This is a genomic window from Arthrobacter sp. B055-34, assembly GCF_059090425.1.
On record NZ_JBNHFQ010000002.1, the window covers coordinates 333,989 to 446,946 of the forward strand.

The 112,958-nt window shown below is 65.3% G+C and carries 106 protein-coding genes and 1 pseudogene (1 of these 107 cut by a window edge); 52 read left to right on the top strand and 55 right to left on the bottom strand.

Annotation, left to right across the window (positions count from 1 at the left end; translation table 11 throughout):
• Positions 1 to 197 precede the first annotated feature (197 nt).
• The 6 genes from AC5RWO_RS04755 (at position 198) to AC5RWO_RS04780 (ending at position 8,289) form a co-directional block, all read left to right on the top strand.
• Positions 198 to 962, top strand: a complete 765-nt coding sequence (locus AC5RWO_RS04755; protein WP_498729769.1) for an IclR family transcriptional regulator — start codon at positions 198 to 200, stop codon at positions 960 to 962.
• Positions 963 to 1,184: 222 nt separating this feature from the next.
• On the top strand, positions 1,185 to 1,679 hold the full coding sequence (locus AC5RWO_RS04760; protein ID WP_498636053.1) for a nucleoside deaminase: 495 nt from the start codon (positions 1,185 to 1,187) through the stop codon (positions 1,677 to 1,679).
• Between the two features lie 12 nt (positions 1,680 to 1,691).
• Positions 1,692 to 3,215, top strand: coding sequence for an NCS2 family permease (locus AC5RWO_RS04765; RefSeq protein WP_498729771.1), 1,524 nt, complete (start codon positions 1,692 to 1,694; stop codon positions 3,213 to 3,215).
• 59 nt (positions 3,216 to 3,274) lie between these two features.
• Positions 3,275 to 4,570, top strand: coding sequence for an XdhC family protein (locus tag AC5RWO_RS04770; protein ID WP_498729773.1), 1,296 nt, complete (start codon positions 3,275 to 3,277; stop codon positions 4,568 to 4,570).
• 25 nt (positions 4,571 to 4,595) lie between these two features.
• The gene (locus AC5RWO_RS04775; protein WP_498729774.1) at positions 4,596 to 5,468 is read left to right on the top strand and encodes an FAD binding domain-containing protein; all 873 of its coding nucleotides are present in this window, start codon (positions 4,596 to 4,598) and stop codon (positions 5,466 to 5,468) included.
• A 1-nt stretch (position 5,469) separates the two neighbouring features.
• Complete coding sequence (locus AC5RWO_RS04780) at positions 5,470 to 8,289, top strand: molybdopterin-dependent oxidoreductase (protein WP_498729775.1); 2,820 nt, start codon at positions 5,470 to 5,472, stop codon at positions 8,287 to 8,289.
• Between the two features lie 125 nt (positions 8,290 to 8,414).
• On the opposite strand, the gene AC5RWO_RS04785 is transcribed toward AC5RWO_RS04780, so the two are convergent.
• A complete protein-coding gene (locus AC5RWO_RS04785) occupies positions 8,415 to 9,392 on the bottom strand; it encodes a LysR family transcriptional regulator (RefSeq protein ID WP_498729777.1) in 978 nt (325 codons plus the stop codon).
• Positions 9,393 to 9,466: 74 nt separating this feature from the next.
• Between AC5RWO_RS04785 and AC5RWO_RS04790 the strand changes: the two genes are divergently transcribed.
• The 3 genes from AC5RWO_RS04790 (at position 9,467) to AC5RWO_RS04800 (ending at position 14,611) form a co-directional block, all read left to right on the top strand.
• Complete coding sequence (locus AC5RWO_RS04790; RefSeq protein ID WP_498729778.1) at positions 9,467 to 11,215, top strand: FAD-binding protein; 1,749 nt, start codon at positions 9,467 to 9,469, stop codon at positions 11,213 to 11,215.
• A 186-nt stretch (positions 11,216 to 11,401) separates the two neighbouring features.
• The gene (gene mdlC / locus AC5RWO_RS04795; protein ID WP_498729779.1) at positions 11,402 to 13,012 is read left to right on the top strand and encodes a benzoylformate decarboxylase; all 1,611 of its coding nucleotides are present in this window, start codon (positions 11,402 to 11,404) and stop codon (positions 13,010 to 13,012) included.
• Positions 13,013 to 13,432: 420 nt separating this feature from the next.
• Complete coding sequence (locus tag AC5RWO_RS04800; protein ID WP_498729781.1) at positions 13,433 to 14,611, top strand: DUF8462 domain-containing protein; 1,179 nt, start codon at positions 13,433 to 13,435, stop codon at positions 14,609 to 14,611.
• A gap of 415 nt (positions 14,612 to 15,026) precedes the next feature.
• Here AC5RWO_RS04800 and AC5RWO_RS04805 read toward each other — a convergent pair whose 3' ends face one another.
• The 11 genes from AC5RWO_RS04805 to AC5RWO_RS04855 all read right to left on the bottom strand — a co-directional run bounded on the left by AC5RWO_RS04805 (position 15,027) and on the right by AC5RWO_RS04855 (position 28,102).
• Complete coding sequence (locus AC5RWO_RS04805) at positions 15,027 to 17,894, bottom strand: FAD-binding and (Fe-S)-binding domain-containing protein (RefSeq protein WP_498729782.1); 2,868 nt, start codon at positions 17,892 to 17,894, stop codon at positions 15,027 to 15,029.
• 101 nt (positions 17,895 to 17,995) lie between these two features.
• The gene (locus tag AC5RWO_RS04810; protein ID WP_498729784.1) at positions 17,996 to 18,916 is read right to left on the bottom strand and encodes an alpha/beta hydrolase; all 921 of its coding nucleotides are present in this window, start codon (positions 18,914 to 18,916) and stop codon (positions 17,996 to 17,998) included.
• 102 nt (positions 18,917 to 19,018) lie between these two features.
• Positions 19,019 to 20,344, bottom strand: a complete 1,326-nt coding sequence (locus AC5RWO_RS04815; RefSeq protein ID WP_498729785.1) for an MmgE/PrpD family protein — start codon at positions 20,342 to 20,344, stop codon at positions 19,019 to 19,021.
• 116 nt (positions 20,345 to 20,460) lie between these two features.
• Entirely contained in the window at positions 20,461 to 21,288 is an 828-nt protein-coding gene (locus tag AC5RWO_RS04820; RefSeq protein WP_498729786.1) for a DUF6282 family protein, read from the bottom strand.
• Between the two features lies 1 nt (position 21,289).
• Positions 21,290 to 22,141, bottom strand: coding sequence for a carbon-nitrogen hydrolase family protein (locus AC5RWO_RS04825; RefSeq protein ID WP_498729788.1), 852 nt, complete (start codon positions 22,139 to 22,141; stop codon positions 21,290 to 21,292).
• On the bottom strand, positions 22,134 to 23,102 hold the full coding sequence (locus tag AC5RWO_RS04830; protein WP_498729789.1) for a glycine betaine ABC transporter substrate-binding protein: 969 nt from the start codon (positions 23,100 to 23,102) through the stop codon (positions 22,134 to 22,136). Before AC5RWO_RS04830 ends, AC5RWO_RS04825 begins: the two co-directional genes overlap by 8 nt.
• 37 nt (positions 23,103 to 23,139) lie before the next feature.
• Complete coding sequence (locus AC5RWO_RS04835; RefSeq protein WP_498729791.1) at positions 23,140 to 23,907, bottom strand: ABC transporter permease; 768 nt, start codon at positions 23,905 to 23,907, stop codon at positions 23,140 to 23,142.
• On the bottom strand, positions 23,904 to 24,902 hold the full coding sequence (locus AC5RWO_RS04840) for an ABC transporter ATP-binding protein (protein WP_498729793.1): 999 nt from the start codon (positions 24,900 to 24,902) through the stop codon (positions 23,904 to 23,906). The genes AC5RWO_RS04835 and AC5RWO_RS04840 overlap by 4 nt, the downstream gene beginning before the upstream one ends.
• Entirely contained in the window at positions 24,895 to 25,542 is a 648-nt protein-coding gene (locus tag AC5RWO_RS04845; RefSeq protein WP_498729794.1) for an ABC transporter permease, read from the bottom strand. Before AC5RWO_RS04845 ends, AC5RWO_RS04840 begins: the two co-directional genes overlap by 8 nt.
• Positions 25,539 to 26,381, bottom strand: a complete 843-nt coding sequence (locus tag AC5RWO_RS04850) for an IclR family transcriptional regulator (protein WP_498729795.1) — start codon at positions 26,379 to 26,381, stop codon at positions 25,539 to 25,541. Before AC5RWO_RS04850 ends, AC5RWO_RS04845 begins: the two co-directional genes overlap by 4 nt.
• Before the next feature lie 482 nt (positions 26,382 to 26,863).
• Positions 26,864 to 28,102, bottom strand: coding sequence for a heparan-alpha-glucosaminide N-acetyltransferase domain-containing protein (locus AC5RWO_RS04855; RefSeq protein WP_498729796.1), 1,239 nt, complete (start codon positions 28,100 to 28,102; stop codon positions 26,864 to 26,866).
• 385 nt (positions 28,103 to 28,487) lie between these two features.
• On the opposite strand from AC5RWO_RS04855, the gene ggt reads away from it, so the two are divergent.
• A complete protein-coding gene (gene ggt, locus AC5RWO_RS04860) occupies positions 28,488 to 30,314 on the top strand; it encodes a gamma-glutamyltransferase (RefSeq protein WP_498729798.1) in 1,827 nt (608 codons plus the stop codon).
• Between the two features lie 446 nt (positions 30,315 to 30,760).
• Here the strand turns inward: ggt and AC5RWO_RS04865 are convergent, their stop codons facing one another.
• The gene (locus AC5RWO_RS04865) at positions 30,761 to 31,684 is read right to left on the bottom strand and encodes a LysR family transcriptional regulator (RefSeq protein ID WP_498729799.1); all 924 of its coding nucleotides are present in this window, start codon (positions 31,682 to 31,684) and stop codon (positions 30,761 to 30,763) included.
• Positions 31,685 to 31,795: 111 nt separating this feature from the next.
• Between AC5RWO_RS04865 and AC5RWO_RS04870 the strand changes: the two genes are divergently transcribed.
• The 4 genes from AC5RWO_RS04870 (at position 31,796) to AC5RWO_RS04885 (ending at position 34,484) form a co-directional block, all read left to right on the top strand.
• On the top strand, positions 31,796 to 33,073 hold the full coding sequence (locus tag AC5RWO_RS04870; RefSeq protein WP_498729801.1) for an MFS transporter: 1,278 nt from the start codon (positions 31,796 to 31,798) through the stop codon (positions 33,071 to 33,073).
• Positions 33,074 to 33,084: 11 nt separating this feature from the next.
• A complete protein-coding gene (locus tag AC5RWO_RS04875) occupies positions 33,085 to 33,231 on the top strand; it encodes a hypothetical protein (protein WP_498729802.1) in 147 nt (48 codons plus the stop codon).
• A 5-nt stretch (positions 33,232 to 33,236) separates the two neighbouring features.
• Positions 33,237 to 33,827 (top strand): CGNR zinc finger domain-containing protein, encoded by a 591-nt coding sequence (locus AC5RWO_RS04880; RefSeq protein WP_498729804.1) that lies wholly within the window; start codon positions 33,237 to 33,239, stop codon positions 33,825 to 33,827.
• Positions 33,828 to 34,010: 183 nt separating this feature from the next.
• Entirely contained in the window at positions 34,011 to 34,484 is a 474-nt protein-coding gene (locus AC5RWO_RS04885; protein ID WP_498729805.1) for a hypothetical protein, read from the top strand.
• Here the strand turns inward: AC5RWO_RS04885 and AC5RWO_RS04890 are convergent.
• Positions 34,481 to 34,924 carry a QcrA and Rieske domain-containing protein gene (locus AC5RWO_RS04890; RefSeq protein ID WP_498729807.1) on the bottom strand — a complete coding sequence of 148 codons (444 nt, stop codon included), beginning with the start codon at positions 34,922 to 34,924 and terminating at the stop codon, positions 34,481 to 34,483. The genes AC5RWO_RS04885 and AC5RWO_RS04890 overlap by 4 nt on opposite strands.
• 178 nt (positions 34,925 to 35,102) lie before the next feature.
• On the opposite strand from AC5RWO_RS04890, the pseudogene AC5RWO_RS04895 reads away from it, so the two are divergent.
• A pseudogene (locus AC5RWO_RS04895) lies at positions 35,103 to 35,405 on the top strand (VOC family protein); the annotation flags it as partial.
• 15 nt (positions 35,406 to 35,420) lie between these two features.
• On the opposite strand, the gene AC5RWO_RS04900 reads toward AC5RWO_RS04895, so the two are convergent.
• The 5 genes from AC5RWO_RS04900 to uraD all read right to left on the bottom strand — a co-directional run bounded on the left by AC5RWO_RS04900 (position 35,421) and on the right by uraD (position 40,313).
• Complete coding sequence (locus AC5RWO_RS04900) at positions 35,421 to 36,773, bottom strand: 8-oxoguanine deaminase (RefSeq protein ID WP_498729808.1); 1,353 nt, start codon at positions 36,771 to 36,773, stop codon at positions 35,421 to 35,423.
• Positions 36,774 to 36,931: 158 nt separating this feature from the next.
• Positions 36,932 to 38,503: a nucleobase:cation symporter-2 family protein gene (locus tag AC5RWO_RS04905; protein ID WP_498729809.1), complete on the bottom strand. Its 1,572-nt coding sequence runs from the start codon at positions 38,501 to 38,503 to the stop codon at positions 36,932 to 36,934.
• Positions 38,504 to 38,569: 66 nt separating this feature from the next.
• A complete protein-coding gene (gene pucL / locus AC5RWO_RS04910; RefSeq protein WP_498729811.1) occupies positions 38,570 to 39,478 on the bottom strand; it encodes a factor-independent urate hydroxylase in 909 nt (302 codons plus the stop codon).
• A 2-nt stretch (positions 39,479 to 39,480) separates the two neighbouring features.
• Positions 39,481 to 39,822, bottom strand: coding sequence for a hydroxyisourate hydrolase (gene uraH / locus AC5RWO_RS04915; protein ID WP_498729812.1), 342 nt, complete (start codon positions 39,820 to 39,822; stop codon positions 39,481 to 39,483).
• On the bottom strand, positions 39,819 to 40,313 hold the full coding sequence (gene uraD, locus AC5RWO_RS04920) for a 2-oxo-4-hydroxy-4-carboxy-5-ureidoimidazoline decarboxylase (RefSeq protein WP_498729813.1): 495 nt from the start codon (positions 40,311 to 40,313) through the stop codon (positions 39,819 to 39,821). The genes uraH and uraD overlap by 4 nt, the downstream gene beginning before the upstream one ends.
• A gap of 595 nt (positions 40,314 to 40,908) precedes the next feature.
• Between uraD and AC5RWO_RS04925 the strand changes: the two genes are divergently transcribed.
• The gene (locus tag AC5RWO_RS04925; protein ID WP_498729814.1) at positions 40,909 to 41,088 is read left to right on the top strand and encodes a hypothetical protein; all 180 of its coding nucleotides are present in this window, start codon (positions 40,909 to 40,911) and stop codon (positions 41,086 to 41,088) included.
• Positions 41,089 to 41,178: 90 nt separating this feature from the next.
• Here the strand turns inward: AC5RWO_RS04925 and aceE are convergent, their stop codons facing one another.
• Positions 41,179 to 43,920 (bottom strand): pyruvate dehydrogenase (acetyl-transferring), homodimeric type, encoded by a 2,742-nt coding sequence (gene aceE, locus AC5RWO_RS04930; RefSeq protein WP_498729815.1) that lies wholly within the window; start codon positions 43,918 to 43,920, stop codon positions 41,179 to 41,181.
• A 151-nt stretch (positions 43,921 to 44,071) separates the two neighbouring features.
• Between aceE and AC5RWO_RS04935 the strand changes: the two genes are divergently transcribed.
• Complete coding sequence (locus AC5RWO_RS04935; protein WP_498729816.1) at positions 44,072 to 44,839, top strand: SDR family oxidoreductase; 768 nt, start codon at positions 44,072 to 44,074, stop codon at positions 44,837 to 44,839.
• A gap of 10 nt (positions 44,840 to 44,849) precedes the next feature.
• Positions 44,850 to 46,301 (top strand): pyruvate kinase, encoded by a 1,452-nt coding sequence (pyk, locus tag AC5RWO_RS04940; protein ID WP_498729818.1) that lies wholly within the window; start codon positions 44,850 to 44,852, stop codon positions 46,299 to 46,301.
• A 5-nt stretch (positions 46,302 to 46,306) separates the two neighbouring features.
• On the opposite strand, the gene AC5RWO_RS04945 is transcribed toward pyk, so the two are convergent.
• A complete protein-coding gene (locus AC5RWO_RS04945; protein ID WP_498729819.1) occupies positions 46,307 to 47,518 on the bottom strand; it encodes an MFS transporter in 1,212 nt (403 codons plus the stop codon).
• A gap of 94 nt (positions 47,519 to 47,612) precedes the next feature.
• On the opposite strand from AC5RWO_RS04945, the gene AC5RWO_RS04950 reads away from it, so the two are divergent.
• From AC5RWO_RS04950 to AC5RWO_RS04970, 5 genes are all read left to right on the top strand, one after another.
• Positions 47,613 to 48,728: a WD40/YVTN/BNR-like repeat-containing protein gene (locus tag AC5RWO_RS04950; RefSeq protein ID WP_498730097.1), complete on the top strand. Its 1,116-nt coding sequence runs from the start codon at positions 47,613 to 47,615 to the stop codon at positions 48,726 to 48,728.
• 3 nt (positions 48,729 to 48,731) lie between these two features.
• Complete coding sequence (locus AC5RWO_RS04955) at positions 48,732 to 49,031, top strand: MoaD/ThiS family protein (protein WP_498729821.1); 300 nt, start codon at positions 48,732 to 48,734, stop codon at positions 49,029 to 49,031.
• A gap of 65 nt (positions 49,032 to 49,096) precedes the next feature.
• Positions 49,097 to 49,312 (top strand): Rv3202a family protein, encoded by a 216-nt coding sequence (locus AC5RWO_RS04960; protein ID WP_498729822.1) that lies wholly within the window; start codon positions 49,097 to 49,099, stop codon positions 49,310 to 49,312.
• An 18-nt stretch (positions 49,313 to 49,330) separates the two neighbouring features.
• A complete protein-coding gene (locus AC5RWO_RS04965) occupies positions 49,331 to 50,125 on the top strand; it encodes an IclR family transcriptional regulator (protein WP_498729824.1) in 795 nt (264 codons plus the stop codon).
• A 47-nt stretch (positions 50,126 to 50,172) separates the two neighbouring features.
• The gene (locus AC5RWO_RS04970; RefSeq protein WP_498729826.1) at positions 50,173 to 50,916 is read left to right on the top strand and encodes a maleylpyruvate isomerase family mycothiol-dependent enzyme; all 744 of its coding nucleotides are present in this window, start codon (positions 50,173 to 50,175) and stop codon (positions 50,914 to 50,916) included.
• A gap of 13 nt (positions 50,917 to 50,929) precedes the next feature.
• Here the strand turns inward: AC5RWO_RS04970 and AC5RWO_RS04975 are convergent, their stop codons facing one another.
• The 4 genes from AC5RWO_RS04975 to AC5RWO_RS04990 all read right to left on the bottom strand — a co-directional run bounded on the left by AC5RWO_RS04975 (position 50,930) and on the right by AC5RWO_RS04990 (position 54,574).
• Entirely contained in the window at positions 50,930 to 52,435 is a 1,506-nt protein-coding gene (locus AC5RWO_RS04975) for an acyl-CoA synthetase (RefSeq protein ID WP_498729828.1), read from the bottom strand.
• 106 nt (positions 52,436 to 52,541) lie between these two features.
• Positions 52,542 to 53,201, bottom strand: coding sequence for a pentapeptide repeat-containing protein (locus tag AC5RWO_RS04980; protein WP_498729829.1), 660 nt, complete (start codon positions 53,199 to 53,201; stop codon positions 52,542 to 52,544).
• A gap of 59 nt (positions 53,202 to 53,260) precedes the next feature.
• Entirely contained in the window at positions 53,261 to 53,665 is a 405-nt protein-coding gene (locus AC5RWO_RS04985) for a hypothetical protein (RefSeq protein WP_498729831.1), read from the bottom strand.
• Between the two features lie 204 nt (positions 53,666 to 53,869).
• Entirely contained in the window at positions 53,870 to 54,574 is a 705-nt protein-coding gene (locus AC5RWO_RS04990; protein WP_498729833.1) for a transglycosylase family protein, read from the bottom strand.
• A 672-nt stretch (positions 54,575 to 55,246) separates the two neighbouring features.
• On the opposite strand from AC5RWO_RS04990, the gene epsC reads away from it, so the two are divergent.
• On the top strand, positions 55,247 to 55,834 hold the full coding sequence (gene epsC / locus AC5RWO_RS04995) for a serine O-acetyltransferase EpsC (protein ID WP_498729835.1): 588 nt from the start codon (positions 55,247 to 55,249) through the stop codon (positions 55,832 to 55,834).
• An 81-nt stretch (positions 55,835 to 55,915) separates the two neighbouring features.
• Here the strand turns inward: epsC and AC5RWO_RS05000 are convergent, their stop codons facing one another.
• On the bottom strand, positions 55,916 to 56,461 hold the full coding sequence (locus AC5RWO_RS05000) for a hypothetical protein (RefSeq protein WP_498729836.1): 546 nt from the start codon (positions 56,459 to 56,461) through the stop codon (positions 55,916 to 55,918).
• Positions 56,462 to 56,823: 362 nt separating this feature from the next.
• Between AC5RWO_RS05000 and AC5RWO_RS05005 the strand changes: the two genes are divergently transcribed.
• Complete coding sequence (locus AC5RWO_RS05005; RefSeq protein WP_498729838.1) at positions 56,824 to 57,321, top strand: GNAT family N-acetyltransferase; 498 nt, start codon at positions 56,824 to 56,826, stop codon at positions 57,319 to 57,321.
• A 3-nt stretch (positions 57,322 to 57,324) separates the two neighbouring features.
• On the opposite strand, the gene AC5RWO_RS05010 is transcribed toward AC5RWO_RS05005, so the two are convergent.
• Entirely contained in the window at positions 57,325 to 58,527 is a 1,203-nt protein-coding gene (locus AC5RWO_RS05010; RefSeq protein WP_498729840.1) for a hemolysin family protein, read from the bottom strand.
• Between the two features lie 183 nt (positions 58,528 to 58,710).
• On the opposite strand from AC5RWO_RS05010, the gene AC5RWO_RS05015 reads away from it, so the two are divergent.
• Both AC5RWO_RS05015 and AC5RWO_RS05020 read left to right on the top strand, forming a co-directional pair.
• Positions 58,711 to 60,207 carry a DUF4389 domain-containing protein gene (locus AC5RWO_RS05015; RefSeq protein ID WP_498729842.1) on the top strand — a complete coding sequence of 499 codons (1,497 nt, stop codon included), beginning with the start codon at positions 58,711 to 58,713 and terminating at the stop codon, positions 60,205 to 60,207.
• 92 nt (positions 60,208 to 60,299) lie between these two features.
• Positions 60,300 to 60,974: an endonuclease/exonuclease/phosphatase family protein gene (locus tag AC5RWO_RS05020; RefSeq protein ID WP_498729843.1), complete on the top strand. Its 675-nt coding sequence runs from the start codon at positions 60,300 to 60,302 to the stop codon at positions 60,972 to 60,974.
• Between the two features lie 65 nt (positions 60,975 to 61,039).
• Here the strand turns inward: AC5RWO_RS05020 and AC5RWO_RS05025 are convergent, their stop codons facing one another.
• Positions 61,040 to 62,023, bottom strand: coding sequence for a hypothetical protein (locus AC5RWO_RS05025; RefSeq protein ID WP_498729845.1), 984 nt, complete (start codon positions 62,021 to 62,023; stop codon positions 61,040 to 61,042).
• A 157-nt stretch (positions 62,024 to 62,180) separates the two neighbouring features.
• Here AC5RWO_RS05025 and AC5RWO_RS05030 point away from each other — a divergent pair, with 157 nt between their 5' ends.
• The 3 genes from AC5RWO_RS05030 to AC5RWO_RS05040 all read left to right on the top strand — a co-directional run bounded on the left by AC5RWO_RS05030 (position 62,181) and on the right by AC5RWO_RS05040 (position 64,246).
• Positions 62,181 to 62,666 (top strand): hypothetical protein, encoded by a 486-nt coding sequence (locus AC5RWO_RS05030; RefSeq protein ID WP_498729847.1) that lies wholly within the window; start codon positions 62,181 to 62,183, stop codon positions 62,664 to 62,666.
• Between the two features lie 108 nt (positions 62,667 to 62,774).
• Positions 62,775 to 63,239 carry an ABC transporter substrate-binding protein gene (locus AC5RWO_RS05035; RefSeq protein WP_498730099.1) on the top strand — a complete coding sequence of 155 codons (465 nt, stop codon included), beginning with the start codon at positions 62,775 to 62,777 and terminating at the stop codon, positions 63,237 to 63,239.
• A complete protein-coding gene (locus AC5RWO_RS05040; RefSeq protein WP_498729848.1) occupies positions 63,236 to 64,246 on the top strand; it encodes a cation diffusion facilitator family transporter in 1,011 nt (336 codons plus the stop codon). The genes AC5RWO_RS05035 and AC5RWO_RS05040 overlap by 4 nt, the downstream gene beginning before the upstream one ends.
• A 14-nt stretch (positions 64,247 to 64,260) precedes the next feature.
• Here AC5RWO_RS05040 and AC5RWO_RS05045 read toward each other — a convergent pair whose 3' ends face one another.
• Both AC5RWO_RS05045 and AC5RWO_RS05050 read right to left on the bottom strand, forming a co-directional pair.
• Positions 64,261 to 64,884, bottom strand: coding sequence for a GNAT family N-acetyltransferase (locus AC5RWO_RS05045; protein WP_498729850.1), 624 nt, complete (start codon positions 64,882 to 64,884; stop codon positions 64,261 to 64,263).
• Positions 64,885 to 64,936: 52 nt separating this feature from the next.
• On the bottom strand, positions 64,937 to 65,560 hold the full coding sequence (locus AC5RWO_RS05050; RefSeq protein WP_498729853.1) for a LysE/ArgO family amino acid transporter: 624 nt from the start codon (positions 65,558 to 65,560) through the stop codon (positions 64,937 to 64,939).
• A gap of 124 nt (positions 65,561 to 65,684) precedes the next feature.
• Here AC5RWO_RS05050 and AC5RWO_RS05055 point away from each other — a divergent pair, with 124 nt between their 5' ends.
• The 3 genes from AC5RWO_RS05055 (at position 65,685) to AC5RWO_RS05065 (ending at position 67,215) form a co-directional block, all read left to right on the top strand.
• The gene (locus AC5RWO_RS05055; protein WP_169995456.1) at positions 65,685 to 65,879 is read left to right on the top strand and encodes a DUF2795 domain-containing protein; all 195 of its coding nucleotides are present in this window, start codon (positions 65,685 to 65,687) and stop codon (positions 65,877 to 65,879) included.
• Positions 65,880 to 65,973: 94 nt separating this feature from the next.
• Complete coding sequence (locus tag AC5RWO_RS05060) at positions 65,974 to 66,618, top strand: LysE family translocator (RefSeq protein ID WP_498729855.1); 645 nt, start codon at positions 65,974 to 65,976, stop codon at positions 66,616 to 66,618.
• A gap of 135 nt (positions 66,619 to 66,753) precedes the next feature.
• On the top strand, positions 66,754 to 67,215 hold the full coding sequence (locus tag AC5RWO_RS05065; RefSeq protein ID WP_498729857.1) for a DUF3817 domain-containing protein: 462 nt from the start codon (positions 66,754 to 66,756) through the stop codon (positions 67,213 to 67,215).
• Between the two features lie 63 nt (positions 67,216 to 67,278).
• Here AC5RWO_RS05065 and AC5RWO_RS05070 read toward each other — a convergent pair whose 3' ends face one another.
• The 4 genes from AC5RWO_RS05070 to dnaB form a co-directional block, all read right to left on the bottom strand.
• Complete coding sequence (locus AC5RWO_RS05070) at positions 67,279 to 68,154, bottom strand: 2-hydroxy-3-oxopropionate reductase (protein ID WP_498729858.1); 876 nt, start codon at positions 68,152 to 68,154, stop codon at positions 67,279 to 67,281.
• Between the two features lie 62 nt (positions 68,155 to 68,216).
• Positions 68,217 to 68,738 carry a metallophosphoesterase family protein gene (locus tag AC5RWO_RS05075; protein ID WP_498729859.1) on the bottom strand — a complete coding sequence of 174 codons (522 nt, stop codon included), beginning with the start codon at positions 68,736 to 68,738 and terminating at the stop codon, positions 68,217 to 68,219.
• On the bottom strand, positions 68,738 to 69,214 hold the full coding sequence (locus AC5RWO_RS05080; RefSeq protein WP_074700472.1) for a TetR family transcriptional regulator: 477 nt from the start codon (positions 69,212 to 69,214) through the stop codon (positions 68,738 to 68,740). Before AC5RWO_RS05080 ends, AC5RWO_RS05075 begins: the two co-directional genes overlap by 1 nt.
• Positions 69,215 to 69,325: 111 nt before the next feature.
• Complete coding sequence (dnaB, locus tag AC5RWO_RS05085; protein ID WP_498730101.1) at positions 69,326 to 71,836, bottom strand: replicative DNA helicase; 2,511 nt, start codon at positions 71,834 to 71,836, stop codon at positions 69,326 to 69,328.
• A 702-nt stretch (positions 71,837 to 72,538) separates the two neighbouring features.
• Here dnaB and AC5RWO_RS05090 point away from each other — a divergent pair.
• Entirely contained in the window at positions 72,539 to 73,282 is a 744-nt protein-coding gene (locus AC5RWO_RS05090) for a hypothetical protein (RefSeq protein WP_498729860.1), read from the top strand.
• A 40-nt stretch (positions 73,283 to 73,322) separates the two neighbouring features.
• A complete protein-coding gene (locus AC5RWO_RS05095) occupies positions 73,323 to 73,760 on the top strand; it encodes a DUF1801 domain-containing protein (RefSeq protein WP_498729861.1) in 438 nt (145 codons plus the stop codon).
• Between the two features lie 80 nt (positions 73,761 to 73,840).
• Here AC5RWO_RS05095 and AC5RWO_RS05100 read toward each other — a convergent pair whose 3' ends face one another.
• The 14 genes from AC5RWO_RS05100 to AC5RWO_RS05165 form a co-directional block, all read right to left on the bottom strand.
• Positions 73,841 to 74,149 (bottom strand): hypothetical protein, encoded by a 309-nt coding sequence (locus tag AC5RWO_RS05100; RefSeq protein WP_498729862.1) that lies wholly within the window; start codon positions 74,147 to 74,149, stop codon positions 73,841 to 73,843.
• Between the two features lie 63 nt (positions 74,150 to 74,212).
• Positions 74,213 to 75,052 (bottom strand): PhzF family phenazine biosynthesis protein, encoded by an 840-nt coding sequence (locus AC5RWO_RS05105; RefSeq protein ID WP_498729865.1) that lies wholly within the window; start codon positions 75,050 to 75,052, stop codon positions 74,213 to 74,215.
• 79 nt (positions 75,053 to 75,131) lie between these two features.
• Positions 75,132 to 76,772: an alkaline phosphatase D family protein gene (locus tag AC5RWO_RS05110; protein WP_498729867.1), complete on the bottom strand. Its 1,641-nt coding sequence runs from the start codon at positions 76,770 to 76,772 to the stop codon at positions 75,132 to 75,134.
• Between the two features lie 185 nt (positions 76,773 to 76,957).
• Positions 76,958 to 77,407, bottom strand: coding sequence for a 50S ribosomal protein L9 (rplI, locus tag AC5RWO_RS05115; protein WP_074700463.1), 450 nt, complete (start codon positions 77,405 to 77,407; stop codon positions 76,958 to 76,960).
• A gap of 25 nt (positions 77,408 to 77,432) precedes the next feature.
• Positions 77,433 to 77,672, bottom strand: coding sequence for a 30S ribosomal protein S18 (rpsR, locus tag AC5RWO_RS05120; RefSeq protein WP_026543915.1), 240 nt, complete (start codon positions 77,670 to 77,672; stop codon positions 77,433 to 77,435).
• Between the two features lie 60 nt (positions 77,673 to 77,732).
• Positions 77,733 to 78,290, bottom strand: coding sequence for a single-stranded DNA-binding protein (locus AC5RWO_RS05125; protein ID WP_498729868.1), 558 nt, complete (start codon positions 78,288 to 78,290; stop codon positions 77,733 to 77,735).
• A 96-nt stretch (positions 78,291 to 78,386) separates the two neighbouring features.
• The gene (gene rpsF, locus AC5RWO_RS05130; protein ID WP_498729869.1) at positions 78,387 to 78,692 is read right to left on the bottom strand and encodes a 30S ribosomal protein S6; all 306 of its coding nucleotides are present in this window, start codon (positions 78,690 to 78,692) and stop codon (positions 78,387 to 78,389) included.
• A gap of 252 nt (positions 78,693 to 78,944) precedes the next feature.
• Positions 78,945 to 79,361, bottom strand: a complete 417-nt coding sequence (locus AC5RWO_RS05135) for a hypothetical protein (protein ID WP_498729870.1) — start codon at positions 79,359 to 79,361, stop codon at positions 78,945 to 78,947.
• Positions 79,362 to 79,460: 99 nt separating this feature from the next.
• Positions 79,461 to 80,204: a response regulator gene (locus AC5RWO_RS05140; protein WP_498729871.1), complete on the bottom strand. Its 744-nt coding sequence runs from the start codon at positions 80,202 to 80,204 to the stop codon at positions 79,461 to 79,463.
• Complete coding sequence (locus AC5RWO_RS05145; RefSeq protein ID WP_498729873.1) at positions 80,197 to 81,456, bottom strand: sensor histidine kinase; 1,260 nt, start codon at positions 81,454 to 81,456, stop codon at positions 80,197 to 80,199. Before AC5RWO_RS05145 ends, AC5RWO_RS05140 begins: the two co-directional genes overlap by 8 nt.
• Before the next feature lie 22 nt (positions 81,457 to 81,478).
• On the bottom strand, positions 81,479 to 82,324 hold the full coding sequence (locus AC5RWO_RS05150; RefSeq protein WP_498729874.1) for an ABC transporter permease: 846 nt from the start codon (positions 82,322 to 82,324) through the stop codon (positions 81,479 to 81,481).
• Positions 82,325 to 82,328: 4 nt separating this feature from the next.
• Positions 82,329 to 83,342 (bottom strand): ABC transporter ATP-binding protein, encoded by a 1,014-nt coding sequence (locus AC5RWO_RS05155; RefSeq protein WP_498729875.1) that lies wholly within the window; start codon positions 83,340 to 83,342, stop codon positions 82,329 to 82,331.
• Between the two features lie 178 nt (positions 83,343 to 83,520).
• Complete coding sequence (locus AC5RWO_RS05160; RefSeq protein WP_498729876.1) at positions 83,521 to 84,705, bottom strand: MFS transporter; 1,185 nt, start codon at positions 84,703 to 84,705, stop codon at positions 83,521 to 83,523.
• A complete protein-coding gene (locus tag AC5RWO_RS05165) occupies positions 84,702 to 86,384 on the bottom strand; it encodes an ABC-F family ATP-binding cassette domain-containing protein (protein WP_498635940.1) in 1,683 nt (560 codons plus the stop codon). The genes AC5RWO_RS05160 and AC5RWO_RS05165 overlap by 4 nt, the downstream gene beginning before the upstream one ends.
• Before the next feature lie 495 nt (positions 86,385 to 86,879).
• Here AC5RWO_RS05165 and AC5RWO_RS05170 point away from each other — a divergent pair, with 495 nt between their 5' ends.
• Complete coding sequence (locus AC5RWO_RS05170; protein WP_498729878.1) at positions 86,880 to 87,281, top strand: DUF7793 family protein; 402 nt, start codon at positions 86,880 to 86,882, stop codon at positions 87,279 to 87,281.
• A 40-nt stretch (positions 87,282 to 87,321) separates the two neighbouring features.
• Here AC5RWO_RS05170 and AC5RWO_RS05175 read toward each other — a convergent pair whose 3' ends face one another.
• Positions 87,322 to 90,165, bottom strand: a complete 2,844-nt coding sequence (locus tag AC5RWO_RS05175) for a helix-turn-helix transcriptional regulator (RefSeq protein WP_498729880.1) — start codon at positions 90,163 to 90,165, stop codon at positions 87,322 to 87,324.
• 69 nt (positions 90,166 to 90,234) lie between these two features.
• A complete protein-coding gene (locus AC5RWO_RS05180; RefSeq protein WP_498729881.1) occupies positions 90,235 to 91,062 on the bottom strand; it encodes a fumarylacetoacetate hydrolase family protein in 828 nt (275 codons plus the stop codon).
• 295 nt (positions 91,063 to 91,357) lie between these two features.
• Between AC5RWO_RS05180 and AC5RWO_RS05185 the strand changes: the two genes are divergently transcribed.
• Both AC5RWO_RS05185 and AC5RWO_RS05190 read left to right on the top strand, forming a co-directional pair.
• Positions 91,358 to 91,540 carry a hypothetical protein gene (locus tag AC5RWO_RS05185; protein ID WP_498729882.1) on the top strand — a complete coding sequence of 61 codons (183 nt, stop codon included), beginning with the start codon at positions 91,358 to 91,360 and terminating at the stop codon, positions 91,538 to 91,540.
• A 214-nt stretch (positions 91,541 to 91,754) separates the two neighbouring features.
• Positions 91,755 to 91,934, top strand: coding sequence for a hypothetical protein (locus AC5RWO_RS05190; protein WP_169995410.1), 180 nt, complete (start codon positions 91,755 to 91,757; stop codon positions 91,932 to 91,934).
• Positions 91,935 to 92,074: 140 nt separating this feature from the next.
• Here AC5RWO_RS05190 and AC5RWO_RS05195 read toward each other — a convergent pair whose 3' ends face one another.
• Entirely contained in the window at positions 92,075 to 92,734 is a 660-nt protein-coding gene (locus AC5RWO_RS05195; RefSeq protein WP_498729883.1) for a response regulator, read from the bottom strand.
• A complete protein-coding gene (locus AC5RWO_RS05200; protein ID WP_498729885.1) occupies positions 92,731 to 94,164 on the bottom strand; it encodes a sensor histidine kinase in 1,434 nt (477 codons plus the stop codon). Before AC5RWO_RS05200 ends, AC5RWO_RS05195 begins: the two co-directional genes overlap by 4 nt.
• Before the next feature lie 178 nt (positions 94,165 to 94,342).
• Between AC5RWO_RS05200 and AC5RWO_RS05205 the strand changes: the two genes are divergently transcribed.
• The 3 genes from AC5RWO_RS05205 to nagA all read left to right on the top strand — a co-directional run bounded on the left by AC5RWO_RS05205 (position 94,343) and on the right by nagA (position 97,433).
• Positions 94,343 to 95,443 carry an ABC transporter permease gene (locus AC5RWO_RS05205; RefSeq protein WP_498729886.1) on the top strand — a complete coding sequence of 367 codons (1,101 nt, stop codon included), beginning with the start codon at positions 94,343 to 94,345 and terminating at the stop codon, positions 95,441 to 95,443.
• Positions 95,444 to 95,491: 48 nt separating this feature from the next.
• The gene (locus tag AC5RWO_RS05210) at positions 95,492 to 96,184 is read left to right on the top strand and encodes an ABC transporter ATP-binding protein (protein WP_498729889.1); all 693 of its coding nucleotides are present in this window, start codon (positions 95,492 to 95,494) and stop codon (positions 96,182 to 96,184) included.
• 70 nt (positions 96,185 to 96,254) lie between these two features.
• Positions 96,255 to 97,433, top strand: a complete 1,179-nt coding sequence (gene nagA, locus AC5RWO_RS05215) for an N-acetylglucosamine-6-phosphate deacetylase (RefSeq protein WP_498729891.1) — start codon at positions 96,255 to 96,257, stop codon at positions 97,431 to 97,433.
• A 58-nt stretch (positions 97,434 to 97,491) separates the two neighbouring features.
• Here the strand turns inward: nagA and AC5RWO_RS05220 are convergent, their stop codons facing one another.
• Positions 97,492 to 98,937, bottom strand: coding sequence for a phytoene desaturase family protein (locus AC5RWO_RS05220; protein WP_498729892.1), 1,446 nt, complete (start codon positions 98,935 to 98,937; stop codon positions 97,492 to 97,494).
• A 23-nt stretch (positions 98,938 to 98,960) separates the two neighbouring features.
• Positions 98,961 to 100,418, bottom strand: coding sequence for a glycosyltransferase family 87 protein (locus AC5RWO_RS05225; protein ID WP_498729894.1), 1,458 nt, complete (start codon positions 100,416 to 100,418; stop codon positions 98,961 to 98,963).
• Positions 100,419 to 100,527: 109 nt separating this feature from the next.
• On the opposite strand from AC5RWO_RS05225, the gene AC5RWO_RS05230 reads away from it, so the two are divergent.
• Genes AC5RWO_RS05230 through AC5RWO_RS05255 form a run of 6 tightly spaced genes read left to right on the top strand, consistent with a single transcriptional unit; the run spans position 100,528 to position 107,432 of the window.
• Positions 100,528 to 101,751 carry a cytidylyltransferase domain-containing protein gene (locus AC5RWO_RS05230; protein ID WP_498729895.1) on the top strand — a complete coding sequence of 408 codons (1,224 nt, stop codon included), beginning with the start codon at positions 100,528 to 100,530 and terminating at the stop codon, positions 101,749 to 101,751.
• Entirely contained in the window at positions 101,751 to 102,665 is a 915-nt protein-coding gene (locus tag AC5RWO_RS05235) for an N-acetylneuraminate synthase family protein (RefSeq protein ID WP_498729896.1), read from the top strand. Before AC5RWO_RS05230 ends, AC5RWO_RS05235 begins: the two co-directional genes overlap by 1 nt.
• Positions 102,666 to 102,671: 6 nt before the next feature.
• Positions 102,672 to 103,643, top strand: coding sequence for a glycosyltransferase family 2 protein (locus AC5RWO_RS05240; RefSeq protein WP_498729897.1), 972 nt, complete (start codon positions 102,672 to 102,674; stop codon positions 103,641 to 103,643).
• Positions 103,640 to 105,088, top strand: a complete 1,449-nt coding sequence (locus AC5RWO_RS05245; protein WP_498729898.1) for a polysialyltransferase family glycosyltransferase — start codon at positions 103,640 to 103,642, stop codon at positions 105,086 to 105,088. Before AC5RWO_RS05240 ends, AC5RWO_RS05245 begins: the two co-directional genes overlap by 4 nt.
• Positions 105,089 to 105,096: 8 nt before the next feature.
• Positions 105,097 to 106,116 (top strand): hypothetical protein, encoded by a 1,020-nt coding sequence (locus AC5RWO_RS05250; RefSeq protein WP_498729899.1) that lies wholly within the window; start codon positions 105,097 to 105,099, stop codon positions 106,114 to 106,116.
• Positions 106,113 to 107,432 carry a DUF6716 putative glycosyltransferase gene (locus AC5RWO_RS05255; protein WP_498729900.1) on the top strand — a complete coding sequence of 440 codons (1,320 nt, stop codon included), beginning with the start codon at positions 106,113 to 106,115 and terminating at the stop codon, positions 107,430 to 107,432. Before AC5RWO_RS05250 ends, AC5RWO_RS05255 begins: the two co-directional genes overlap by 4 nt.
• Positions 107,433 to 107,509: 77 nt before the next feature.
• On the opposite strand, the gene AC5RWO_RS05260 is transcribed toward AC5RWO_RS05255, so the two are convergent.
• Positions 107,510 to 109,744: a catalase gene (locus AC5RWO_RS05260; protein WP_498729901.1), complete on the bottom strand. Its 2,235-nt coding sequence runs from the start codon at positions 109,742 to 109,744 to the stop codon at positions 107,510 to 107,512.
• A 143-nt stretch (positions 109,745 to 109,887) separates the two neighbouring features.
• Here AC5RWO_RS05260 and AC5RWO_RS05265 point away from each other — a divergent pair, with 143 nt between their 5' ends.
• The 5 genes from AC5RWO_RS05265 to AC5RWO_RS05285 form a co-directional block, all read left to right on the top strand.
• A complete protein-coding gene (locus tag AC5RWO_RS05265; RefSeq protein ID WP_498729902.1) occupies positions 109,888 to 110,892 on the top strand; it encodes a DNA topoisomerase IB in 1,005 nt (334 codons plus the stop codon).
• A 15-nt stretch (positions 110,893 to 110,907) separates the two neighbouring features.
• The gene (locus AC5RWO_RS05270; protein WP_498729903.1) at positions 110,908 to 111,300 is read left to right on the top strand and encodes a DUF1622 domain-containing protein; all 393 of its coding nucleotides are present in this window, start codon (positions 110,908 to 110,910) and stop codon (positions 111,298 to 111,300) included.
• Positions 111,301 to 111,343: 43 nt separating this feature from the next.
• Positions 111,344 to 111,769, top strand: coding sequence for a hypothetical protein (locus AC5RWO_RS05275; protein WP_498729904.1), 426 nt, complete (start codon positions 111,344 to 111,346; stop codon positions 111,767 to 111,769).
• An 81-nt stretch (positions 111,770 to 111,850) separates the two neighbouring features.
• Entirely contained in the window at positions 111,851 to 112,528 is a 678-nt protein-coding gene (locus AC5RWO_RS05280) for a DUF6766 family protein (protein WP_498729905.1), read from the top strand.
• A gap of 196 nt (positions 112,529 to 112,724) precedes the next feature.
• A protein-coding gene (locus AC5RWO_RS05285; protein ID WP_498729906.1) for an inositol-3-phosphate synthase crosses the window boundary here: on the top strand, positions 112,725 to 112,958 show its beginning. It continues 852 nt past the right edge of the window; the window shows 234 of its 1,086 coding nt (coding positions 1-234); its start codon is at positions 112,725 to 112,727; its stop codon lies off the right edge, out of view.

Consider the following 112,958-nt stretch of genomic DNA (forward strand, 5'->3'; position numbering starts at 1 on the left):
TGATTCTCCTCTGTTTCTGGGGCCGGACCGGCCTTAGTAGTTTCCGTATTATGGATATTATTATCTAAGAAGTGGAAATACAACCACCCCTGCAACATTTTCTTTCGACAGGCGGAAATTAATCAGCAGTTTGCGGTATGTTTGAGAGAGCAGTTCCACGAAGTGGATATTTTCAAGCAATGTGAGAGTGAGTTCCCATGGCAGAAAAAGCCAGCGGAGGCGTCCAGTCAGTCGAGAGGGCTTTCGAGCTGCTCGAGCTCATCACCAATGCCGGCGGCGAGGTCACCCTGAGTGAACTGTCGTCGTTCACTTCGCTGCCCCTGCCCACCATCCACCGGCTGCTGCGCACCCTGGTTTCGCTGGGCTACGTCCGGCAGCTCGCCAACCGGCGGTACTCGCTGGGCCCGCGGCTGATCCGCCTGGGCGAAGTGGCTAACAAGCAGCTTGGTTCGCTGGCGCGTCCGCACCTGAAGAACCTGGTTGAGACACTGGGCGAATCGGCGAACATGGCGGTACTGGACTCCGAGATGGTGGTCTACATCGCCCAGGTGCCATCGCCGCACTCCATGCGCATGTTCACCGAAGTCGGCCGCCGCGCCCACACGCACGACACCGGCGTCGGCAAGGCCATTCTCGCCCAGCTGGAAGACGACACCGTCCGCGACATCGTGACCCGCGCCGGGATGCCGACTCCCACGGAGATGAGCATTGGCAATATCTCCGACCTCATGCTGGAGCTGAAGAACATCCGCGAGCGCGGTTACTCCATTGATGAGCAGGAGCAGGAAATCGGCGTGCGCTGCTTCGCAATGGCCGTACCGGATGCCCCCACCCCCATGGCCATCTCCGTTTCGGGACCTGTTTCGCGTGTTGATGAGGCCTTTGCCAAGCGGGCGGTGCCCCTCCTGCAGAGTGCCGCGGAGCAGATCTCGGCGCAGCTGAACGCAGCCGCAGCGAGCTAAGTCTCCAGCACTTTTTCACATCCCAAAAAAGAAATTCCACAAAAGGTGTGGCCTTAGTCACTCGCAGCTGTTAGAGTTTGATTGCCAAAGGCGGGTTCCCATCTACGGGAGCTATCTACCGGGCGCTACTAACCTAAACAGCAATCGTCGAAGCTGAGGTCGCCGCCCGCGCCGTCTGGTGCCATGCCGTGGCCTGCTTCCCGATAACAGGGAGTCGCCACCATGAATACCACCACTATCTCCACCAGCCAATATCTGGCCAAGGCCGTCGAAATCGCCTCCAACAATGTCCGCAATGCCGGCGGGCCCTTCGGCGCCATCGTGGTTGCCGCGGACGGGCAGATTTTCGAGGGCGTCAACCGCGTCACCGCGAACAACGATCCCACAGCGCACGCCGAAGTCACGGCCATCCGCACCGCCTGCCAGGGCCTGGGCACGTTCGACCTGAGCGGAGCCGTGCTCTACTCCAGCTGCGAGCCCTGCCCGATGTGCCTGGCCTCCTCGCTCTGGGCACGGATCGACCGCGTGGTGTTTGCCGCGGACCGCCACGATGCTGCCCGTGCCGGGTTTGATGACGCCGTCTTCTACGACTACTTCGACACCCCGGTGGAGCGCCGGCTGATGCCCGTGGTCCGCGAGACCGGCGAACCAGGGGACACAGGGCATCTCGAACCCTTCAATATATGGAACAGTCTGGCGACTCGGATCGATTACTGAGGCGGTGCCGTCATGGCCATAATCCAGCCCCGTACGCGAACCCGTACCGACAATGCCCAGCAGGGCGCTCCCGGCACACCGGGCACTCCCCCGGCCGGCCTGCAACCCCGCGGACTCATCGACCGCTACTTCCAGATCACCGCGCGCGGCTCCAGCCTGGGGCGCGAATTCCGCGGCGGACTGGTCACCTTCTTCACGATGGCCTACATCGTGATCCTCAACCCCCTGATCCTCGGCGGCTTCGGCGCCGATTCCGCTCCCATGGACGTGGCCGGGAACTGGCTGCCGGCCGCGCAGGTCGGCGCCGTCACCGGCCTGACCGCCGGCGTGATGACCATCCTCTTCGGCCTGATCGCCAACTTGCCCTTCGGCCTCGCCGCCGGGCTCGGCATCAACTCCTTCCTCGCCGTCGCCGTCATCCAGGACGTGACCTGGCCCGAAGCCATGGGCTTGGTGGTGATCAACGGCGTCCTCATTGTCATCTTCGGCATGACCGGCGCCCGGACCGCGATCTTCCGGGCCATCCCCAAGGATCTGAAGGCCGCCATCACCGTGGGCATCGGCGTGTTCATTACCTTCATCGGATTTGTGGACTCCGGCTTTGTCCGCGCTACCGAGGGCGGCCCGCCCGTCCAGCTGGGCAACAACGGCTCAATCACCTCGGTGCCCACGCTGGTCTTCGTAGCCGGGCTGCTGATCATCGGCATCCTTGTGGCCCGCAAGGTCCAGGGCGGCATCCTGATCGGCATCGTCGCCACCACGGTTCTGGCCGCGGTCCTCGAAGCCACCCTGCAGCTGGGGCCGGCGTCCGACACCAATCCGGGCGGCTGGCATCTGAACACTCCGGTGCTCGCCGGCCAGATCTTCGCGGTACCGGACCTGACCCTGGTGGGAGAGTTCGACATCTTCGGCTCCTTCGCCCGGATCGGCGGACTGGCCGCCACCATGCTCGTCTTCACGCTGGTCTTCACCAACTTCTTCGACGCCATGGGTACCATGACCGGACTGGCCAAGAGCGCCGGGCTGGCGCACAAGGACGGCACCTTCCCTCGGCTGAAGTCGGCGTTCATCGTTGAGGGCATCGGCGCGGTGGCCGGCGGTGCCACCTCCGGTTCTTCCAACACGGTCTACGTCGATTCCGCCGCCGGCATCGGCGAGGGCGCCCGCACCGGGTTGGCCTCGGTGATCACCGGCGTGCTCTTCCTCGGCGCGATGTTCCTGACTCCGCTCACCAGCGTGGTGCCGATCGAGGTGGCGGCCTCCGCCCTCGTCGTCGTCGGTACGTTGATGAGCGCGCAGATCCGCGAGATCAACTTCAAGAAGTTCTCCGTGGGCATGCCCGCTTTCCTGACCATGATCACCATGCCGCTGACCTACTCGATTGCGAACGGCATCGGCGTGGGCTTCATCGTCTGGGTCCTGGTCAACTCGGCCAGCGGGCGCGCGAAGAAGATCCATCCGCTGATGTGGCTGGTGGCGGCTGGGTTCCTGGTGTATTTCGCCCGCGGCCCGATCAGCGACCTGCTCGGCGGATAACCGCTACGGCCGGTGCCGGCAAGCTCCGGCACCGGCCGCGGAATGAAAGGACTAGACCAATGCTGAATCTCGGTGCGGAGCTCGGCGCCTGGCTGGATGCGGCCGGGGACAACTATGCCGTGGCCACCGTCATTGCCGCCAGCGGTTCCGTTCCCTGTCCGGTCGGCACCTCCATGCTGGTCTCCGGCAGCGGCAGCGTGCTCGGCTCGCTCTCGGGCGGCTGCGTGGAGGGCGCCGTTGTCGCTGCTGCGCTGGACGTGATCGCGGACCAGCGGCCGCGGACGGAGAACTTCGGCTACAGTCCCGAGGACGCGTTCGCCGTCGGATTGACCTGCGGCGGCGAGCTGGACGTCCACCTCCAGCCGGTAAAAGCAACAACTAACGACGACGGCGGGGCGCGGCTGGGTGCCGTGCTCCCCCGGCTGGCGGCGTTCGGGCCTCTGGAGCCGCTGGCCGTGGTGCGGCGGATCGATGCCGGCGGCAACGGCGCGGTGCTCGTGCCCGGCCCGCAGCATTTCCTGCCCGGAGACCATGCGGACGGACTGGAGTCCCTGACCGGCTCCGCCGCTGCGGCCCGGTCTGCAGGCGTACAGCTCGCAGGGTTGCTCAGGCAGGGGGTCAGTGGGCTTCTGCGGATGTCGCCGTCGGAAACGGACTGCGGGGACGAACCGCCGGCGCTGCTGGTGGAGACCCGGCTGCCGCCGCCGCGGCTGCTGGTCTTCGGCGCCAACAATTTCAGCGAGGCCCTGCTGCCGGCCGCGAAACTGCTCGGCTACCGGGTGACGCTGTGCGACGCCCGGCCCGCCTTTACCCAGCAGCGGCGCTTCCGGGTAGCAGACGAGGTGGTCTGCGACTGGCCGCACCGGTATCTGGCCGGCGAGGCCGCGGCCGGCCGGACCGATGCCCGGACGGTGGTCTGCGTCCTCACGCACGATCCCAAGTTCGACATCCCACTGCTGCGCACGGCATTGGAGCTGGACCTGGCCTACCTGGGTGCGATGGGCTCGCAGCGCAGCCATGCCCAGCGGGTGCGGGACCTGCTGGCCGAGGGCGTGGCACCGCAAGCACTGGCCCGGCTCCATTCGCCGATCGGTCTGGACCTGCAGGCCGTCACGCCCGCCGAGGCGGCGGTGTCCATCACGGCCCACATCATCGCCTCGCGCAACCCGGCCGCCACGGGACTCCCGCTGTCCCGGCGCAACGGACCGATCCACAGCGACGTGCCCGTTCCCGGCAGCGGTCCCGTCCACACCAGCGCGCCCATCCAACCCCTCGGAACCGCGCACCCACGCATTCCGGAAACCACCAGTTCTGCCGCACACAGCGCTTCCCTGGCGCTCAGCGGCAGACCATAACGTTACGTATATATAGGAGTCCTCCATGGACATGAACACAATCGAGGCCGTGGTTCCCACCACGGATCCCGGCGACTGGCGCGAAGGAGATGCCTGGCTCGCCGGCGGAACCGTGCTGTTTTCCTACGGCAGCTCCACCCTGCGCCGCCTGCTGGACCTCGGCTCGGCCGGCTGGGAGCCGATCACTGTCAACGACGACGGAATCGAACTGGCCGCCACCTGCCTCATCGCCACCCTCTACGAACTGCCGGACTCACCGGTCCACGCCGGCACAATCGGAACCAACGGCGCCGCCAGGCTGGCGGACAAGTGGCCGGCGCTGGAGCTGGTGCGGCCCTGCTGCGATTCCTTCGTGGCTTCCTTCAAGATCTGGAACATGTCCACGGTCGGCGGCAACATCTGCACTGCGCTGCCGGCCGGACCGATGACCTCGCTGTGCGCAGGCCTGGATGGCATCGCCACCATCCTCGGCCCGCACGGCACCCACCGCCGGATGCCGGTCGCCGAACTCGTCACGGGCGATGCGGCCAACGCGCTGCTGCCCGGCGAACTGCTGCGCAGCATCCACCTGCCGGCGAGCGCACTGTCCGCCAGAACCGCCTTCCGCCGGCTGTCGTTGAGCAATCTGGGCCGCTCCGGCGTCCTGCTGATCGGCCGGCTGGATCCCGACGAAACCCTGGTGCTGACCGTCACCGCGTCCACCAAACGGCCGGTGCAACTGCGCTTCGACGCCGCCAGCCACCCGGATCCGGAGGGCCTTGAGGCCGCGCTGGATGCGGCCATCGCCCCGGAGCTTTACCACGACGACATCCACGGCCTGCCACAGTGGCGCCGGGAGATGACCTATCGGTTGGCCGAAGAAACCCGCGCCGAACTGCTCATGGGAAGGAGTGCCTGAGATGGCGATGGACATCAATGGGGAAACACACGCCAACAGCCCGCGGCCGGGCCAGTGCCTGCGCACCTTCCTGCGCGAAGAAGGCATGCAGGGCGTGAAAAAGGGATGCGACGGCGGGGACTGCGGCGCCTGCACCGTGCACGTCGACGGCGTCCCGGTGCACAGCTGCATCTATCCCGCCGTGCGCGCCGAGGGACGCTCGATCACCACCATCGAAGGACTGCCGGACGTGGCCGGGGCAGACCTGCACCCGATGCAGGAGCAGTTCCTCAAGGCCCAGGGCTTCCAATGCGGCTTCTGCACCGCCGGCATGATCATGACCGCGGCAACCTTTGATGACGAGCAGAAGCAGAACCTGCCGCGCAATCTGAAGGGCAACCTCTGCCGCTGCACCGGCTACCGCGCCATCGAAGACGCCGTGCTGGACAACGACGGCGGCGGCTGCTCCCATCCGCCGTCGGAAAGCTGCGCCTTGGAGGCCCCCGCAACTCCACCGGCAGCGGTCGGGGCGGACACGCCCGCCCCGGCAGCTCCCCTCGTCGTCACCGGCACCGCCCGCTACACTCTAGACGTTCCCGCCGACGAGTTCCCCGGCCTGCTGCACCTGAAGCTGGCCCGTTCGCCGCATGCCCATGCCCGCATCCGGACGGTCGATACCCGCGCCGCGCTGGCCGTTCCCGGCGTCGTCGCCGTCTTCACCCACGAGGACGCGCCTGCCCAGTTGTTCTCCACGGCGCAGCACGAGCTGTACACGGACGACCCGGACGACACCCGCGTGCTCGACGACGTCGTCCGCTTTAAGGGCCAGCGGGTGGCCGCGGTCGTGGCCGAAACTGTCGCCGCGGCCGAAGCCGGCGTGCGTGCCCTGGAAGTCGACTACGACGTGTTGCCAGCGGTCTTCGAACCCGAGGCCGCGATGGCGCCCGGCGCGCCGCTGCTGCACGCGGACAAGCTGGCGGATTCCCGCATTGCCGTTCCGGAGCGGAACATCGTCGCCGAGGTGCACACCGAAATCGGCGACGTTGCCGCGGCACTGGACAGCGCCGACGTCGTGCATGAAGAGAAGTACGTGACCCAGCGCGTGCAGCATGTGGCGCTGGAGACGCACAGCGCCATCGCCTGGACCGAGGCCGACGGCAGCCTGGCCGTGCGCTCCTCCACGCAGATCCCGTTCCTGGTCAGGCGCACGCTCGTCCGGGTGTTCGCGCTGCCGCAGGAGAAGGTCCGCGTGGTGGCCGGCCGGGTGGGCGGCGGCTTCGGCGGTAAGCAGGAGGTGCTCACCGAGGACATCGTGGCCCTGGCCGCACTGAAGCTGGGCCGGCCGGTGCAGTTGGAACTGACCCGGACCGAGCAGTTCACCGCCACTACCACCCGGCACCCATTCACCATCCGGGTCCGGGCCGGCGCGCGCCGGGACGGCACGCTCACCGCGCTGGCGCTGGACGCAACGGTCAACACCGGGGCCTACGGCAACCACGCCCCGGGCGTGATGTTCCATGGCTGCGGCGAGTCGATCGCCGTCTACCGCTGCGCCGCGAAGAAGGTGGACGCCCGCAGCGTCTACACCAACACGCTTCCATCGGGCGCGTTCCGCGGTTACGGGCTGAGCCAGATGATCTTCGCGGTGGAATCCGCGCTGGACGAGCTCGCCGTCCGGCTGGGCGTGGACCCGCTGGAATTCAAGCGGCGCAACATGATCCGCCACGGTGACGACATGATCTCCCTGCACAGCGAACCGGAAGCGGACGTGCTCTACGGCAGCTACGGGCTGGACCAGTGTGTGGACCTGGTCCGCGGCGCGCTGGACCGGGGCCGCGAGCGCGGCGCCGGCGGCGAAGACTTGGGACCGGAGTGGCTGGTTGGCGAGGGCACTGCGCTGTCGATGATCGACACGGTGCCCCCGCGCGGACACTACGCGCACAGCATCATCGCCCTGACCGCGGACGGCTACCGGCTGGATGTGGGCACGGCGGAATTCGGCAACGGCACCACCACGGTGCACGCCCAGCTCGCCGCGCAGGCCCTCGGCGCCTCCCCCGCTGCGGTGCGGGTGCGCCAGTCGGACACGCTGCTGACGGAGCACGATTCGGGCGCCTTCGGCTCCACCGGCACGGTGGTGGCGGGCAAGGCGACGCTCGCCGCGGCACAGGAACTCGCCGGACTGCTGCGTTCCTTCGCCGCCGAGCTGAGCGGCCTACCGGCCGAGGAGTGCGTGCCCGTGGCGGCCGGCGTGGACTGTGCCGGGCAGCTGCTGACCTTCGCGCAGCTGGCCGAAGCCGCCGCGGAACGTTCCGTGTCGCTGCAGACCGAAGGCCGTTGGGGCGGCACCCCGCGGTCGGTGGCATTCAACGTGCAGGGTTTCCGCGTGGCCGCGAACTCCGCAACCGGCGAGCTGGCCATCCTGCAGAGCGTGCAGGCCGCGGACGCCGGCGTCGTCGTCAATCCCCGCCAGTGCCGCGGGCAGATCGAGGGCGGAATCGCGCAGGCGCTGGGAGCCGCGCTCTACGAAGAGGTCCGGATTGACGACGGCGGCGCGGTCACCACCGATATCCTGCGGCAGTACCATATCCCCACCTTTGCGGACGTGCCGCGCAGCGAAGTGTACTTTGCCCGCACCTCCGACGAACTCGGCCCGCTCGGCGCCAAATCCATGAGCGAAAGCCCCTTCAACCCGGTAGCGCCGGCCTTGGCCAACGCCCTCCGTGCGGCCACCGGCATCCGCTTCACCTCGCTGCCGTTGGCGCGGGACCGCATATACCTGGCGCTGAAGGCAGCTGGCCGCGTGCCCGCCGTCGGCGCGGATCTCCTGCTGGCACGGTGAGCTTCTCCTGGCTCGGCAGGCATGACCCTTCTGCCTGCCGAGCCAGGAGGAAATGCCAGCCCCCGGCACCCTCCGAGACCGGACAGAACCTCGGCAGGGACATGCGGCTTACGGCTCGGCAGCCCTTACCGGTTTCGCGGTACGGCCGTCACCAGTCGCGCGAGATCCGTGCCGGGAGCGGTGAGCCGGTCCACGGTATCGAAGACGAACCGCTGCATGGCGGCAGCCGCAGCTGAGGGTTCGACGTCGATCCGCCGGGCCAGGTTGACGGTTCGGGTCAGTTGGGGGCTAATCAGGCGCGTGCTGTGCAGCCCGGGGCGGTCGATGACCACCATAGCCGGGACGACGGCCACTCCCAGTCCCCGTTCTGCGAATCGGAGCACGGCGTCCATCTCGGCGCCCTCGACGGCGATCGTCGGGGTAATTCCGCTGGCGGAGAATGCGGCGTCCGTGGCCAGGCGCAGGTCATAGCTGCGGTTGAACGCGACCTGCGGGATCTGCGCCAGTTCCGCCAGTGTGATCTCGGTCGGCGTCGAACTTTCGCCGTCTTGCTGCCGCGTGTGTCCTGGCAGGGGTGAGCCTGCGGCTGAAATCACCACCAGTTCCTCGGAAAGCAGGGGGATCAGTTCGGTGCCCGGTACGGATGGTTCCGTGCCACGGGTGACCATCAGTGCCAGGTCCAGTGCGTTCTCGTTCAGGGCGTCCACCAGCGAGCGCGAGCCTGCCTCGGTGATGTGCAGGTCCACTCCAGGGTGCGCGGCGCGGAAGGCTGCGAGTACGTCGGAGACCAGTGAGACGCAGAGAGTCGGCGGGGCACCGAGCCGGACATGACCGCGGCGCAGCCCGGCCAGCTCGTCCATCTGCTCGCGGGCAAACCGCGCGTCAGCGAGCATCCGCCGGGCGATGGGCAACAGCACTTCCCCTGCGTCGGTCAGTGTCACCCCCGCCGGTCCACGACGGAAGAGCTTGGTGCCTAGGTCGGCCTCCAGAGCAGCGATTTGCCGGCTCAGTGAGGGTTGGGCGAGGAAGAGCTCCTCGGCAGCTCGGGTGAAGTGGCCCATCCGCGCCACGGCCTCGAAGGAAGATAACTGCTCAAGTTTCATTATAGCCTTTGTGCATCACGATGAGTAAAACTATGCATTGGACTCATCATACGGGGCTTCCTAGCATGGTCGATATGAGCACACAGCACTCCATAGAACGACTGATGTCCACCTCCGTCCTCGTCATCGGTACCGGTGGTGCCGGACTACGGGCTTCGATCGAACTGGCCCAGCGCGGGGTCCAGGTATTGGCGGTGGGCAAGCGGCGCAAGCACGATGCTCACACCACCTTGGCAGCCGGCGGCATCAACGCCGCCCTGGGCACGATGGACCCCGAGGACAGCTGGCAGCAGCACGCCGCAGACACCTTGCGCGAGTCCTATTTCTTGGCTGACCCGGCCATCGTCGAAACCGTGGCGCGCAACGCCGCCGACGGAATCGGGGATCTGGAGAAATGGGGCATGCCCTTTGCCCGGGAAAAGGACGGGCGGATTTCACAGCGCTTCTTCGGCGCCCACAAGTACCGCCGCACCGCCTACGCCGGTGACTACACCGGTTTGGAAATCCAGCGCACCCTGATGCGCCGCGCGGCAGAGCTGGAGGTGCAGATCATCGACAGCATCTACATCACCCGCCTCCTGGTGGCCGGCGGCACAGTCTTCGGCGCCTACGGATTCGACATTGTGGACGGCACACCCGTGCAGGTCCATGCCGATGCGGTGATCCTGGCAGCCGGCGGGCACACCCGCATCTGGCGCCATACCTCCTCCCGACGGGACGAGAACACCGGGGACTCCTTCCGCCTGGCCGCTCTGGCCGGTGCCCGGATCCGGGACGCCGAGCTGGTCCAGTTCCACCCCTCCGGACTGCTGGAACCCGACGACGCCGCCGGCACCCTCGTCTCCGAGGCAGCGCGCGGAGAAGGTGGCATCCTCACCAATGCACTGGGTGAACGCTACATGGAGCGCTACGACCCCGAGCGCATGGAGCTCTCTACCCGTGACCGGGTTGCCCTGGCCGGATACACCGAGATCGCCGCGGGCCGGGGGACCGAGAAAGGTGGCGTTTACCTGGACGTCTCCCACCTGCCCCGGGAAGTCATCCTGCAGAAGCTGCCGCGCGTCTACCGCACCCTGATCGACCTGCAAATGCTCGACATCACCACTACGAAGATGGAAATCGCTCCGACCGCCCACTACTCCATGGGCGGAGTATGGGTAGCCCCGGAAGACCACAGCACGGGGGTGGACGGGCTGTACGCGATCGGTGAAGCTTCCTCAGGCCTGCATGGCGCCAACCGTTTGGGCGGGAACTCGCTGATCGAGCTGCTCGTCTACGGGCGAATCACCGGAGAGCACGCCGCCGAGTACGTCACCGCCCGCACATCTGTCCGCCGGGATCCCTCTGCCGTGGGGCTGGCCCGCACGGAAATGCAGTCTTTGCTAAGTGAACGCGGAACAGAGTCAGCCCGGCGGCTGCAGCGCGAACTGCGCAACCTCATGACCGAGCACGCCGGCGTTGTGCGTACCGAACAGGGTCTGAAGGAAGGTTTGCGCAAACTGGCCATCCTAGAAGAGCGCGCCCAGCGCGTCACCGCCCGCCCCGACATCGCCGGGTTCGACGACCTCGCCCACGTCTACGATCTACTGGGTTCGCTCCTCGCGACCCGCGCAACGCTCGAATGCGCACTGGAGCGCCGTGAGACGCGCGGCTGCCACAACCGCGCGGACTTCCCCCAGCAGGATCCGGCGCTGCAAGGCAACTTCGTCTGGTCCCCAGCGGAAGGAGTCAGCTTCGAGGCCCTGGCCCCTGCCCCGGACTCCTTCCGCTCGCTAGCCGAGGCCGACGCTGACGACTCTGTAGCCGGCAAGCTCGTGGAGTAGCACTGACCGGCCATCAAGTCCGCACCGTGGACAGCCAAGACGTATTGCCGGGCCCGGTGCATTCCTCAGCCCGAGCCCGGCGGGCGATAAATTGGAGGGCTTGCCCTGGATGCGGCACCACTGCCAGTGCCCAAGCCGGTCCCGAAGCTACCATCGGAGTAACGAAAATCTGAGGAAGGGTGACGAGTGGCTACCACCAAGAAGACGGTTCTGGAGACGAGCCTGGACATGTTCCGCGCGCAGGGGGTGACCACCATCTTCGGCAACCCCGGATCCAACGAGATTCCATTCCTCGCCGGCCTCGATGAGAGTTTCAATTTCGTTCTCGGACTGCACGAGCAGGTCGTCGTGGGCATGGCCGAGGGCTATGCCCGTGCAACGGGCAAGCCTGCCCTGGTGAACATCCATGCCGCCTCCGGGTCGGGCAATGCCATGGGCGCCCTGACCAACGCCTGCTACGGACACATCCCGATGGTCATCCTCGCCGGACAGCAGGTCCGGCGCACCGTCGGCCAGGAGGTGATGCTTGCCAGCGTGGACGCTTCGGTCCTGCCGACCCCCCTGGTCAAGTACTCGCATGAACCGCTGGCCGCCGCGGACGTGCCGCGTGCCCTCGCCCAAGCTGTCTTCGAAACCTCTACCCAGCCATGCGGTCCGGTCTATATCTCCGTCCCGCTCGATGACTGGGCGGAGCCTGCCCTCGACGACGATGCCCTGCTCACCGAGCGCTCGGTGGTCGTCGCCGGCAGCCTCACCGACGACATGGCGCAGGAGCTCATCGCCACCGTCGACGGCGCAAAGAAGCTGGCGCTCGTCGTGGGCCCCCAAGTGGACGCCGCCGCCGTCGAGGATCCGACGGTCTTCAACGCCGTCGTATCGCTTGCGGAGAAGGCCGACGCTTCCGTTTACGTAGCGCCCTCGCCCTCGCGGGGCCCCTTCCCGACCACCCACCCGAACTTCGAGGGTGTCATCGTCCCGGGCATCAAATCCGTGCGCGACCGCCTCGCCGGACACGACGTCGTCCTCGTCCTCGGCGCTGCCGTCTTCCGGTACCACCGCTGGGAGCCGAGCAACTATCTAGAAGCGGGAACCCGCGTTGTACAGATCACCCAGGATCCACGCGAGGCGACCCGCGCACCCTTCGGGCGGTCCTTCGTCGCCAACGTGGCCGGCGTCGCGAAGGCCCTCGCCGAGGGCGTACAGGACCGGGGCAAGCGGCGCGGTGAGCCCGGATCCCGCGAACTGCCCCCGGCCAGGACCTCCCCGGACGGTATGACCGGAACCGAAATCCTCGAGGTGCTCAATGCCTACGTGAACGACACGGTCGCCTACGTCAACGAGACCACCACCCTGGATCTGGACTACCTCGAAAGGATCGCCATCGACAGGCCGGGCATGTATAACTTCCCGGCCTCGGGCGGCCTGGGATTCGGCCTCCCGGTGGCGGTCGGAATGTCCCTCGGGGATCCGGAGAGGACGATCGTGGCGACCGTGGGCGACGGCTCCGCGAATTACGGCATCACCGCGCTCTACACCGCGGCAAAGCAGAACACACGGACCGTGTTCGTCATCGTCAACAACTCCAGCTACGGGGCCCTCGCCGGCTTCGCCCAGCGGATGGGCGCGCCGGACATACCGGGCCTGGAACTCGGCGGCATCGACTTCGTCTCCATCGCCGAGGGCTACGGCGTGCCCGCACAGCGGACGAGCACTCGCCAGGAGTTCGAGGAGGCGTACCAGAAAGCGCTGAAGGCCAGCGGCCCGGTCCTCATCGACGCGCAGGTGACCACTGACTGATCCATCTTGAGGATTTTGTTCCGCCCGACACTGTTCTCGGACCTGACGCTCGCCGCCTCCGATGCAGGCCGGGCACTCAATGTTGGCACCCGGGCGGCCACACGCCGATTTCGGTCTGCCGGACCGAAGTCCGCAACGCCTCTGCATACCCAGTGATGGTTAACAATCCGCTTGATCCCGCCGCGGCCGGTGATCCATGCCACGCGCAAGAGACACCTGATGGGCCTAGGGTAGCCACGCCCGCAACAACACTAACCGGGGCTGCATCCCGGTTGACCCGCATTGTCGATGAGAGCTAACGCCGATAACGGCGCATATGACTGCTGACTTTGAGAACAGCACTTGCGCCCGAGGAAGCACGGTTATAGAGATTTCTAGTGAAGTCTAGCATTTTTGCTATAAGTAGTTAGGCTTTCCTATATGGAGAGCGAACTTAATCCCTACGCACCGGGCTCCGGCCTGCGTCCGCCTGCGATGGCAGGCCGTGACAGCGAGATCAATTCCTTTGACCTGATGGTAGCCCGCAACAAGCGCCACCTGCATAATCGCGGAATGGTACTCTCCGGTCTTCGAGGTGTGGGAAAGACGGTCCTGCTCAATTCGCTGCGGAGCCACGCGGACAAGATGGGATGGCTCACGGTGGGACTTGAAGGCCGGCCGGGCGGGCCGGCGGCCGAAGCCATCAGGGAAAAGCTCGCCCGGGAACTTCTCCTCGGTGCCAGAAAATTCGTGCGGCGCCCGGCTGCGGAGCTGCTCCGGGAAGCCTTCCGCAGTGTCAGTTCCTTCTCGGCGACGCTTGGAATCTCCGGCGTGGAATTCGGCTTCGAGAAAGCAACCGGCAGAGCCGATTCCGGCCGGCTCGACATCGACTTGGAAGAAATGATCGAGGATCTATCCGAAGCACTGAAATCCGAACGCAGCGCCTTCGCCATCTTCATCGATGAAATGCAGGACCTCGATCCGGAACTGCTGGCGGCACTGATTACCGTCCAGCACAGCGCCGGCCAGAGGGAGTGGCCCTTCTACATCATCGGAGCAGGTCTGCCCAACCTCCCGGGGAAGCTCAGCGAAGCCCGCTCCTACGCCGAACGGCTCTTTGACTACCGACAGATCGGCCCCTTGGACGAAGCATCGTCAATGCGTGCACTAGAGGAACCCGCCGTGAAGTTCGGCGCCCGGTTCCATCCCCAGGCGCTGCAAACCCTCCTCCACGCCGCCGGCGGTTATCCGTGCTTCATCCAGGAGTTCGGAAAAGCCATCTGGGACATCGCACCGGAACCCCTATTCACGGCCGACGACGCGGAACTGGCCGTGGCCGCCGGCAGGGCCCAGCTTGACGCAGGGTTCTTCCCCTCGCGGTGGGAACGCGCCACCAAGGCAGAACGCAGATACCTGCTCCATATGGCCGAAGACGGCGACACAGGCTCCGGCACAACCGCCGTCGCCAACCGGATGGGAACTACGGTCAATGCCCTGGGGCCTGCCCGCTCCGGACTTATTGGCAAAGGACTGATCTACGCGCCCGAACACGGCAGAGTCGCCTTCACCGTCCCTGGCATGGCGGACTTTATCCGCAGGCAATACGAGCAGGAACGCTAACCGGTCCTACAACGCCCGCGAGACTCCCTGGCTTCCCTTCCGATTTTGGCGCGTCGCTTCTTGGGCCCAACGAACCGATAACGGCGCATTTGTTTGTTCGGCGATGCAACCGTGTTTGCCGCTGGAGGACGCGTTGTCTAGCGGTCGGGCTTTGCCAGCCATGCTTCATATTGTTCTGTTTTGGCGTAAAGGCGGCGGCCTTTCCTCCGGTGCTTTCGAGCCAGAGCACGGAGCCATCCTTTGCCGCGGTTTCAACGGTCCCCCGGTCGGTGGGCCTTCCATAAAGTCGGATTTCGACCTGTTTTCCCTTCATGGAGGACCAGTCTTGAACGGTCCTGTTGTCATGGACAACTCCTTCCTCATCCAGCGGTGATGATGCATGGGCTGCGGTCGGGTGACGGGGTGCTCTGGCCTATTATGGGTCCTTCCGGGGCTGGTTGAGGGCCGTATGCATGACTTGGGCCAGATGGAAGCCGTCCGCTCCGGTTCCCTGGGCTATTTGGGTTCGGCATGAAAAACCGTCGGCCAACACGATGGTGTCATCGGCGGCGTCGCGAATGGCAGGGAACAGTTCCTTTTCGCCAAGTGTTTGAGAGATATCGAAGTGGCCCGGCTCGAAGCCCCAGTTACCTGCAAGCCCGCAGCAGCCGCCTCCAACGACGGTTGTGTCGACTCCAAGCTTGGCTAATACCCGTAGTTCCGGGCCGTAGCCGTGCATGGACTTCTGATGGCAGTGGACCTGACATACGGCTTCGGCTGGGCCATCATCGTCGGAAAGGTTGCGGAATGGCCAGGTCCCGTTTTGGTCGAGGTGGTCGGCGGTGAACGCGCCGAAGGTGGTCGTGAGTTCCGTGACGCGCCGGGCCCTCGGATCGTCGGGAAGCAACTCGGTGATCTCGTGTTGCAGCATGATTGTGCAGGACGGTTCCAACCCGATGATGGGGTAGCCGGCTGCCAGCAGGGGTTCCATGACGTCGAGGGTGGAGGAGAGGACTTTCCTCGTCATGTCAAGTTGGCCGGTGGAGTACCAGGTCAGTCCGCAGCAGACGTTGCTCATCGGCATCAGGACGCGGTAGCCCATGGCTTCGAGGACGTCGATTGCGGCCTTGCCTGGCGCGTCGGCGGAGAAGTTGGTGAAGGTGTCTGGCCACAGGACTACGGTCTTGCGGCTGTCGACGTCGTCGACGGTACGCTTTCCGGCGTGTTGGCGGCGGAACCAGGCGGTTAGCGGTTGCGGGGTGAAGGAGATCATCCGCCGCCTGGGCTCGATTCCGCCGAGACGTTTGGTGAGTTCCTCGACGGGGCGGAAGGCTTCAAGCAGGTTGATTAGACGAAACGCGAAGGGGATCTTTTCGGCGGCGCGCATGAGCAGCGGCATCCATCCCATCGTAAGGTGGGCCATCGGCCGGCGGTTTCGGCCGATGAAGGACAGCAGTCCCTGCCGGTAGTGGTGGTGGAGGAATTCGGCCTTGTAGGTGGCCATGTCCACGTTCACGGGGCATTCGGTCGCGCAGGCCTTGCAGGACAGGCACAGGTCGAGCGCTTCCAGGGTTTCCTTGGACTTCCACCCGTCTGTGATCGTCTCGCCGCGGAGCATCTCGGCCAGAGAGCGCGCGCGTCCGCGGGTGGAATGCACTTCGTCCCGTGTTGCTTGGAATGACGGGCACATGGCACCGGTGTCGGAGCGGCAGGCGCCCACGCCGACGCACCGGTTCACTGCTCCGGCGAAGGATCCTTCGTCGCGGGAGAAGGCCTGTATGGGCCTCAGGTCGAAGGTGCGGGCTCCCGGTCCGGGCCGGATTCCCTGGTCGATGGGCTCCGGGTTCACCAGCACGCCAGGGTTGAACACTCCGTCCGGGTCGAAGACGTGCTTGAACTCCTCGAAGGACTTCAGGGTTTCCGGGGAGTAGATGGTGGCGAGCAGCTCGGACCGTGCTCGGCCGTCGCCGTGCTCGCCGGAAACCGACCCGCCGTAGCGGTGGATCAGCACGGCCGCCCGCTCGATGAACGTGCGGTACGCGGCGACACCGGCCTCGTTGTTGAAGTCGAAGGAGATGCGGATGTGTACGCAGCCCTCGCCGAAGTGGCCGAAGGGGATCCCGGTCAGGCCGAGCTCGTGCAGCAGGGCGTAGAGGTCACGCAGGTACTCGCTTAGGCGGGCCGGCGGGACAGCGGAGTCTTCCCATCCGGGCCAGGCTTCCCCTCCTTCGGGCAGACGCGTGACAATGCCTGCGCCGGCCTCGCGGATGTTCCACAGCGCCCTGGCCTCGGCCGCGTCAGCGACGATGATGGAGTCAACGACGTTTTCGGGCACGAGGCCCGGAAGTTCCTGTGCGCGTGCTTCGGCTTCTCCGAGGGTGTCCGCGCCGACTTCGCAGTAGAGCCAGCCTCCGCCGCGCGGCAGTTCGGAACCGGCAAACTCCTGGCCGGGACGGGTCTGCAGTGCCTCGACAAGATCGGCGCCCATGCCTTCGACCGTGTAAACGCCCGGAACACGAAGTTTCGGTGCGGCCGCGGCGGCTTCAAAGACGTCTTCAAAGCCCATGACGGCCAAGGCGGTGTGGGCGGGTTTGCGGACCAGGCGTACGGTGAGCCTGGTGATGATCCCGCAGGTTCCTTCCGATCCGGCGAAGGCTTTGGCCGGATCGAAACCTTTTTCACTCAACAGGTGGTGCAGCCCGTACCCCGAGACCTGCCGGGGAAACTGGCCCAGCTCGGTGCGGAGCATGGCCAGGTAGCGGTCCCGCAGGTCGGTCAGGGCCAGGGTGATCCGTTTATCAGAGGTGCCGCCCTGATGGAGTTCCACTTCGCGGCCGTCGGCGAGCATGACTGTCAGTGCGACAAGGTTGTCGGCGCTGCTGCCCCAGGCGACGGAGTGGGAACCGCATGCGTTGTTGGCTACCATGCCGCCGATGGTGCATCGGGAGTGGGTGGAGGGATCGGGCCCGTAGGTGAGGCCGAACTCCGCTGCGGCCGTCCTCAGTTGGTCACAGACTACGCCGGGTTCGATGGTTGCCGTCATCGCTTCGGGGTCGATGGAAAGGATCCGGTTGAAGTGTCTGGACGTATCGATGATCAGCCCGTCCCCGATGGCATTGCCCGCCACGGAAGTTCCGCCTCCGCGTGAAATGACCGGCCAACCGCGCTCCCGCGCCAGGGCCAGCAGTTCCCGGATTTCCTCTGCTGTGCCGGGTTCGGCGACGGCCGCCGGAAGCCTGCGGTAGATGGAGGCGTCGGAGACGTAGGCGGCGCGGGTTGTGAGGTCGTCTCGGATCTCGGTCATGGGTCCAATCTCAATTTGCAGTGGTGTTGTAGGGCTGTGGAACGAGGAGTGCGGTTCCGCCGGCCCTGTCGATGGGACCGGCGGAACCTGCGGGTGCCCGGTTAGGCGGACTTGATCCGGGACGGGGAAGCGCTGGCCCGGAATGCCTCGTCGAAGAACTCCTGCACGCGTTCGCACATCAGCACGAACTCGGGGTGCTCCCGGTACATGAAGTCGTTGTGCCGACCCTGGATCGTGTACAGGGTCTTCGGCGATTCGGCTGCTTCATACAGGCCGATCGCTTCGTCGATCGGGTGGAGGGTGTTGTCCACCCCGTGGGCGATGAACAAGGGGGTCGGGGACAGGTACTTCACGACCCGTTCCGCCTTCAGGTTTATGATGGATTCGGTGAACTGCAGCCGGGTGGGGTGCCCGAAACCGTAGACCTGCTCGAGTTCCTTGCCGACGTAGTCCTTGGTCGCCGGGTCCAGCGGGTAGTGTTCGAAGGTGTTGGCCAGCTTCGATTCGCCTTCCAGCACGCGGCGCGTCCGGTCCTCTTTGACCTCATCGAGAATGCGGGTCCATTCGTCGTAGGTGTGGATCGACTTCAGCCAGCGCTCTCCTTCGTAGAAGCCGTTCAGGGCTGCCACACCGGCGACGGCGCGTTCCTGTTCGCCGGCGAGGACAACGTTGGCAGCTCCCATGCCCCATCCGACGAGGCCGATACGGTGATCGTCGACGTCGTCCTGGGCGAGCATGAAGGTGACGGCGTTGCGGATATCTTCGACCTGCTGCTCGATCAGGACGGTGCCTTTCTCGCCCTCGCTGTCGGCCATGCCCCGGTAGTCGAAGCCCAGGCAGATGAAGCCGTGTTCGGTGAACGTTTCGGCGAACATCTTCGGGTAGAACTCGTTGAAGCCCTGATATCCGGAGTTGACGATCAGGGCAGGGTGCGGCCCCGCGGTGGACAGGTCATCCGGGTAGTACAGGCTGGCCTGGAGACGTTTGCCTTCGCTGAAAAACGTCGTCTTCTTCTCAATCATTTTTTCCTCTATTCGTTCGTTCGGTACTGCTGAATGTTCGTGCTCTGGAAGCTCACGTATCCGTGAGGTTCGGGGTTTCGCGCCGTGGTCTGCACGGATGGATCAGATATCTAAGGGATGCATCAGAAGGTCTGTCAGCTCCTCCAGCGGGTAGTTCCGTTCGGATAGGGTCATCTCCGCAAGGGCGGCGCTTCGTCCGGCGCCGAGCCTGTCGGTGTTGCGGTAGAACTTTTCGAGGAGCATCCCGTCGCTGAGCGGCGATTCGGGATCTCCGTCGGCTTGGACCGGAGCCGAGGATCTGGTCCGGCCGTCTTCATAGGTGATGTTGACCTGTGCCCGGCGCACCGCTGGGAAGTCGTCACTCATTCGGTCCGAGGCCGTCAGGCGGATTTTCTGCGCCAACCGCAGTACTCCGGATTCACGCTGTGGAGTCAGGATGTGTTCTGCTGCCAGTTCCCCGTGCACCATGGCCGAGGCCAGGGCGAAGGGCAGGCTGTACTGCGCTTCCTCGGTGTCCTTGGGGGCCTTCGTGTGAAGCCGGGTAGCCGCGTCGAAGGTGATGACTTCGATGTCCCGGATGCTGTTGGTGGCTCCCGGTTCCGCTGATGTGAGGTTCAGGCCGGCCTGGATCGCCGGGTGGGACCAGCGGCAGACGGGGTAGGGCTTGAAGTATTGCTCCATGATCCTCCACCGCACGCCCAGATCACCGGTTTCGGGGGTACCTTCCAGGAGTTCCGCGGGGAAGCCCGTGAAACCGTCGGCGGCGAGGAAGGCAGCGCTCACCCCCGCTTGGGCGCCCCAGGCCGAGCTGTCCTTGACCATGGTGGGATGGCTGATGGCCCGCATCATCGGCCCCCGGGGAGCGGAATATTCCGCGATCCCGAGGGCATGGCCGGTCGCCCCTGCTCCTAGCCCGAGGAGCCTGGCGCCCACGGCGGCGGCGCCGACGGCGTTCCATGCGCCCGAGCTATGGTAGTCCGCGGCCGTCCGGTGAAGGGTGATCCCTGCCCGCAGCGCGATCTCGTATCCGATGGTGAGAGCCGTCAGCAGATCGTTAACTGTTTGTCCTGGTGTCTCATCGATGAAGGCCAGGACGGCCGGCAGGATGGCGGCCCCCGCATGTCCTTTGACGAGGCGGTGGCCGTCGTGCCCGTCTATGGAATCAATGGTTCCGGCATTCGCCAGTGCCGCATCGGCGGCTCCGACCCGGCGGCCTTCGAAGAGCAGGCGGGAGGTCCGGGCCGATCCCCCGGAATGTCTCAGCGCATGCCGGTAGAGGATTTGGGACAGGTTGGTGGAGGTCCCTGCGGCGGCAACTCCCACCAGGTCCAGCAGGCATCGTTTTACCTGATGGACCACCTCGTCGGGGAGCTCGTGATAGGTGGTGTGGTGAATGAATTCGGCCACGGTTTTTGGTGCGAAACCCACGGGGGGCCTTTCTGCCGGTGATCCGTTTGTATTCTGTCGGGGTGACTTTCGGGCAAGGCGTAGCTTAGGTCGGCCGCTGATGGGCCTTTCCCAAGCTTTTTGTTCGTTTAGTGGGATCAGTTGAGGGTGAACAGGGCTGTGGGTGTGGTTGATGCAGCTGCTTCCAGCCAGCGGCGGTCGAGGCCTTCGCCGGCGAGGATGTCGATGAGCAGCTGGAGCGCATCCGGAGGGGGAGGTGAGTCAGGTTGTCCCGCGTCGGAGGAGAGGATGAGTCGTTCGCCTGCGGCTTCTGCTGCCCGTGCCAGCATGGCGGGTGTGCATCCAGTCTGGTGCAGGAGTTGGTAGGTGGTGATTTCGGCGTACCCGCCGTTTTCGACCAAGGTGCGGATGGCTGCCGGTTCCAGTCCCGGCACGGTGTAGGAGGGGTGGGTGAACATCAGGCGCTCGATTCCGTAGAATCGGGCCCGCTCGCTTAGCCATCGGCATTCGTCGCCGCTGAGGTGTCCGGTGGCGAGTACCGCGTCGTGGTCGGCGATCAGGGCCAGGACGGTCTCGATTGGTTCGACGTTCCGTGTGTCGACCGGCGGAATGGCGTAGGTGTGGGGTCCGATCCGGGGTTCGTGGTTGCACAATCTCGGTAGGTCCGCGGTGTGCTGGGTGTGCGCGTCGGCCGTGGGCATCCAGACGACGCGTCCTCCGGCGCCGAGGGCTGCGGCAACAGCGCTGGGATTGATGCCGCCGCAGTGCTGGTTGAGCGCGATGCCGCCGTAGACGGCCTGCCCGGTCAATCGAGCGGCCGCACGCGCCCGTCCCACTGTCGACTCGTAGTGTGCTTTGAGCACGAAGCCTGAGAAGTCGGCGAGCCCGTACATCCGGGCCACATCGGTGTCGTCGCCGATGCGGTCCAGAACATCGGGGCCTGCATGTACGTGGCTGTCGAACACCTTAAAGCTCCTCTTCGGCCAGCCGCGATGCTTCCCGGGCGATGAGATCCGCCCGGGGTTCCCGGAGCAGCGGCCACTGCCGGCGCAGCGAACGCAGCTCCTCCAGGTCCAGGTCGCAGTCAAGTTCTCCGGCCCCGGTCCCGAGTTGGCCCATGACCTCGCCCGAAGGATGGATCACCCGTGACCCGCCCCAGAAGTCTTTTCCGTTCTCTTCGCCGCAACGGTTGACGAACACCACGTAGGACTGAAGTGCCACGGCGGCGTGGAGCAGCAGGATTTCCCAGGCGCGCTCCGTCGGTAGCCCCACATTGCTCGTGACGCTGTTGACCGGGACCACGAGGACCTCGGCGCCGCTGTGCGCGGCGAGCCATGGAATAGCCGGCTGCCACGCATCATTGCAGATGAGGGTGGCGATTCTGGTTTTGGGCAGGTCGTAGCAATGCAGCGTGCCGCCGGGGCGGAAGTGCTTCCGCTCCTCCCAGCCGCGGTAGGTCGGCAGGTACATTTTGCGCTGGATGCGTGCCTCTCCCCCGTCCAGCAGTGCGGCGCTGTTGTAGGTGTGGTGGCGGAAGGACTCGGCGAAGCCGACAACCGCTGCCGGGCCGTGAGTGCCTAGGCGGAGCAGCCTCTCCTCGTGCGGCGAGAGCGGCATGGTGTCCGGGACTTCACCCAGGAAATAGCCGTGGGTTGCCAGTTCCGGGGTGACGATCAGGTCGCGGTCCGATGCCGCCCTCGCCAGGGAGTCCAGCCGTTCCAGGTTGCCGTCAACGTCCCCGAGGACAGGGTCGGTCTGCAGGAGGCGGACTTTTAACACACCGCTATCTGCGGAAGACTGCCCGCTGGTTTCACTCACCGACAAATCCTTCCGCGACCAGCCAGTTCTTCGCTGTCTCTTCCGGCGTGCTTCCGTCTACGTCGACCTTGGCATTGAGCTGCCGCAACGTTTGGTCGTCCAGAGCCTCGGTCACGGTGGCGAGCACATCGCCCATTGCGGGATTTTGCTCGAGAACCTCTGTCCGGATCGAGACCGCAGGGTTGTACGGGGTGAAGTACTGCTGGTCGTCTTCGAGGACGACCAGGTCGAGTGCCTCGATGCGGCCGTCCGTGGCGAATACCTCCCCGAAGACACACGGTTCGGCTGTGTCTATGGAGTTGTAGATGGCGCCGGCCGCGAGTTCGGAAACCTTATCCTTCGGCAGCTCAAAGCCGTAGGCGTCCTGGAGCCCGGGCCATCCGTCGTTACGTCCGAAGAATTCGGCAGCGCCGCAGAACGTGGCTTTGGACGGGTCGCTGTTAGCCAGCTCGGCATAGTCGGAGAGTGTTTTGACGCCCAGTTCCTCGGCCTTCTCCCGACTGGCTGCCACCGCGTAGGTGTTATTGGCCGGGGACGGTTCCAGCCAAGTCACCGAGTTGGCTTTTTCGTCGCGTTCCGCCACCGCTTGATAGAGCTCCTGCGGGTCCGCGATGGGATCCGTCTCGCCCAAGTGGGTGATCCAGCCGGTGCCTGTGTACTCCCAGTACATGTCTATGTCGCCGCTGAGCAGTGCGGACCTGACGCTGCTTGTTCCAGACATTCCGCAGCTGCGGCCCACGGTTGCACCTGTCGATTCCAAGGCCTGGGCCGCGACTTCGCAGAGAATCAGCTGCTCGGTGAACTCCTTGCCACCTACCGTGACCTCGGCACCGCTCAGGTCGCCCACCTCGGCCAGCGATCCGGCGGTCACGCCGCTTGGAGCGCTCTGGCCCAGGGCACATCCGGAGAGGAGCACGCTGCCGGCGATGAAACCGGCGGCAATTGTGGCTTTTTGACGCATGATCATTTCCTTTTCGAAAGGTGTGAGTTTCAAGACTTCAGATGCCTTTGGGAGTCAGGCGGCGTTCAATCAGTCCCGCCAGCCAATCCACCAGCAGTGCCAGCGCGATCGTCAGCAGGCAGCCGGTCAGCAGGATCGGCATTCGGTAAAATACGATGCCCCGCTCGATCAGGTCACCGAGGCCTCCGGCATTGGTGTAGGTGGCCAGGGTGGCGACACCGACGTTCAGGATTAGGGAGACCCGGATGCCGGCCAGCATGACGGGCACTGCCAGAGGCAGCTCGACCTTGAACAGGATGCGGCGGGCGTTCATGCCCATGCCTTTCGCGGCGTCGATCACGAAGGGTGAGACCTGTTGCAGGCCCACGATCGTGTTCCTCAGGATCGGCAGCAGCGCGTAGACCACCAAGGCAACGACGGCCATATTGAAGCCGACACCGTAAATCAGGGCCAGCAGCACCAGAATGCCAATGGAGGGGATGGCCTGCCCGGCGTTGGCCACGGCGAGTACGGGCGCGCGGAAGTATTTGGCCCAAGGCCGGCTCAGCAGGATCCCCGCAGGTACGCCGATCGCAACTACCACGATGGTGGAAATGACCACCAGCAGGACATGCTCGTAGAGCTTGTCCAGAAGGATCTCCGAGGTGAGGGCGCGGGCTTCGATGTCGTCCAGTTCCGCGGTACTTATGTAGGTCAGCGTGCCCGCGACAAGAGTCAAGGCGATGGCGGGGAGGATCCACACCGAGCGGTCTTTGCCCTTGGCCTTCGGCGCCCCGGCCTGGGTTTTGGTAGCCAGAGTAGTCACCGGGCGACCTCTTGCCTGGTTTGGCCGGTAGCGAGGAGCATGTCCTGGACGGTCATCGTTGGCCCGCCGGCCACTGACACCCGGTCGGCGCCGTGCATGAGCATGGTTTCCAGGACGGCGGCCACGGTCTCCGTCGGCTCCACCGTAAGTTCGGCCGGCGGCACGTCCAGGTTCTCCTGCACATCCAGATCGCCCACGTGGAGCAGCGACAGGCGGCGCAGCGCCGCGCCTTCGCCGATGAAGGAGCAGACAAAGTCATCGGCAGGATTCGTCAGGATCTCCAGCGGCGTGGCGAACTGTGCAAGCCGGGAGCCTTCGGCGAAGATCGCAATGCGGTCCCCCAAACGAAGCGCCTCGTCGATGTCATGGGTCACAAAGACGATGGTTTTGCGGATGCGTTGCTGCAGTTGCAGGAATTCGTCCTGCAACCGGTCTCTCGTGATGGGGTCGATGGCGCCGAAAGGTTCATCCATCAGCATGACGGGCGGGTCCGCGGCCAGGGCGCGGGCGACGCCGACGCGCTGCTGCTGCCCGCCCGAAAGCTGTTTGGGATACCGGGACCGGTAGACGGAAGGGTCCAGGCCGACCAGTTCCAGCAGTTCGTCAACGCGTGCGGCGATCTTCTTCTTGTCCCAGCCCAGCATCGAGGGGACAAGGCCTACGTTCTGGCCGATGGACATATGCGGGATGAGCCCGACCTGCTGGATGACGTAGCCGATGTGGCGGCGCAGTTCGTCCGGGTCGGCATGGGTCACGTCCTGGCCGTCGATCCAGATCTGGCCGCCCGAGGGCTCGACCAGGCGGTTAATCATGCGCAGCGTTGTCGTTTTTCCGCAGCCGGATGGTCCGACCAGGCAAATGAATTCGCCGCGTTTGATCTCCATAGTCAAAGGAGCTACAGCGGGCGCGGCGGCGCCTTCATAGTGTTTGGTGACCTCGGTAAGCCGGATCATGACGTCGGTGTCGGGAGTCGGGCGGGTGTGGATGTCAGACATGAAGACCTCGCGGGGTAGAGATGCGGCCAAGAATGAGGAAGAGCACATCGAGGATTGCGGCAACAAGGACGATCGCGACCACTCCGGCCAGTGCTTCGTTGAGGGCGTTGGCTCCGCCCATGCGGGACAGGCCCCTGAAGATCAGCTCCCCCAGCCCCGGTCCCCGGACTGCTGCACCGATGGCAGCAATGGCGACGACCATGATGGTGGCAACCCGGATGCCGTTGAGAATCACCGGCCAGGCCAGTGGCACCCGGATCTTCCACAACCGCTGCCACGAGCCCATGCCCATGCCGCGCGCAGCATCGATCACGCCGGCGTCCACGGTCTCGAAACCTGTCACGGCGTTCCTGAGGATCGGGAAAATGGCGTAGACCGTAAGGGCCAGCACCGTAGGTACAACCCCCAGCCCGAACAAGGGAATCATGAGTCCGAACAGGGCGAAGGAGGGAATGGTGAGAATCGTCCCTGAAACAGACAGGGCGGCCTTACGGAAAGACGGGAAGTTCTCCGTAGCCACGGCCAGAATAAGACTGATGATGGTTGCCATCACTACCGCAATCAACACCACTTCGATGTGTTGGATCAGCAGGAAGGTGATACGGCTGGAATTGTCGCCGACATAGTCAAGAAAATTCATGAAACCCTTCTAACTTCGTCGCTTGACCCGTTCTGGGCATGATGATTTTCCTGGGGTATAGAGGGAGTCTCTGCAGGAGGCGACGAAAGGGAGCGGCTCAGATACAGCGCCGCTTGGCTTACCTGCCGCCCTGCATTGTGCAGATTGTTGTTCAAGCGGTACGAGGGCGCGGACATGTTGATGGCAGCGACAATCCGTCCATGAACATCCCGGACCGGCGCGGCCACAGCCGAAAGGCCATCTTCAAACTCGTCGACGACGAGGGCATATCCCTGCGTCCTCGCCAACCTAACCCGCTCGATGACCTCCTCGACCGTTGCCGGTGCTTTCGGGCCCGGCCCCGGACGGAAGGTGTCTTCGATCAGGTCACGGATTTCCTCCGCACTGTGGTCGAACAAAAGTGCCCGCCCGGAAGAGGTGCATGTGATCGGAGCGGTGCGCCCTACCCACCCGACGGCCTCAATCGCCCGCTGCGGACCTTCGGACAGGATGGTGAAAACTTCATCGTTGCGCCGGATACTCAGGTGCACCCGTTCCTTCAGCAAACGGGTCAAATGCCGTATCACCGGCGGAGCCAGGAGGAGCAAGCGCTGGTCGCCTGCCTGGGCCGCCACGGCGAAGAGCTTCCATCCGAGCCGGTGAAGCCCATCGTCATCACGTTCCACCAGACCCAGGTCGACCAACGGCTTTAACTGGCGTGAAATACTGGACTTGTCGCGTCCCAGGGCTCGCGCCAGGGCTGAAACAGTAGAGCCCTGACCGCCCTCCTGCCCCGCTTGGGACAACGCCTCTAAGATCGCCAGCATCTTGGCTGCGGCTGTGTCTTGGGTCTCATTCACGGGGACCACTCTCCACGATGCGATGCACTTTACGCAATTGCGCGTTGCACTTTCTGCAACACACGCTGCCGCAGGAGGCTGACAACCCGCCTAGTGCCATAGCACAGTTAGGCCGCATTGATTCCGGGATGGAAGCCAACAGGTGCCGCATCCAAGCTGCAAACCCAAGAGGGGTGCGAAAAGGAATAAAAGGGTTCGAACTGGCTCCACTGCGTTCCGAAACCGCTGAACGCGCCGCCGCTATCTAAGCGCCGATAACGGCGCCTATGACACCTGAGAACCCGACGAATCACAGTGGATGCGAATTCGATGGATTCTGATAAGGGACGTCATGGCTTGTCCGCCTCCGCCCCGTTTTCCCACAGTTTTGCGGTCGCGGTATCTATCTCGGATAGGGTCGAATGAAGAGGTGAATGCGCAAACGCGCGGTGTGACCGCCCTTTACTGGTTTATCGGCGGTGCCAGGCCGTTCAAGGTCCGGGCTAACCGGCTTCACGGTTCGATGACTGGCGGGTGGGGCGCCCCCGGTTGAGGACCAAAGTCCGGAGCCAGGCGGTCGAAACGGCTACGACGCTTTCGAGCGGGCCCTTCCCGATGGCGTTGCGCCACAGCACTGCGGCGAGCAGGAACACGATGCATTGGATGGTGATGGACATAACGGGACGGCCCTCATCCAGGATCTCGGTGGCCAGGACGATCACGTGGGCCGAATAGAGGGTCAGCGTCATCGAGCCCATTGCAGCCAGGGGACCAGCGGTACCGCCCAGCAGCGGCACGAGCAGCAGCACGGCGCCCAGGGCGGCCAGTGCGATTCCGAGGGTGTGCAGGATAGTGACAGGCGTGGAGGTGTAAGGAGAGAGGATGGCCAGCCACCACCCGGTCGTGGCCGGCAGGGTCTCTGCGGAGGTAGCTGTATTGCCTCCGAAGATCAAAATGGAATTGATCTCCTCCCTGCTGAGCATGGGCGTGGCGGCCACGATCCGGTTGAGGCCCCCGCCCGGGCCCAGCAGCACCATCGACAGTAGCCACATGGAGGCGGCCAGAGCAGATCCGGCCGCCACGAGGGCGGCCGCGATCTTCCGGGAGGTTAGGTCCATGCGTCCGACCGCAATGCCCACACAGATGTACGCCATCCATGGCAGGGCGGGATAAAACCCGGTGAGCAGCATGTCGGTGAGGAAGACGTCGGGCTGGGCGGCGGCACGAGAGAACGAGTATTCATCCTGGATTTGCGGCATATCCGGCCAGGTCGCACGCACCAGTTGCATCGCCACGGGCCCGAGGACCGCGAAGACTACGGACAGGCCCAGCAGCGTCCGACGGCCCAAGCCCAGCAGCGGGACAGCCAGCAGAAAGAGGATCCCGTAGTAGGGCAGGATGATCGCGACGGTGGTATCCGTGGGACCCAGCAGCAGGCCGATCGAGGTGATCAACAGCGCCCGCAGTGCCAGACCGGCCCGGTTCGCAGTCATCTCACGGCCTGCCGGTGTCCGCCTGCCGCCGGTGAGCAGCGCGATGGAGATCCCCGCGATCAACGCGAAGAGAGCTGCGGGGCGGCCCGCGAGGATACTCCACTCCGCCGTGGCTATGCCCCCGGCCGACTGAGGAAAAACATTGACGATGATTATCCCGATCAGGGCCAGGCCCCTGGCGACGTCCACACCGGTTACCCGCCGGGAACCGCCTTGGTCCGTCTTGTCCGGCTCCACATGTGCGGGCACCGGGTTTCCACCGGGGGGCCGCGTTCGATCCGGGCCAGTCAGCATAATGGCATTCCTTCCTTCGTCGTCGCCCCGGGCCGGGCGGAGCCCGCCACTTACCTGTTATACGGCGCCCGGCATAGCAAATCGCTGTAGGCGTTACCAGCGCGTTACTGGTGCCGATGACCATCTGTTCTTTTCGTCGCGCTCCACAACAACAATGCCCTCAGGAGTAAAACGTGGAACATAGCGCCCCGGGGCCAAGGCAGCCGGCTCCAGCGCTTCGCCTCTCCCCCAATAAATCCGACGTCTCTCCCTTCGAGACGCCCTGCAGTATTGAGTGGCCGGAGCCCTGAGAGTAGCGTGGCCTCATCGACAACTCCTATCACCTCGATTCGGAGTGACCATGGCACATCTGAGACGTCGGTTCGCTGCCTTTACAGCCGCCCTGGTTATGAGCCTAACCAGCGGCACCGTTGCCAGCCCCGCCTTCGCCCACCCGACCGAGCCTGATAAGACCGCGACCGCCAGGGGGTACGGCGGTGCAGTAAGCACTGTCGACCCGGAGGCATCCGCCGCAGCGATCAGAGTCCTCCGCAAGGGCGGCAACGCCGTGGACGCCGCCGTAGCCGCGGCAGCGACCCTCGGCGTGACTGAACCGTACAGCGCCGGGATCGGCGGTGGCGGTTACTTCATGTTCTACGACGCGGAAACCGGTGAGGTCAGCTCAATCGACGGCCGCGAGACCGCACCCGAGGCGATGCCGCACGACGCGTTCATCGACCCGGAGACCGGCGAGCCCTACCGCTTCACACCGGAACTCGTCACCAGCGGCGTCTCCGTGGGCGTACCCGGCACGCCAGCTACCTGGGAGCGCGCCCTCGATCGTTGGGGAACGGTGAGCCTCCGCGAAGCGCTCAAGCCAGCCATCCAGGTCGCCAGCCGCGGCTTCGAAGTCGATGAAACATTCCGCCAGCAGACCCTTGACAACAAGGTCCGCTTCGAGGCGTTCACCTCGACGAGAAGCCTCTTCCTTCCGGACGGCGACGCACCCGCCGTCGGTAGTACCTTCAAGAACCACGACCTGGCCAAGACGTACCGGCTCCTCGCCAAACATGGCACGAACGCCTTTTACGATGGGCCGCTTGCGGAGGAAATTGCGGCCACAGTTCAGGATCCGCCGAAGACTGACACCACAAAGCTGCCCGTCCCGGTTGGCCACATGACGACGGCGGACCTGGCCGCGTACGAGGCTCTGGACCAGGATCCAGCGCACGTGGAATACCGCGGCCTGGACGTCTACGGCATGGCGCCCTCGAGCAGCGGCGGCACCACCGTCGGCGAAGCGCTGAACATCCTGGACACAGTCAACCTCTCCGAGATGACCGTTCCCGGCGCCCTGCACCACTACCTCGAGGCAAGCGCCCTTGCCTTCGCCGACCGCGGCAAGTACGTCGGCGACCCGGCCTTTGTCGACGTCCCCACCGCCGCCCTCACGGACCCTCTGTTCGGCAAGGAGCGCGCCTGCCGGATCGACCCGCTGCAGGCGGCCGAGAAACCCGTCGCACCCGGGAACGTATCCGAGTACGACGGCGTGTGCCCGGCTGCCGCCGCGGCCCCGGCTGACGAGAAGGACACTGAGAATATCTCGACAACCAATCTGACCGTCGCTGACAGGTGGGGAAACGTGGTCGAGTATACGCTCACGATCGAGCAGACCGGCGGATCCGGTATCGTGGTGCCCGGCCGCGGGTTCCTGCTCAACAACGAGCTGACCGACTTCTCCACCGTGTACGACCCGGCCGACCCGAACCGCATCGAGCCGGGGAAGCGGCCCCGCTCCTCAATGTCCCCGACCATCCTTCTCGAGGACGGTGAACCTTTCCTCGCGCTGGGTTCGCCGGGCGGCTCCACCATCATCACGACCGTCCTGCAGACGATCCTGAACCGCGTGGATCTGGGCATGGACATACCGGAAGCGATCGCGGCACCTCGGGCATCGCAACGAAACACCGCAAGTGTTACCGCCGAACCGGAGTTCATCGACACCTATGAAAGCCAGCTGAAACCCTACGGCCATGTGCTGCAGCCGGCTGGGGACTCGTTCACCTCAGCCGCAGAGATCGGCGCGGCCACCGCAATCGAGTTCATGCCAGACGGAAGCATGGTCGCCGCGGCAGAGCCGGCAAGGCGCGGAGGCGGCTCTGCCCTGGTACTCAAACCGTCGAGGTAGGCTGCGCCTTACCGTTGCTTCTTCCCCAGTTTGAACCAAGGGACAGTGGCTATTGCGGTGGCAAGATCCGGCGCTGATCTGCCCGCTGCACTCCTGTTCGCCAAGGCTACAGAACGACCGAAAACCGAGTATCGATGAGGATGCCCAACACCACGATCACTGATCGTGGTTCCTATCGTTCCAGCAGTCTCGTGTTGGCCCTCAAAGGTTGTCACCTGGGCTACTTCCTTGAGACCGCTGGCTTCTTCGAGCCCCGCGATAACAGCCTCTAAATTTTCCATACTGTGTTCCTTTGGCCGGCGGTATTGCTGATGCTACCGTGACCGGCCCTCAGTTTACGCGGCCGCCCAAATTGAACTTGGTTCCCCTGCACATGTTGCAACTCCCCCTAGCCTCCCCCCCACCTCGAGTGGCAGGTTATGTTGCAAGCATTAAGCTGGCCGATGCTAGCCTCTGTCGCTGGCCACGGAGGGACTGGGGCCCGTCCGGCTCGTGATGATGGAGATGAACTTTTGGGCGGCCGAGGTCCGAGCGGGTTGTCCGGTCCAGACCATGGTGAAAGGTCGGTGGAGCTGTATGCCCTCGGTTTCGACTTCGATCAGAGCGCCACTTTCGAGATGGGGGCGGACCAGTGAGCGGCTCACGATGGCGGGAGCAATACCGCTCGCGACGGCACCGGCGATCGCGCCAGTTCCTGTCATGAGAGCGGCCGGGGACGCCAAGCTATCTTCGACTTCAGCGGCCTGCAGTGCCAGTTCGAGAGTGCAGCGACCGGAACCCTTGTCGTCACAGATCAAAGGCGTGCGAGCCAGTTCTGCTGGTGAGATGAGGCGGCCCTGTCCGGCCCATGGGTGATCGGGAGAGACTACGACGGCGAGGGGATCGCTCCGGATCCGCTGGGAGGCGAGGTCAGTTGGCACTTCGGGCGTTTCGATAAATCCCAGGGTCGCCGCGTGTCCACGTACTCGCTTGATGACATCTGCGCTGCTGCCGGAAATGAGACGAACTGTGGGAGCATCCGGGGCCTGTCTGAGTGCATCCATCCACCCGGGAAGCAGTTGCTCTGAAATTGATTGGCTGGCAGCCACGCAAATATCGGCTTTGCTACGGAGCGTCCGCACCGACGATGCAAAGATGTCAGCGGCCTCCAGAAGGGGCCTGGCCCACTCGATCACGAGCTTACCGTCGTCCGTCAGTTCTGAACCGTTGCGCGAACGATGCAAAAGTGCCCGTCCAAGCCGGCGTTCTGCAAGCTGGATGCGTGCCGAGACCGCTTGCTGGGTAACCCCGGCATTGTCTGCTGCGCGGCGGAGGCTTCCCGTCCGATTGATACTCTCCAAGAGCCTCAATGTTTCTAAGTCAAGTTCCATCGTCGCCCTCCCTCCATGTGGCCACCGTACCAAGCGGTTACAAGCCTGCCTTGTCACCTGGTAACCAGAACTTCGTAGCCGTTTCGCATACATAACGGAAGCATTGCCGCTATGAGTGGCGAAGCTACCGCGAACCCCGGTGAAGCGGGCGAAGTGACGGATCAGCTCGGTAAAAGGGCACCTAGACAACGGGCGTTGATCGCCGGGGTCCAGGTAATGGCACTAGCTGTATGGTTCTCGGCTTCGGCGGTGGTTCCCTCACTCCAGTTCGAATGGCAGATCAGCCCTGCAGCCGCAGTATGGGTAACTGCGTCGACTCAGGTGGGCTTTGTACTGGGTGCAACCGCTTCTGCACTGACCAACCTTGCCGACCGACTTCGCCCAGACTGGTTACTCGCATGGTCAGCTTGCGGTGCCGCCGCCGCCACAGTTGCCTTTGCGCTATGGGCCGAGGGACTTGCCATCGCGGTCCTCTTGCGGTTTGCCACCGGGGTTTTTCTGGCAGGGGTGTACCCGGTAGGGATGAAGTTAATGGCATCCTGGTCAACTCCGGCTCAACGGGGGCTGGCCTTCGGGCTGTTGATCGGCGCACTCACGCTGGGATCTACGTTGCCGCACCTGATCGGTGCTTTTGAACTTTCTTGGAAGGCAGTCCTGCTCGTAGCTGCTGGTGCAACCTTGGCCGGAGGAATACTGTGCGCTGCGGCTGTTCGCCCTGGACCTCTTTTTGAAAGCCGTTCAGTGAGCCTCGATCCCGGGTTCCTGCGGCGAATGCTTCGCAATCGTGCCCAGCGGCTGGTCAACATAAGTTATTACGGGCACATGTGGGAACTCTATGCACTGTGGACCTGGCTGCCTTCTTTCATGCTGGCCTCGCAGGATCAGACTTCCCACTCGGGTTGGTCGATTAGCGGCACCGTGTTTTTCTGCATCGGCGTCGCCGGTGTAGTCGGCTGCGTGATTGGAGGTTGGGCCGCTGATCGCCACGGTCGCGCCGTGACTGCGGGGCTCTCTCTTGCGATCAGCGGTGGTTGTTGCATCCTCTCTGCGGCCTTCTTTGATGCCTCTTGGCCGGTGCTCATCGCCTTCTGTTCCCTTTGGGGTGCTGCGGTGATCGCTGATTCCGGAGTGTTCTCCACGCTCTTGAGCGAAGTGACCGAACCGGAGCATGTCGGTACCGCCCTGACAATACAGACCGCCCTCGGATTCCTCGTCACGATCGCTTCCATCCAGATCGTTCCGATCACCGCCGTGTTCGTGGGGTGGCAGTACGCATTCCTCATCCTCTTGATTGGTCCTCTGGCTGGTGTTGCTGCGCTGTATCGATTCCGACTCCTGGATATCGAGTCACGGCATCGCCCGAAGTTGGGGACAATCACGTCCGCCTAGCGGAGTAATTCATGCTCGCCACCGCGATCATCACCGTCGTCACCAAAAAGTGGCGCCTGGATTTACAGGGGTTCCCCCAAATCCCCAGGAAAGCAACGACAATTCAGCGTGATACCCCGCTGCCGGAACGTCACGGAAAATCCCAGCTGATAGCATGAGAAGCATGTCAAAGATCCCTCTTCCAGCCGCCCCAGGAGCCGAGCAGCATGCGAGTCTCGCCCTGGCTAACAGCACCGTCACGCTTCCTGGCGGGCACAGTGTGGACGAAATAGGCAGCCCGGAGGAAGCCACCGAATGGCTCATCAGCCACCAGCTCGTTCCCGATGAAACGGCTCTGCTGGCGTATTGTCAGACGCAGTTGGCAGCCTTGCGGAGCAACCTTCGTGCGGTCTTCACCACCCAGGTTGACGGCAGCGCTCCTGATCCCCAGGCTCTGGATGGCCTTAATCGAGCCCTCACGACGGTGGCCAGCGCACCGCTGCTGCGGTATGAGCCGCAGGAGGGCCTCCACCGGGCTCCACAGCATCCGGTCACACAGCTCGTCGAACACGCGATGGCCCAAATCGCCGAGGACGCCGCATCATTGCTGACCGGGAATCAAGCAGGACTGCTTGCCCGCTGCGAAGCAAGCCCCTGCGACCGCTTCATATTGCGCACCCACGCGCGCCGATACTGGTGCTCCACCCGGTGTGGCGACCGGGTCCGGGCAGCTCGGGCCTACGCCCGGAAGCAGGGCCAAGTTCGGGCCAGCTGATCACGATCGATCCCTCCCCTGCCGGACCGCCACAGTCTGGGATAACCCGTGCACGAAGATCATCCTCTCGACGCATCATCCGCCGGACGGTCTTAACTAGGCTCGTCATTAATCTTGAGCACCCGTTCCAGACCGACGCCCAGGGACATCGCTCCGCGGTCCACACCATGAGAGGAAAGATTTATGATCAACGCACTGCAGGACTTCACGGCCTCGCTTCCCACAGTGCTTCAGTGGGTAGGTGTGATACTCGCAGCCGCCATTCCGTTCATTGAGTCCTACTTCGGATCCGTCATCGGCATATTCGCCGGCATCAATCCGGTTATCGCGATCGCAGCCGCTATCGTCGGCAACGTGATCTCCATGCTACTCTTCGTGCTCGGCGCCCATGGCGTGCGCTCGAAGGTAGTCAGCGGTAAGGCACCCAAAGAGCCCTCGGCCCGCCGACAGAAGCTGCGGGCACAGTTCGACAAATATGGCGTCGCGGGCGTGAGCCTCCTGGGCCAGACCATCCTGCCGAGTCAGATCACCTCGGCCGCCATGGTCTCGTTCGGAGCGTCGAAGGATGCGGTTATTTTGTGGCAGATCGTCTCGATCATCCTGTGGGGCGTCGCCTTCGGCGTCTTCGCCAGCCTTGGGGTCTCTCTTATCGGCTAAACGACGACGGTGATCCAATCCCCGTCGATCGCCGCAGCAAAGCGGGGCAGCGGTGCGGGAGCCGGCCCACCCGTAACTGCGCCATCTGTCAGCGCGAAGGTCGAGTTGTGGCATGGACAAGCGATCTCACTTTCCGTCGCCGCCACCTTGCAGCCCTGGTGGGTGCATTCGGCGCTGTAGGCGAGGACCGTTTCCTCGTCGGGGCGGTGGATCAGGATCGGTTTTCCTTCAACCTCCATATTGGCGGAGCCGCCGACCGGAACCTCGCTGAGCTTGCCCGCCCGAACCGGCGTTCCCTCGGCGCCGACGGCCGCCGGTTCGCCGCTCGTATCTCCGACAAGATTCTGGAAGGGCGAGCAGCCGGCAAGGACGCCAGCCGTTCCTGCGACGGCACTTACGGTCAGGAGCGAACGGCGTGAAGGGACACGGGAAGATTCCATAAGTGCCATTCTTGCCGTAAAAACTTGGAAATTTCCAGCGGTGCGCCCCCACCAGGTATCGTTTGAGGCAATTTTTGTCTGCTCCCAAGGTTCTGGTGCCGCAGCGCCGATCGCCCAGGTCTGGATCATCCCGGTGTTGGTTTAGGGTCAGCTGTGACTATGGGCAGCGTTCTACGAAAAGCTCGGCTTCAGCAAACACGGAGGCGATCTCATGCAGAACTGGCTGATTCTGAAGAATGGTGAGGCCGTCGTCGGGCTCTTCCAAGGGATGTTTGAGCAGAATGCGCTGACGTTCAACCCTGGCTGGAATCAGGACGCGCAGGAGCTCGACTCCAACACCGACGTGCGCGAACTCCAGCGTCAACTGAAAGCCCAGGGCACACAATTCGTTGCGGAGGCAGACAAGGAGACGACCGGGCCGGCGAGCTTCATAGTGCTGGACCCGGATGGCAACCCGATCATCGTGGACCAGCACGTCTGACCACCGCGGAGTTGCTCAGCCGGCGACCAGCTCCCGGGCGGCTTTGGAGTGGTCCGTGATCAGTTCCTGGAGATCCAGCCCCTCGACCTGCCCGTCCACCACGCGCCATTGGCCGCCGACCATGACTCGGTCGGCCCGGTCCGCGCCGCACAACAGCAGCGCGGAGACCGGGTCGTGGCTGCCCGAAAAGCGCAGTTCGTCCAGCTTGAAGAACGCCAGATCGGCCTGCTTTCCGACGGCGATCTCGCCGATATCGGTACGCCCCAGTGCGCGGGCGGAGCCCTTGGTGGCCCAGCCGAGTGCCCGCTCGGGCGTCGCGAGCTCGGCGCCGTAGCGCAGCCGCTGCAGATACAGGGCCTGCTTGGCCTCGAGAATCATGTTGGAGCCGTCGTTCGACGCCGATCCGTCCACGCCCAGCCCCACGTTGACGCCGGCGTCCTCCAGTTCGATGGCACGGCAGATGCCGGAAGCCAGCCGCATGTTGGAGCTGGGGCAGTGCGCTACGCCGACCCCGGCGGTCCCGAGCTGCGCGACCTCGGCATCGTTGAAGTGGATGCCATGGCCCAGCCAGGTCCGCGGGGCCAGCCAGTCCACGCTTTCGAGATAGTCGAGTGGCCGCAGGCCGAACCGTTCGAGGCAGAAGTCCTCTTCGTCGATGGTTTCCGCCAGATGCGTGTGCAGCCGGACGTCATGCTGCACGGCGAGGGCGGCACTGTCTTTCATGATCTCCGGAGTGACGGAGAACGGTGAACAAGGGGCCAGTGCGATCTGGATCTGCGCGCCGGCCCCGCGTTCGTGGTAGCGCCCGATCAGCCTTTCGCTGTCGGCGAGGATCACGTCGGGAGCCTGGACTGTGCGCTGGGGCGGCAGGCCGCCGTCGTCCTCGCCGAGGGTCATGGAGCCGCGGGTGAGCATGGCACGCATCCCCAGCTCGCGCACCACCTCCACCTGGACGTCGATGGAGTCCTCCATGCCGGCGGGAAAGAGGTAGTGGTGGTCCGCCGCCGTTGTGCAGCCGGAGAGCAGCAGTTCGGCCAGCGCCGCCTTGGTGGCGAGCTCCAGGTAGCGCGGAGTCAGGCGGGCCCAGACCGGATAGAGGTTGATGAGCCACGGGAACAGCGGCACGTTGACCACCGGCGCCCAGGCCCGCGTGAGCGTTTGGTAGAAATGGTGGTGCGTGTTGACCAGGCCCGGCAGCACCACGTGCTCCCTGGCATCGAACACGGTTGTCCAGGGTCCGCGCGGTGTCTGGTCGGCCGCCACGAGTTCGACGATTTCGCCGCCTTCGACCACCAAATCGCCCGCGGCGTCGTCATTGTTGGCGGTGAAAATAGCCAGCGGGTTCTTCACCCAGGTACGTGCAGTCATGATGCTCCTTGTCAGGTACAGGTCTTGGCGCCGAGCGTTTCAAATAACGACGGCGATGCCGCCAGCTCAGTGTTGTCCTGTCTGCTGATCCAGGAGATCGTTTCGGGCCGGTCCCGGTCCGCGGGATGCGGAGCGGGACCGGCCCAGAGGCATGTTGGCTAGTGTTCCTTTGCGGCCTCGCCGTCGCAGATCCTGCGGATGTCCTCGGGGCAGTTGATCTCGCCCTTATCCAGCTTTTCCTTGACGATCTGGTACTGCTGGGCGGTGACCACCGGGATCTCGGTGCCGTCCGCGGCCATCAGCTTGCCGCCCTGGTAGTAGTCGCCGTCCTGCAGCGCCTGCAGCTCGTCCTCGCGGACCATGCGCGGCGGGCTGGCCACCAGCGAGGACTGCTGATCGGAGTTTCCGGCCTTTAGGTGGTTGAAGAGCAGGTTCAGCAGCACGGCCATGATGGCGGCGGAGCTGATGCCGGAGTGGAAGATGATGCCGAACCAGGTGGGGAACTCATCGTAGAAGGTCGGGGACACCACGGGGATCATGCCGAAGGCCAGCGACACGGCCACGATGATCATGTTCATGTTGTCTTTGTAGTCGACCTTGGACAGCGTGCGGATGCCGCTGGCGGCCACCGTGCCGAAGAGGACGATGCCTGCGCCGCCGAGGACGGGCGTCGGTACGGCTGCGACAACGCGGCCGAGGATCGGCAGCAGCCCCAGGACCAGCATGATCACGCCTCCCGCGGTCACCACGAAGCGGCTCTTGACGCCGGTGATGGCCACCAGCCCGACGTTCTGGGCGAAGGCAGTCTGCGTGAAGGAGTTGAACACGGGCGCCAGGGCGCTGGAGAGCATGTCCGCCCGCAGCCCGTCCGCAATGCGCCGCGAATTAACCTTGGTCTTGGCGATTTCGCCGACCGCCAAGATGTCCGCCGTCGTTTCCGTCATCGTGACGAGGATGACGATCGTCATCGAGATGATGGCTGCGAGGTCGAACACCGGCCAGCCGAAGGCGAAGGGCTGCGGGAAAGCGAAGATGGCGCCGTTGCCCACGTTGGAGAAGTCCGCGATGCCCAGGAGTGCCGCGACGACCGTGCCGGCGACAATGGCCAGCAGGATGGACAGGCGGGAGATGGCCGCGTTGCCGAGCTTGCTCAGCAGCAGTACCGCGGCAAGCGTTCCGGCGGCGAGCCCGATGTTGGCCAGGCTGCCGTAGTCGTCCGCCTTGGAGTTGCCGCCCATGGCCCAGTTGGCTGCAACCGGCATGAGCGTGAGGCCGATGGTGGTGATGATGACGCCGGTGACTACCGGCGGGAAGAACTTGATGACCTTCGCGAAGAACGGCGCGATGGCCAGACCGATCACGGACGCGACCAGCACGGAGCCGAACACCATCTCGATGCCGCCGCCGCCGCTCAGAATGGCTGTCATGGTTGCAACGCCGGCGAAGGAAACACCCTGTACCAGCGGCAGCTGCGATCCGAAGAACTTGACGCCGTAGCTCTGCAGGATGGTTGCCGCACCGCCAACGAAGAGGCAGGAGGCGATGAGCAGGGCGATTTCGTCCTGGCTCATGCCGGCCGCTGTACCCACAATCAGGGGCACCGCAATGATGCCGCCGTACATGGTCAAAACGTGCTGGAGACCGTAGGCAAAGGACTTGCCGATCGGCAGCCTTTCGTCCTCGGGCCGCTGTCCGGTTATAGTCTTACGTGTAGTTTTTGCTGCATTCACAGCTGACCTCCTTGTCGGCTGCAGAGGCCGGGACGCGCGCGTGCGTCCCGGCCTCTGGCATGTGGACTAGCAGAATCCGGGGATATTGGCCCAGACTTCATGCGTGGCGGGGGAACCCTCACGCTGGATGGTGGCTTCGATCAGTCCGTACGGCCGGTCCGCGGCGTAGAACACTTCGTTGGGGTTGTCCTGGCCGAACGGGCTCAGGTCCACCAGGAAGTGGTGCTTGTTCGGCAGCGACATCTTGATCTCGTCGATTTCCGGGTGCGCCTCGAGGACGAGACGGCCCATTTCGTACATGCTCTGCTGCAGTGCCAGGGAGTGCGTCTCCGCAAATCCCTTGAGCAGCAGAGCGCGGACGCTGGCGTAGACGGCGTCGAAATCGACGTCGAGGGTGTTGTAGCGCCAGCGCGCGGTCACATCAGTGGCGAGGATCCGGTCATTGGTTTCCTGCAGCGTGGTGTATTGATCCCGCGGGAAACCGTGGAATTCAGAACCAGTGGACTTCAGGACGGTCAGGTCCTCGATGCCTGCCACGATGGTCGTCTTGTTGCCGGAAATCTCAAGCACCGCGGTGCGGACTTCGCTCTTGTTCCGGGAAAAGGCGTGGTCGTGGTCGTTGATGCGGTCCCAGAAGTACTGCTCTGCGGACCAGCGCCCGCCGGTGACCCAGTCAAAGCTCTCCGTGAAGTGCTTGCCAAGACGGAGCAGGAACTCCTCCGTGGTGGTGACGCCGTCGCGGGCAAGTGCGTAGACGGTGTTCTTCTGGGTATCGGTGGCGACTACGTGGGCGTTGTCGCCGGCGGTGTGCGCCGCTTCGAAGTCGCCGCGCAGCTGCGAGGTGACGTTGAGGTCCTGGATCTGGTGGCGGTCGGTGTCCCGGGTGATTTTGACCAGGCGGACTTCGGCCTTGCCGTACTGGTTCTGGCCCAGGACGATGCGGGTGCCGGTGGCGGATTCCACTGTGGCGGTCATGATTAGCTCCCTCGGTATGTTGAGTATGCAAACGGGCTGATGAGAAGTGGTACGTGGTAGTGCTCTGCTGTGTCCTTCACTTCGAAGGTCAGTTCCACGAACGGGAAGAAGGTTTCCGTACCCTTCTGCCCAAAGTAGGGGCCGGTTTCAAACGTGATCCGGTAGATCCCTGCTTCGATCACCTCGGGGCCAAGATTCTTGATACGGCCGTCATTGTCCGTATGCTCCGTGGCGATTTCTTGCCAGCCGGTTGCCGTTTTGGCTTCCAGTGTGGCCTTGACACCGGAGGCAGGCCTCCCGGTCCCGGTGTCGAGAATGTGGGTGGTGACATGGCTGACGCTCATGCTTCGATGACTCCTTCAAGTCGGAGGATGGCAATTTCGCGCAACTGGCCGGCGACGACGGCGATTTCCTCGTCGGGCGAATTGCGCAGCCGCTTTTCAAGCTGGCTAAGAATTTCCTCGGCGCTGCGGCCGGCGGCACGGATCAGGAAGACCCTGTCGAACTTTTTCTCGTACGCCTGGTTGCCTGAGCGGAGCCTGTCCTGGACTTCGGCGGACTGTGCGACGCCGGATTGTTCCTCGCGGGACATATCCGCCTCGGTGCTGCTGCCGGCGGCCTTTTCGCCAATGCGCGGATGGTGCGCCAGGGCGCCGTCGATCTCTTCTTCCGTCCAAGGCTGGGCCGCCTGCTCGGCGAACGACAGAAGCTCTTCGCGGCTGCTGAAAGGACGGGCCCGGATTATTTCGGTGGCCCAGCGCGTTATGTCCACGCAGGGGCGCAGCACGTCGAGGGCTGCGCTATCCGAGGCAGAGTTAAAAGAGGCGAGATTCATTGCGGGTGTCAGCTTTCTAGAGATCTAATCCACCTCAGACGCTGAACACCCTTGACCATCGATAAATCGACTTGATTCGATGTTTCTGTATGGTGGAATCTTTATTTCATAAACAGTGTAAGCCGTGTCACAGGGTATGTGTCAAGGGTACCGGAAATTTATTTTTGCCGACTACCGCTGTCGATCGGAGGACCGTAGGGGCCAACCGACGGACCATCCGGCGGTAGCCCCGTTCAAGCGGGAGGCGGCCAACCCCTGGGGCCGCAAGCATTACGACGGCGACATGCAACTCAATACCGCGGCCCGGTCCGATTTACTTCAGAAGCCGCAGCGAAAACCGTTGCCCATAGGATTCTGTCGGCCGATCTGGCATCCTTGTCAGAATCAGGAACGGCCGGAGCGATCCCGAAGCCTTCCTGGAAGCGGCAGCAACATTAGCGGGCACCAAAGCGCCTGCATGAGGATTCCTGCCCCAAACTTCTGCACTCAACCTCTTGACCACCCCTCCGGCTCCCCTTAGCATTTTCATATAGCAATATTATTTTTCCGCTATTCGGAATCAGAGCTTAGGAAGCTAAGGAATTGGAGAACCAGCATGAATACACCCAGCCCCGAAACCCAGACCGGACAGTCAGCCACGGCCCATATCTACGAGGCCGGCGGCTCGGACCCGGATTTCTACATTCCGCCGACGCGCGTCCGGCACGGACAGGGCGGTCTGCTCAATACGCTGCGGAGCCTGCCGAACCGGTTGGCTCGCGCCACCCGCGGCTAGCAACACCTAAAGCAAGGGCTCGCAGAGCCAAAAGAGTGAGGGCGGATCCTACGGGATCCGCCCTCACTCTTTTAACCGCCCTTCACGGGCTTAGGCGTCGCCTCCGGCGCTGCCCGAGGTCCCGGCGTTGACGTCGTCCAGACGGTACCGGCGGAAGGCTTCGGCCGGGGCGCCGGCGGGCACCTTGCCCTGCGCAGCGAGCAGCTGCAGGGCGCGGACCACCACGGAGTGGGCGTCGATGCTGAAGAAACGGCGTGCCGCGGCCCGCGTATCCGAGAACCCGAAGCCGTCAGCCCCAAGGGTGGCGAACTCGTTCGGCACGTACTGGCGGATCTGGTCGGGCACCTGCGACATGTAGTCGGAGACCGCAACGACCGGCCCTTCGGCACCTTCGAGCTGTTGTGCGACGAACGGTTTGCGCGCTTCGGAACCGGGGTTCAGGAACATCTCCCGTTCCGCAGCCAAGCCATCGCGGCGGAGTTCGTTCCAGCTGGTCACGGACCACACGTCCGCGCTGACACCCCAGTCCTCGGCCAGGATGCGCTGCGCCTCCAGCGCCCACGGAACCGCGACGCCGGATGCCAGCAGCTGGGTCTTCGGCCCCTGGGCTTCGGCGACCTTCAGCTTATAGATGCCGCCAAGGACGCCGTCGATGTCCAAACCTTCCGGCTCGGCCGGCTGGACGATCGGCTCGTTGTACACGGTGAGGTAGTACATGACGTTCGGATCGGGGTGGTTGCCGCCGTACATGCGCTCCAGCCCGGCCCTCATGATGTGGCCGATCTCGTAGCCGAAGGCCGGATCATAGGTAACGACGGCGGGATTGGTCGCCGCGAGCACCGGCGAATGGCCGTCGGCGTGCTGCAGCCCCTCCCCCGTCAGCGTGGTCCGGCCGGCCGTGGCGCCGATGATGAAGCCGCGGGTCATCTGGTCGGCGGCAGCCCAGAAGGAATCGCCCGTGCGCTGGAAACCAAACATCGAGTAGAACACGTAGATCGGTACCAGCGGTTCGCCGTGCGTGGCATAGGCAGTGCCGGCGGCGGTGAAGGCAGCAACCGCGCCGGCCTCGTTGATGCCCGGGTGGATCAGCTGACCGGCCGGGGACTCCTTGTAGGCCAGGACCAGATCGCGGTCCACGGAGAGGTAGTTCTGGCCGCCGGGGTTGTAGATCTTCGCCGTCGGGAAGAACGCGTCCATACCGAAGGTCCGCGACTCATCCGGGACCACCGGAACCACACGGTTGCCGAATTCCTTGTCCCGCATCAGATCCTTCAGCAGCCTCACGAACGCCATGGTAGTGGCCGCCTGCTGCTTGCCGGATCCGCGCTTGGCAACCTCGTACGCCTTCGCCTCCGGGAGCTTGATCTCCGCGTGCTTGCTGCGGCGCTCCGGCACGGAACCGCCGAGGGCTGCACGCCGGTCCATTAGGTACTGGATCTCCGGTGCGTCCGCACCCGGGTGGTAGTACGGCGGGCGGTAGGGATCGGCCTCGAGCTGCTCGTCACTGATGGGGATCCGCAGGTAATCGCGGAAGTCCTTCAGGTCCTGCAGGGTCAGCTTCTTCATCTGGTGGGTTGCGTTGCGGCCCTCGAAGTGCGGGCCGAGCCCGTAGCCCTTGACCGTCTTGACCAGGACCACCGTGGGCTTGCCCTTGAACTCGGTTGCCGCCTTATAGGCAGCGTAGACCTTGTGGTAGTCGTGGCCGCCGCGCTTGAGGTTCCAGATCTCGCCATCGCTCAGGTCCGCGACCATGGCCTTGGTCTGCGGGGTCTTGCCGAAGAATTGGTCGCGGACGAAGCCGCCCGATTCCGCCTTGTACGTCTGGTAGTCGCCGTCAGGGGTCTCGTTCATGATGTCCACGAGCGCGCCGTCGGTGTCCTTGGCCAACAGGTCGTCCCATTCGCGGCCCCAGACCACCTTCACCACGTTCCAGCCGGCACCGCGGAAGAAGGCCTCGAGTTCCTGCATGATCTTGCCGTTGCCGCGCACCGGCCCGTCCAGGCGCTGCAGGTTGCAGTTGACCACAAACGTGAGGTTGTCCAGCTTTTCGTTGGCGGCGAGCTGGAGCAGGCCGCGGCTTTCCGGCTCGTCCATTTCGCCGTCGCCGAGGAAGGCCCAGACGTGCTGGTCCGACGTGTCTTTGATGCCGCGGTTCTGCAGGTAGCGGTTGGACTGCGCCTGGTAGATGGCGTTCATCGGCCCGATGCCCATGGACACGGTGGGAAATTCCCAGAAGTGGGGCATCAGCCGCGGGTGCGGATAAGAGGAGAGCGCATGGCCGGCCTTCGACTTCTCCTGCCGGAAACCGTCCAGGTCCTCCTCGGTGAGCCGGCCTTCCATGAAGGCACGCGCGTACATGCCGGGCGAGGCATGTCCCTGGAAGAAAACCTGGTCACCGCCGCCGGGGTGGTCCTTGCCCCGGAAGAAGTGGTTGAAGCCAACTTCGTAGAGCGTGGCCGCGCCGGCGTAGGTGGAGATATGACCGCCGACGCCGATGTCGGGCCGCTGTGCCCGGTGGACCATGACGGCGGCATTCCAGCGCATCCAGGCGCGGTACTTGCGCTCGATTTCCTCGTTGCCAGGGTAGTGCGGCTCCTGGTCTGCCGGGATGGTGTTGACGTAGTCCGTGGTGGTCACCATCGGCACGCCGACGCTCTGGGCTCCTGCCCGCTGCAGGAGCGAGCGCATGATGAACTGGGCGCGGGCGGTGCCTTGCGTGCTGATCAGCTGGTCCAGCGATTCGGACCATTCCGCGGTCTCTTCCGGATCGCGGTCCGGGAACTGGTCGGCGAGCGCGCTCAGGATAGTCGGCGTCTCATCAATAACAGTCATGTGCTACCTCTCCATTGAGGACAGAGTTCTCCTGCCGTCTCATTTTTATTTCCACAGGACGGAATGTTTATTCCGTTATGTAAGATACAGTGAACGATGTTGGTGCGTTCCCTGTCAACGTTATGACGAACACGCCCTGTAAGGAGAGCAGATGACATCCCAAGCTTCGGCGCCCTTGGTGGGCACCGCCGTCGTTACCGGCGCCGGATCCGGCATTGGCCGCGCCGTGGCGCGTCAGCTGCTCGCGGCCGGCTGTTCCGTTGCGCTGGCCGGTCGGCGCCCGGAACTGCTCGCGGAGACCGCCGAGGACAACCCGGCGGCACTGGTGGTTCCGACCGACATCACGGATCCGGAAGCCGTCGACCGACTCTTCAATACGGTGCGTGAGCGCTGGGGCCGCGTCGACTTGCTCTTCAACAATGCCGGCACCTTCGGCCCGGCGGCCGGCATCGACGAGATCAGCCTGGCGGACTGGAACGACACGGTGGCGGTGAACCTTACCGGTGCCATGTTGTGTGCCGCGGCGGCGTTCCGGCAGATGAAGGTCCAGCAGCCGCAAGGTGGCAGGATCATCAACAATGGCTCCATTTCCGCGCACACGCCGCGGCCGCGCTCGGTGGCGTACGCGGCGACCAAGCACGCCTTGACCGGGCTGACGAAGTCCATCGAACTCGACGGCAGGCCGTACGGCATCAGCTGCGGCCAGATCGATATCGGCAACACCTCGACCGGCCTCCTGCACGGCGCGGGCATCAGCGACGGCGCCCTGCAGCCGGACGGCAGCAGACGCGTCGAGCCGACATTCGACGTCGAAGAAGCCGCCCGGGCTGTGGTCCTCATGGCCACGCTGCCGGCCCAGGCGAACATCAACCAGCTCACCATTACCGCTTCCGGAATGCCGTACATCGGCCGGGGCTAGAGGAGACACCATGAGACAGGCAAAGATCATTGCCACGTTCGGCCCTTCCGTTGCCACCTACGAAAGTACGGTGGCGCTCCTGAGGGCGGGAGTCGACGTCGCACGTTTGAACATGAGCCACGGCGAGCACGTGGTGCATGAGGAGACGTACAACAACATCCGCAAGGCCGCGGCCGAGCTGGACCAGCCGATCGCCATCTTCGCCGATCTGCAGGGGCCGAAGATCCGGCTGGGCAGGTTCGCCGCCGGCCCGCACGATCTCCGTGTCGGAGACACGTTCACCATCACCACCGAGGACGTGGCCGGCACCGCGGAAATCTGCTCGACGACGCACAAAGGCCTGCCGCAGGACGTCACCGTGGGCGATACACTGCTGATCGACGACGGGAAGGTTGCCCTGCGCGCCGTCGCGGTGGATGACACCCGTGTGATCACGGAGGTCACGGTGCCCGGCGCCGTCTCCAACAACAAGGGCATCAACCTCCCGGGGGTCGCGGTCAACGTCCCGGCCCTGAGCGACAAGGATGAGGCCGACCTGCGCTGGGCGCTGCGGACCGGCGTCGACATGGTCGCCCTGTCCTTTGTGCGCAACGCCGCGGACATCCGGCGCGTGCACGAGATCATGGCCGAAGAGGGACGCCGCACCCCCGTCATCGCCAAGATCGAGAAGCCGCAGGCCGTGGAGGCGCTGGCCGAAATCGTCGCGGCCTTTGACGCGATCATGGTTGCCCGCGGGGACCTGGGCGTGGAGCTGCCGCTCGAAGACGTGCCCGTCGTGCAGAAGAACGCCATCGAACTGGCGCGGCGTTCGGCGAAACCGGTGATTGTGGCGACGCAGGTGCTGGAATCCATGATCGAAAATCCGCGGCCCACCCGGGCCGAGGCGTCGGACTGCGCGAATGCCGTGCTCGACGGCGCGGATGCAGTGATGCTCTCCGGCGAGACCAGCGTGGGGAAGTATCCGGTGGAGACCGTGCAAACCATGGCGCGTATCATCGAGTCCACCGAGCAGCACGGGCTGGAGCGCGTTCCGCCGCTGGGCAGCAAACCAAAAACCCGTGGCGGTGCCATCACCCGTGCGGCGGTGGAGATTGCGGACCAGCTCGACGCCAGGTGCATCTGTGTTTTCACCCAGTCCGGCGATTCGGCCCGCCGGTTGTCCCGGCTCCGTCCGAACAAGCCCCTGTTTGCCTTCACGCCGGTGCAGTCGACCCTGAACGTGATGGCGCTGATGTGGGGCATCCAGCCGCGGCTGGTCGACTTCGCCGAGCACACCGACCACATGACGGCCCAGGTGGACCGGGTGCTCTACGAGCAGAACCTGGCGGACATCGACGACCTGGTGGTCATCGCCGCCGGCTCGCCCCCGGGGCAGGCCGGGTCCACCAACTCCCTGCGCGTACACCGGGTGGGCGACATTGCCGACGCCGGAGAGCAGTTAGCCGCGCGGCAGCAGGTGTAGGCGCGTCAGCTCTTGCTCGTTGATTTGGCGACGGCAGCCAGCCCCAGCAGCCCGCAGACCAGCCAGATGGCAGCGGCGGGCCCCAGCGGGGCGGCGACCAGGCCGCCGGCCAGCGGGATGACCACCTGGCCGATGCGGTTGCCGAGCAGCCTGATGGCCAGGGCGGCGCCGCGGGACTGCGGGGAAACGGCTTGGGTAATCAGGCTCATGGTCAGCGGCTGGCCCAGGCCCAGCAGGAAGCCGCCGACAAACAGGGCGATTCCCGCTACCCAGAGCGCGTCGAGGAAGAACGGCGCGACGGCGATGGCCGCGCCGGAGCCCACCAGGCTGGCGATCAGCAGCTGGTAGCGTGTCCACCTTTGGATGAGCTGGGCCAGGATGACACGGGAAATGATCGAGGCCCCCGCGCGCACGGCCAGGAGGATGCCCACCCAGACCGGGGCCACGCCATGCTCCTCCGCCACCAGCGGCAGGAAGGCCACCAGAATGTCGATGGCGGAGAGCAGGGCCAGCGAAGCCGCCATGTTCCAGGCGACGCCGGGGGTGCGCAGAATGACCAGGGCGCCTTCCCTCGGCAGCGCCTTTGCCCCCGTTTGCTGTCCCGCCCGGCCGCCGGTGCGTGATTTCACCAGCATGGCCGGGGCGCCTGCCAGCGCGATGCCGGCGGCCAGCAGCAGGGCGGTGTTCACCGAGGCCATTCGTGCATCGCCGGTAGTTTCCAGCCCGCTGCCCAACAGCAGCCCGGCCAGCAGCGGCCCGATTAACTGGCCCAGGGAAAAGGCCGCGGTGAACCAGCCGAACCCGCTGTCCAGCTGGCTTAGCGGGGCATACCGCGCAATGGCCGATTGGCCGGCGATGGTGAAGACCAGATGGCCCATGCCCAGCAGCGCGCTGGCCACGCCGATCCAGAGGAAGTCTCCTGCCGCCGCCAGCAGCAGCGCCGCCACGGAAAGCAGGACGGCTCCGAGCACCACCATGCCGCGCAGCGACTGCACCCGGTCGCTGACCCGGCCCAGCCAGAGTGCTGCGACCACGGGCAGGATGGCGTAGACGGCGGTGACAACACCGATCACGGCGGCATCGCCGCCAAGCGCCAGCAGTTTGTAGGAGATCACCGGCCGGGCCAGGTTCAGCGCCGTCTGCGTCAGTACGGCCGCGCCGATCAGGACCCATAACCACAGCCGCGAGCTGTGCTGTTCTGCTGCTGGTTCGCTCATTTCTCCTGGTTCCCTCGAGTATCCGCCCCTATTCTGCCCTGCCGCGCAACCGTTCACCTCAAAAGCATTGCGGCGTTACGCCCGCGGTGGTCGAATAGTGTGCATGGCTACCGCCGGTACAACAGTTCTCGCGATCGGTACGAAAAAAGGCCTGTGGCTGGCAACCAGCACAGACCGGGTCAACTGGTCGCTGTCCGAACCGCACTTTTTGATGAATGAGATACCGAGCATCGGGATCGACCAGCGCGGGGGGCGCACCCGGCTGCTCGTCGGCGCCCGCTCCGAGCACTGGGGTCCCACGGTCTTCCACTCGGACGATCTGGGCGGAACCTGGACCGAGCCCGAAAACGGCGCCATCCGCTTCGCCGAAGAGGACGGCGCCGCGCTGGAGCGGATCTGGCAGCTTTATCCCGATGCCGAGGACCGCCCCGGCGTCGTCTGGGCCGGCTGCGAACCGATCTCGGTCTGGAAATCCATCGACGGCGGCGAGCACTTCGAGCTCAACCGCAGCCTCTGGGCGCATCCGGACAAGGACCAGTGGGGCGCCGGCTACGGCGGGGCCGCTGCGCACTCCGTCTTGCCCAGTCCCGCGGACGAAAACACCGTCCATGTCGCCATGAGCACCGGCGGCGTCTACCGGACCACGGACGGCGGGACCAGCTGGACCGCGCGCAACCACGGCATCAGCGCCTACTTCATGCCCGACCCCAATCCGGAAGTCGGCCAGTGCGTGCACAAAATCGCGCGGGATCCCGAGGTGCCCACCACGCTGTTCGCGCAGAACCACCACGGCGTCTACCGCTCGGACGACAACGCGGACACCTGGGTTTCCATAGCCGATGGCTTGCCCACGGACTTCGGTTTCGCCATGCTCACACATCCGCGGAAGTCCGGCACCGCCTGGGTCATTCCGATCAAGGCCGACGGCGAACGCATTCCGCCGGACGGCCAGCTCGCGGTCCATCGGACCAGCGACGGCGGTAACTCCTGGACCCGGCTGCACACCGGCTTGCCGGACAACGAGTTCAACGTTGTGCTGCGCGACGCAGCCGCCGTGGACGGTTCAGATCCGGCCGGCGTCTACTTCGGTACCCGCGGCGGCTCCGTCTACGCGAGCGCCGATGAGGGCGAGGTCTTCGTCGAAGTGGCCTCGCACCTGCCGGACGTGCTTTGCGTCCGCGCCGCCACAACCAACGACGGCGGCCGGTAGCCAATGAAGGAGACCACCCTGGCGGTCACCGTCGTCGTCCCCAGTCTCCTGGCCAAGGTGGCCGGCGACCAGCGCGAACTGCGCGTGCCGGTAGAGGACGGGGCAACCGTGGCCCAGGTGCTGGACCGGCTGGCCGCGGAATATCCCGTGTTCGACCGGCGGGTGCGGAACGAGCTGGGCGCCGTCCGCCGGTATGTGAACCTCTATGTGGACGGTGAAGACATCCGCGGGCTGGACGGCCCCGCCACCCGCATCGATCCCGGACAGGAGCTGCTGATCATCCAGTCCGTCGCCGGCGGGTAGACCGGGTGCCGCCCGTCCCCGCCACCGGCGACTCAGCCGTACGCAACTCAACCAGGAGGTTCAAGATGACTACCGACAATGGCGGCTTGCACGACCCGAAGGAAGCGGACGCAGCCGACGTGCAGTGGCAGAACGAGCCCCTGCAGGATGACTCGGATACCGACGCCGCTCCGCTGGAACGCCCCGCATCCTGGGAAGCCAATGATGCCGACGTGCAGGAGCAGGCACTGTCCATCAACCCGGACGAAGACGACGACTACCCCCACGGCGAGGTGCCCTAACCACAATAGAATTCCGGTATGCAGAATTCGAAGGCGCAGCGGAAGAAGCCGACCTACTCCATCGACGCCGTCGATAATGCCCTGCAGCTGCTCCAGTTGCTGCGCGACCTGGGGAGTGTGCGGCTCAAGGATGCGGCCAGCGAACTCAACGTCGCGCCGTCCACCGCGCACCGGCTGCTGGCCATGCTGGTCTACCGCGGTTTTGCCACCCAGGACGAGTCGAAGCGGTACCTGCCCGGGCCCTCGCTGGGAGTGGGACCCGCCGGCATCGGCTGGACGACGCAGCTGCGCAGCATCGCCCAGCCTCATCTGGAACTGCTGGCAGCCCGGCTGAACGAGACCGTCAACCTGATGATCCGCGTCGGCACGCAGGTACGCTTCCTCAGCACCGTTGAGGGCTCGAACATCCTGCGGATCGGCGACCGGCAGGGAACGGTGCTGCCCGCGAATTCCGCCTCGGGAGGCAAGGCCATCCTGGCGGAACTGGACCGGGAAGTGCTGGAGCAGTTGTTCCGTACCAACAATGCGGATATCAGCGGCGCCGCCATTCCCGCCGCCGACTACCCCGCCTTCCTGCAGGAACTCGACGCCATCCGTGCCAATGGCTTCGCCGCCAACTTCGAAGGAACCGAGGAAGGCGTCAGCGCCCTCGGCGCAGCCATCCATGACGCCGCCGGAGTAGTGGTCGGCGCCATAAGCGTGGCCATTCCGACAACGCGCTTCCGCAAGCAGTTCGACGCCGGCCTGGTCCAGGAAGTGTTCAAGACCCGCCAGGCGCTCGAAGCCGACCTGGGATCGGCGTTCGCCGGGTAGGGTCGTGGGTACCGTTGAATCTAAACGCCTCTCGGCAAGGAGCACCAATGGCAGCGAGTCATGACTTGGCCACCGACCCCGCTCTGCAGGAAGCGCTGCTGACCGCGCGCCGCGGGACCGAGTTTTTCGGCCGCAAGCTCAACGAACTGCCCGACGACGCGTTCCAGGCGCCCTCGCTGCTGCCGAACTGGACCCGCGCCCACGTCATTGCACACGTAAGCTACAACGCCCGTGCGATCGCCCGCCTGATGAAGTGGGCCAACACCGGCACCGAAACTCCCATGTATTCCTCCTGGGACGCACGCAACGCGGAAATCGAGCACGGCGCCGCCCTGGCTGCCAAGGAACTGCGGGACCTCTATCAGGACTCCGCCACGCAGCTCGACGCCGCCTGGCGCGACACTCCGCCGGACGCCTGGAAACACCAGGTCAAAACCGCCCAGGGCCGGACCGTCCCCGCCGCGGAAACCGTGTGGATGCGCACCCGCGAAACCTGGATCCACGCCGTCGATCTGGACAATGGTGCTGCCTTCGACCAGCTCCCCGACAACGTCCTCAAACGCCTGCTCCAAGAGATCACCGGAGCCTGGCAAAGCCGCGGCGACGGCAAAGGCCTGCTCCTCAAAGTCTCCGATAACTCAACCGTGCTCGAATTCGGCGATCTCGACTCCGACAATCCCGAAGTCATTACCGGCCCCCTCGCCGACGTCACCGCCTTCGCTGCCGGCCGCTCCACCAAAGGCATCACCTCCAGCAAACAGCAAAGCCCGACGGCGCCCCGCTGGCTCTAGTAACTAGCCGGCATCAGGCATTGGCGCGAAGCGCGTGCTTCTGGATCTTCCCGGTGGCGTTGCGGGGCAGTTCGTCGACCAGCACGATGTCGCGGGGCACCTTATAGGTGGCCAGGCGCTGCTTGAGCTCTTCGCGCATCGCTTCGCTGGTCACCTGGGTATCGGGCGCGAGGACAACGAAGGCCCGTCCGGTCTCGCCCCACTTATCGTCCGGCACGCCGATAACGGCTGCCTCCTGCACGCCGGGGACGCTGAGCAGGGCGTTCTCCACCTCGGCGGGGTAGACGTTCTCGCCGCCGGAGATGTACATGTCCTTGATCCGGTCCTTGATGTACATGTAGCCGTCCTCGTCGACTACGGCGATGTCGCCGGAGTGGTACCAGCCGCCGTCGAGGGCCTTGGCGGTCTCCTCGGGCTTGTTCCAGTAGCCGGCCATGACGTTGGGACCCTGGACGATGACCTCACCGGGAACCCCGGGCGGGACGGGCCTGCCGTCGAGGTCCACCACCTGGTTCTCAGTAAAGAAGTGGGCACGGCCTGCAGATCCCGCCTTGGCCAAGCCGTCGCGGGATTCAAGCATGCAGACGCCGGGGCCGGTTTCAGTCATCCCGAAGCCCTGCATGATGGCGACCTTCTTGTCCTGCCAGGTCCGGATGGTCCGCTCTGGCAGCGGCGAGCCGCCCACCATGAACCCGCGCACGGTGGAGAGGTCCGCGGTCGGAAATGCCGGATCGCTGCTCAGGGCATCGAGCATGGCCGGAACCAGGAACGACGATGTCACCCGGGACTGTTCCATCTCGGCCAGCACGGCCGCGGCCTTGAACGTCCGGTGGATGATGATGCGCCCGCCCAGCGTGAACGTGGGCAGGGTCATCATGTTCAGCCCGGCGATGTGGAACAGCGGGGCGGCGGCAAGGTGGACCTCGTCCTGCCGGAGGTCCTGGCCGATCAGGGCGTTGACGTACTGGTAGAACAGATTGTTGTGCGTCAGCATCGCCCCCTTAGGGCGGCCGGTGGTTCCTGAGGTGTACATGATCAGGGCGAGGGCCTCGAGATCGACGTCGATCTGGACGGGTTCTCCGCTTCCGGCGGCCAGGAAGTCCTCGAAGAGAGCTCCCGGACCACCGCCGTCGACGCTGAGCCACTGCCGGATCTCGAGCTCGGCGGCGAGTTCCTCGGCGTTGCCCCGCTGGTCCTCACCGAAGACCACAACGGTGGCGCCGCAGTCACGCAGGATGTAGTCAATCTCGGGCTTCCGGAGCCGGGGGTTGATCAGTACGCAGACCGCGCCGATGAGGCCGGCGGCGAAGAACGTTTCCAGCAAGGCAGGATGGTTAAACCCTGCGTAGGCCACCCGGTCGCCTTTGGAAACACCGGCACTGGCCAAGGCATTGGCCAGCCGCGTGACGCGCTGATCGAACTCACGATAGGTCCGCTCCCGGCCTTCGAAGACGATGCAGACATCGTCCGGGCGGACCTTGGCGCGGCGGGCGGGCCATGAACCAATGCCGAGATTCACTGCAACTCCTTCGTAGCGGGGATCACATCTCGAACCATTGAAACAGTCTTTTATTGATATTGTCAACGATTAAATCGAAAGGCTGGGCAACACGCGGCAGCTTCCCCTAACCTTCCACGCGGATGCCGAGCTGTTCGGCAAGAATCGGTGCCAGCAGGTTCAGCTGGTAGTCATCCACTGTTGCTCCCTTAAGACCTCCCACGCCGCGGATCATGCTGAATTCGCTGCTGCGCAGGTCGAAGTCTTTCAGGACCGCGTCGGTCACATCCAGTGTTCCGATGCGGCAGTTCTGCAACGCCACGCGCAGTCCACGGGCACCGGCGAGGTCCAGCTCGTCAATAATGCAGTCCGAGATCAGCACGTCCGTCAGCTTGGAGCTGCGCAGATTCACGTAGCCGAGTTTGCCGCCGTCGAAATGGACGGACTGCAGCGCCGAGTCGAAGACTTCGGCAGAGCCGAGCCTGGTCCGGGTCAGTTCAATGTCCCGCCAGCTCGAGCGGGCGGCATTAAAGACCGGCGCGTACAGCTCCTCGAACCGGCAGTCGGTAAACCGGGCACCGCGCAGCTGGGTTCCGTTCAGGGCGACGGAGAGCAGCTCGCACTCCAAAAACGTGACGCCGGTCAGATCCAGCCCGTCCAGCTGCACGTTGGTGTAGCGCTGCCCCTCGCAATGGTCCCCGCTGAGCAGATCCGCATCATCGAGGTCTTCTAGATTCGCCAGCCGGACCGGATCCAGCCTGGGGGCCGCCGTCGCACTTTTTGCCATGCTGCCATCCCATCACATCCGGAAAGGACAATCGGCAGACCCAACGCCCCCCGGTGCGGCTACACCTGCCCAGCCACGGCCAGCGCGGTGAGCTCACCGGCCTTGAGCACCCCGAAGGCGAATGCCATGAGCGCGGGTGCCAGTAGCGACGAGAGGCGGAACGCATGCCCCTTCTTCCAGCGCCACAGCGCCAGTACTGCCACCGACAGGCCGTAGGCGAGTGCAATCAGCGCCGTCACAGAGCTTCCTTGACCCCAGAAATAAGGAAGGCAGACGACGGCGGCAAGCAGCAGTTCGGCGATGCCCACCCCATGTTGGACGGCGGGACGGGGCTCGTCCGCGTACAGAAACCACGGGAACCGGAAGATGTTGGTCAAAGCACTTCCCAGCAATAGCGCGACAAACGCTATATGGGCAAACGCCACGATAATTTCGTAAACCCCGTACCCGTCATTGGCCACCATTATGTCCCCGCACGCTTTCGTCCGATTGATCATTCCTTTAGGAGGAACCGGCGGACGGGCAGTCCTGTTCCAAAACAGCTTCCGGTGAGACCGACGCCACTTCGGCCCCAGGGCAGCAGAAAGCCCCGCGCAGTTGGGGGGAAACGCGGGGCTTTCTTGGGTAACTGCGCGGCAAAACGCAGTTGGTTTTAGGTCAGCTGGGCCTTAGTTGGCCGGCAGCTGCAGAACCTGGTCAACGAAGATCAGGTTCGGATTGCCGACGGTGTCAGCGTTGGCTGCGTGCAGTGCCTGCCAGCCGCCCTCGATGCCAAGCTCGGTGGCAATGGTGTTGAGGGTATCGCCAGCCTGGACGGAGTAGGTCTCGCCGCTGACGGCAACCTGGGCCTGGGCCGGAGCCTGAGCGGCCGGTGCCTCGGCAACCGGGGCCTGCTGGACCGGGGCCTGCTCGACGGGGGCTTCCTGGACCGGAGCCTCAACGGGGGCCTGTGCCACGTTGTACTCGGCAGGTGCTTCCTGGACCGGCGCCTCGGCAGGTGCCGGTGCCGGTGCTCCGCCGCCGCCGCTCAGGCCGAGCTTGGCCGAGCATGCGGGCCAGGCGCCCCAGCCCTGGGTGGCCTGGACCTTCTCGGCTACGGCGATCTGCTCAGCCTTACTGGCGTTCTGCGGGCTACCGCTGCCGCCGAATGCTGCCCAAGTGCTGGGGGTGAACTGCAGTCCGCCCGAGAAGCCGTTGCCGGTGTTGATGCTCCAGTCGCCGCCGCTTTCGCATTCGGCCAGGGCGTCCCAGGTGGCGGTGTCGGCAGCGTTGGCCGGCGTTCCGACCATGGCTACACCGGCACCGGTGAGGGCTACTGCCGCAAGGCCTCCGCGCAGGGCACGGCTGAAGTTCTTGTTCTTATTTGAGTTCACGATGCTCCGCAGGGCCACCTTCGCTCCATCCGTCCCCGGACTTCATCACGCCGCCGTCAACCACTCGTTAGATCGAGGTCATTACCGACGTCTGCCATGTTGACGGCATTTGGTGTTGGGCAGCGCCGAGCATATTCGATTTTCAGTAAGTCTGCCGGTTAGGATCCGGCTCCCCTGAGCGGGTTGCATCCCCGCACAAGCCGCCACGTTACCGGACCGTTATCAACGATGCAAAATCGTGATGAATCGTTCCGCGTGTCGCGCCGCGTGTCGTGCGTGTGCCGCTCGCCGTTTTGCTCGCTGCGCCGGAGGCAGCAGGAGGACCATTCCGACCGGCTCACGGCGAGGACATTTTCGGCTAGTTTCCAATGTTGCTGAAAGCGCTTGATGTACCGTCTCACCTGCAGAAACACCCAAAGAGTACGACGCCGGCCCCGCCTCGAAATTATCGACGGCGGCAGTACGCGCGGGACAACAAAAATACGAACGAATTCTGCTCGTCGAGGGGGCCCGGAAACCTCTCTGGAAAAAATTTTGGGCCCGGCTGGGTAGAGCCCGACAAACACCCCCAACACGTGCTACGAAAAATCTGCGGGTGCCGCGGGGAATACACTGATCCGGGCCCGGGTTGCCGCGAAGGGAACCATAACCGCTACAAGGAGTTGATTGACCGTGGCCAGGAACAGCCTGCTGGCACTGCTGCGTGAGGACCTCAAGGCCGCGCGCGCGCAGGACCCGGCCGCGAACTCGGATCTGGAAGTCGGCTTCGCCTACTCCGGGGTGCACGCCGTCTGGGCCCATCGCATTGCCCACGCCATGTGGAACCGGCCGCCCCTGCGCACCGGCGCGCGGCTGCTGTCCCAGTTCGCCCGGTTCCTCACCGGGATCGAAATCCATCCCGCCGCCATCTTGGGCCGGCGTGTGTTCATCGACCACGGCACGAAAATTGTCATCGGCGAAACCGCCGTGATCGGCGACGACGTAATGATGTACCAAGGTGTCACCCTGGGTGGCCGGGCGTTGGATAAGACCAAGCGGCATCCGACCGTCGGCAACCGCGTGATGCTGGGCTCCGGCTGCCGTATCCTGGGCCCCGTGACGATTGGCGACGATTCAGCGATCGGCGCCAACGCCGTCGTCGTAACGGATATCCCCGCCAACTCTGTAGCCATCGGCGTGCCTGCTCAGTGGCGGCATAAAGACGGCAATTATCCGCTGGATCCGCGCCTGGACCTGATCGACCCGGCGTTCCTGCTCTGATAAAAGGCCGGCAGCCGGGCAGCAGCGCCACTTGGACGCTGCCACCCGGCTGCCGTGAGGCCTTCGCGGCCAGCTCAAGCCTTAGCTCTGGCGGCGCTTGACCATGAAGGCGCCTGCTGCGCCCGCCGTGACCAGCAGGCCAAGTCCTGCTGCGCCCCATGCTGCTGGGGAAACCGACGTGGTGGCCGCGGAACGGTCTGCCTTCAGCTCCTTGGGCTCCTTGTCCTCCTTGGGCCCGGCCTGCCCATTGGCCGGCGGTCCGGTGACGACAACCGAAGCGGTGCCGACTTCGCCGCTTTCATCGCCCTCCACGGAGATCCAGTGGCGGCCCGGCTTGTCGATCGAAATTTCGTCCGAGAACTCGCCCGCGGCATTGGCCGAGGTGATCTTCGTGAATCCGCGGAAGTTTTTGGTGGACTGGTTCTGGGCCACGGTGATGGTGGCCTCTTCGTTGGCCTCGAGACCTGTGCCGGAAACGGTGAATTCCTCGCCGGCCTGGACGCTGCCGGCCGAAACGACAACGGAAAGCTCAGGGGCGGGGTACTGGGCATCCGCGGCGTAGGCCGCGGTGCCGGCTGACAGGGTAAGCGCAGCGGACAGGGCCACTGCTGAGACTATTTTCTTCATATCTGATGCTCGATTCGTGATGGGGAGAGTGCGAATCACTGACAAGGCCTGCGGACAGACCAAAGGGCGCTGCTAACTGCGGCGCCCCCGGATTGACTTTATCGTTTCACCGTGCGGAAGCAACCCCATGTTGCCTCCAAAGAGGACATATCATCCAAAGTTAACCTCGGCGTGCTGCTCCAAAAGTGGCGCCGTTTCGGTGTCGGCCGCTGTCGCCGTCGTTGGTTTCCGGGGCACTTCAAATGCCTCGGATGCGACGTATCCCAAGCCGGAAGCCCCGTGGTGCGGCCTAAACTTGCCCGGCTATGCTAAGGCGGAGATTCATAGATGGACTGCTGCTGAAAGGGCGGTGAGCCAAGCAGATGCAGCTGAGAGCAGCCACTCCGGAAGATCTGCGAGCCTTCCTGCTCGGTGGCCCTGACTCTCTGGCTGCTGGGTTGGGAGTCAGCATTCCGGCCGGGTGGCCCGAATACCCCTGGGTAATTGAGTTCACGCTCGAGGTACTCCTTAAGCAGCCCGGCCAGGCCGAGTGGTGGATGTACTACTTTCTGGATCCTGAGCTGGGCGTCCTGATTGGATCCGGCGGGTACAAGGGCCCGCCCAAGGATGGGACAGTCGAGATCGGCTACGAGATCGCGCCCGGCTTCCGCGGGCAGGGATATGCCACCGCTGCCGTCCGTCAGCTCGTCGACCGCGCCTTCAACACCGTGGAAGTGGCGGTGGTCGAAGCCCGCACGCTTCCGCGCGCCAACGCTTCCGGGGCTGTCCTGACGAAAGCCGGCTTCGCATGCCAAGGCACTGTCCCGGACGATCAGACGGGGCAGGCGTGGCTCTGGCGGAAAACCCGCGCGGGAGCATGATGCCTAGCCGCTGCTGCCGCCGTCATTGTTTTCCTGCGGCACTTCGGTAACCCGGACGCGCCCGATCCGCAGCCCCTCCATGGAGAGCACGGTCAACAGATGTCCGGCCACCTCGACCTGGTCGTCGGTGCGGGGCATGCGGCCCAGCCGGTCAATGATGAAGCCGGCCACCGTTTCATAGCGCCCCTCCGGGAGATCGATGCCGGCCAGCGACTTGAACTCCTGCAGAATCAGGCCGCCATCCACATCAATGGCGCCAGCCTGCCGCACGCGGTCCTCCGGGTCCACCCCGGCGTCGTACTCGTCGTAGATCTCGCCGACCAGTTCCTCCACCAGGTCCTCAAGCGTGACAATCCCGTCCGTGCCACCGTATTCGTCCACCACGAGGGCGATGTGATGGCCCTCCTTGCGCATCCGTGAGAGCGTAAGCAGCACCCGGTTGGTGCCCGGCAGCGGCAGGATTTCGCGCACCATCTCGCCGACCGTGGTGCCGGCCGCTTCGCCCGGTTCCGGGATGAGGTCGCGGATGTGGATGAATCCGAGCACCTCGTCGGAGGTCCTGCCGATCACCAGGTAGCGGGAGTACGGCAGGTTCCGGGTGTAGCGGCGCGCCTCGTCCAAGGTCAGCCGGCCCTCGATGAAGCGGACCTCCGGACGCGGGCGCATCACCTCCTGCAGCAGCCGCTCCCCCGCGCCGAAAACGTCGTTCAGGATAATGCGGCTGTCCTCACCCAGAGCCTCGTTCTGCGCCACCATGTCCCAGAGTTCCTCAGTGGTGATGGTGTCCGACTTCGCGGACGGATTACCGCCCAGGAGCCGTACCAAGGCATTGGTGGACACAGACAGCAGCCAGATCACCGGGCGCATGACCTTGCTGAACAGGTTCAGCGGCAGTGCCATGATCTTGGTGAATCCCACGGCGCGCTGCATCGCGAGGCGTTTGGGCACCAGCTCGCCGAGTACGAGGGACAGGTAGGCCGCCGAGAAGAAGCCCGAAAGCGTCACGCCGATCTGCACGGCGGAGAGGAACCGGTTGGGGTTGCGGGCGAGCCCAGCTATTTTGGCACCGGACTTGCCGGAACGCTCGATCTGCCGCACCTGGCTCTCCCGGAGCGACACGAGCGCCATTTCCGTGCCGGCGAACACCCCGCCGAGCAGCACAAAGAAGAGGACCCACGCGAAATTCATCAAGGTGCCGCCATCCATAACCAGACACTATCGAAAGGTCAGCAGTGAGCCAGGGGCCGTGACTGGCGGCGGCCAGCGATAACAGGTACTGACAGCCCTTGTGCCCACGGCAGTACAGGGCCACACTGCTCGCAAAGAGATTTCCGAACGGGGTAACGGAAACGACGCATCGGCCACAGAATTTAGAAGGAGGTGGCCGCCATGAAGCCCGGTCACGTGGTGTTACTGGTCCTTGGGATCCTGCTGTCCCTGGCCGGCCTGGCGCTGGTCTCTACGGCGGCTTTCACCGGCCTGGTCCAAGCTGCGCAGGACGACGACGGCTACCTCACCTCCCAGCCGATCCGGCTAGATACCGACTCCTATGCCCTGACCAGCCAGCCGCTGGATGTGGTCATCAACGAGGAGCTGCCGCCCGGCGTGCAGCTGGGCGACGCGTTCGGCTTCCGGCTCGAGGCGCGGGCCGCCCAACCCGGACAGGACGTTTTCATCGGGATCGCCTCAGTGGACGCCGTCGATAATTATCTGGCCGGTGTGCCCCACTCGCAGCTCGCGGACGTCGAGTTCCGCCCCTTCGACGCGGACTACCGGGAGCTGCCGGGGACCTCCGAGCCGCAGCCTCCCGCCGAGCAGGACTTCTGGGCGGTCTCGGCATCCGGCCCGGGCGAGCAGCGGATCAGCTGGGACCTGCAGTCCGGCAGCTGGAGCGTGGTGGTCATGAACGCGGATGCCAGCCAGCCCGTCTCGGTGGACGTGCAGGCCGGCGTCAGGCCGGGCTTTCTGGGCCCGCTCACCATGGGCCTGCTCATCACCGGACTGGTCCTGCTGATCATCGGCCTGCCTCTGCTGGTCCTCGGCGCAGCGGGAATCGGGCGGGCCTTGGCGTCGCGGCCCTCCGCCTTGTCCGGCGACAACCCGGCGGACCGGCGCGCGGCAGGTGAGCACACGCCGTCGTACGCAGGTTCTCCTGCGGCTGGACGCCCGGTTTATCCCGCCGCCCTGTACGCCGCGCTGGACCCACGGCTCTCGCGCTGGCTGTGGCTGGTGAAGTGGCTGCTGGCCGTGCCGCACTATTTCCTGCTCTTTTTCCTGTGGTTCGCGTTTGTGGTCACCACCATCGCCGCCGGCTTCGCCATCCTTTTCACGGGCCGCTATCCGCGGTCCCTGTTCCACTTCAATGTCGGCGTGGCGCGCTGGAACTGGCGCGTGGCCTTCTACGCCTACTCCGCCCTAGGCACCGACCGCTACCCGCCGTTCACCTTGGCGCCGGCCAGCTACCCGGCGGATTTCGACGTAGCCTATCCGGAACGCCTGAGCAACGGTCTGGTGCTGGTCAAATGGTGGCTGCTGGCCATTCCGCACCTGCTGATCGTCTCGGCCTTCACGAGCTCGGCGCTGACTTGGTGGGCCGCCGACGGCGGCTGGGAAGGCAATTACGCCCGCGCCGCAGGCCCCTCGCTGCTGGGCCTGCTGGTCCTGATTGCCGGCGTCATCCTGCTCTTCACCGGCAGGTACCGCCGCACGCTGTTTGACCTGATCATGGGCATCAACCGGTGGATTTACCGCGTCCTCGCTTATACGGCGCTGATGCGCGACGAGTATCCGCCGTTCCGGCTGGACCAAGGCCCCGCGGAGCCGCCGTTGGAGATCCGTGACGGTGCCCCGCCAGCTGACCCCGACCAGCGCCAGCCACTCCGCTGAGGGCAGAATCGGGCATTTGCGGCGTTCCTCCATATTGCTGTGGGTACTATTAGGGCAGCTTTCCTCGTACGGCCAATGGAAGGGGTGATCCCGTGCTCAGAGTCATCAGCTACAACCTCCGAAAGCACAGTGCGAGCCATGAACTCTTGAAGCTGACCCAGGACTTCGACGTCAATGTCCTCTGCCTGCAGGAGTGCGATACCACGGACCTGCCGCAAACGCTGGGACCGCTGCATCTGGCGGATTCCACCAAGGGAAATCGGCTGGGGTTGGCGATGTACTACCACAAGGACCGCTTCACCGCCCTGGAAACGAATACCTTCGCACTGAAGAAGTCCCTGCATGACTACATCCTCTCCCCCGCCCACGAGCGGTTGCTCGGCGTGCGGCTGGTCGATAACGAGACGCAGCATGAGCTGGTGGTCGGCTCGTTCCATGCCGCGCCGCTGACAGCGACGAATTCACTGCGGCGCCACCAGATCAAGGCCGGCCACGCAGAACTACTCACCATGGGCGGCGAAGGGATGACGCTGATGGTGGGCGACTTCAACTACCCCTTCTTCACGAAAAACCTCATCTCCCACCTCAAGGAAACCGGCTACGAACTCACGCTCAGCAACCGCCGGACCTACACGCGCTACAAGGTCTTCCAAGGCCACTTCGATTTCGCCACGTCGCTTGGCCTGAATATCGAGAGCGTGGAAACGCTCCCCCGCGGCGAATCGGACCACCTGCCCATCCTCGTCTCGGCCGAATACCTAAATTAGCCGAGCCCACTGCCCGCCTGTCCGCGGCGGACAGCAGAAACACCAATAACGACGACGGGGGCCGGCTAGTCGCTTAGGGCGTAGGGCGGCACGTGGCGGGCGTTGTTGAACGGCTCGAACCAGTTCTCGAACTTCATCGAGGCCACGCCGGTGCCGATGCTGTCGAGGTAGTCGTCGAACCCATCCAGCGCCTCGTTGTAGAGCAGTTCCGCATCCGTGTCCTCAAGCAGGAACTCTTCCACGGTTTCCCGCCAGTCTTCGTCCAGCTCCAGGCCGGCCTCCTCGGCCAGCACCTGCGCCTCGTTCAGCAGGCAGCGCAGCGCAAGCTCCTGTGCAACGCACGACGGCGGCTGCCAGCGGCCTGCGATCCTGGTGGTCAGGTCGACGGCGACCGTGAGGAACCGTTGGGCGAACAGTGCAGTGTAGCGGTGCGCGAAGCGCGGCGGCAGGCCCGAAATGACGAACGTTTCGTCCACGTCGGCCGCAGTCGGCGTTCCCCTGCTGCGCAGCAACTCTATGTCCGAGAACAGCTCGTCCATCATGACCACGGAGGCGTGCCACAGCAGGCCGGCCACCAGTTTCGCCTGCCGCAGCGAACGACGGCGCTCCCCCTGGTCCTCAAGTTCGTCGTTATAGCCGAGCATGTCCGGGCTCAGCCCCTCCACCTGGGCGGAAAGATCGATGAAATCCTGTTCGGTGACCGGAGCATCGGGAACGTCGGCAGGCCGGCGGTCGGCAAACTCGCCGTCGATCACGATGGCGGTGTCGGCAGCATGGATCTCGTCATCGTCGGCAGGATTGCCCGTTTCCGCGGAGACTCGGAAGGCACGCGGCTCCACTCCCTCCACCCCGGCGAGGACGTCCGCCGCCTGGATCGGATCCGAGGCGATGATGAGCGCGTTCATCGGATCGCTGATCGCATACTCGACTTCCTGGGTGTCGGAAGCACGCGAGATCGCGCTGTCCCGGAGGGCGTCGGCGTCGATAATGTTCACCTCGATCGTCACCCGCAGGGATACCGTTTGGCCCTGCCCGCTCTCCTCATTCATGGAGAAAGCATATATCTGCCAGTCCCGCGCCGCGTCCTGTGCTGAGGGACATGGACGATGTCGTGGGGTCGAGCCAGTTGGACACTGGTCCTGCCCACTTCCATTCCACCGAACCTGACCAGACTAACGACCGCCGTCTCACCATATAGTCAATAAGGTGAGTTCAGAAGCTTTGTCCCGCCCCGCCGTCGTACGCCGTCCCAATCCTTTCCAGGCGCTGATGGCGGTGATCTGCATCCCGATGGCCATCCTGGTTCCCGTGTGGGTGGTTGCCGGGCGGGTGCTGTTCGGGATCTCCGGGCCGATGGTGTCGATCCTGGCGTTCACGCTCGGGCCGGTGCTGCTGCTCCTGCTGCTGTTCGCGGGGGTCAAGACCGTGGCGAACGCCGTCAGGGTGCGGCCCTTCGGCGCGCCGCTGAAGACATCCGCGCTGCTGCTGACCACTTATCTGGTGGTCTTTGGGTTCGGCTTCACCGTGCCTGATTTCGGCGAGAACGGCGGCTCGGTCCTGACGGCTCTGGCCGGCGAGTCCGCGTTGGGCCTGTCGATCGCGTTGTGCAATCCGCTGGGCATCATCTCCATTGCCCTGTCCATCACCGTGACCGTGGTCTGCTACCGGGACGCCAAATACGGCCGGCATTAGCTGTTGGACCCCTGCGCGGCTTTGGCTTGCTAGAGTCCGAAGCAGGAGCAGAACGCCACGACCCTGGAGGTGATTGCCTTGCCGACGCCAAGGATCCGATGGGCAGTGATGCTCGCCGTTGCTCCCCTGCTGGCCGCCTGCGGGATGTCCATGCCGGCCGACCCGAACGGGACCCTGCAGGAAGTTACCGGCGGGACGATTCAGGTAGGAGTCACCGCCGCTGCTGGGGAGGAAGGCAACTGGGTTCGGCTGCAGCCGGGCGTGGAGCCGGCCGGGATCGAGCCGGATCTGGTGCGTGGTTTCGCCGCCACCCGTGAGGCCACCGTTGAATGGACCGGGGGCACGGAGCACGAGCTGGTGGACGATCTGGAACACGGCGAGCTGGACCTGGTGATCGGTGGTTTCGGCGCGGACACGCCCTGGACCAAGCACGCGGGCACGACACGGCCGTACATGGAAACCAAAGACGAACGCGGCAAGACGGTCAAGCACGTCATGCTCACGCCGATGGGCGAAAACGCTTTCCTGCTCGCCCTGGATAAGTACCTGCTGGCCCAGGAGTTGCAGCCATGAGCGCCGGGAACAGCACGCAGGCCGTACACTTCGGCAACACCCGGTTGCCGGAGGAGCAGCGCGAGACCCTGCGCAAGGCCAAGAAACTCGAGTGGATCACCATCGCGTTCCTGGCTGTCACGGTGGCGCTGGTGTACCTGGTGCTCGGAAACTCGCAGGCCATGAAGGCGGCCTGGATCGAGGACATGCTCTCCTTCCTGCCGCCCATCGCGTTCCTCGTGGCAGCCCGTGTCATCCGCAAGCCGCCCACGGAGCAGCACCCCTACGGCTACCACCGCGCCATCGGAATAGCCCACTTAGTGGCTGCCGTGGCCCTGTTGGTCATGGGCACCTATCTGCTGGTGGACTCGGCGCTGGGACTGATCACCGCGGAGCATCCGACTATCGGCGGCGTGGAACTGTTCGGCCGGACCATCTGGCTGGGCTGGCTCATGATCGGCATCATGCTCCTGATCGCGGCGCCGCCGGTCTTTATCGGCCGCGCCAAGATGAAGCTGGCCGAGAAGCTGCATGACAAGGTGCTCTACGCGGACGCGGACATGAACAAGGCCGACTGGATGACCGCTGTCGCCGCCGCCGTAGGTGTGGCGGGGATCGGCATCGGCTGGTGGTGGGCTGACTCCGTGGCCGCGCTGGTGATTTCGGCCAGCATTGCCAACGACGGCGTCAAAAACCTGCGCGGTGCGGTCAGCGACCTCATGGACGCCCGGGCCCGGACTTACGACAACGCCGGCCCGCACCCGCTGCTCGGCCGGATCGACGACTTTCTGGGCAACACCGGGTGGGTGGGCGAGGCCAAAAGCCGGATCCGCGATGAAGGCCATGTGTTCCATGTGGAGTCTTTTGTTGTCCCCCGCGAAGGCAGTACGCCGACGGCGGAAGACCTGGAGCAGCTGCGCGAGGACTGCGTGGATCTGGACTGGAAGATCCAGGACCTGGTGATCGTCCTGGTTCCGGAGCTGCCCGAAGAGTTCCTGCCGGGCGTTGAAACCGGGGGCGAGGACTAGCATCCGGCGGGGCTTCAGTCGGCGAGCGCTTTCCGCACCAGTTCACGCCGCTTGCCGCGGCGCTCCACCAGCTGGAACCCCGCTCCCAGAAACACCTCCAGGGTGCCGTAGTACAGGTCCTGGGCCGGCGTCTTTCCGCCAGCGGTATCCACCGGGTATCCCTCGACTGCTCTGGCTCCGCGGCTTGCCGCATGCGCGACGGCCGCGTCCAGCAGCCGGTGGGACAGCCCGATTCCGCGGGCGTCCCGCTTGATGTAGAAGCAGGCCACCGTCCACAGGCTTGCCGGATCCTCGCCCTCCGCCAGCCGGGCGACGACGGAACGCTCCAGCCTGGTGTGGCACTGCCGCGGTGCCACGGACACCCAACCCAGCGGTTCGCCGTCGAGCCTTGCAACCAAGCCGAACGGCTCGCCGGCCTCCACCCTCGCGTGCACATAGTCCCGCCGCTCGATGCTGCTGGAGGATGAATAGTCGCGCGAGGACAGCCGGAACCAGGAGCACCAGCACCCGCCCTGAACGCCGCCGGGGCCGAAGAGTTCCTCGAAAACAGGCCAGGTCGCCGTCGTTATTTCCACCAGTTCGAGCCCGGAAAGGTCCCTTTGGGCCGTGTCCTGCTGTGTCCCGTCCAGCTGCGCCATGCTTCCAGCTTGCCAGCGCCGCGGCAGCTTGCGAAGACCTGGCGGCGGTTTTCTAGGCGCCGATCGCCATCCGGATGCCGAGTGCGAACATGACCACGGCGATCGCTCCGTCCAGGATCCGCCAGGAGGACGGCTTAGCGAAGAACCGCCGCAGCAACCGGGCCCCGAAACCGAGCGCACTGAACCAGAGAATGCTGCCTAGCATCGCGCCGCCGCCGAACCACCAACGCGCATCCGGTGCCTGGCTGTTGGCCACCGAGCCCAGCAGCAGCACGGTGTCCAGGTACACGTGCGGGTTCAGCCAGGTCAGGGCCAGCACGGTGGCCACGGCGGCCTTGGTGCTGAGCGGACCCTGCTGCTCGCCCGCGGTGAGCGAACCCGGCCGGATGGCGCGCTTCGCCGCAATCAGGCCGTAGCCGATCAGGAACGCGGCACCGGCATAACGGATGACATCGACCACCACCGGCGCGGCCTCGATCAGCGCACCGATGCCCAGGATGCCGGCGGCGATGAGCAAAGCGTCGGACAGCGCGCAGATGACAACGACGACGGCGACATGCTCGCCGCGGATACCCTGCCGCAGCACAAACGCGTTCTGCGCCCCGATGGCGATAATCAGCGCCAGCCCCGTCCCCAGCCCGATGACCGCTGCCTGGACCAAATCAAGTGCATTCACAAGAGTCGAAGGTACTACGCTTCGGTACTGCGTCACGGATGTCCGCCGGGCTATTCCCCTTCACGGGAAGGGAACGTACGTTGGATTGGTACCCCGTCCACCTTCCCCTTCAGGAGGAAACCGCATGGCAGACAACCCCAGCCCCATCGACATCCAGAAGGCCCTTGGCGGCGTCGACTATCCCGCCTCGGCCGCCGACCTGGTCAAGCACGCGGAGAACTCGGGCGCCGACAACGCCGTCCTCGAGGCACTGCGTGGCCTCCCGGAGAAGGACTACGAGACTCCCGCCGAGGTCAACAAGGCCATCTCCAACAGTTAAGAAAAACTAACGACGGCGGCCGCCCGCCCCCGGTGCCCGGCTTCCGGCTAGCCTCGGGGCCGGGGCCTCGACGGCCCTCGGCTATCATGCATTCGTGACTACCACCCAAGCACTCCTGTCTTTCGCCATGGTCGCAGCCTTGTTGACGATCATCCCCGGCATGGATACTGCCATGGTCCTGCGTTCCGCGATCAGCCAGAACCGCCGGCATGCCTACGCCACGGCGCTGGGCATCAACTCAGGCGCCATGATCTGGGGAATCGCGGCGGCGGTCGGAGCGTCCGCCCTGCTGGCCGCCTCCGAGACAGCGTTCATGGCACTCAAACTGGTCGGCGCCGCGTACATGATCTGGCTCGGCGCCTCGCTGCTGTGGAATTCGTTGCGGCGGCCAACTATGCCCGCTCCGGACACCGGCACCTTCCCCGCGCCCCGGGGCGGTTCCCTGCTGGCATCCTGGGCCAAGGGCACCGGTACGAATCTGCTCAACCCCAAGGTCGGGGTTTTCTACATCGCGATGATCCCGCAGTTCATTCCGGACGACGCCGCTCCGCTCCTGATGGGCATAGCCTTGGCCGCGATTCACAACCTGCTGGGCCTGCTATGGTTCACCGGGATCATTTTCGGTACCCATGTTGCCCGGAAATGGCTGCGGACACCGCAGGTGGCGAAGACAACGGACCGCATCACAGGGACGGTCATGGTCGGATTCGGCACCGCCCTGGCCTTGGAAACCCGGTAGCCTTACCCAGGCTCGTTCCCTAGGCGAGGGTGCGTCGGTCCTCGGCGACGGTGCCGCGGTCCTGGGCCAAGGTGCGCTGACATGCCTCCGCCCGGTATTTTGGAAGGGATCCCTTTTCCCCAGTAGAGGACCCTTATGTCTCCGCGCGCCCTGTTCCGCTCTGTCGCCTTCGCCGAGGCGGTGACGTGGACGCTGCTGCTGATCGGCCTGTTCCTCAAGTACGTCACAGAAACCACCGAGGTGGGCGTCCGCATCGGCGGCGGCATCCACGGGTTCGTGTTCCTCTGCTACGCGGCCGTCACGTGCTTCATGTGGGTCAACCAGAAGTGGCCGGCCAAGACCGGGCTCCTCGCGCTGGTTTCCGCCGTCATCCCCTATGCCACCATCCCCGTGGAAAAGTCGCTGGACAAGAGGGGCCTGCTCAACGGCGGCTGGCGTCTGGCTGCCGGCGGTGAGGAACCGCGCGGCATGCTTGAGAAGCTTCAGGCGTGGGTGCTGCGCAAGCCCATCACGGCCATCGTCGTCGCACTCATCGCCGTGGCCGTCGTCTTCAGTTTCCTGCTGTTCCTCGGCCCGCCCGACACCTGGTTCGCGTAGCAACTGGTCCGCCTAACGACCGCCGTCCGGGCTCGGCCCTGACAGCGGTCGTCCTTTCCGCTGCTACCGGCCGGAGAGTTCTTCGACCAACTTCAGCAGCGCGGTGTTGTCCAGTTTTCCGTCGCCCTGCGCCACCAGCGCCGCCATGAGCTGAGCCGCGGCGGTGCCCAGGGGAATGGTGACTCCCGCATCCCGCGCAGCCGCGGTGAGAATGCGCAGGTCCTTATGGTGCAACTCCGCGCGGAAGCCGGGCTGGAAATTCCGTTCCACCATGCTGGGGGCGCGCCGCTCCAGCACCGCGCTGCCGGCAAGACCGCCGGAGAGCGCGTTGATGGCGGTGGTCGGATCCACCGAGTTGGCCTCGAGGAAAACGATGGCCTCCGCCACGGCCTGGATGTTGACCGCACAGATCAACTGGTTGGCGGCCTTGACCGTCTGCCCTGCCCCGGCCGGACCGACATGGACGATGGTCTTGCCCATGGCCTCGAAGACGGGCCGGGCTGTTTCCACGTCGGCTGCTTCCCCGCCCACCATGATGGACAGCGTGGCCTCGATGGCGCCGCGTTCGCCGCCGCTGATCGGCGCGTCCAGCACGCCGAAGCCCCGTGCTCGGCCTGCCTCGGCGATCTTGCGTGCCGTGGCCGGCTGGATGGTACTCATGTCGATGAAAAGGGCACCCTCGCGGGCGTGGGCAAAAACTTTGTCGTCACCCAGGGCCATCGCCTCGACATCGGGCGAATCAGGCAGGCAGGTAATGATGACATCGCGGTCCCGGACGGCCTCAGCCACGGTGGCGGCACCCGTACCGCCGGCTTCGACGAGGCGCTCCACCTTGGCCTGCGAACGGTTGTACGCGGCCACATCGAACCCTGCCTTGACCAGGTTCGCCGCCATCGGGCCGCCCATGATGCCCAAGCCGATAAAACCTATCTTCGTCATGAAAACCCTGCCTTCGTCGTTGATGTCGGGAGTGTCACACCTGCCGGTCACTGTAGTGGCCATCATGCGGGTCCCGGTAATCGATTGCGGACGGTGACCAGCTCGACGTCGAGCACCTGGCCGGATTCCACCACGGCGGTCATGTAGGTGCAGACCGGCTGTCGACGCCGGTCCGTGGGCGAGCCTGGATTGAGCAGCCGCAGGCCGCCGTGCGATGTTGTGTCCCACGGGATGTGGCTGTGCCCGAAAACCAGCACGTCCGTCGCGGGAAACTTCGCCTCGGCCCGCTTTTCGCGTCCAGTGGCGGCTCCGGTCTCGTGGATCATGGCGAAGCGGACGCCCTCGATCGTTACTCTGGCGACCTCCGGCAGCCGCGCCCGCAGCTCTTCGCCGTCGTTGTTTCCATAGACTGCCACCAGCCGCTTGCTCCGCTGTTCAAATTCGTCCAGCAGCTCCGGGACGACCCAATCGCCGGCGTGGAAGACCACGTCCGCCTGCTCGACGGCGTCCCAGACCTGGGCGGGCAGCTGCCGCGCGCGTTTGGGAACATGGGTGTCCGCGACGAGCAGCAGCCGGCTGGCCACTAGGCGCCCTGCGCCTTCCGCTCCGGTGCCGTTTCGGCAAGAAGGGTTTCCAACCGGTTGTCCGTCAGGTAGGTCATGCCTTCCAGGATGCCCGTCAGCTTGCGGCGCTCTGCGGCGGTGAAGCGGGTTTCGTCCAGGATGTCGCTGACCCACAGCCCGTCCATGGCGAGGCGGACGATGATGCCGATGATGCCCGCGGGGTCCCGCGGGTCGAGGTCGCGGCTGTCCAGCCTGCGGTTCAGGTAGATCAGCGCCTCGGCGAGATTCGGCCTGGCTACGGCGGTGGCGAGCAATGCCGCTTGGTTCCGGTCAGCGTTCGACCGGGCGTCGGCGAAAGCCCGGATGTAGGCCCGTTCTTCTGCGCCTGCCGGGACAGGGTCCCGTTCGGCCAGCCTGCCCAACTGGTGGACCAGCTCGGTAATAATCTCTTCGACGTCCTGTTCGATTTCCTCGATGGGCGCCCCGGGCCTGAACATATCTCCTCCAGCTACTTGTCTGCGGGTTCTCCGCTTGTCTTCAAGTCTAGCCACGGCCGGCTGCAACTCACCCATCGGCAATTGCTGGCCGCGTATGAAGGCGCTTGGTGCTTAGCCGTGCTCGACCGCCATGTTCGAGAAGCGTGAATAGTGGCCTTGGAAGCCGACCACGATGGTCTTCGTCGGGCCGTTACGGTGCTTGGCCACAATCACGTCTGCTTCACCCGCGCGCGGTGACTCTTTGTCATAGATATCCTCGCGGTGCAGGAGGATGACCATATCCGCATCCTGCTCGATCGAGCCCGATTCACGAAGGTCGGAAACCATCGGCTTCTTATCCGTACGCTGTTCGGAACCACGGTTCAGCTGCGACAGCGCAATCACGGGAACCTCGAGCTCCTTTGCCAGCAGCTTGAGCGCACGCGAGAACTCGGAAACTTCCTGCTGACGCGATTCCACGCGCTTACCGGACGACATCAGCTGCAGGTAGTCCAGGACCACCAGCTTGAGGTCATGACGCTGCTTAAGACGGCGACACTTGGCGCGGATTTCCATCAGCGACATGTTGGGGCTGTCGTCGATGAACAGCGGAGCATCGTTCATCCGTCCCATGGTGGTGGCGATCTTGCCCCACTGCTCGTCCTTGATGGTTCCCTTGCGCAGGTCCTGCAGACCGATGGTTGCCTCGGCGGAGAGCAGACGCATGGCGATCTCGTTCCGGCCCATTTCCAGGGAGAAGAAGACCGTCGTCATGTTGTTCTTAATGGCCGCGGATCGGGCAAAGTCGAGCGCGAAGGTCGAGTTGTGAGTAGGAACAAACGTATGTCCGGCCAAGTACAGGTGCGATTCGTGGGCGACCTGAATGCACCGGACGGGAACGGAAGGAACAGACTTGACTGAGGTGATGAATCGCTGGGTCCGCTTCGGCGTCGGACGAGCATCGCGCTCTTTGTGCAGTATCTGCTTCCGGTGCAATCCGAAAACAACGTCTGACGTAGCGAACGTGATGGTGTAGGAAATCGAGGAGGCCTCGGACCTTCCATGAACGCGCTTCTCGCTCCACCCAGTGCGGTATCCCAGACTGTGGATAAGCTCGCGTGTGTCATGAGCAAGCGTTTTGGAAGTTACAGCGAACTGGACGCAACCCGAGCCGGTGACGGTACCGTCGCTATCCAACAAACCGGCGAGAAGCGCCCTCCGTTGCGCCTCGCTAGCACGCAGATACGTCGACGGGATGTGCTTGTTTCCCAAGACGCCCGCTGAACGCAAAATTGCCTGTAGGGAACCATGGTCCAGCCGGCATGGCTGGCACCGTAGGCCACCAGAACACTCCGTTCCGCAATCGATACAAGTAGACATGGGCACGGGATCAGAAATGAATCGGACCTTACCGCCACAGGACTGCGAACAGGTTCGCACGTGCCGCACTCTGCTGACAAAGTTCTTACCGCAAACCGCGCAGACGCCGTCGAAGGTGAATTTCTCCGTGGGCAGTTTGATGGCGAAAGTAATGCCGTCGACCTGAGAAGTCTCGTAGCCTTCCGCGGTGATGCGCATCAATACTTCGTCGTCGGCAGTCGTGATACGTGCTGCCTTCGAGTGGCCGTCGCCGAGCCAAGTGCCGAAGGTGTACGGACCTATGGGGAGTTCGGCATCCGGCAACTGCAGGGCCTTCGCCGTCACGATTGAGTGGTTCAGCCGGGCATCCTTGGTATTACAGCGCACGGACTGCTCGATCTCCGCAGTAGTTCGCACAGCGGCGAAGGTTCGCTGATTCTTGTACCCGTTATATCCGGCTTCAGCTGCCTGAGCAGATTTTCTTGATGCGCGCGTTTCTGTCAGCCACTGGTGCTCCGCGTCAGCAATGAGGACACTACCGTCGTCGAAGGTCACTTCGTAGCAAGGACGGTCCATCATCACGTCGGTCACTGCGACCACTTCAGTCGGCGTCCCGTCGGCCGCGAGAACCTGATCCCCCGCCTCGATCTCACCCATGGTGGTCCAGCCCGTTGGAGTGGGAAGCGGAGTGTCGAGCGCCAGCGCTTTACCCACAGCCGGCCTGGCCGCAATGACGATCATCTGTCCGCCGTGCAAGCCCTGGGTCAGTTCGTCGAGTTCGTAGAAGCCGGTGGGAACACCCGTCATGCCTTCGCCGCGGTGGCCGGCAGACTCGATCTCGTCGACCGTACCTTCAATAATGTCCTTCAGCGCCACATAGTCTTCAGCCGTGCGGCGCTCGGCCACCGTGTAGATCTCCGCCTGCGCCTGGTTGACGATGTCGTCGACTTCGCCGTCCTGCGAGTATCCGAGCTGGACGATCTTGGTTCCGGCGTCCACCAGCCGGCGGAGCACAGCACGTTCACGCACGATCTCCGCGTAGAATCCGGCGTTGGCAGCAGTGGGGACGGACTGGATGAGGGTGTGCAGGTATGCGGGTCCGCCGATGCGCGAGATTTCGCCGCGCTTGGTCAGCAGGTCGGAGACGGTGACGGCGTCGGCAGGTTCGCCGCGGCCGTAGAGGTCGATGATGGCCTCATAGATCGCTTCATGCGAGGGTCGGTAGAAGTCGACGCCGCGCAGCACCTCGACGCAGTCGGCGATGGCGTCCTTGGACAGCATCATGCCGCCGAGTACCGACTGTTCGGCGACCAGATCCTGAGGCGGGGTACGTGCGAAGTCCGGTTCCCGGCCAGCCTGGGCGGAGTCGGCATGTACTAAAGTCACCGCTGCCTGCTTTCTCTACTAAAACGACAAACCGGGCAATCGCATCCCGCCTCGCCCGTTGGAACGGGTATATCAGCCGCCTCCGACGCTTTCCGCTGCTCCCGGTTGAGGGCACGAAAAACTAGAGACCGGATCGCGGTCTGTTGAGGGATACTCCGCAACGTTAGCCCTCTATCCACACAGAACCAAGCGAGTTATCCACCGGCCCTGTGGATTAATTGTGAATTAGGCGGCGTGTCTTGTGCACAGCCTGTGTGCATAACTGTGGATAACAAAGTTAACTTGCCAGTAACAAGGCTCTGACCTGCGGAAACTTTTATTCCTCCTTGTGGATTAAAGAAATTTCTGTGGAACATTCATCCACACCTCTCGTGTTGACAGATGCCTCACATAGCCCTACACGCTGCTTATCCACGCCGTTATCCACAGCGTTTTCCACGCGTGAACCCCAACGATGTGCCCACCCTGTGCCACTGACGTGCGCCGTTACCTCTTCGGCTCGAAAACGGAAAATGTCGCTCCTCAGGTGCCACTTTTAGTTGAGGGCAGTCTCGGGTGGAGGGCTGCTGCCCATCTGGTTGTGCCCGTAGGATTGATCACATGGAGCTTTTCCTGATCCCCTTGCTGATTCTGGTTGTCGTCGTTGCGCTCGGCCTGCTCCTGTTGAAAACGGCCAAACGCAGATCCACACCCACCGACGACGGCGGCGAAACCGGCCGCCGGCCTGCCCGGGCTGCGGCGCCCGCTACTTCCAAGGAGCATTCCGAAGTGGCCAGCAGCCGGCTGAACCAGCAACAGCACACGGCTGTCTACTCCGCTATCGCAAGGGGCGATGCGCTGCGGGCGATCAAGGACTACCGGGCTGCAACCGGAGCCGGCCTGCGCGAAGCGGCTGCCGCCGTCGCAAATATGTCCGCGCATCCCCAGCCGTACACTCCCCCGCGAGCGCCCCAGCCGCAGGATAGTCCCGACACTGCCCAGCCGGACTCCGACGGCGCTACGGAGAGGAGCACCGCTTCGGAACCGGATACCACTCCTGAACCGCTCGCCACTCCGGAATCAAGCACCACCGCCGACGCCTCGGCTGCCCGCGCAAGCGTCACTCCGGCCACGGGCTACCGTTACCGGGCCATCGTCTCCAAGGGCGATGAGATCAGGGAGATCGCGAGCACCCGGCTCAATGACGAGGTCTTTGCTAGGATCAGGGCGAGGGCGCTCGACGGCGACAAGGAAGCCGCGGTGCAACTGCTGATGGAACACTCGGACGCGTCCCAGCAGGAAGCATCCGGTTTTGTGGAGCTCATCCACGACGAGCCCCCGGCCGGGGCCCCGGAAGGCCCCTGAGCCCTTCTCGCGGAAGCCGTCCATCTGCCAGACTGCCTTCATGGCTGAAAACAAGACTGCCCCCACCGCTGCATCCGCCCAGGCCTTTGTGGACGCCGTGGAGCATCCCGTCCGGCGGGCAGACGGACAGGTGCTGCTGGACCTCTTCGAGCAACTGACGGGCCAGCCGCCGGTCATGTGGGGGCCGTCCATCATCGGCTTCGGCAGTTACCACTACGAATACGCCAGCGGTCGCGAAGGTGATGCTGCCGCCGTGGGTTTCTCCCCGCGCAAGGGCAACCTCGCGCTCTACGGACTCACCTATGCGCCCGAGTCGGCGCCGCTGCTGGAGAGGCTGGGCAAGCACAAGACCGGGGCGGCCTGCCTCTATGTCAACAAGCTGGCAGACGTGGACCTCGCGGTCCTCAGGGAGCTGATCTCCCTCGGCTACAAACACATGACGACGGCGGTCCACGAGTCGCTGCAGAGCCAGTCCTAGCCGGAGCGCAGGTCGCAGTCAAGGGCTGATAGGCAGTGCGAGGACTTGGCGGCGGCGCAGGGCTTTGCGGGGCGCAGGGGCTAACCGGCGAGCAGCCAGACCCACAGCCACACCGGCGGCACGGCACAGATAATCCCGAGGATCAGGCCGGTTGCGGCCTGCTGGCGGGCATGGGTACGCCGGGCCAATGCGGAAACCGCCAAGGCCACGCCGCCCAGCGCGAACATGAGCACAGGCAAGGCCACGAGCGGAGCCAGGATCAGTCCGGCCCCGCCGGTCGCCGCGGCGTAGATCAGGACCAGGACCAGCAGGAGCGCGGCGAGCCCCGACGAGACGAGCGCCCAGAGCGCGGTGCGGGAACGGTTCCGGGAAGTTTGCGCAGTAGCCACCCGTCTATTGTCCGGTGCCGGACCGCAGCAGGGCCAATCCGGCCCGGCCGCCGCGGGTCTTGCCTACAGCTCCACCGTGCCGCGGATGACGGTCTGCACGTCGCCACCGACCCACACATCACCGTCTTCTGCCCGGACGTACAGCCGCGCATCCCGGCCCAGCCTCGACCCCTGGCGGACGGTGTACCTCGCCGGAGCTACACCCTCGCCGATCAGCCACTGCGCCAAGGCGGCATTCAGGCTCCCGGTTGCCGGGTCTTCGGCGGGAACAGCCTCGAAGCCCATCAGCCCGCGGACCTCGAAACCGACTTCGCCGCCCTCCGGATAGGCCCCAATAAGTCCGACGCCGAAGGGCGCGAGAGCGGCGTAGTCCGGCTCCACCTCGAGCACTGTCCGGGCATCGGTGAGCTGGAGCGCCTGCCAGTGGGGGCCGTTGTCCGCCCACTGATGGCGGACGACGGCGGAGCGCTCCAGCCCCAGCGCGGCACAGATCCGCTCAACATTTTCCTCCGGCAGTTCACCCGTACGCACCCGTGGCGGGGCAGCGAAGGCCAGCCGACCGCCGTCGTTCTTGAGGTTGATCAGCCCGGCTTCGCATTCCTGGATCAAGCTGGTGTCGCTCTGCGGACTGCCGCCGTCCTGCAGCCAGGCGGCGGCGCTGCCCAGGGTCGGATGCCCGGCGAAGGGCAGCTCTTCGCTCGGCGTGAAGATCCGCACCCGGTAGTCGGCCCCGGGCTGCGTCGGCGGCAGCAGGAAGGTGGTCTCGGAGAGGTTGGTCCAGTTCGCGAAGCGCTGCATCTGCTCCGTGGAGAGGTCCTCCGCGCCGCCGACCACGGCCAGCGGATTGCCGGTTCCGGGACCGGTGGTGAAGACATCAACCTGGGAAAACGCGTGGGTACTCACGTCCGTAGCCTACTCGGTGCGGCGGATGGTCGGCCCTGCGCGCAGGTCAGTGTTCGGACCGCTCAGCCTTTTGGGCCGCTCAGCGCTCGGGCAGCAGGGTCTTGCTCCACAGGACGCTACCCCGGGCGTTGCGCAGGCTGACCGTGAAGGCGTCGTCGCCGTCGAGCTCCACATGTCCGAAGAACTGGGCCTCTCCCGTGCGCGGTGACTGGTTGGTGTAGCCGGCCTGCGAAAACACGACCTCCGGGCCGAAGGTCAGGTCCATCTCGTTGGGCCCGAAGCCGCCGGCGTTGATGGGTCCCGCGACAAACTCCCAGAACGGGTCGAAGTCCTTGAATGCGGCCCGTTCCGGCGCGTAGTGGTGGGCCGCGCAGTAGTGGACATCCGCGGTTACCCAGACGACGTTCTTGATGCGGTTGTCCTTGAAGGCCTTGAGCAGCCTGGCCAGTTCCAGTTCGCGGCCGAGCGGGGCGCCGTCGTTGTTGTTGGCAATGCTCTCCTGTGCCTTGCCGTCCGGAACGATGATGCCCAGCGGCAGGTCGGCCGAGATGACTTTCCACGTGGCCTTGGACTTTTTCACCTCGTGGATCAGCCACTGCAGCTGCTCTTCGCCGAGGATGCTGGTGGCTTTTTGTTCCAGTCCGGGGGTGTTTTCGCCCTTGTAGGTGCGCATATCCAGGGCGAAAATGTCCAGCTGCGGTCCTCGCTCGATCTTGCGGTAGATCCGCGCCGGTTCGAAGCCTGTGGTGCCCTTCCTCGTGGCGCGGCTGTCGGTGATCGGCATGTACTCCTGCCAGGCCTGCCTGCCGCGGGCGGCAAGCGTATCGATGTCGCGTACGGTGTAGCGCGGGTCGTCGATGACCTCGCCGTGCCACCAGTTGTTGTGCGTCTCGTGGTCATCCCACTGCGCGATTACCGGCACCTCGGCGTACATGGCGCGCAGGTTCGCGTCCATCATATTGTAGCGGTGGCGCCCGCGGTATTCGTTCAGGGTTTCGGCAACCTTGGAGACCTCTTCGGTGATCAGGTTCTTCCAGATCCGGCCGTCCGGCTCCGTGACCTCGGCCGAGATGGGGCCGTCGGCGTAAATGGTATCGCCGCAGTGGATAAAGAAGTCGGGGCGGGTCTCGTGCATGGCCCGGTACCCGAGCATGCCGCCGATCTCTTCATTGATGCCCCACCCCTGGCCGGCCGTGTCACCGGTCCAGACGAAGCTCTGGCCACGTTGGTGCTGGGGGCCGAGGGCCTGCCCGCGGCCGAACGAGCCCGGGCCGTCCGGCGTGGAGAAGGAACCGTGGACAACCTCGCCAGGCACACCGCGTTCATCCTCGAACCGCAGCGACAACCGGAACCGGCTGCCGGAGGGCAGGTTGCGTGCGTCGATCTTCGCCGTGAAGTCCGACTCCTCGGTGGCCCAGCCGCTGCGCAGCACCCGCTCGAAGGCACCCTTGCCGCGCAGGACGCGGCCGTCGTCGTCGGTGGTCCGCAGGGTGGCGATCAGGCGGCCGGGGCCGGAGGCGCGGGACCAGAGGACGGCGGACCTGCTGGTGACATCGCCGGTGGCGATGCCGCTGGGCAGCGTCAGCCGTTTGCGCACCAGCGGAACGCCGCCGGCCGAAGCACGGGAAACGGCCGACGCCGGCGCGGCACCTGCGGCGGCGACGGTTCCGGCTGCGGCGAAGGCACCAAGGACAAGGGAACGGCGGGAAATCTCGGGCATGGCCCTACTGTGGCCGAACGGCCTGACGCACTGGTGGCCTGGGTGTGAACGTACGGTAAGCGCCAGGCGACGGGAACGTGGGCCGGTGCGCCCGGACATGGCAAAGGACCCCCACCCGCGAGGGCAGAGGTCCTTCAGCAAAATGTCCGGTATCACCGCATGCGGATCAACCAATCATCGGGCTATTAGCCTGCAACGACCTGGAGGTCGATGACAGCGGCTACGTCCTCGTGCAGACGGACGTTGGCCTGGTACTTGCCAACCGACTTGATGTGCTCAGGCAGTTCAACCTTGCGCTTGTCGATGGCGCCCAGACCTGCAGCCTCAACAGCTGCTGCAACGTCGGCGGGCTTGACGGTACCGAACAGGCGTCCGGACTCGCCGGCCTTGACGGTCAGCTTGACCGGCTTGGCGGACAGGGACTGGGCCTGAGCCTGAGCATCTTCCAGAGAAGCGTGCTCGCGGGCCGCGCGGGCAGCCTTGATGGACTCAACCTGCTTCTCGCCGCCCTTGGACCAGGCCAGAGCGAAGCCGCGGGGCAGAAGGTAGTTACGGGCGTAACCGTTCTTTACCTCGACGACGTCACCTGCGGTACCGAGACCGGTTACTTCGTGGGTCAAAATGAGCTTTGCCATGTTTGTACTCTCCTCTTCGCTTCGCTTAGCCGCGGCCAGCGCCGGAGTAAGGCAGCAGAGCAACTTCGCGGGCGTTCTTGATTGCCAGTGCGATCTTGCGCTGCTCCTGCACGGTTACACCAGTAACGCGGCGGGCGCGGATCTTTCCGCGGTCGGAGATGAACTTGCGCAGCAATGCTACGTCCTTGTAGTCGATGACGGTGACGTCAGCGGCCTTCAAGGGGTTGGACTTTGGTTTGGGCTTACGGAGTTCAGCCTTAGCCATCGTGGAGCTCCTTTATCTAGTGGAGCCCGCAGAACGTTTCTGCGGGATGGGGTGTTTTGTTTAGAAGGGCGGTTCGTTGGAGTCAGGACCGTTGCCCCAGCTGCCGGCGTTGCCGCCGCCTGCCGGCGCGCCCCAGGGGTCATCCTGAGGTGCGGACTGCGGAGCGGATTGCGGTGCTCCCCAGCCCTGGTTCTGGTTTCCGCCGAAGCCACCGCTGTTGCCGCCGCCGAAGCCGCCCTGGCCACCGCCGGAGCGCTGGGTGCGGGTGACCTTTGCGGATGCATAACGCAGCGAGGGGCCGATTTCGTCGACCTCAAGCTCCATCACGGTGCGCTTTTCGCCTTCTTTAGTCTCATAGGAACGCGACTTCAGTCGCCCCTGAACGAGCACGCGGGTGCCCTTGGTCAGGGTCTCGGCGACGTTCTCTGCAGCCTCACGCCATACCGACGCGCGGAGGAACAGGGTTTCCCCGTCCTTCCATTCGTTGGACTGGCGGTCAAAGGTCCGCGGCGTGGAAGCAACGGTGAAGTTTGCTACTGCCGAGCCTGACGGAGTGAACCGGAGTTCCGGATCGTTGGTGAGGTTACCAACGACGGTGATTACGGTTTCGCCTGCCATACTGCCTCCTGATGTCCTGATCCGCGGATTGTTAATGCCCGCGGTTCTGCGTTCTGAAGAGTGGAGCCGGTGGGGCTCCGAAGATCAAAGCTGAAATTACTCAGCGGAGATCTTCTGCTCCTCCGGGCGGATGATCTTGGTGCGCAGGATGGTCTCGTTCAGACCAAGCTGACGGTCAAGCTCAGCTGCGGTTGCGGGGGTAGCGGTGAAGTTAACCACTGCGTAGATGCCTTCGGACTTCTTCTTGATCTCGTAGGCAAGACGGCGGCGTCCCCAGATGTCGACCTTGTCGACGGTGCCACCGTCGGTGCGGATGACGTTGAGGAACTTTTCGAGCTGAGGCTCAACGGTACGCTCTTCGACCTCGGGGTCGATGATTACCATCAGTTCATAAGCACGCATTGTGAACCCACCTCCTTCGGGCTAGACGGTCACGGTATTTCCGTAACAGGAGGTTCTATTGCGTTGTCCGGCCGCAGAACCACTGCAGACTCTTTCGGGTGTTTTGGTTATTCTCACAGAAAAAAGCCGGTGGCAGTGCCAGCACAGACTCATCAAGCTTACCGGACAGGTGGGCCGGGGAGTTAATCCGCGGATTGGCGCGGGTTCTGGCCCGGCTTCAGTACGGCCGTCTTGTCCTCCACAGCCCGGCGTTTAGCGGCCGGGCAGGCCAGAAACGTCGACTACTTCGCAGCGTTGGACCCACCACTTCTCGCAGCCGACCGTGACGACGGCGGTGCCGGCGTCGCCATAGCCTGTGTCGAAGTCCGTGGTGACCTCCACGACGGAGAGCTGGTCCAGCTTCTCGATCCGGGCGGCCTGCTTGATCTCGTAACTGCTCAGCAGCTGGCTGTTCAGATAAGCGGTGGCGCTGATCTTCGACTGTTCGGTGGCGGAGTTCAGGTAGGCCAGGTGGTTCATCACCACCACGGCGAGCACCGCGACGACGGCGAGGGCCACGAACGTGAAACCCAGGGCGGCCGCAAGGTTGCGTCCCACCGAGCGCGTCTTGCCCGCTGCGGATTCACCGTCTTCCTCGTGGACCCGCTCATCCAGCTCTTCCAGATTCATGTCCCCCAACACCTTCCCTAGAAGGCCACCTTATCCCGGCGCGGACGGAAAGCGGATGGGAAAAGGTTGGGAAACATCGGGCGCAGGGCCGCGCCCCGGTCAGTAATCCAGTCCCTGGCTCGGGACCACCAGGCCTGTCTCGTATGCGTAGACCACGGCCTGCACCCGGTCACGCAGGTGCAGCTTGCTCAATATCCGCCGGACATGCGTCTTCACCGTGGCCTCGGAGAGGAAGAACTTGTGCGCGATCTCGGCGTTCGACAGCCCCTCGGCGATCGCGGACAACACCTCGAGCTCCCGCGGTGTGAGGTCATCGAGCAGTGGGTCCCGCTGCGGCGCCACGGCGGGGCTGGCGTCGGCCGGCAGCGCCCGGACGTAGGTTTCCAGCAGCCGCTGCGTCACGCGCGGCGCCACCACGGCGTCCCCGCTGGCCACCAGCCGCACGGCATGGACCAGCTCGTCCGGCGCCACATCCTTGAGCAGGAACGCACTCGCCCCGGCCTGCAGCCCGGCAAAGGCGTACTCGTCCAGATCGAACGTCGTCAGGATGATGATCCGGGCGCACAGGCCGGCCGCGGTGATCTGCCGGGTGGCCTCGATGCCGTCCAGCACGGGCATGCGCACATCCATCAGCACCACGTCCGGCTCCAGCTTCCGGACCAGCTCCAGAGCTTCGGCACCGTTGGACGCCTCGCCCGCGATCTCGACGTCGTCCTCGCCTTCGAGGATCAGGCGGAATCCCATGCGCAGCAGCGGCTGGTCATCGACCAGCAGCACCCTGATGGGTCCGAACGGTGCCGGCGGCTCCGCTGCTTCAGTTGGTTCCGCGCATTCCTCAGCCATGTGCAGGCTCCTCCCCCGGCCAGTACAACGTTGCTTCAACCATCCAACCACCATTGGGACGCGGACCGCAGTCCACCGTGCCGTGGTAAATCGCCGCGCGTTCGCGCATGCCGGTGATGCCCTGCCCGGCACCCAGGGACTTCACCGACGCCGGGGCGTGCCCGTCGTCGGTCACCCGGATGTTCACCACCGAGCCGGCCCGGGTGATGTCCACCTTGACCTCGCTCAGGCCGCGGGCATAGCGCAGCACGTTGGTCAGCGATTCCTGCACAATCCGGAACACGGTCAGCTTGAAGTTCCGGTCCTCGGGCAGCACCGGCCCGCTGGTGACCACCCGCAGCGGCAGGCCGGCGGCCCGGAAGCCTTCGATCAGTTCCATCAGCTCGCTCCCGGCCGGCTCCAGCGGCGCGGCGGGCTGGGCGTCGTCGCGCAGCACGCCGAGCACGCGGCGCATGTCGGCGAGCGCGGTGCGGCCGGTGACGGAGAGCTGGTCGAGCACGTCCGCGGCCCGCCCCGGATCCTTCTTAACAACGACGGCGGCGCCATCCGAGAGCGCGATCATCACCGACAACGAGTGGGCCACCACGTCGTGCATTTCGCGCGCAATCCGGGTGCGTTCGTTGGCCGAGGCCAGCAGGGCGTTGTCGGCGGCCCAGCGGCGCAGCTCCTCTTCGTGCTGCCGGTCGCGCCGCACGGTGATCCCGATACCGGCGGCAATGACGTTGAACAACAGAATGACGACGCCGGAGATCAGCCCGATGTAGGGCGGCAGTTCCCCGGAGGCGATGCTTTCGGCGATTTCGGCCGGCATTTTGAAGGCCATGGCGACCAGCAGCGGGGCCCCGGCGAGGACGGCCGCCACCAGCGCGTGCAGCGCCCGGACCGTGGTGGCTACGGTGTAAATGGCCAGCCACATCCCGATGGAGCTGCTGCCGGTACTGGTTAACAGCACGGTCAGCACGTCCCCGACGACTATGGCCGCCAGGACCAGCCAGGGGAAATGCCGGCGGAACACCAGCGCCGTGGAAGCCCCCGCCAGCAGGATCAGCGGCAGCCATTCGCCGATGCCGATGCTGTAGATCGCGTTGCCCAGGCCGAACAGGAAGTTGGCCACCACCAGCAGCCAGTCCATCGCCACCGGGTGGGCATGGAAATAGCGGCGGAAAGGTCCCCGCCGCTTGGAAGATATCTCAGCGAAGGAGACGGCGGCCGTTCGCTCCGCCGCCTCCCTCGCTGAAGTCTGTGTGCTCATGCTGGTGAGCTTATCCCCGGGCCTAGACGTCCCGGGACTTGGTGGTCACCGCGGCAGCGGCGAGCAGCACCGCGGTCCACGCTGCCATCACCAGACCGCCCTGCAGCTGGGTCAAGTCGCCGTCGGCAATTTCCAGCGCCAGCAGCTGGCGGCCGGCGTTGGAGGGGAGGTACGGAACCACGCCGTCCTGGATCCAGTCGAACTGGAGGATGCTCGCCACTATCGGTAACACCAGCAGCAGGGCCACCAGCGTGACGATCCCGCCGGCGCTGTTGCGCAGCAGCGACCCCAAGGCCAGGCCCATCAGGGCCACCAGCGCCAGGTAGACACCGGAGAGCAGCAGCGACTGCACGAAGTTCTCCACGTCCAGCCCGTAGTCCAGTCCGTAGCTGGCCAGGATGGGCTGGCTGAGGAAGTACGTCGCGAAGCTGGAGACAATACCGACGACGGCGGCTACCGCGGCAACGACGACGGCCTTGGCCACCAGCGGGGACAGGCGCCCCGGTACGGCGGTCATGGTGGAGCGGATCATGCCGGTGGAGTATTCGGAGGCGATCAGCAGTACGCCCAGGGCGCCGATGATCAGCTGACCGAAGTCGATGCCGCCGGTGGCCATCATGTAGAGCATGGACTCGTCCATGCCCATGGCGGCCGGGTCCTGCCCGCTTTCGCGGATGGACTCCATGCCGGAGCCCATGCCCCAGGCGCCGAGCAGGCCGATGCCGATCATCACCACGACCGTGGTGGCCAGCAGGATCCAGGTGGAGCGCAGCGTGGTGAACTTGATCCACTCCGAGTGCAGGGACCGGACGAAACTCACGCCGCTGCCGGTGGCGTGGGCCGGCTTGTTCATGGTTGCAGTGCTCATGGCCTTACTTTCCTTCCCGGCTGGTGCCCGCGGGGGCCAGTTCGGCCGGCGGTGCCGGCTGTCCCGGCAGTGCCGTCTGTCCTGGCAGTGCTTGCTGAGGGGTTTGGGTGTCGATGTTCTGCGAGTGGTATTCCACTTCGTCCTTGGTCAGGTCCATGTAGACCTCTTCCAGCGAGGCCTGCAGCGGGGTGAGTTCGTAAACCAGCACCTGCTGTTCCAACGCGGCCCGGGCGATGTCGCGGGGGTCAACGCCGGTGATCTCCAGCAGCGCCGTGTCGCGGGTGTCCACACTGACGCCGGGAGCTGCGAGCGCGCGGATCAGGGCCTCCGGGTTGTCCGTACGGACGCGCGAACGCACCTGGTTCTGGCTGTTCAGGAAGTCCTGCATGCTGGCATCGGCAATGATCTTGCCGCGGCCGATGACCAGCAGGTGGTCCGCGGTCTGCGCCATTTCGCTCATCAGGTGCGAGGAGAGGAACACGGTGCGGCCTTCGGCGGCGAGCGAGCGGACCAGGTTGCGGACCCAGAGCACGCCTTCGGGGTCGAGTCCGTTGACGGGCTCGTCCAAAATGATGGTCTGCGGATCACCCAGCAGCGCGGCGGCTATCCCCAGCCGCTGGCCCATGCCGAGCGAGAAGCCGCCCACGCGCTTCTTTGCGACGGCGCCGAGGCCGGTCAGGTCGATGACCTCCTGCACCCGCTTCGTCGGGATCCCGTGCGTGGCGGCCATGGCACGCAGGTGGTTGTAGGCACTGCGGGAGCTGTGGACCGCCTTGGCGTCCAGGAGCGCGCCGACTTCGCGCAGCGGCGCCTTGTGCGCGGCATAGTGCCTGCCGTTCACCTTGACGTCGCCGTTGGTGGGCCGGTCCAGCCCCATGATCATGCGCATGGTGGTGGACTTGCCGGCGCCGTTCGGGCCGAGGAAGCCGGTGACTTTGCCCGGCTGCACGGTGAAGGAGATGCCCTGCACGGCGGGCTTCTTGCCGTACACCTTGACCAGGCCGTGTGCCTCGATCATGTCTGCCGTCCTTAAAGTTTGGGGTTGCGGGCGGAGAAGATTCCCGCACCAACTACGCTACGGGCCGGGGACGTCAGCGTAACCGCACTGCAGGATGATCTTGGCGCCGTCGGCGTAGTCCTTGAGGACTACAGGGCCGTCCGCGGGAGGCCGGCCAACGGGCAGGGCAGTACCCGCCTTACCGCCGGACGGGCTCTTGTTCGCGGGCGGCGGGGGCGGTCAGCAGTGAGGCGACCATGAGCACGGCCACCGCGAGCAGGGCGTTGCGGATGCCCACATGCTCGCCCAGGAAGCCGAGGAACGGCGGTCCGGCTAGGAACGCCACATAGCCCAGGGTGGAGACCACCGAAACGCGTTCGGCGGCGAAGGCCCGGTCATCGGCCGCCGCGGACATGCCCATGGGGAAGCCCAGCGCGGCGCCCGCGCCCCAAAGGACCGCGCCGAAGACGGCAAGCGGCACGTCGGGCGCGAGGACGAACACCAGCAGGCCCACCAGCGCCGTCGTCATGCTCGCCCGCAGCACCAGGACGCGGCCCCAGCGGTCGATGAACCGTCCGCCGACCAGCCGCAGCAGCGTCATCGAAGCCACGAAGATGCCGAACAGCACGGCACCGATGGCCTCCGATGCGCCGAGCCCCACCACGGTGGCTTGGGCGATCCAGTCGTTGGCGGCGCCCTCGGTCAGTGCAGCCCCGAGCACCAGCACACCGATCAGCACGGTGCGCGGTTCGCGCCAGGCGGCAAACTTGCCGCGGCGGGGTGCGCCGTCGTCGTCGTTAGGTTGTTCCGGCGCGTGCGGCAGGAAGTATTTGGGCACGGTGAGGACGGCAACGGCCACGAGCACGGCCATGAACAGCAGATGCACCGCGAGCTCAATCTGGAGGACGGAGAGCGCCGCCCCGATCATTGCGCCGATGAAGGCGCCCAGGCTGAAGGCGGCATGGAACTGCGGCATGATAGTGCGCAGCAGGCGGCGCTCGACGTCCGCGCCCTCGATGTTTTGGGCCACATCCCACCAGGCGACGCCGACGCCGTAGACAAACAAGGCCGCTGCGGCCCCGGGCACGGAGCCCGCGAAAAGCGCGATGGCCAGCCCGACGGCGGCGAGCGCCGCCACGGTGCCGCCCGCGCGCACGGTGTTGGCCGTGCCGATGCGCGCCGAAATCGGACCGGCCAGGGGCAGCGAGACCACCGAGCCCAGCCCGAGTGCCAGTAGCAGGGCTCCGATCTGCCCGGCGGAAATCTGCAGCGCGGAGGCGGCTGCGGGAATCCGGGCCGCCCAGCTGGCAAAGACCAGTCCGTTCAGCCCAAAGATGATGAAGGTGGCGTACTTGGCGCCGGCAACGGAACCGGGCTGCCTCATCGCTGGCGAACCACGCGCTCTTCGTCCCAGACCGGCGCGTCACTTTCGTAGACTTTGCCGTCGGAACCGAAGACCAGGAAGCGGTCGAAGCTGCGGGCGAACCAGCGATCGTGAGTGACCGCGAGGACCGTGCCCTCGAACGCGTCGATGGCGCGCTCCAGCGCCTCGGCCGAGTGCAGGTCCAGGTTGTCGGTGGGCTCGTCGAGCAGCAGCAGGGTGGCGCCGGAGAGTTCCAGCAGCAGGATCTGCAGCCGGGCCTGCTGGCCGCCGGAGAGCGAGTCATACTTTTGCTCCGCCTGCTGCGCCAGCCCGTAACGGTCCAGCACGGCGGCCGCCGCTTCCCGGCCCAGGCCGGAGCGGTGCTCGTCGCCGCGGTGCAGGATGTCCACCAGCGTGCGGCCGAGCAGATCGGGGCGGACGTGGGTCTGCGCGAAGAAACCCGGGCGGATCCGCGCGCCGAGCTTGACCGTGCCGGTGTGCGGAACCTCGGCAATCTCGACCTCGGAGACCGGGAGGTGCTCCTTCTCCGGGTCGGTGCCGCCGCTGGCCAGCAGCCGCAGGAAGTGCGACTTGCCCGAGCCGTTGGAGCCGAGCACGCCCACGCGGTCGCCGAACCAGATCTCGGTGCTGAAGGGCTTCATCAGGCCGGTCAGCTCCAGCTTGCTGGCGACGATGGCGCGCTTGGCCGTGCGGCCGCCCTTGAGCCGCATGTGCACGTTCTGCTCGATGGGCACGGCCTCCGGCGGGCCGGCCTCGAGAAACTTCGCCAGCCGGGTCTGCGCCGCGTGATAGCGGTTGGCCATGTCGGAGCGGAAGGCAGCCTTGTTCTTGTACATGTTGACGAGTTCCTTGAGCTTCACGTGCTCCTCGTCCCAGCGCTTGCGCAGCTCCTCGAAGCGCGCGTTGCGGTCCGCGCGCGCCTGAAGGTAGCTTTCGAAACCGCCGCCGTGCACCCAGGCGGTGGCGCCGAGGGCACCCGGTTCCAGCGTGACGATCCGGTTGGCGGCGTTGGCCAGCAGCTCCCGGTCGTGGCTGACGAAGAGCACGGACTTTTTGGAGTCGTTCAGCTTGCCTTCCAGCCAGCGCTTGCCCGGGACGTCCAGGTAGTTGTCCGGCTCGTCGAGCAGCAGCAGTTCGTCCGGGCCGGAGAACAGTGCTTCGAGGACCAGGCGCTTCTGCTCGCCGCCGGAGAGGGTGGACGCTGCGCGGTGCTGGGCGCGGTCAAAGGGAATCCCGAGCGCGGCCATGGTGACTTCGTCCCAGACGGTTTCCAGCTCGTAGCCGCCGGCGTCGCCCCAGTCCGCGATCGCCTGGGCGTAGCGCATCTGGGTGGGCTCGTCGTCGTGCTCCATCATGGCCAGTTCCGCCGAATCCACCGCCTTGGCGGCGGCCGCGAGGGCAGGGGGCGCGGCGCTCACCAGCAGGTCCCGCACCGTGGTGTCGTCCCGGACCTGGCCGACGAACTGGCGCATGATCCCCATGTTGCCGGAGCGGGCGACGGCGCCCTCGTCCGGGGTCAGGTCGCCGGCGATAATGCGCAGCAGGGTGGTCTTGCCGGTGCCGTTCGGCCCGATGAGAGCGGTTTTGGCGCCGTCGCCGACCTTGAAGCCGACGCCGTTGAGCAGCTGGCGTCCGTCGGAGAGGAAGAAATCAATATTGGTCACGTCAAGATGGGCCACCGTTACAGTGTGTCACTTCCGGCGGGCGAGGTAGACATTGCCGGGTTCGGCCGAAGGGACCCGCGGCCCGCGGCGGCAACGGCCCCGGACAGACGAAATGGCTCAAAGTCAGGCCTCCCCAAGAGCCAACTCACTTCGAGCCATTTCGTATCTGCAGCCGCGAATATCCGGTGCTATGCACCACAGCCGGGTCTCCCCAGCCGCCCCCAACGACTAAGCTGCTGCCGGATCCGGTCCGGTTTCCCGTTCCGCTTCCAACACAATCAATTCTGCTCGGCCATAGAGCGTTTGACCAGCGCTAACCACCCCAGTTAGGAAAAGCTAGGGTGGCTGTGGTTCGGCGCCGTCCCGCGATCTGCCGGAAACGCCGCGCCCGGAAGCGCCACGGCTGCCGGTAGCAGCAGGTATGCCCGTACCCTGCGCGGCAGTTTATCGTTACATTTAAGACCGCCGCTTCGCTCAGCCCAGCGAGCGCCACCCATCCCAGGAGGAGCCATGGAACCGATCGCCATTGAAGGAGCCAAAGCCACCCTGGAGCTCACCGGGGACGGGATCCTGAACCTGCGGTGGACGGAAGGGGTGCGGATCGAAGCCGAGGACGCCCACGCCGCGATGCGGGAGGTCAACAACCTCTCCGGCACCGATGAGCATCCCATGCTGGTCGACATGGCGACCACGCAGTCCGTGAGCCGGGGTGCCCGCGCGGTCTTCTCGATTCCCTGCGCCGCGAACCGGATAGCGCTGCTGGGCAAATCCGCCGTGGACCGGGTCATCGCGAACTTTTTCCTCGGCGTGCACACCCCGCCGTGCCCCACGCGGTTCTTCAACTCGCGGTCCGAAGCCATGGCGTGGCTCAAGCACGGACAGGACGCGAATCACGACGGCGACGCCAGCTGAATCCGCTGCTCCACCGGCTGAACGTGCGCCCCCTCCGCGCTTAATCGCGGGCGTCAACGAGGCCGGCGAGCGCTTTGCGCGAGGAGATGCCCAGCTTGGAAAAGGACCGGGACAGATGCCACTCCACGGCCTTGATGGTGATGAAGAGTTCCGCGGCGATCTGCCGGTTGGTCATGCCCTTTGCCGCCAGCGAGCAGACCCGGTTCTCCGCGGCCGTCAACCGGTCCGCCTTGTTCTCCGCGACCAGCGGCAGCCGCGCATCATGGGCGGCCAGCAGCTCGGTCATGCGCCGCGCCACGGAGGCCGCACCTATCCGGTTGCCCAGCACCAATGCCTTGCGGCCCGCTGCCAAGGCCTCCTGCCGGTGCACTGACAGCGTGTCCGCGTCCTCCCCCGCGAGGCAGATCTCGGCCAGATCCGCCAAGGCGAGGGCCTGGTCGTAGCGCCCCTCGTTCGCTTCCAGCAGGCCGATGGCCTCGCGGAGCATCAGCACGGCGGTTTCCGGTGGCTGCGCGAGCGCCGCTACCCGCAGCGTCATGCCGGTAAGCCGGGGTGCGCCGAAGGCACGGACCTTGTCCAACGCCTCTTCGGCCACCGCTGCCGCGTACTCCTTCTGGCCCAGGCGCACCGCGCTTTCCACCGCGCTCCTGGTCCAGGCACTTAAGGTAGGCCCGAGCCCCACGGCCAGATCCATCGCCGCCGTGAAGTGTTCCAGCGCGGACTTGTGGTCTCCATGCGCGGCCAGCACCGTCCCGTGCAGCTGCAGCGCCATCGCCTGGACCAGCGGAACCCGTTTTTCCTCCAGCGGGACCTTGGCCAGCAGGGCATCCGCCGCCTCCAGATCATCGCGCGCGACGTAAACACTGGCGAGCACAAACGTGGCCACCTCGATGTACGTACGCCAGCCCGCATCCGCCGCGCGCATACTGGCCTCCAGGTCAACCTGCGCCAACCGCAGCCGGCCCCGGTTCAGATGGATGGCCCCGCGGCAGTAGGCCAGGGTGGCGTGTGCCATCAGCGATGACTTGGCCCGCGCTTCGGCAATGGCCGCGTCCAGCAGCTCCAGGGCTTCCGCGTCCCGTTCGGCACCGTTGAGGGCACCGGTCAAGAAGTTGATGATGCTGGACTCGGCCCCGTTTTCTTCCAGGATGAGGCCGCCGGCGTAGCTCCGGACCGCCAGCTTCCCGCTGAGCGCGGCGTCCGTGCCGCTGATGGTCAGGCGCAGCGCCTCTTGTGCCAGCAGCAACCGGTCCCCCGGACCGTCCTCGGACGGGTCCTGGTTGAGGATTCCGGCGAGCTCCGTCGAATATTGCGCGGCGATCTGCAGTTGCTGGAAGCCGGCACCCGACGCCAGCGCAATCACCCGCCGTCGTAAATCGCCATGGTCACCCGGATCGTTTTCCAATTCCTTCAGCGCCTTGCCGAAGCAGTCCGAGGCTCGTTCCACCTCGTTCATGTCGTAGAGCACTTCCGCGTGGCCGACCAGCAGCTCCACCCGGCGGACCGTTCCTTCGGTCAGTTCCAACGCGTCCTCGGCGAGCCGCACCGCGGTTTGCGAATCGCCTGCGCCCTGATGCGCGTAGGTGGCCTCGATCAGCAGCTCCTGCCGCAGGCGGTCCGGGAGGGTGGACTCCTGCAGGGCCCGGTCGGCCAGCTGGGCGGCGAGAGCGTAGGCGCCCAGGCGTCTTGCCTGCGCCGCAGCGGCCAGCAGGATCCGGGCGCCGTCCTCGTCACCGTCCGGCAACGTCTCCAGCAGATAGTTGGCAATCAGGGCAGGCTGTGCGCCTTCGGCCATCAGGACGCCGGCCGCACTGCGGTGCAGGGATGAAACCTCTTCCTCGCCCAGATCCGCCAGCAAGGCCTCCGCCACGAGTGCATGCTGGATGGCAGGCCGCGGCTTCACCGAGGCCAGAAACCGTTCTTCCTCCAGCCTGGCCAGCGACTCATTCAACTCCGCCGTCCGCAGGTCCAGCATGGCCTTCAGCCGCGCCGCGCTGGCGTCCATGCCAAGAACAACGACGGCGCCAAGCACCTTCCGGTCAAGCGCCCCGAGCCGGTGCAACCGGCCGCGCAGCACGGCTGCCTCATTGGGCGAGGCTTCGGCAGGCCTGGCCAGCGGCTGGTCCCGCTCCAGCAGTTCGTGAATGAAGAACGGCACTCCGCCGCTGGCGGCCTGGACGCGGGCCGCGTTGACCTGCACGTTGCTTTCCTGCCGCTCCAGAATCCAGTTCTCGATGGCCTTCTGGCTCAGCGGCTCCAGCTGCCAGTGCAGAGGGACACTGGAGGGAACGTAAGGATCGCGGTCCGAAATCCGGTCCCCTTCCAGCAACGCGCTTGTGTCGATGCCTTCGGGATGTTCGGCGCCAGCTCCGGTCCGGACACCGCGCAGCAGGAGCACGGGGACGTCGATCAGCAGGCTGCCAATATCCAGTAGGGCGCCGAGGGAGAGCTCGTCGAGCCACTGGGCATCATCGACCACGGCGATCACGGGCTGGTCCTGGCTCCGCGAGCGCAGCACCCACGAGGCCGAATAGCTCAGGGCGTCGCTCTGGGCCGGAACGCCGGTGGTGGTCAGGAATTTGTGCAGCAGCGCGCCCTGGCCATCAAAGGGCGGCGCGTCCACGGGCAGCCGCTGGGCCAGCGGAGCAAACCACTGCCACAGCATGGCACCGGGCAGGTGCCGCCGCGCATCCCCGCGGGCGCGGAGGACCTTCCAGTCACGGGCCTGGGCATCGCGGCAGATTTCGTCCAGCAGCGAGGTCTTGCCGATACCCGCCGGTCCGCTGACCGTCAGCTCCGTGTTGCGTCCGGACGCGACGGTGTCCGCGAGGGTCCGCCACTGAGCAAGTTCGCGGTCCCGACCGAATAACCGTGTCTTCCCCATCTTTCGATCCTACGGCCGCACTAGGACATTTACGACGGGCGCGACCGAAAGTGACATTCCGGACGCGGATTAACCTGCCGCTGGCTCCGCAACGCACTTGTTGCGCAGCTCGCCGATTCCCTCGATCCGGGTTACCAGTTCGGCGCTCACCGGAATCCACTCACGGGGCTTGCGGGCCAGGCCGACGCCCGCCGGAGTCCCGGTGGCGATGATGTCGCCCGGCTCCAGGGTCATGAACTCGCTGATGTAGGAGACGAGCTTGGCGCAGGAGAAGATCAGGTCCGACGTCGTGCCGGACTGCTTGACGACGCCGTCCAACTCGCATTCCACGGTCAGCCCGTCCTCCGGGTCGATTTCGTCCGCTGTGACGACGACGGGGCCCACCGGCGTCATCCGGTCCCAGTTCTTGCCCTGGAACCATTCGGACGTCCGGCCCTGCCAGTCGCGCACGGAGACATCGTTCATTACGGTGTAGCCGAGGATGGCGTCCTTGGCCGCGGCCTCGTCCACCTTGCGGATGGTTTTGCCGATCACGATGGTCAGCTCGGCTTCCCAGTCGATCTTGCGGCTGGCTTCGGGCATCTGCACGTCGTCGTTGGGGCCGACCAGCGCGTTATGCATCTTGGTGAAGATCGTGGGGTACTTCGGCACGTCCTGGCCGACTTCTTCGGCGTGGGCGTAGTAGTTCAGTCCGGCGCAGAGGATCTTGCCGGGGCGCAGGATGGGCGTGTCCAGGTCGGCGGCAGCCGGTTCCTGCCCTGCTTCGCCGGCGAGGGTACGCCAGTCTTCGCGCAGCAGGAGCTCGCCGACATCCTTGGCCGGAAGGAAGGTGGTTGCACCGTTCTCCTGCCGGAACGCCTGCGTTGTCCCGTTCCGCCGTACTGTACCCAGTCGCATCCAAACCTCCTGCGGGCAGCTGCACACCGCCGTCGTCCGTTGTTTATGCGGTGATGCCCGCTCCTCCGGACAATATATCGCTATCGCAATATCGCTTTCGCACGGATGCCCTGCAGGGAAGCGGCCTTGCCCGAACGATAACGGGTCGACACAATTTTGCGCCGGCCGGGTCCAAACCGGGCCGGGAGGGTTCATAATGGTCCAACTCGGTGACAGGAGGGCCGTTATGTTATTCCTTTCGACCTCAGAAGCCCTGCTCTGGCCGCAGTTGAGAAAACTCGAACCGGGACAACGCATGCGCCTTCGACGCGGCGTCGTGATCGGGCGGGCCAAGGACGGGAGGGCCTACCTTGACGGAGCCTTCCGGATGCTGGTTACCGGCCCGTCTGCCGAACCCTGCGGTCCCTGGTGCCGGCTCGGCGCGGTGGCCGAAGCCGGCAGCCAGGAAGATGATGCGCAGGACGCGCGGGCGTCCTAGGTCGTGGCTTTGAGAACGGCTGCGCCGCGGTAGGTCAGGGGCGAGTTTGTCGTACCTGGTGGCCAATCCCCGCCATTGTTTGAAGACGTCGAGCAGCGGCTGATGGCGGTTCATAAATGCGAAATCTAGTCGAGGGAAGATGATCATTCCGGCTAGAGTTGTTGCCGCTGCCTCAGCGACGAGGCGGGAAGTCAATCAAGGAAAGCAACGACGCATGAACTTTGAATCGCACTCCGTGACGCTCAAGATCTGGGACCGCTCGACCACGAACGAATCGCTGGATGCCGCAGTCGCCGACGTTGCCCTGAGGGCAAACGTCTCGAAGGATCTGGTCAGAGTCACACGGAGCGGGCCCAAAGTCTTCACGATCGGTGTCGCCAGCGACCTGTCATAAGACGCCTTGGCCGACTGAGGCTCTTGTCGGACCAAATGCCTCGAAATATTTTCCGAACTTCCGGCATTAATTGAACTCGGGAGGGCCTCGAAGAGGCAAGGCGCGACATTCCTGGGCGCACTCGACTGACCCTGCGAGAATCAGGCCGGGCGGATGATGCGGCGCTTGGTGGCTTCGGCGATGGCGGCCGTGCGGTTGTCCACGCCGAGCTTGGCGTAAATGTGCACCAGGTGGGTCTTGACTGTAGCCTCGGAGATGAAGAGCTTGCGGGCAATTTCCTTGTTCGGCATGCCGGTGGCCAGCAGTTCCACCAGCTGGACTTCGCGGGCGCTGAGGGCCGGCTCGGGGTTACGGATCCGGCCCATCAGGCGGGCTGCGACTTCCGGGGCCAGCGCGGTCCGACCGGCCGCGGCCGCCAAGACGGCTTCGCGGATCTGCTCCGGCGGGGCGTCCTTGAGCATGTAGCCGGAGGCTCCGGCCTCCACGGCGGCGAGGATGTCCGCATCCGTGTCATACGTGGTCAGAATGAGGACCGGCGGCGCGGCCTTCCCGGCGTCGGAGTTTGCCTTGATCCGCGCCGTCGCGGTCACCCCGTCCATGCCGGCGCCCATCTGCAGGTCCATCAGCACCACATCCGCGGGCTCGCCGAGGGCTGCCAGACGGTCCAGCTCCTTCAGCGCGGCAGCCCCGTCCGCGGCTTCGGCTGCCACGGTCATGCCTTCGAAGTCGGAGAGCATGGCGCGGAGTCCGGCGCGCACCACGGGATGGTCATCGACCAGCAGAATCCTGATTCCGCTCACTCCCGCTTCTCCCCTGCACTGGTGCCCAACGGCAGCCGGATGGCCACTACGGTTCCCTCACCCGGGGCGGATTCCAGGTCCAACCGGCCGTTCAGCGCGGCAACCCGTTCCCGCAATGTCAACAGGCCGAAGCCTCCGCCGCCGTCACTGTCCCTCTCCCCGCGCCCCGCCGCCGCCGGGAGACCAAGGTTAGCGCCGCCGTCGTACTTTGAAGGATCAAAGCCCACGCCGTCGTCGTAAATATCCAGTGTCACGTCCTCGTCCAGAAAACCCAGGGTCACGACGGCGGTGCGCGCCTTCGCGTGAGCTAGGACGTTCGCCAAGCTCGCCTGCGCAGCCCGGAGCAGCGTGACCTCGTACGGCGCGGGCAGCCGGACGCTGTTGCCGTCGAGGTTGAAACGGCAGCGCAGCTGGTCCCCGCGCCCCGCGGCCTGCCGCTCGGCGGCCGCACACAGCCGGGCCAGGCTGTCGGCCAGGGCGCTGGCGCCGTCCTCCCGCGGCTCGAGTTGCGGGGAGGACAGACCGCGGATGAAGCTGCGCGCCTCGGCCAGGTTCTCCGAGGCCGTGGACTGGGCCAGGCGGATGCGCTCGGCCGCCGTCGGGGTGTCGCCGGCATCCAGCGCCGTGGCCGCGCCGCGGGAGACCAGCACGATGCTGGACAGGCCTTGGGCGAGGGTGTCGTGAATTTCGCGGGCGAGCCGGCCGCGTTCGGCGAGTACCCCGGCGTCGTGCTGGGATTGGGCCAGTTCGGCCCGGGTCCGGCGCAGCGCGGCGAGCGCGCGCCGCTGGTTCTCGCCGTCGAGATACAGCGCCCGGTAGGCCATCGCCATGAACACGGCGAACACCGCCCCTACCATCGGGCCGATCAGCATCGCCGGCTCCAGCCGGCCGTTGTGCCACCACTGGGACAGAATCACGACGCCGGTCAGCATGGCGACGGCGAACACGGCGTGGGCGGTTTTGAGCACGTGCAGGTGGAGGAAGAACAGCGGGAAGGCCAGCCAGACGAAGTTGCCGCTGACCGCCGCGAGCGCCACCCAGAGCACCGTCACCACCGCCAGCCAGGCCGCCCCGTAGCGGCGAGGATCCGGGCCGGTTCCGGTGGTGCTGTGCCGCTTCTCGACGATCGTGCCGGCGAGGTAGACACCGGCCAGCAGGATCCCGAGCAGCAGGGCCAGCCAGCTCAGCGGCGCATGCGGGGCGTTGACCAGTGTCAGAACGACGGCGAAGGCGAGCAGGCCGGCGAAGCCAGTGTGCAGTCCGATCCGCAGCACGCGCAGCACCAAGGCGCCCGCCGACGGCTGGACGGGCCCGGATTCTGCAGGCGTCCGGCCGGGCCGTCCCGCTTCCGCGAAGCCGGACTCGGGCTCTGGCTCTGGCTCTGGCTCAGGCCAGGCCTCGGTCTCGGCGGGCTCGGTCGGAACAGACATGCTCCCAGCGTAGCCACCGCCCGGGCACAGCGGGCATCAACCATTCGGTTGACTGGGGAATCAACCTTTTGTCCGCCGTGGATCAACCGCTTCCGCGATGTGCCCGCGCGGCTTCCGCGAAAGGCTGAATACAGCGGCCCAACGGCGGCCCAGTACTCCACCGAAAGAAGGAAACATCGTGTTTTTGGCACCGCGGGACATCCGGTTCGCGAAGGGCCGATTCGCCCTGATGGGAACCGTGGTGGCCCTGATTACCCTGCTGCTGGTCATGCTCTCCGGCCTCACGGCAGGCCTGGGCAACCAGTCCATTTCCGCCATCGCCGGGCTGGCTCCGGCGGTCAACACCGTGGCATTCGGCGCGCCCGCGGGCAACGAGTCGAAGGCTTCCTACACAGAGTCGCAGATCTCGCGCGACCAGCTGGACGCGTGGCAGCAGGCGGACGGAGTGGAGCATGCCGAGGCGTTCGGCATCGCCCAGACCCGTTTCTCCGCCGGCGGCACCACCAACGTGGCCGTCTTCGGCGTCGAGCCCGGCGGCCGGCTGGCCCCCGCCCCTGTGGCGGACGGGACGGTGGTCCTCAGCCAGACCATTGCGGACGACTTGGGCGCTGTCGCCGGTGATCCAGCAGAAGTTGGCGGCCGGCAACTGCTGGTCTCCGCCGTCGTCGACGACCGGTGGTACTCCCACACGCCGGTGGTCTGGACCTCGCTAGCGCAGTGGCAGCAGGTAGCCCATATTAACGACGGCGGGGCCTCCGACGGTCCGATCGCCACCGCCGTTGCGGTGCAGTTGGCGGACGGGGATCCCACCGGAGTCGCCGCCACGGCAGCCAATGAGGCCGCCGATACGGTGACCACTTCGGTTACGGGCTCCTTCCAAGCGCTGGGGTCCTACAAGAGCGAGAACGGTTCGCTGCTGATGATGCAGGGCTTCCTCTACGGGATCTCGGCGCTTGTGATTGTCGCTTTCCTGACCGTCTGGACCATCCAGCGCACGCGCGACATTGCGGTGCTCAAGGCCATGGGCGGTTCGGACGGCTACCTGCTGCGCGAAGCCCTGACCCAGGCCGCGATCGTTCTGGTCGCCGGGGCCGCCGCCGGTGGTGGCGTGGGCGTTGTGGGCGGCTACTTCGCCGCCCAGGCCGCTCCGTTCCTGCTCGCCGCGGCCAGCACTCTGCTGCCGATTGCCGGGATCGTGCTCCTGGGCATGGCCGGCGCCGTCGTCGCGGTCCGCCGCGTGACGAAGGTAGATCCGCTGACCGCCCTCGGTGGCAACTAAGCCGGGCGACCTCCCGATACCTCCACCCTCCAACTAAGGACAACACCCATGACTGCAGTACTGAACCTCGTCAACACCACCCTCGAGTACCCGGACGGCGACACGACGGTCACCGCCCTGGACAGCGTCAACCTGTCCGCCCGGGCCGGCACCATCACCTCGCTGGCCGGCCCGTCGGGCTCCGGCAAGTCCTCCTTGCTCGCCGTCGCCGCCACGCTGATCCGGCCGACGTCGGGAGTCGTCCTCCTCGACGGCGTCGACGCCACGACCCTCTCCGCACGGGAAACGGCCGTCCTGAGGCGTGAAACCATAGGCATCATCTTCCAGCAGCCCAACCTGCTCGCCTCGCTGACCGCCGTCGAGCAGCTGCAGATCGCGGAGCACCTGCGCGGCGAATCGCCGAAGAAGTCGAAGGCCCGGGCTCTGGAACTGCTGGACGTGGTGGGCCTCGCCGATTCCGCACGGCGCCGCCCGCACCAGCTCTCCGGCGGGCAGCGCCAGCGGGTCAACATTGCCCGCGCCCTGATGGGTGAGCCGAAGCTGCTGCTGGTGGACGAGCCGACGGCGGCACTGGACCACGAACGCTCCGAGGCGATTGTCCGGCTGCTGGTCCGGGTGACCAGGGAGTTCAAGGTAGCCACGGTGATTGTCACCCACGACACGGAGTACATCCCGCTGACCGACACCGTCGCCACCATGCGCGACGGCAGGCTGACGGCGCTGGAACAAGTCGCCGTTTAGCACCTGACGCTCTACTGTCGAGGTGAGTCAGTCCGTTCCGATGTGCCGATCCGGGAGAACAGTGAGGCCCATGCGCACCGTCATCCATTCCGCCCGCCGCATCACCGATGGAGAGATCGTTGCGGGTTCCTGGGTGCTCCTTGAGGACAGCCGAATTACGGACGCCGGCACCGGCAGCTGGTCCGGAACCGTTGCCGGTCAGGGGGTTGCAGGGATTCGGGAGGTCAACGCCGCCGGTGCCTATCTGGTGCCGGGGTTCGTGGACATGCATTGCCATGGCGGCGGCGGTGGATCGTTTGACGACGGCGACACCTCCCGCGGCCCGCTCACCCACCTGGCGCACGGGACCACCAGCCTCCTCGGCTCGCTGGTCACCAATCCCCTCGAAACCCTGGAGTCCGCCCTGCGCCGGTTGGTTTCAGACGCTCCGGCCAACGCGTCGGTGAAGGGCTTCCACCTCGAGGGACCGTTCCTCGCGGCCAGCCACTGCGGAGCACACAGCCCTGGCTTTCTCGTGCCGCCCACGGTTGAAGCCGTGGACCGGCTCGTCCAAGCCAGCGGCGGCCTTTTGCGCCAGGTGACCATCGCCCCGGAACTGGACCCCGGTTTTGCCGCCATCCGCCGACTGGCCGACCATAAGGTGGCGGTCGCCGTCGGACATACGGACGCGGACTATGAGACTGCCCGCGCTGCTTTCGACGCCGGCGCCAGCATCCTCACCCATGCCTTCAACGCCATGAACGGCCTGCACCACCGCGCGCCCGGTCCGGTCGCCGCGGCATTCGACTCACCCCACGTCACGCTGGAAGTGATCGCCGACGGGCACCACGTCCATGATGCGCTGCTCCGATTGGCGTTTCAAGCCGCCCCGGGCCGGGTTGCCCTCATTACCGACGCCATGGCAGCGGCAGGCTGCGGGGACGGCAGCTACCACCTTGGTTCGCTCCCGGTTGAAGTGAACGACGGCGTTGCCCGGCTGCCCCATGGAGGGCCCATAGCCGGCAGCACGCTAACCCTGGATGCAGCGCTGCGGCGTGCCGTTGCGGCCGGAATCCCGCTGCCGGAGGCCGTGGCCGCAGCCACGTCGGTGCCCGCCCGGGCCGCCGGGCTGGACCTCGGTGGTGTAGGTACTATCGCCGTCGGTTCACAGGCAGACTTGATACTCCTGGACCAGGACCTTCGGCCGCACCGGATCTGGCGGGCGGGAGAAGAGCTGCCACCAGCAAAGGGGCCGGGCCATCCGGACTAACCATTCCCGTTCTGATGGATCCAGCCGGACAGCCCGGGCCGACCTACCCAATCCGCAGCTACGGCCCCAGTGCTGGCATCGGCAGTCCGAAGTCCTCCTTCAACGCCAGCCGGGCGGCGTGGTATCCAGCCATCCCGTGCACACCGGGACCTGGCGGCGTTGCGGCCGAGCACAGATACACCCCGTCCAGCGGCGTCTGCCACGGTTTGGTGCTCAGCACGGGCCGGGCCAGCAGCTGCGCGACGTCCACGGCGCCGGTGCCGAAGTCCCCGCCGACGTAGTTCGGGTTGTACTGCTCATATTCCGCGGCGGACATACTGTGCGACGCGACAACAACGTCCGAAAAGCCCGGTGCGGCCGCCTCCAGCTGCGCGTTGATCACGTCCGTCATGTCGCGGGTGGAGCCCTGCGGCACGTGGCAGTACGTCCACAGAACATGCCGTCCGTCAGGTGCCCGCGTGGCATCGAAAACGCTCGGCTGGGAGACCAGGACAAAGGGCTTTTCGGAGTGCCGCCCGCGGGCAATGTCCTTCTCCGATGCCGCAACCTGCTCCCGGGTTCCGCCCAGATGGATGGTCCCCGCCTTGGCCAGCTCGGCGTTGGCCCACGGAACGGGTTCGGACAAAATGAAGTCCACCTTGCCGGCGCCGGGACCGTACCGGTAGGAGGTCAAGGACTTGGCATAGCCGCGCGGCAGCCGTCCGCCGGCCAGCCGGACCAGCTCCTGCGGCGAGGTGTCCAACAGCACGGTCCGGGCATCGGTCAGTTCGGCCAGGGAATTCACCTTGTGCCCGGTGACCAGCTTGCCGCCGTGGTTCTTCAGGTCGCGCACCAACTCGTCGATGATGGCCTGCGAACCGCCCACCGGCAGCGGGTACCCCACCGCGTGCGCCAGCGACCCGAGCATCAGACCAGCTCCGGCAGCCACCGGCCGCTGCAGGCCGCCCGGCGTATGGGCCATCACGCCGGACAACAATGCCGGAGCAAGATATTCCTTGAAGCGCATATTCCAGGCTGGGCTCCCCTGCTCCAGCGAACGCAGTCCGTACCGCAGCGCCGAAACCGGATGGCGGGGCAATCGCAGCAGCTGGTTCATGGTCAGGTCCAGCACGTCGCGGGAATGCGTGACCAGGGGCTCCATCAGCGACCGGAAGGTCGCCCCGTCCGCACCCAGCGAAGCAGCGGTGTGGTCCAGATCCCGGTAGGCAAAGGCGGCTTTCGCGCCGTCGATAACGTGCGAATAGGAGATGTCCGGGGTAATGAGTTCGATCCGCTCGGCCAGCCCGAAGTCCCGGAAGAACGGAGCCGCCACCGCCATGGGGTGGACCGCGGAGCAAACATCATGCCAGTGCCCGGGCTCCATCAGCTCCGTCGTGCGGGCACCACCACCAGGTGTTTCACCGCCCTCGAAGACGGTGACCTTCAGCCCGGCCCTCGCAAAGATGACCGCCGCTGCCAGGCCGTTCGGCCCGGATCCCACCACGGCCGCATCGGGAAGTGACATGTACGCTCCGCCTTCCTGCCGGACTACCGGCTGCCGATCCGTGAACGCCATCTGTGAACAGCGTAGCTGTCCAGCACCAGCACGTCGTCGGAGCGGTCGAAGGGACCGCCCTGCGGATCGTCGGTCTCCAGCCGGCGGACCGGATCGTGCTCGGGGTGCAAAATGGAGCGGACAACCTTGTAGGCGATGTATGCCGTCGCTGCTATATGCGCGAGCACGGCCAGCACGTAATAGGCGCCGTCGATATTGTGCTCCGGCGCGCCGCCGCTGGTGAACTGCCCCAGAAACATCCAGACGGCCCACCAGTGCAGCAGTTCGACGAACTGCCAGATGAGGAAGTCCCGCCAGCGCGGGTAGGCCAGCGCCGCCAGCGGAATCAGCCACACCACGAACTGCGGGGAATACACCTTGTTGGTCAGCACCAGGGCCGCCACGATCAGGAACACGATGGACACCAGCCGCGGGCGCCGCGGGGCGGACAACACCAGCAGCGCAATCCCGATACAGGCCAGCAGGAACAGCACCAGCGACGCCCGGTTGATGAACTCCGGCCCCAGCTGCGGCAGCCCTTGCCCCTGCACCGTGGTGTTGTAGGCGTACCAGATCGAGGAATAGCCGGCCTCGCGGTCGCGGCTGAACCCCAGGAAGAAGGCCCAGCCGGCAAAGTCGGCCACTATGAAGGGCAGGTTAACGGCCAGCCAGGTTCCCGCCCCGGCAGCAGTAGCGACCACCAGCGGGCGGTACTTCCCGGTCCGGATGGCCAGCAGCAGCACGGCGCCCAGGATCAGCAGCGGATAGATCTTCATGGCAGTGCCCAGCCCGATGAACACCCCGGCCAGCACCAGGCGCCCGCGCGCGAAAGACAGCATGGCAAGCGCCGCCAGCATGGCCGCCCAGAGATCCCAGTTAACGGTCCCGGCCACCACGATCCCGGGCGCCAGCGCCACCATCGCGGCATCCCAGGGCCGGCGGTGGCTCATTCTCGCCGTCGCAATCACGGTGATGATCCAGACCACGGCGACCAGCGTCGCATTCACGTCGAAGTAGGCCAGCGAGCGTTCCGCTGACACCCCGGAGCCGGGAACCAGCAGCGCCGTGAATCCGGCCAGCAGTCCCATCAGCACCGGGTACTCGAAAACACCGCCCGGCGTGAGGAACGGGAACATGCCCTCCGCGAGGCCACGGGTTTCGAACAGGACGGGCCAGTCCGAGTAGCAGCCCATATAGAAGTAGTCCGGCAGCATCCAGCCGGCCACGCGGCAGGGCGTCTTGACCAGCACGGAGAGCAGCGCCGCCAGCGTGGTGAGCACAATCAGCACGCGTTCCACGGTAAAGAAGCCCGGCTCCACAATCCCGGGAGCGGTCCGGTGTCCCAGCGGCCCGCCGATCAGTTCAGTGAACCGGCGCAGCAGCGGATCGTTGCGGCTGGGCACCACAATGCGCAGCGGCAATCTGCGGCGCGATGGGCGGAACCGGGGCATGGCACCAACAGTACTGGCCGGTCCTGGTTAACAAAACGTTGGCTATCCATAACCTTCTCTTAACCTTAGGCACCCCGTCCGGCCACCCGGGCTCCCTACGGTGGCTTCAATGAGCACCACCGATCCCCAAGAAGTTCTGGTTGTGATCCCTGCCCGCGGCGGTTCAAAAGGGATTCCGTTCAAGAACCTGAAGCCAGTTTCCGGCCGTTCCCTCGTGGCCCGCGCCGTGGAAGCCGCCCGCAACACACCGCTGGTCACCGACGTCGTCGTCAGCACGGATTCCGCCGACATCCGGTTCGAAGCCGAGCGTTTCGGTGCCCGCGTTGTTGAACGCCCGGCCGAACTCTCCGGCGACACAGCCACCAGCGAATCCGCCGTCCTGCACGCCCTGGATGCTCTCGACGAGGAGTTCGGCACTAAGCCGGTCGTCACCGTGCTGCTGCAGTGCACCTCCCCCTTCATCGATCCCGCGGACCTCAACGAAGCGGTCCGCAAGGTTCTCGACGGCGAGGCGGACGTGGCGTTTTCGGTCGCCGAGAACCACAACTTCCTCTGGACCAAGAACGACGACGGCGCCGTCACCGCCGTAGGCCACAGCGCGGACTTCCGTCCCCGCCGCCAGGACCGCGAACCGCAGTACCGCGAGACCGGCGCGTTCTACGCCATGCTCACCGAGGGCTTCACCGAACGCCGGCACCGCTTCTTCGGCCGGCTGGACCTGCAGGTAGTGCCCGAAGAGCACGCCATCGAAATCGACTCGCTCGAAGATCTGGCGCTGGTCCAGGCAATGGCTGCCCCCGCCGAAACCACCGCGGTCGACGTCGACGCCCTGGTGATGGATTTCGACGGCGTCCACACCGACGATCACGCCTTCGTCAACTCCGAAGGCGAAGAGTTCGTCCGCGTCAGCCGCGGCGACGGCATGGGCATTGCCCGCCTGCGCAGGGCCGGAGTGCCCCAACTGATTCTCTCCACCGAGACAAACCAGGTGGTGACCGCCCGGGCCAACAAGCTCGGCGTCGACGTCGTCCAGGACGTCAAAGACAAGGCCGAAGCAGTCTCCGAATGGATGGCTGTGCGCGGACTTGATCCGGAACGCGTTGCCTTTGTCGGCAACGATGTCAACGACCTGCCCGCCATGGGCAAGGTCGGTTGGCCCGTGGCCGTGGCGGATGCCCGGTCTGAGGTCAAGGCGGCAGCGCGCATCGTGCTGTCGCACAACGGGGGTGAAGGGGCGGTCCGCGAAATCTGCGAACTCGTCCTCGCCGCCCACACGGCCGCCGCGACCGGCAGCCGGAACGCAATTGCAGAAATGACAGAAAGAGCCTCCTGATGACTACCGAAGCAACCCAGAACTACCTTCCCACCGGCGCTCCGGCACCCGTCGCTATCGGTGACGTTCAGGTCGGCGCAGGCCAGCCCGTCTACGTGATCGGCGAAATCGGCATCAACCACAACGGCGACATCGAGATCGCCAAGCAGCTGATCGACGTCGCTGCCGCCGCCGGCGCCAACGCCGTGAAGTTCCAGAAGCGCACCCCGGAAATCTCCACCCCGGCCGACATGCGCGACAAGATGCGTTCCACCCCGTGGGGCGAAATGACCTACCTGGACTACCGCTACCGCGTCGAGTTCGACATGCCCATCTACCAGAAGCTGATCCAGCACGCCGCCGACAAGGGCCTGCACTGCTTCGCTTCGCCGTGGGATGTTCCCTCCGTGGCCTTCATGGAAGAGGCTGGCGCGCTGACACACAAGGTTGCCTCCGCTTCGGTCACCGACATCGAACTGCTCACCGCCCTGCGCGAAACCGGCAAGCCGATCATCCTCTCCACCGGCATGTCCACCATCGAGCAGATCGACAAGGCCGTGGAAACCCTCGGAACCGATAACCTGATCCTCATGCACGCCACCTCCACCTACCCGCTGCCCCCCGAAGAGGCCAACCTGCGCATGATCACCACGCTGCAGGAGCGCTACCAGGTGCCGGTGGGCTACTCGGGCCACGAACGCGGCCTGCAGATCTCCCTTGCCGCCGTCGCCCTCGGCGCGGTGACCGTGGAACGCCACATCACCCTGGACCGCACCATGTGGGGCTCGGACCAGGCGTCCTCGCTGGAGCCGAAGGGCCTCGAAGCGCTGGTCCGCGACATCCGCATCCTCGAAGATGCCATGGGCGACGGCGTCAAGCAGGTCTTCCCGGGCGAGCTGGCCCCGCTGTCCCGCCTGCGCCGAGTGGATGCATAAGTACCTATGAACAAGCCATTACTGAGTGTCATCGTTCCTGCGAAAGATCAGGCCCCTTTCATCCGCGATTCGATGACCAGCCTGATGCGCCAGTTCGATGACCCCTCGGTAATGGAGGTCATCGTCATCGATGATGGTTCCACCGACGGGACCGGGGAGCTGGCAGCGGCCTTCACCAGCCAGCTCCCCGGCCTGAAGATCCTCCGGAACGAGACCGCCCACGGGGTGGCCACCGCCCGGAACCACGGTCTGGACGAGGCAACCGGCCGCTACATCACCTTCCTGGATCCGGATGACTGGTACGCCCCGGGCCACCTGCCCAGGATCACCACGGAGATCGAACAGCTGGGCGTGGACTTCCTCCGTGTGGACCACATCCGCCACACCAACGGGATCCGCACCATCCACAAGGCCCCGCAGGCCCGCCGCGGAGTCCGGCTGAACCCACGCGACGATATTGCCCCGTACAACCTCTCCACAATGGTGGACTACTGCTTCCCGCCGTTCGGGATTTTCGACGGCGGACTCAAGGACGCGGGCATGCTCCACTTCCTCGACGGCCGGCATACCGCCGAAGACCGGCCCTGGGTCTGGCGGCTGCACCTGAAGGCACAGTCCTATGCCGTGAGCACCCAGCTGGGCGCCTTCTACCGCCGCGGCGTGTCCAGTTCGCTGACCCAGGTCTTCGACCGCCGCCAACTGGACTTCCTCCCGTGCTTCCAGGAGGTCTTCCGCCTCGTCGCCGAAGACCCGGAGCCGGAGCGCTTCTGGCCCAAGGCTGCCCGCCAGTTCCTGGCCATCGCCTGTCACCAGCTCAAACGCGCCGAACAGATGGACAAGCACTATCTGGGCGAGCTGAACACCGGCATCCGGGCTACGCTGGACACCCTGCCGGAACATGTGTCCGAGGAGAGCCTGGCGCTGCTCGACCACAAGCGCCGCCAGCTGATCAAACCTGCACTTCGGAGCGCCGCATGAAAGAGCTTTTTGTCGTCTCAACGCTGTATCAGTGCATTTCGCTGGCAGCGGCCATCGATAGCGGCCGCATCCCGGAGCGCGGCGCCGAACGTATCCTCGTCCTGACCAACAGTGCCCTGATACCGGAAGTTTCCGTGCCGTTCCACGACTCCGCCGGCTTTACCGAAGCGGCCTCCCGCTTCGACCGGACGGTGGATCTGAGCGAGCTGCTCTGGCCCCGCCGTCCCGGCCAGTTCAACCCGCGCGGCGAGGAACTCGATATCTGGGAGCGCCTGCTCCGCGGGAAGTGGGAGCTCGGCGACGGCCCGCTGCACCTCTATGTGGAGTCCATCCAGGTCAATCCCGCCGTCGCGCTTTGCCGTGTCTTTGCCAGCGCCACGATTTCCGTCCACTCCGACGGCCTGATGAGCTACGGCCCCACCCGGAACCGGCTGCCGCGCGACCTGGCCCAGCGCCTGGACTCGCTGCTGTACGTGGATCTGGTGCCCGGCCTGGTCCCCCAATTGCTGCGCGAGCACAACCCGCAGCTGATTCCGATCGACGCGGCCGCCCTGCGCCGCGGCATGGAAGAACTCGCCGCCGCCCTGCCCGAGGAAACCGAAGGGCCGGCCGCACTGGCAGGAACCCCGGAAGCCAGCACGCACGACGGCGAACCCGCTGCCGGCGGCACGGCGCTGATCCTGGGCCAGTACCTCTCCGAGCTCGGCATCCTCTCCACCGAAGAGGAAATCGAGCTGCACCGCGACATGCTGCAGAAGGCAACGGACCGCGGCATCCGGCACTGCATTTTCAAACCTCACCCCAGCGCAGGCCCCGGCGCGGTGACCTCCATCCAGGCCGCCGCCGTCGAGCTCGGACTGGACCTGAAGGTCATGACCTCCACCAGCCCGGCGGAAGTGGTCATGCAACGGCTGCGGCCCGAGCTCGTGGTCAGCTGCTTCTCCACCGCGCTGATGACGGCCAAGTATCTGTTCAAGATCGACGCCGCGGCTGTGGGAACCGAGATCCTGCTGGAGCGGCTCACCCCGTACCAGAACAGCAACCGCATCCCGGTAACGATCATCGACGCGCTCCTCGAGCGGGGCTATACCGCCCCGGCCGACCGAGTTGAGACTGAACAGGCGGCGGACGAGACCACCACGCCCACTGCCGTTGAGGCTGAGACGAATACGGCGGCGGTTCCGGCCGCGCCGCTGCAGCAGCTGGTGGAAGCCGTGTCCTACTGCATGCAGGCCGAGACGCTGGAAATGGCCCGCGACAGCGCCGTAGCCTTCCTGCACCAGGCCCAGCACACCTCCGACATGCGCTATTTCAAACGCCGCCGGCTCACCAAGCTGGGCCTGCCCGGCGCCCTGCCGGGGCGCCAGGTCCTGCTGCCGCTTGGCCGGGTCCGCCGCGTGGGACGGCGGGCCGCCAAGCGCGTCCTGACCGTACTGGGCAAATGACGCAGGCAATGCTTCCCTCGCAACAAGTAGCCCGGCCGCGCTTTGGCCGGGCAGCGGTCTGGGCGGAGTCCCCGCTGCAGCTGCTCAGCGCCGTCGAAGCCCACGGCGCCGGGCTGCTGGGCCGCGAAACGACCATCCATCCTCGCGGCGACGCCATCGGCATGAACGCCACCCTGGCCTCACTGATGGCACAGGTTCCCGCCGGCGTGCACTTCGCCGTGCCGACCTCGACCATCCCGCCGCTGCGGGAGCCGGGGCTGGACCGCTGGGTGATCGGCGACGCCTATTCGGGCAAGGTCCAGACCGAACTGCTGCGCGGCGCCGGCGGCAAGGAAGTTGTCATTCTCGACGACGGTCTCGCCACCCTGAAACTGCTGGGCACCCTGGTCCGGGACCGGCCGAGACCGTTGACCCGGCCGCGCGCCGCCGCCCGTGCCTCGCGGAAGGCGCTTGGCCTGGCGAGCTGGTGGGCGCTGCGCCGGCTCGCCGGGCAGGGCAGGCTCCTCGTCTTTACCGCGCTGCCGGTTCCCACAGCGCTGGAAGCAAAGTTCCGGGCTTTGGGCGGCCACTTGGAGCGGCACAAGTTTGAGTGGCTCGGCACCCAGCCGGTCACCGAGACCATCTACGAACCCACGGTGGTGGTCGGTTCGGCAATGCCAGCGGACGGGCTGATCCGGGCCGAGCCCTACGTGGACTGGGTCCGGTCCCTGACCGAGGACGGCCCTGTGGGCTACTTCCCGCACCGCCGGGAAACTCCCGAGGTGCTGGACGCCCTCGCGGAACACCCGCTGATCACCGTGAACGAGCACACCATCCCGGTGGAAATGCGCCTGCGTGGACTGCGCTCCAACCAGACCGTGCGCGCCCTGCCATCCACGGTGCTCGCGTCGCTGCGGCTCATCCTGGCCCCCAACGCGGTCCCCCTAAAGGGCCAACCAGTGCCGGGCGACTGGTGGATGCCGGGCACCACGCAGGAACTGCGCCGGCACCTGAGCAGCTCCCTGGATGACGGTTTGGGGGCGGCATGAGCGGCACCCAGCCCGGCGGCACGAACGGCTTCCAGCCTGCTGGCATGGCCTACACCGCACCCGGCGCCGTACCCGGGCAGCCACGCCGGGCCCGGCACAAGATCGTCGCCGTGGCGGACAGTGATTCCTACCTGAAGTTCGCCTGTGCCACACTCGATGCTCTCGGCCCGGAATGGGACCGCGAGGTCCTGCTGGTCCGCTCGCCCATCGCCCCGACGCGGGAGCAGACCACCGCGGCGGTAGGTGGCACCTTCTGCGCCGGAATAACGACGCCGGTGATTCCCGCCTCAGGCTTGCGCACCGCCTTGGCGGGTGCCGACGTCGTACTTGCTGCTGCCACCGGCCCCGTGGCCGAAGAGGTCTACCTGCACGCCAGCCGGCTCACCCCGCGGCCGGCCCTGGTGTCGGGCCTGCCCGGCGTGGCCTTCCCCGCCACCGAGAAGGCGCTGCAGTTCCGCTCGCTGGGCGATGCGTTCATCACGCACAGCCATGCCGAATGCCGCGCCTTCAGCGACCTGGTTGATCAACTGGGCATCGAACAGCGCGTCCTCGTGACCCGGCTCCCCTTCCTGAAATCGCCCGCGCGGCCGGAGCCGGTGGAGGTACCGCTGACCCAGGTGGTCTTCGCCCCGCAGGCAAAAGTCCCCGTCCTGAAGGACGAGCGCGTCGCCATCCTCCAGGCGCTGGCGGCACTGTCGCGCCGCAGCGGCTACCGCGTCCGGGTGAAACTGCGGGCCTGGGCCGGCGAACCGCAGACGCATCTGGAGCAGCACCCGTTCGATACGTTGTGGGGCGAACTGGTCGCCTCCCGTGCCGTGGCCGGCCACGAACTGGAATTCTGCACTGGGTCCATGGCCGAGCAGCTGGTGCCAGGGACCGCCATGGTCACGGTCAGTTCCACCGCTGCCCTGGAAGCGATCGACGCCGGCCTGCCGGTGTTGATCCTGTCCGATTTCGGCGTCAATGAAGACATGCTGAACCGGGTGTTCGTGGGTTCGGGACTGCTGGGTACGCTGGCCGATCTGAAAGGCGGGCACTTCTTCCACCCGGAGGCCACGTGGCTGCGGGACAACTACTTCCACAGCCAGACCGTTCCGCTGGCGGATCTGCTGGCGACCTACGCGGGCCGGGCTCGCGCGGGCAAACTGACCGTGGACGCGGACCGGCTCGCCGCCGCCAAAAAACGCCGCTGGCGGTTGCGGATCCGTACGGCGCTCCCGATGCCGGCGCTCAAGCTGATCCGCAAACTACGCCATGTCCAGTCGGAACAGGCTGTGGGAAACTCGCCCCAAACCTCGGGCCAACAGCCCGCCTGACGCCTGACTTCCTATTCGAGGCCCACAACCTCCCACCGGGCACAGCCGAAGCCGCCCCGGCGGGAGTTGCTGCGGAACTAAGCCGAAACGGGGAAGCGCTCCCAGACCCGGTGCTTCCCGAGCAGTTCGGCAATGCCTTCCAGCACCGCCGGACCTTCCCCAATAACGACGCCGGGTGCTTCCTCGGGGATGCCGGCTGCGGCAAGGGCGTGGGCAACGTGGTCCCAGCCGCCGATCGCCTTGGCATGGCGGTACGCCTCGGCCAGCATCATGCTGACCCGCGGATCCCCCGCCGGATGGCCGGTCGGATCGCCCGCCTTCGCATCCCGTCCGGCGGCTGCATCCGCGCCGGGCGCCGCCGAGCCGGCCACGAGGATGGCGTCGAACTCCACCGACCGTGCCGTCAGGTAGGTCCGCTGCACCGTCAGTCCACCGGACAGCTTGCCGCCCTTTGGCGCAATGATCAGCGGAACCATGCCCGCTGCGTGGATGGCTTCCCGCGCAGTCGCCACGGCGTCCTGGTCGCTGTTGTCGTCGGCGATGATGCCCACCACCCGGCCGGCCAGCGGCCAGGACTTGCCCAGCTGGGACAGCGCGGGGCTCGGCTGCACATCGTCTTCCCGCGTGCTGGTAGGCGAGGGCGCCGGCAGGCCCAGGCCCTCGGCCACCTTGGCGCAGAGTTCGCCGTCGATATTTGCCAGTGCCTGAAGCTGTCGGATCCGGACGTTCTCCTCGTAGCACTTTCCCAGCTCGAAGGTGTAGCCCTGGATGACATGGTCCTGCTCCACCGGGGTCAGGGACCTGAAGAACAGCCGGGCCTGGCTAAAGTGGTCCTCGAACGACGCCGGAGATTCACGCAGTTTCATCGACGCCGGCAGCTCCTGCGGCACCTCGATGTACGCACTCATGTCCTCGCCCGCCAGGAAGGGACAGCCGCCGTCGAGCGAATTCGGCCGGTAGGGGGCCACGCCGCTATGCACGGCGGTCTGGTGCATGCCGTCGCGGAACATGTCGTTGACCGGAGCATGCGGGCGGTTGATCGGGATCTGCGCGAAGTTCGGCCCGCCGAGCCGGCTCAGCTGGGTGTCCAGGTAGGAGAACAGCCTCGCCTGCAGCAGCGGATCGTTGGTGACGTCGATGCCGGGGACCAGATGGCCCGGGTGGAAGGCGACCTGCTCGGTTTCGGCGAAGAAGTTGGTGGGGTTGGCGTTCAGTGTCAGCGTGCCGATGATCTGCACCGGGGCCAGCTCCTCGGGCACAATCTTGGTCGGATCCAGCAGATCAATGCCCTCGAACATCTCGTCCGGGGTGTCCGGGAAGGTCTGGATGCCCAGCTCCCACTCCGGGAAGGCACCGGCCTCGATCGCGTCCGCGAGGTCGCGCCGGTGGAAGTCCGGGTCGGCGCCGTTGATCATCTGCGCTTCTTCCCACACCAGCGAGTGGATGCCCTGCTTCGGCTTCCAGTGGAACTTCACCAACGTGGTCTCGCCGGCCGCGTTCTGCAGCCGGAAGGTGTGGATCCCGAAGCCCTCCATGGTCCGGAACGAACGCGGGATGCCCCGATCCGACATTTGCCACATGACGTGCGCCTGCGCCTCGGTGTGCAGCGAGACGAAGTCCCAGAACGTGTCGTGCGCGCTTTGCGCCTGCGGGATTTCGCGGTCCGGATGGGGCTTGGCGGCGTGGACGATGTCCGGAAACTTGATGCCGTCCTGGATGAAGAAGACCGGAATGTTATTGCCCACCAGGTCGAAAGTGCCCTCGTCCGTATAGAACTTGGTGGCAAACCCGCGGGTATCGCGCACCGCGTCCGCTGAACCACGGGAGCCGACAACGGTGGAGAAGCGGGTGAAGACCGGGGTCTCGACGCCGGCGGCCAGGAAGCCGGCCTTGGTCACCCCGGCGGCCGCGCCGTTGGCCACGAAGACGCCGTGCGCTCCAGCACCACGGGCGTGCACCACCCGCTCCGGGATCCGCTCATGGTCAAAGTGCATGATCTTTTCGCGCAGGTGGTGGTCCTGCAGCAGGCTGGGACCGCGCGGTCCGGCCTTCAGCGAATGGTCCGTCTCGTACAGCCGGACACCCTGGGCCGTGGTCAGGTAGGCGCCGCTCTGGCTGTTGGCGCTCTTCTGCGCCCCCGTGGGCGTTCCGGTCGGGGACACCATTTCCGGCGCGTCCTGGTCCGGCTTCGGCGGCAACGGGCTCTGTGGCTCGGTGCGTTCCTCCATTGCCGGCGGCTCCACCGCGGGAGCTCCGGGAATGGGCACGTTGTTGGCGGGCGTAGTGCTTTCGGGCGTGCTCTTCTCAGCCATGCTGGTACTCCAATTCGTTGAAGTTACAGCCCTGCCGTTCCAGGGCTCTTTCGCCCACCCTACTAAAAATAGTAAGCAAGCTGAATAATATGGTGGAGAAGCGGCTTTAGCCCGCACATAGTGCCGACCAGAAAGGAGCCGCAGTGACGCTTCAGCAGGAGAAACCTGCCCGCAGGCCCCGGCTGCGGCGCATCAACTGCAACGGTCCGGGGATCAGCCGCCGCCGTTACGGCAAGGGGTACAGCTACCGGGCAGCGGACGGCAGCAAGATCACGGATCCGGAAACGGTGCAGCGGATCAACCAGCTGGCCATCCCGCCCGCCTGGCGCGACGTCTGGATCAGCCCAGTCCCCAACGGCCACATCCAGGCAACAGGAATTGACGACGCCGGCAGGCGCCAATACATCTACCATCCCCGCTGGCGGGAGCTGAAGGACCGCGAGAAGTTCGACCGCGCACTGGACTTCGGCGACGCCCTGCCCACGGCGCGTCCCGGCATCACCCGCATCCTGCGCTCCGAAGGCCCCTCGGAACAGCGCGCCTACGCTGCAGCCTTCCGACTGATCGAGGATGCGGGGCTGCGGATCGGCAACGAGGAGTACGCGCAGACCAACGGCTCCTTCGGCGTGACAACTATCCAGATCCGGCATTTGCAGGTGCGCGGCTCCACCGTCGAACTGGATTTTCCCGCCAAGAGCGGCCAGCAGTGGACGGGCAGCATTGAGGATCCGGACCTCGCCGCGGCTCTGAAGCCCCTGCTCAAAAACCGCGGACCGGACGAGCAGGTCCTGGGCTACTTCGACGACGACGGCGAATTCACGCCCATCAGCAGCGCAGGCCTGAACGACTTCATCCGCGAACAATGTGGGGAGGACTTCACCGCCAAGGACTTCCGGACCTGGCAGGGAACCGTGGCTGCCGCCATCGCGCTGGCCGCCCACCCGCCGGAGCGCAGCAGTCCCACCGCGCGGAAGAAAGCCGTGGCCGCCGCCATGCGCGAGGTCGCCGAACACCTGGGCAACACCGCCACCATCGCCCGGAAGTCCTACGTTGACCCGCGCGTCATCGACCGGTTCATGAACGGCGAAACGATCGATGCCAACACCTACCGCGCCGCCGAACGGTCCGTGCGCGACCTGGTGACCTGAGGCGAAGGAGCGAGCATGGAATTCCAGCAGATCATGGAGACCGCCGGAAAGGCGGTGGACGCGGCGGGTGTGGTCGCCATCGTTCTGGGAGCGGCGGTTTCCACGGGGCTGGCAGCGGCGGACTGGTTCCGTGGCGAGCGGCACACAGTTTATGAAACCTACCGGCGCCGACTGGGACGGTCTATTTTGCTGGGTCTCGAACTGTTGGTAGCTGCAGACATCATCCGCACCGTAGCCGTCAGCCCTACCTTTCAATCCGTAGGAGTGCTCGCCATCATTGTCCTGATCCGGACCTTCCTCAGTTTCTCGCTGGAACTGGAAATCACGGGGCGTTGGCCATGGCAGAAACGGTCCTCCGAAGACCTTAACCGTCCGGAGGGGCGGACCGCTTTGCCTCGTCAGTCCTAAGTCTTGGTACGGTGAGCACAGAAACCGTAAGGAGGCTTAGGAGATGGCCCGCCGCAGATCCTGCACCCGCGCACGCAGGGTGGGCACCGCCGTCGTTCTTGGAGTTTTGGCCCTGACCGGCTGCACGAGCCTGAACCCGGGCACCGAAGAGGCAACGACGACGGCGCAGGAGTTTCATTCGGCCATCGCCGCCGGTGATGGCGCAACGGCCTGCAACCTCCTCGCCCCGTCGGCCGTGGAGGAACTCGAAGACGGTGCGCCGGGCGCCTGCGCGGATGAACTGCTGCAGCTGGTCATCCCGGGCGCGTCCCAGGTGACCCAGAGCAAGGCGTACGGGACCAATGCGCAGGTGCTGATGGACCAGGACACGGTTTTCCTGACCCGCTCCGGCGATACCTGGAAAGTCACCGCGGCCGGCTGCACGCGGCAAGGCAAACGGCCGTACGACTGCGAAGTGGAGGGGAACTGACATGCGTTGGGCATTCTGGCTCTGCCTCGGCGTGATCGCCGCGGGCCTGCTGTACATGTTCGTGATCGGCATGATGGCCCGATGAAACACAACCCCTTCATCACCAACGGGCTGAGCATCGGCTTCGGCCTGCTGTTCCTGTTTTCGCTGGTCGGGCAGGCGTTCTCCGGGCTGGCCTACTACAACGAGCAGCAGGTGGCCTCGAAGCTGGACGAGATCGGCCTCCTGCAGTACGTCACGTCCTCCAGTTTTGTGGTTGACGTCGCGGAAAATTGGCAGTCCGAGTACCTGCAGTTCACGCTGCTTATTGTGCTGGCGGTCTGGCTGGTGCAGAAGGGCTCGCCGGAATCCAAGGAGATCGAAAAGCGCGGATGGGAGTCGGACAAGGAGCAGCTGGTGGGCCAGTTCGCCAAACCGGATTCGCCCAAGTGGGCGCAGGCCGGCGGCTGGCGGACGGCGGTGTTCTCCAATTCTCTGGGGCTGGTGATGGGCGCGATCTTCGTTGCTTCCTGGCTGGTCCAGTCGGTGACCGGGTTCAGCGCCTTCGCGGAGAGCCAGCTGGCCAACCTCCAGGACCCGGGCACTTGGACCGAGTATTTGGGCTCGCCCGAGTTCTGGAACCGCACCCTGCAGAACTGGCAGTCCGAATTCCTGGCGGTATGGTCCATGGTGATCCTCGCCGTCTACCTGCGCCAGCGCGCCTCACCGGAGTCCAAGGCCGTGGGCATGCCGCACGATAAAACCGGAGCGAGCAACTGACCCCGCGGCGGCCGACCGGGGCGGCTGATCCCGCCCCAGCAGATGCCGAATCGGGCCGATCAGCGACCGGCCTAAAACTCGCCGCCCGTCACAGGAATGTTACGTCGCGGCCGATGGTTGAGTAACAAAGTAGAATAGGCAAGTTGCCCGCCCTCGGCGTGGCGGCTAACAAATTTGTATTTTTTGAAGGAGAACCGTGGCAGAGAACCCCATCAGGGTCGCGATCGTTGGCGTTGGTAACTGTGCGGCCTCGCTGGTGCAGGGCGTCCAGTACTACCGGGACGCGGATCCGGATTCGACCATTCCCGGCCTGATGCATGTGCAGTTCGGCAAGTACCACGTGAACGACGTCGAGTTCGTTGCCGCGTTTGATGTGGACAGCAAGAAGGTCGGGCTGGACCTGGCGGATGCCATCGGCGCCAGCGAGAAC

Coding starts and splice junctions, on each gene's coding strand:
- AC5RWO_RS05245 (WP_498729898.1), top strand. CDS start 103,640: ATGAAAGAGCTTTTTGTCGTCTCAACGCTGTATCAGTGCATTTCGCTG.
- AC5RWO_RS05140 (WP_498729871.1), bottom strand. CDS start 80,204: ATGGCTGAGGAATGCGCGGAACCAACTGAAGCAGCGGAGCCGCCGGCA.
- pucL (WP_498729811.1), bottom strand. CDS start 39,478: ATGACCGCCACAGTGGAATCCGCCACCGGCACCCGCATCGTCCTGGGC.
- AC5RWO_RS05145 (WP_498729873.1), bottom strand. CDS start 81,456: ATGAGCACACAGACTTCAGCGAGGGAGGCGGCGGAGCGAACGGCCGCC.
- AC5RWO_RS05175 (WP_498729880.1), bottom strand. CDS start 90,165: ATGGGGAAGACACGGTTATTCGGTCGGGACCGCGAACTTGCTCAGTGG.
- AC5RWO_RS04970 (WP_498729826.1), top strand. CDS start 50,173: ATGGCAGCGAGTCATGACTTGGCCACCGACCCCGCTCTGCAGGAAGCG.
- AC5RWO_RS05070 (WP_498729858.1), bottom strand. CDS start 68,154: ATGACGAAGATAGGTTTTATCGGCTTGGGCATCATGGGCGGCCCGATG.
- AC5RWO_RS05080 (WP_074700472.1), bottom strand. CDS start 69,214: ATGTTCAGGCCCGGGGCGCCCATCGAGGAAATCGAACAGGACGTCGAA.
- AC5RWO_RS04830 (WP_498729789.1), bottom strand. CDS start 23,102: ATGCGTCAAAAAGCCACAATTGCCGCCGGTTTCATCGCCGGCAGCGTG.
- AC5RWO_RS04980 (WP_498729829.1), bottom strand. CDS start 53,201: ATGGCAAAAAGTGCGACGGCGGCCCCCAGGCTGGATCCGGTCCGGCTG.
- AC5RWO_RS04955 (WP_498729821.1), top strand. CDS start 48,732: ATGAAGGAGACCACCCTGGCGGTCACCGTCGTCGTCCCCAGTCTCCTG.
- uraD (WP_498729813.1), bottom strand. CDS start 40,313: ATGAATCTCGCCTCTTTTAACTCTGCCTCGGATAGCGCAGCCCTCGAC.
- AC5RWO_RS05090 (WP_498729860.1), top strand. CDS start 72,539: ATGGAGCTTTTCCTGATCCCCTTGCTGATTCTGGTTGTCGTCGTTGCG.
- aceE (WP_498729815.1), bottom strand. CDS start 43,920: ATGACTGTTATTGATGAGACGCCGACTATCCTGAGCGCGCTCGCCGAC.
- AC5RWO_RS05275 (WP_498729904.1), top strand. CDS start 111,344: ATGGCCCGCCGCAGATCCTGCACCCGCGCACGCAGGGTGGGCACCGCC.
- AC5RWO_RS04875 (WP_498729802.1), top strand. CDS start 33,085: ATGCTCGCCACCGCGATCATCACCGTCGTCACCAAAAAGTGGCGCCTG.
- AC5RWO_RS05035 (WP_498730099.1), top strand. CDS start 62,775: ATGCTCGCCGTTGCTCCCCTGCTGGCCGCCTGCGGGATGTCCATGCCG.
- AC5RWO_RS04840 (WP_498729793.1), bottom strand. CDS start 24,902: ATGTCTGACATCCACACCCGCCCGACTCCCGACACCGACGTCATGATC.
- AC5RWO_RS04805 (WP_498729782.1), bottom strand. CDS start 17,894: ATGACCGAGATCCGAGACGACCTCACAACCCGCGCCGCCTACGTCTCC.
- AC5RWO_RS05000 (WP_498729836.1), bottom strand. CDS start 56,461: ATGAAGAAAATAGTCTCAGCAGTGGCCCTGTCCGCTGCGCTTACCCTG.
- AC5RWO_RS04925 (WP_498729814.1), top strand. CDS start 40,909: ATGAATACACCCAGCCCCGAAACCCAGACCGGACAGTCAGCCACGGCC.
- uraH (WP_498729812.1), bottom strand. CDS start 39,822: ATGAGCGTCAGCCATGTCACCACCCACATTCTCGACACCGGGACCGGG.
- AC5RWO_RS05190 (WP_169995410.1), top strand. CDS start 91,755: ATGAACTTTGAATCGCACTCCGTGACGCTCAAGATCTGGGACCGCTCG.
- AC5RWO_RS04765 (WP_498729771.1), top strand. CDS start 1,692: ATGGCCATAATCCAGCCCCGTACGCGAACCCGTACCGACAATGCCCAG.
- AC5RWO_RS05135 (WP_498729870.1), bottom strand. CDS start 79,361: ATGAATCTGGAAGAGCTGGATGAGCGGGTCCACGAGGAAGACGGTGAA.
- AC5RWO_RS05240 (WP_498729897.1), top strand. CDS start 102,672: ATGAACAAGCCATTACTGAGTGTCATCGTTCCTGCGAAAGATCAGGCC.
- AC5RWO_RS05170 (WP_498729878.1), top strand. CDS start 86,880: ATGGAACCGATCGCCATTGAAGGAGCCAAAGCCACCCTGGAGCTCACC.
- AC5RWO_RS05040 (WP_498729848.1), top strand. CDS start 63,236: ATGAGCGCCGGGAACAGCACGCAGGCCGTACACTTCGGCAACACCCGG.
- AC5RWO_RS04960 (WP_498729822.1), top strand. CDS start 49,097: ATGACTACCGACAATGGCGGCTTGCACGACCCGAAGGAAGCGGACGCA.
- AC5RWO_RS05185 (WP_498729882.1), top strand. CDS start 91,358: ATGCGCCTTCGACGCGGCGTCGTGATCGGGCGGGCCAAGGACGGGAGG.
- AC5RWO_RS04780 (WP_498729775.1), top strand. CDS start 5,470: ATGGCGATGGACATCAATGGGGAAACACACGCCAACAGCCCGCGGCCG.
- AC5RWO_RS04900 (WP_498729808.1), bottom strand. CDS start 36,773: ATGACTGCACGTACCTGGGTGAAGAACCCGCTGGCTATTTTCACCGCC.
- AC5RWO_RS04985 (WP_498729831.1), bottom strand. CDS start 53,665: ATGGTGGCCAATGACGGGTACGGGGTTTACGAAATTATCGTGGCGTTT.
- AC5RWO_RS04785 (WP_498729777.1), bottom strand. CDS start 9,392: ATGAAACTTGAGCAGTTATCTTCCTTCGAGGCCGTGGCGCGGATGGGC.
- AC5RWO_RS05210 (WP_498729889.1), top strand. CDS start 95,492: ATGACTGCAGTACTGAACCTCGTCAACACCACCCTCGAGTACCCGGAC.
- AC5RWO_RS05045 (WP_498729850.1), bottom strand. CDS start 64,884: ATGGCGCAGCTGGACGGGACACAGCAGGACACGGCCCAAAGGGACCTT.
- AC5RWO_RS05235 (WP_498729896.1), top strand. CDS start 101,751: ATGACTACCGAAGCAACCCAGAACTACCTTCCCACCGGCGCTCCGGCA.
- AC5RWO_RS05055 (WP_169995456.1), top strand. CDS start 65,685: ATGGCAGACAACCCCAGCCCCATCGACATCCAGAAGGCCCTTGGCGGC.
- AC5RWO_RS04870 (WP_498729801.1), top strand. CDS start 31,796: ATGAGTGGCGAAGCTACCGCGAACCCCGGTGAAGCGGGCGAAGTGACG.
- AC5RWO_RS05025 (WP_498729845.1), bottom strand. CDS start 62,023: ATGAATGAGGAGAGCGGGCAGGGCCAAACGGTATCCCTGCGGGTGACG.
- AC5RWO_RS05010 (WP_498729840.1), bottom strand. CDS start 58,527: ATGGATGGCGGCACCTTGATGAATTTCGCGTGGGTCCTCTTCTTTGTG.
- AC5RWO_RS04775 (WP_498729774.1), top strand. CDS start 4,596: ATGGACATGAACACAATCGAGGCCGTGGTTCCCACCACGGATCCCGGC.
- AC5RWO_RS05255 (WP_498729900.1), top strand. CDS start 106,113: ATGAGCGGCACCCAGCCCGGCGGCACGAACGGCTTCCAGCCTGCTGGC.
- AC5RWO_RS05015 (WP_498729842.1), top strand. CDS start 58,711: ATGAAGCCCGGTCACGTGGTGTTACTGGTCCTTGGGATCCTGCTGTCC.
- AC5RWO_RS04760 (WP_498636053.1), top strand. CDS start 1,185: ATGAATACCACCACTATCTCCACCAGCCAATATCTGGCCAAGGCCGTC.
- AC5RWO_RS05220 (WP_498729892.1), bottom strand. CDS start 98,937: ATGTCACTTCCCGATGCGGCCGTGGTGGGATCCGGGCCGAACGGCCTG.
- AC5RWO_RS05225 (WP_498729894.1), bottom strand. CDS start 100,418: ATGCCCCGGTTCCGCCCATCGCGCCGCAGATTGCCGCTGCGCATTGTG.
- AC5RWO_RS05180 (WP_498729881.1), bottom strand. CDS start 91,062: ATGCGACTGGGTACAGTACGGCGGAACGGGACAACGCAGGCGTTCCGG.
- AC5RWO_RS05005 (WP_498729838.1), top strand. CDS start 56,824: ATGCAGCTGAGAGCAGCCACTCCGGAAGATCTGCGAGCCTTCCTGCTC.
- rpsR (WP_026543915.1), bottom strand. CDS start 77,672: ATGGCTAAGGCTGAACTCCGTAAGCCCAAACCAAAGTCCAACCCCTTG.
- AC5RWO_RS04845 (WP_498729794.1), bottom strand. CDS start 25,542: ATGAATTTTCTTGACTATGTCGGCGACAATTCCAGCCGTATCACCTTC.
- nagA (WP_498729891.1), top strand. CDS start 96,255: ATGCGCACCGTCATCCATTCCGCCCGCCGCATCACCGATGGAGAGATC.
- AC5RWO_RS05065 (WP_498729857.1), top strand. CDS start 66,754: ATGTCTCCGCGCGCCCTGTTCCGCTCTGTCGCCTTCGCCGAGGCGGTG.
- AC5RWO_RS04935 (WP_498729816.1), top strand. CDS start 44,072: ATGACATCCCAAGCTTCGGCGCCCTTGGTGGGCACCGCCGTCGTTACC.
- AC5RWO_RS05270 (WP_498729903.1), top strand. CDS start 110,908: ATGGAATTCCAGCAGATCATGGAGACCGCCGGAAAGGCGGTGGACGCG.
- dnaB (WP_498730101.1), bottom strand. CDS start 71,836: ATGATGCTGTCCAAGGACGCCATCGCCGACTGCGTCGAGGTGCTGCGC.
- AC5RWO_RS05150 (WP_498729874.1), bottom strand. CDS start 82,324: ATGAGCACTGCAACCATGAACAAGCCGGCCCACGCCACCGGCAGCGGC.
- AC5RWO_RS04890 (WP_498729807.1), bottom strand. CDS start 34,924: ATGGAATCTTCCCGTGTCCCTTCACGCCGTTCGCTCCTGACCGTAAGT.
- AC5RWO_RS05260 (WP_498729901.1), bottom strand. CDS start 109,744: ATGGCTGAGAAGAGCACGCCCGAAAGCACTACGCCCGCCAACAACGTG.
- rplI (WP_074700463.1), bottom strand. CDS start 77,407: ATGGCAAAGCTCATTTTGACCCACGAAGTAACCGGTCTCGGTACCGCA.
- AC5RWO_RS04865 (WP_498729799.1), bottom strand. CDS start 31,684: ATGGAACTTGACTTAGAAACATTGAGGCTCTTGGAGAGTATCAATCGG.
- AC5RWO_RS05125 (WP_498729868.1), bottom strand. CDS start 78,290: ATGGCAGGCGAAACCGTAATCACCGTCGTTGGTAACCTCACCAACGAT.
- pyk (WP_498729818.1), top strand. CDS start 44,850: ATGAGACAGGCAAAGATCATTGCCACGTTCGGCCCTTCCGTTGCCACC.
- AC5RWO_RS05155 (WP_498729875.1), bottom strand. CDS start 83,342: ATGATCGAGGCACACGGCCTGGTCAAGGTGTACGGCAAGAAGCCCGCC.
- AC5RWO_RS05110 (WP_498729867.1), bottom strand. CDS start 76,772: ATGCCCGAGATTTCCCGCCGTTCCCTTGTCCTTGGTGCCTTCGCCGCA.
- ggt (WP_498729798.1), top strand. CDS start 28,488: ATGGCACATCTGAGACGTCGGTTCGCTGCCTTTACAGCCGCCCTGGTT.
- AC5RWO_RS04790 (WP_498729778.1), top strand. CDS start 9,467: ATGAGCACACAGCACTCCATAGAACGACTGATGTCCACCTCCGTCCTC.
- AC5RWO_RS05230 (WP_498729895.1), top strand. CDS start 100,528: ATGAGCACCACCGATCCCCAAGAAGTTCTGGTTGTGATCCCTGCCCGC.
- AC5RWO_RS04965 (WP_498729824.1), top strand. CDS start 49,331: ATGCAGAATTCGAAGGCGCAGCGGAAGAAGCCGACCTACTCCATCGAC.
- AC5RWO_RS05280 (WP_498729905.1), top strand. CDS start 111,851: ATGAAACACAACCCCTTCATCACCAACGGGCTGAGCATCGGCTTCGGC.
- AC5RWO_RS05160 (WP_498729876.1), bottom strand. CDS start 84,705: ATGAGGCAGCCCGGTTCCGTTGCCGGCGCCAAGTACGCCACCTTCATC.
- AC5RWO_RS04770 (WP_498729773.1), top strand. CDS start 3,275: ATGCTGAATCTCGGTGCGGAGCTCGGCGCCTGGCTGGATGCGGCCGGG.
- AC5RWO_RS04810 (WP_498729784.1), bottom strand. CDS start 18,916: ATGATTGAGAAGAAGACGACGTTTTTCAGCGAAGGCAAACGTCTCCAG.
- AC5RWO_RS05250 (WP_498729899.1), top strand. CDS start 105,097: ATGCTTCCCTCGCAACAAGTAGCCCGGCCGCGCTTTGGCCGGGCAGCG.
- AC5RWO_RS05200 (WP_498729885.1), bottom strand. CDS start 94,164: ATGTCTGTTCCGACCGAGCCCGCCGAGACCGAGGCCTGGCCTGAGCCA.
- AC5RWO_RS04880 (WP_498729804.1), top strand. CDS start 33,237: ATGTCAAAGATCCCTCTTCCAGCCGCCCCAGGAGCCGAGCAGCATGCG.
- AC5RWO_RS04945 (WP_498729819.1), bottom strand. CDS start 47,518: ATGAGCGAACCAGCAGCAGAACAGCACAGCTCGCGGCTGTGGTTATGG.
- rpsF (WP_498729869.1), bottom strand. CDS start 78,692: ATGCGTGCTTATGAACTGATGGTAATCATCGACCCCGAGGTCGAAGAG.
- AC5RWO_RS04755 (WP_498729769.1), top strand. CDS start 198: ATGGCAGAAAAAGCCAGCGGAGGCGTCCAGTCAGTCGAGAGGGCTTTC.
- AC5RWO_RS04800 (WP_498729781.1), top strand. CDS start 13,433: ATGGAGAGCGAACTTAATCCCTACGCACCGGGCTCCGGCCTGCGTCCG.
- AC5RWO_RS04885 (WP_498729805.1), top strand. CDS start 34,011: ATGATCAACGCACTGCAGGACTTCACGGCCTCGCTTCCCACAGTGCTT.
- AC5RWO_RS05095 (WP_498729861.1), top strand. CDS start 73,323: ATGGCTGAAAACAAGACTGCCCCCACCGCTGCATCCGCCCAGGCCTTT.